This is a genomic window from Rhizobium sp. Pop5 (genome assembly GCF_024721175.1).
Taxonomy (GTDB): Bacteria; Pseudomonadota; Alphaproteobacteria; order Rhizobiales; family Rhizobiaceae; genus Rhizobium.
This window is the reverse complement of the sequence record NZ_CP099402.1, coordinates 168,307-283,649: the sequence shown is the minus strand read 5'-3', so window position 1 is coordinate 283,649 and position 115,343 is coordinate 168,307. Positions and strand designations below refer to the sequence as shown.

At 61.6% G+C, this 115,343-nt stretch carries 87 protein-coding genes and 3 pseudogenes (2 of these 90 only partly in view); 49 read left to right on the top strand and 41 right to left on the bottom strand.

Features of this window, described 5'->3' with window-relative positions:
- The 3 genes from NE852_RS29375 to NE852_RS29365 form a co-directional block, all read left to right on the top strand.
- Positions 1–503 carry the 3' portion of an efflux RND transporter permease subunit gene (locus NE852_RS29375; RefSeq protein WP_258157158.1) on the top strand. 2,569 nt of this gene lie to the left of the window's left edge, so only the last 503 of its 3,072 coding nucleotides appear in the window; its start codon lies off the left edge, out of view; it ends in the stop codon at positions 501–503.
- Positions 504–773: 270 nt separating this feature from the next.
- A complete protein-coding gene (locus NE852_RS29370; protein WP_037173861.1) occupies positions 774–1,859 on the top strand; it encodes an alpha/beta hydrolase in 1,086 nt (361 codons plus the stop codon).
- A gap of 177 nt (positions 1,860–2,036) precedes the next feature.
- Positions 2,037–3,488, top strand: coding sequence for an NCS1 family nucleobase:cation symporter-1 (locus tag NE852_RS29365; RefSeq protein WP_258157157.1), 1,452 nt, complete (start codon positions 2,037–2,039; stop codon positions 3,486–3,488).
- 74 nt (positions 3,489–3,562) lie between these two features.
- Here the strand turns inward: NE852_RS29365 and NE852_RS29360 are convergent, their stop codons facing one another.
- Positions 3,563–5,446: a methyl-accepting chemotaxis protein gene (locus NE852_RS29360; protein WP_258157156.1), complete on the bottom strand. Its 1,884-nt coding sequence runs from the start codon at positions 5,444–5,446 to the stop codon at positions 3,563–3,565.
- Positions 5,447–5,808: 362 nt separating this feature from the next.
- On the opposite strand from NE852_RS29360, the gene NE852_RS29355 reads away from it, so the two are divergent.
- Positions 5,809–7,254: an adenylate/guanylate cyclase domain-containing protein gene (locus NE852_RS29355; protein ID WP_008532289.1), complete on the top strand. Its 1,446-nt coding sequence runs from the start codon at positions 5,809–5,811 to the stop codon at positions 7,252–7,254.
- A gap of 316 nt (positions 7,255–7,570) precedes the next feature.
- The gene (locus NE852_RS29350) at positions 7,571–8,617 is read left to right on the top strand and encodes a magnesium and cobalt transport protein CorA (RefSeq protein WP_258157155.1); all 1,047 of its coding nucleotides are present in this window, start codon (positions 7,571–7,573) and stop codon (positions 8,615–8,617) included.
- Here the strand turns inward: NE852_RS29350 and NE852_RS29345 are convergent, their stop codons facing one another.
- The 3 genes from NE852_RS29345 to NE852_RS29335 all read right to left on the bottom strand — a co-directional run bounded on the left by NE852_RS29345 (position 8,618) and on the right by NE852_RS29335 (position 10,735).
- Positions 8,618–9,391, bottom strand: coding sequence for a phosphotransferase enzyme family protein (locus tag NE852_RS29345; RefSeq protein WP_008532292.1), 774 nt, complete (start codon positions 9,389–9,391; stop codon positions 8,618–8,620).
- A gap of 11 nt (positions 9,392–9,402) precedes the next feature.
- Positions 9,403–10,284 carry an MBL fold metallo-hydrolase gene (locus tag NE852_RS29340; RefSeq protein ID WP_008532294.1) on the bottom strand — a complete coding sequence of 294 codons (882 nt, stop codon included), beginning with the start codon at positions 10,282–10,284 and terminating at the stop codon, positions 9,403–9,405.
- A gap of 67 nt (positions 10,285–10,351) precedes the next feature.
- Positions 10,352–10,735, bottom strand: a complete 384-nt coding sequence (locus tag NE852_RS29335; protein ID WP_258157154.1) for a hypothetical protein — start codon at positions 10,733–10,735, stop codon at positions 10,352–10,354.
- A gap of 199 nt (positions 10,736–10,934) precedes the next feature.
- Here NE852_RS29335 and NE852_RS29330 point away from each other — a divergent pair, with 199 nt between their 5' ends.
- The 3 genes from NE852_RS29330 to glgB are packed head-to-tail and all read left to right on the top strand — an operon-like array spanning position 10,935 to position 19,642.
- Entirely contained in the window at positions 10,935–14,159 is a 3,225-nt protein-coding gene (locus tag NE852_RS29330; RefSeq protein WP_258157153.1) for an alpha-1,4-glucan--maltose-1-phosphate maltosyltransferase, read from the top strand.
- Positions 14,160–17,441 (top strand): maltose alpha-D-glucosyltransferase, encoded by a 3,282-nt coding sequence (gene treS / locus NE852_RS29325; RefSeq protein WP_258157152.1) that lies wholly within the window; start codon positions 14,160–14,162, stop codon positions 17,439–17,441. It begins immediately after the preceding gene.
- Complete coding sequence (gene glgB / locus NE852_RS29320) at positions 17,438–19,642, top strand: 1,4-alpha-glucan branching protein GlgB (protein ID WP_008532308.1); 2,205 nt, start codon at positions 17,438–17,440, stop codon at positions 19,640–19,642. Before treS ends, glgB begins: the two co-directional genes overlap by 4 nt.
- Before the next feature lie 19 nt (positions 19,643–19,661).
- Here glgB and NE852_RS29315 read toward each other — a convergent pair whose 3' ends face one another.
- Positions 19,662–21,290 carry a thiamine pyrophosphate-dependent enzyme gene (locus tag NE852_RS29315; protein ID WP_008532309.1) on the bottom strand — a complete coding sequence of 543 codons (1,629 nt, stop codon included), beginning with the start codon at positions 21,288–21,290 and terminating at the stop codon, positions 19,662–19,664.
- A 25-nt stretch (positions 21,291–21,315) separates the two neighbouring features.
- Positions 21,316–22,494, bottom strand: coding sequence for an amino acid aminotransferase (locus NE852_RS29310; protein ID WP_008532310.1), 1,179 nt, complete (start codon positions 22,492–22,494; stop codon positions 21,316–21,318).
- 150 nt (positions 22,495–22,644) lie between these two features.
- Between NE852_RS29310 and NE852_RS29305 the strand changes: the two genes are divergently transcribed.
- Entirely contained in the window at positions 22,645–23,112 is a 468-nt protein-coding gene (locus NE852_RS29305; RefSeq protein ID WP_008532311.1) for an Lrp/AsnC family transcriptional regulator, read from the top strand.
- Between the two features lie 10 nt (positions 23,113–23,122).
- Here NE852_RS29305 and NE852_RS29300 read toward each other — a convergent pair whose 3' ends face one another.
- The 5 genes from NE852_RS29300 to NE852_RS29280 all read right to left on the bottom strand — a co-directional run bounded on the left by NE852_RS29300 (position 23,123) and on the right by NE852_RS29280 (position 26,865).
- Complete coding sequence (locus NE852_RS29300) at positions 23,123–23,884, bottom strand: ABC transporter ATP-binding protein (RefSeq protein WP_008532312.1); 762 nt, start codon at positions 23,882–23,884, stop codon at positions 23,123–23,125.
- Positions 23,881–24,921, bottom strand: coding sequence for an iron ABC transporter permease (locus NE852_RS29295; RefSeq protein ID WP_008532314.1), 1,041 nt, complete (start codon positions 24,919–24,921; stop codon positions 23,881–23,883). Before NE852_RS29295 ends, NE852_RS29300 begins: the two co-directional genes overlap by 4 nt.
- Positions 24,918–25,943 (bottom strand): ABC transporter substrate-binding protein, encoded by a 1,026-nt coding sequence (locus tag NE852_RS29290; RefSeq protein WP_258157151.1) that lies wholly within the window; start codon positions 25,941–25,943, stop codon positions 24,918–24,920. The genes NE852_RS29295 and NE852_RS29290 overlap by 4 nt, the downstream gene beginning before the upstream one ends.
- Positions 25,944–26,103: 160 nt before the next feature.
- Positions 26,104–26,385: a hypothetical protein gene (locus NE852_RS29285; protein WP_008532320.1), complete on the bottom strand. Its 282-nt coding sequence runs from the start codon at positions 26,383–26,385 to the stop codon at positions 26,104–26,106.
- A 27-nt stretch (positions 26,386–26,412) separates the two neighbouring features.
- Complete coding sequence (locus tag NE852_RS29280; protein ID WP_008532323.1) at positions 26,413–26,865, bottom strand: hypothetical protein; 453 nt, start codon at positions 26,863–26,865, stop codon at positions 26,413–26,415.
- A gap of 166 nt (positions 26,866–27,031) precedes the next feature.
- On the opposite strand from NE852_RS29280, the gene NE852_RS29275 reads away from it, so the two are divergent.
- Positions 27,032–33,334 carry a HAMP domain-containing protein gene (locus NE852_RS29275; RefSeq protein ID WP_258157150.1) on the top strand — a complete coding sequence of 2,101 codons (6,303 nt, stop codon included), beginning with the start codon at positions 27,032–27,034 and terminating at the stop codon, positions 33,332–33,334.
- A 10-nt stretch (positions 33,335–33,344) separates the two neighbouring features.
- Complete coding sequence (locus NE852_RS29270) at positions 33,345–35,021, top strand: response regulator (RefSeq protein ID WP_258157149.1); 1,677 nt, start codon at positions 33,345–33,347, stop codon at positions 35,019–35,021.
- 31 nt (positions 35,022–35,052) lie between these two features.
- On the opposite strand, the gene NE852_RS29265 is transcribed toward NE852_RS29270, so the two are convergent.
- Positions 35,053–35,358 (bottom strand): type II toxin-antitoxin system RelE/ParE family toxin, encoded by a 306-nt coding sequence (locus tag NE852_RS29265; RefSeq protein ID WP_008536986.1) that lies wholly within the window; start codon positions 35,356–35,358, stop codon positions 35,053–35,055.
- On the bottom strand, positions 35,358–35,639 hold the full coding sequence (locus NE852_RS29260) for a type II toxin-antitoxin system ParD family antitoxin (protein WP_008536988.1): 282 nt from the start codon (positions 35,637–35,639) through the stop codon (positions 35,358–35,360). The genes NE852_RS29265 and NE852_RS29260 overlap by 1 nt, the downstream gene beginning before the upstream one ends.
- A 201-nt stretch (positions 35,640–35,840) precedes the next feature.
- Here NE852_RS29260 and treZ point away from each other — a divergent pair, with 201 nt between their 5' ends.
- The 3 genes from treZ to NE852_RS29245 all read left to right on the top strand — a co-directional run bounded on the left by treZ (position 35,841) and on the right by NE852_RS29245 (position 39,813).
- The gene (treZ, locus tag NE852_RS29255; RefSeq protein WP_037173898.1) at positions 35,841–37,607 is read left to right on the top strand and encodes a malto-oligosyltrehalose trehalohydrolase; all 1,767 of its coding nucleotides are present in this window, start codon (positions 35,841–35,843) and stop codon (positions 37,605–37,607) included.
- Between the two features lie 25 nt (positions 37,608–37,632).
- Positions 37,633–39,495, top strand: a complete 1,863-nt coding sequence (malQ, locus tag NE852_RS29250) for a 4-alpha-glucanotransferase (protein ID WP_258157148.1) — start codon at positions 37,633–37,635, stop codon at positions 39,493–39,495.
- Positions 39,496–39,651: 156 nt separating this feature from the next.
- Positions 39,652–39,813 carry a hypothetical protein gene (locus tag NE852_RS29245; RefSeq protein ID WP_008532333.1) on the top strand — a complete coding sequence of 54 codons (162 nt, stop codon included), beginning with the start codon at positions 39,652–39,654 and terminating at the stop codon, positions 39,811–39,813.
- 55 nt (positions 39,814–39,868) lie between these two features.
- Here the strand turns inward: NE852_RS29245 and NE852_RS29240 are convergent, their stop codons facing one another.
- Positions 39,869–40,129, bottom strand: a complete 261-nt coding sequence (locus NE852_RS29240) for a DUF982 domain-containing protein (RefSeq protein WP_008532334.1) — start codon at positions 40,127–40,129, stop codon at positions 39,869–39,871.
- A 233-nt stretch (positions 40,130–40,362) separates the two neighbouring features.
- Here NE852_RS29240 and NE852_RS29235 point away from each other — a divergent pair, with 233 nt between their 5' ends.
- The 4 genes from NE852_RS29235 (at position 40,363) to NE852_RS29220 (ending at position 41,872) form a co-directional block, all read left to right on the top strand.
- A complete protein-coding gene (locus NE852_RS29235) occupies positions 40,363–40,653 on the top strand; it encodes a hypothetical protein (RefSeq protein WP_008532335.1) in 291 nt (96 codons plus the stop codon).
- Between the two features lie 101 nt (positions 40,654–40,754).
- Positions 40,755–41,003 (top strand): hypothetical protein, encoded by a 249-nt coding sequence (locus NE852_RS29230; protein WP_008532336.1) that lies wholly within the window; start codon positions 40,755–40,757, stop codon positions 41,001–41,003.
- Positions 41,004–41,272: 269 nt separating this feature from the next.
- Positions 41,273–41,503 (top strand): hypothetical protein, encoded by a 231-nt coding sequence (locus NE852_RS29225; protein WP_008532337.1) that lies wholly within the window; start codon positions 41,273–41,275, stop codon positions 41,501–41,503.
- 105 nt (positions 41,504–41,608) lie between these two features.
- Positions 41,609–41,872: a hypothetical protein gene (locus NE852_RS29220; protein WP_037173899.1), complete on the top strand. Its 264-nt coding sequence runs from the start codon at positions 41,609–41,611 to the stop codon at positions 41,870–41,872.
- Positions 41,873–42,167: 295 nt separating this feature from the next.
- Here the strand turns inward: NE852_RS29220 and NE852_RS29215 are convergent, their stop codons facing one another.
- From NE852_RS29215 to NE852_RS29190, 6 genes are read right to left on the bottom strand one after another with little or no spacing between them, the layout of a single operon-like run.
- Entirely contained in the window at positions 42,168–43,232 is a 1,065-nt protein-coding gene (locus tag NE852_RS29215; protein WP_258157147.1) for a GDP-L-fucose synthase, read from the bottom strand.
- On the bottom strand, positions 43,225–43,347 hold the full coding sequence (locus NE852_RS29210) for a hypothetical protein (protein ID WP_008532349.1): 123 nt from the start codon (positions 43,345–43,347) through the stop codon (positions 43,225–43,227). The genes NE852_RS29215 and NE852_RS29210 overlap by 8 nt, the downstream gene beginning before the upstream one ends.
- Before the next feature lie 56 nt (positions 43,348–43,403).
- Positions 43,404–45,608, bottom strand: coding sequence for a Wzz/FepE/Etk N-terminal domain-containing protein (locus NE852_RS29205; RefSeq protein ID WP_008532350.1), 2,205 nt, complete (start codon positions 45,606–45,608; stop codon positions 43,404–43,406).
- Positions 45,605–46,747: a glycosyltransferase family 4 protein gene (locus NE852_RS29200; protein ID WP_008532352.1), complete on the bottom strand. Its 1,143-nt coding sequence runs from the start codon at positions 46,745–46,747 to the stop codon at positions 45,605–45,607. The genes NE852_RS29205 and NE852_RS29200 overlap by 4 nt, the downstream gene beginning before the upstream one ends.
- Positions 46,741–47,841: a glycosyltransferase family 4 protein gene (locus NE852_RS29195; RefSeq protein WP_008532353.1), complete on the bottom strand. Its 1,101-nt coding sequence runs from the start codon at positions 47,839–47,841 to the stop codon at positions 46,741–46,743. Before NE852_RS29195 ends, NE852_RS29200 begins: the two co-directional genes overlap by 7 nt.
- Positions 47,838–48,788, bottom strand: coding sequence for a glycosyltransferase (locus tag NE852_RS29190; protein WP_258157146.1), 951 nt, complete (start codon positions 48,786–48,788; stop codon positions 47,838–47,840). The genes NE852_RS29195 and NE852_RS29190 overlap by 4 nt, the downstream gene beginning before the upstream one ends.
- Positions 48,789–49,373: 585 nt before the next feature.
- Here NE852_RS29190 and NE852_RS29185 point away from each other — a divergent pair.
- The 6 genes and pseudogenes from NE852_RS29185 to NE852_RS29160 all read left to right on the top strand — a co-directional run bounded on the left by NE852_RS29185 (position 49,374) and on the right by NE852_RS29160 (position 58,459).
- Positions 49,374–50,694: pseudogene (locus tag NE852_RS29185) on the top strand (O-antigen ligase family protein).
- Complete coding sequence (locus NE852_RS29180; RefSeq protein WP_008532357.1) at positions 50,691–52,817, top strand: right-handed parallel beta-helix repeat-containing protein; 2,127 nt, start codon at positions 50,691–50,693, stop codon at positions 52,815–52,817. Before NE852_RS29185 ends, NE852_RS29180 begins: the two are co-directional and overlap by 4 nt.
- Positions 52,818–53,182: 365 nt before the next feature.
- Positions 53,183–54,040: a WecB/TagA/CpsF family glycosyltransferase gene (locus NE852_RS29175; protein ID WP_037173906.1), complete on the top strand. Its 858-nt coding sequence runs from the start codon at positions 53,183–53,185 to the stop codon at positions 54,038–54,040.
- 14 nt (positions 54,041–54,054) lie between these two features.
- Positions 54,055–55,539: a sugar transferase gene (locus NE852_RS29170; protein ID WP_008532359.1), complete on the top strand. Its 1,485-nt coding sequence runs from the start codon at positions 54,055–54,057 to the stop codon at positions 55,537–55,539.
- Between the two features lie 45 nt (positions 55,540–55,584).
- Entirely contained in the window at positions 55,585–56,628 is a 1,044-nt protein-coding gene (locus NE852_RS29165) for a UDP-glucuronic acid decarboxylase family protein (protein WP_037173907.1), read from the top strand.
- Positions 56,629–56,632: 4 nt separating this feature from the next.
- Positions 56,633–58,459, top strand: coding sequence for a glycosyltransferase (locus NE852_RS29160; protein WP_008532361.1), 1,827 nt, complete (start codon positions 56,633–56,635; stop codon positions 58,457–58,459).
- 124 nt (positions 58,460–58,583) lie between these two features.
- On the opposite strand, the gene NE852_RS29155 is transcribed toward NE852_RS29160, so the two are convergent.
- The gene (locus tag NE852_RS29155; RefSeq protein WP_374992023.1) at positions 58,584–59,348 is read right to left on the bottom strand and encodes a LuxR C-terminal-related transcriptional regulator; all 765 of its coding nucleotides are present in this window, start codon (positions 59,346–59,348) and stop codon (positions 58,584–58,586) included.
- Positions 59,349–59,919: 571 nt separating this feature from the next.
- On the opposite strand from NE852_RS29155, the gene NE852_RS29150 reads away from it, so the two are divergent.
- Genes NE852_RS29150 through NE852_RS29125 form a run of 6 tightly spaced genes read left to right on the top strand, consistent with a single transcriptional unit; the run spans position 59,920 to position 65,439 of the window.
- Positions 59,920–60,426 (top strand): acyltransferase, encoded by a 507-nt coding sequence (locus NE852_RS29150; protein ID WP_008532365.1) that lies wholly within the window; start codon positions 59,920–59,922, stop codon positions 60,424–60,426.
- Positions 60,423–61,460 carry a Gfo/Idh/MocA family protein gene (locus tag NE852_RS29145; RefSeq protein WP_008532367.1) on the top strand — a complete coding sequence of 346 codons (1,038 nt, stop codon included), beginning with the start codon at positions 60,423–60,425 and terminating at the stop codon, positions 61,458–61,460. The genes NE852_RS29150 and NE852_RS29145 overlap by 4 nt, the downstream gene beginning before the upstream one ends.
- Positions 61,457–62,560, top strand: a complete 1,104-nt coding sequence (locus NE852_RS29140) for a DegT/DnrJ/EryC1/StrS aminotransferase family protein (protein WP_008532368.1) — start codon at positions 61,457–61,459, stop codon at positions 62,558–62,560. The genes NE852_RS29145 and NE852_RS29140 overlap by 4 nt, the downstream gene beginning before the upstream one ends.
- Complete coding sequence (locus NE852_RS29135) at positions 62,550–63,257, top strand: DapH/DapD/GlmU-related protein (protein WP_008532369.1); 708 nt, start codon at positions 62,550–62,552, stop codon at positions 63,255–63,257. Before NE852_RS29140 ends, NE852_RS29135 begins: the two co-directional genes overlap by 11 nt.
- On the top strand, positions 63,254–64,225 hold the full coding sequence (locus NE852_RS29130; RefSeq protein ID WP_008532370.1) for an NAD-dependent epimerase/dehydratase family protein: 972 nt from the start codon (positions 63,254–63,256) through the stop codon (positions 64,223–64,225). Before NE852_RS29135 ends, NE852_RS29130 begins: the two co-directional genes overlap by 4 nt.
- The gene (locus NE852_RS29125) at positions 64,222–65,439 is read left to right on the top strand and encodes a DegT/DnrJ/EryC1/StrS aminotransferase family protein (protein WP_258157145.1); all 1,218 of its coding nucleotides are present in this window, start codon (positions 64,222–64,224) and stop codon (positions 65,437–65,439) included. Before NE852_RS29130 ends, NE852_RS29125 begins: the two co-directional genes overlap by 4 nt.
- 253 nt (positions 65,440–65,692) lie before the next feature.
- On the opposite strand, the gene NE852_RS29120 is transcribed toward NE852_RS29125, so the two are convergent.
- Both NE852_RS29120 and NE852_RS29115 read right to left on the bottom strand, forming a co-directional pair.
- Positions 65,693–67,201, bottom strand: coding sequence for an O-antigen translocase (locus NE852_RS29120; protein WP_008532374.1), 1,509 nt, complete (start codon positions 67,199–67,201; stop codon positions 65,693–65,695).
- A 109-nt stretch (positions 67,202–67,310) separates the two neighbouring features.
- Positions 67,311–68,636, bottom strand: a complete 1,326-nt coding sequence (locus NE852_RS29115) for a polysaccharide biosynthesis/export family protein (RefSeq protein ID WP_205621974.1) — start codon at positions 68,634–68,636, stop codon at positions 67,311–67,313.
- A gap of 558 nt (positions 68,637–69,194) precedes the next feature.
- Here NE852_RS29115 and NE852_RS32810 point away from each other — a divergent pair.
- The 3 genes from NE852_RS32810 (at position 69,195) to NE852_RS29105 (ending at position 76,824) form a co-directional block, all read left to right on the top strand.
- Positions 69,195–70,316, top strand: a complete 1,122-nt coding sequence (locus tag NE852_RS32810) for a hypothetical protein (protein WP_374992019.1) — start codon at positions 69,195–69,197, stop codon at positions 70,314–70,316.
- A complete protein-coding gene (locus NE852_RS29110) occupies positions 70,234–75,537 on the top strand; it encodes a DUF4082 domain-containing protein (protein ID WP_374992022.1) in 5,304 nt (1,767 codons plus the stop codon). Before NE852_RS32810 ends, NE852_RS29110 begins: the two co-directional genes overlap by 83 nt.
- 102 nt (positions 75,538–75,639) lie before the next feature.
- Positions 75,640–76,824: a GTP-binding protein gene (locus NE852_RS29105; RefSeq protein WP_037173938.1), complete on the top strand. Its 1,185-nt coding sequence runs from the start codon at positions 75,640–75,642 to the stop codon at positions 76,822–76,824.
- Positions 76,825–76,848: 24 nt separating this feature from the next.
- Here NE852_RS29105 and NE852_RS29100 read toward each other — a convergent pair whose 3' ends face one another.
- The gene (locus tag NE852_RS29100; RefSeq protein WP_008532391.1) at positions 76,849–77,199 is read right to left on the bottom strand and encodes a hypothetical protein; all 351 of its coding nucleotides are present in this window, start codon (positions 77,197–77,199) and stop codon (positions 76,849–76,851) included.
- A gap of 426 nt (positions 77,200–77,625) precedes the next feature.
- Between NE852_RS29100 and NE852_RS29095 the strand changes: the two genes are divergently transcribed.
- From NE852_RS29095 to NE852_RS29075, 5 genes are all read left to right on the top strand, one after another.
- The gene (locus NE852_RS29095; protein ID WP_258157144.1) at positions 77,626–83,016 is read left to right on the top strand and encodes a DUF4082 domain-containing protein; all 5,391 of its coding nucleotides are present in this window, start codon (positions 77,626–77,628) and stop codon (positions 83,014–83,016) included.
- A 48-nt stretch (positions 83,017–83,064) separates the two neighbouring features.
- Entirely contained in the window at positions 83,065–84,297 is a 1,233-nt protein-coding gene (locus NE852_RS29090) for a GTP-binding protein (RefSeq protein WP_008532392.1), read from the top strand.
- A 70-nt stretch (positions 84,298–84,367) separates the two neighbouring features.
- Positions 84,368–84,676, top strand: a complete 309-nt coding sequence (locus tag NE852_RS29085; RefSeq protein WP_008532394.1) for a hypothetical protein — start codon at positions 84,368–84,370, stop codon at positions 84,674–84,676.
- Positions 84,677–84,771: 95 nt separating this feature from the next.
- Entirely contained in the window at positions 84,772–86,916 is a 2,145-nt protein-coding gene (locus NE852_RS29080; protein ID WP_008532395.1) for a peptidase domain-containing ABC transporter, read from the top strand.
- A complete protein-coding gene (locus tag NE852_RS29075; protein ID WP_258157143.1) occupies positions 86,913–88,370 on the top strand; it encodes an HlyD family type I secretion periplasmic adaptor subunit in 1,458 nt (485 codons plus the stop codon). The genes NE852_RS29080 and NE852_RS29075 overlap by 4 nt, the downstream gene beginning before the upstream one ends.
- Before the next feature lie 73 nt (positions 88,371–88,443).
- Here NE852_RS29075 and NE852_RS29070 read toward each other — a convergent pair.
- Positions 88,444–88,736, bottom strand: a pseudogene (locus NE852_RS29070) (substrate-binding domain-containing protein); the annotation flags it as partial.
- On the bottom strand, positions 88,697–88,927 hold the full coding sequence (locus NE852_RS29065; protein ID WP_037173948.1) for a LacI family transcriptional regulator: 231 nt from the start codon (positions 88,925–88,927) through the stop codon (positions 88,697–88,699). The pseudogene NE852_RS29070 and the gene NE852_RS29065, both read right to left, overlap by 40 nt.
- A gap of 36 nt (positions 88,928–88,963) precedes the next feature.
- Here NE852_RS29065 and NE852_RS29060 point away from each other — a divergent pair, with 36 nt between their 5' ends.
- From NE852_RS29060 to NE852_RS29050, 3 genes are all read left to right on the top strand, one after another.
- The gene (locus NE852_RS29060) at positions 88,964–89,470 is read left to right on the top strand and encodes a hypothetical protein (protein WP_258157142.1); all 507 of its coding nucleotides are present in this window, start codon (positions 88,964–88,966) and stop codon (positions 89,468–89,470) included.
- A gap of 175 nt (positions 89,471–89,645) precedes the next feature.
- Positions 89,646–91,544 (top strand): potassium transporter Kup, encoded by a 1,899-nt coding sequence (locus NE852_RS29055; protein WP_008532405.1) that lies wholly within the window; start codon positions 89,646–89,648, stop codon positions 91,542–91,544.
- Between the two features lie 116 nt (positions 91,545–91,660).
- The gene (locus NE852_RS29050) at positions 91,661–91,912 is read left to right on the top strand and encodes a hypothetical protein (protein WP_008532406.1); all 252 of its coding nucleotides are present in this window, start codon (positions 91,661–91,663) and stop codon (positions 91,910–91,912) included.
- A gap of 95 nt (positions 91,913–92,007) precedes the next feature.
- On the opposite strand, the gene NE852_RS29045 is transcribed toward NE852_RS29050, so the two are convergent.
- Positions 92,008–92,736, bottom strand: a complete 729-nt coding sequence (locus NE852_RS29045; protein ID WP_008532407.1) for an endonuclease/exonuclease/phosphatase family protein — start codon at positions 92,734–92,736, stop codon at positions 92,008–92,010.
- A gap of 106 nt (positions 92,737–92,842) precedes the next feature.
- On the opposite strand from NE852_RS29045, the gene NE852_RS29040 reads away from it, so the two are divergent.
- Complete coding sequence (locus NE852_RS29040) at positions 92,843–93,802, top strand: lysylphosphatidylglycerol synthase domain-containing protein (RefSeq protein ID WP_008532408.1); 960 nt, start codon at positions 92,843–92,845, stop codon at positions 93,800–93,802.
- Here NE852_RS29040 and NE852_RS29035 read toward each other — a convergent pair.
- Complete coding sequence (locus NE852_RS29035) at positions 93,749–95,278, bottom strand: phospholipase D-like domain-containing protein (protein ID WP_037173954.1); 1,530 nt, start codon at positions 95,276–95,278, stop codon at positions 93,749–93,751. The two genes, NE852_RS29040 and NE852_RS29035, sit on opposite strands and share 54 nt — an antisense overlap.
- Positions 95,279–95,377: 99 nt before the next feature.
- Between NE852_RS29035 and NE852_RS29030 the strand changes: the two genes are divergently transcribed.
- Positions 95,378–96,625 (top strand): DUF763 domain-containing protein, encoded by a 1,248-nt coding sequence (locus NE852_RS29030; RefSeq protein ID WP_008532410.1) that lies wholly within the window; start codon positions 95,378–95,380, stop codon positions 96,623–96,625.
- A gap of 181 nt (positions 96,626–96,806) precedes the next feature.
- Here the strand turns inward: NE852_RS29030 and NE852_RS29025 are convergent, their stop codons facing one another.
- From NE852_RS29025 to NE852_RS28965, 13 genes are all read right to left on the bottom strand, one after another.
- Entirely contained in the window at positions 96,807–97,799 is a 993-nt protein-coding gene (locus tag NE852_RS29025; RefSeq protein WP_258157141.1) for a DUF4105 domain-containing protein, read from the bottom strand.
- Positions 97,800–98,200: 401 nt separating this feature from the next.
- Complete coding sequence (locus NE852_RS29020) at positions 98,201–99,118, bottom strand: DMT family transporter (RefSeq protein ID WP_008532415.1); 918 nt, start codon at positions 99,116–99,118, stop codon at positions 98,201–98,203.
- 112 nt (positions 99,119–99,230) lie between these two features.
- Entirely contained in the window at positions 99,231–99,401 is a 171-nt protein-coding gene (locus NE852_RS29015) for a hypothetical protein (protein WP_008532417.1), read from the bottom strand.
- Entirely contained in the window at positions 99,398–99,946 is a 549-nt protein-coding gene (locus tag NE852_RS29010; RefSeq protein WP_258157140.1) for a hypothetical protein, read from the bottom strand. The genes NE852_RS29015 and NE852_RS29010 overlap by 4 nt, the downstream gene beginning before the upstream one ends.
- Complete coding sequence (locus tag NE852_RS29005; protein ID WP_008532419.1) at positions 99,930–100,676, bottom strand: ABC transporter ATP-binding protein; 747 nt, start codon at positions 100,674–100,676, stop codon at positions 99,930–99,932. The genes NE852_RS29010 and NE852_RS29005 overlap by 17 nt, the downstream gene beginning before the upstream one ends.
- A complete protein-coding gene (locus NE852_RS29000) occupies positions 100,673–101,527 on the bottom strand; it encodes an ABC transporter ATP-binding protein (RefSeq protein WP_008532420.1) in 855 nt (284 codons plus the stop codon). Before NE852_RS29000 ends, NE852_RS29005 begins: the two co-directional genes overlap by 4 nt.
- Positions 101,524–102,459 carry an ABC transporter permease gene (locus NE852_RS28995; protein ID WP_008532421.1) on the bottom strand — a complete coding sequence of 312 codons (936 nt, stop codon included), beginning with the start codon at positions 102,457–102,459 and terminating at the stop codon, positions 101,524–101,526. Before NE852_RS28995 ends, NE852_RS29000 begins: the two co-directional genes overlap by 4 nt.
- A gap of 4 nt (positions 102,460–102,463) precedes the next feature.
- Positions 102,464–103,558, bottom strand: a complete 1,095-nt coding sequence (locus tag NE852_RS28990; protein ID WP_008532422.1) for an ABC transporter permease — start codon at positions 103,556–103,558, stop codon at positions 102,464–102,466.
- Between the two features lie 5 nt (positions 103,559–103,563).
- Positions 103,564–105,150 carry an ABC transporter substrate-binding protein gene (locus tag NE852_RS28985; RefSeq protein ID WP_258157139.1) on the bottom strand — a complete coding sequence of 529 codons (1,587 nt, stop codon included), beginning with the start codon at positions 105,148–105,150 and terminating at the stop codon, positions 103,564–103,566.
- A gap of 63 nt (positions 105,151–105,213) precedes the next feature.
- Entirely contained in the window at positions 105,214–106,164 is a 951-nt protein-coding gene (locus tag NE852_RS28980; protein WP_258157138.1) for a dihydrodipicolinate synthase family protein, read from the bottom strand.
- Positions 106,165–106,196: 32 nt separating this feature from the next.
- Entirely contained in the window at positions 106,197–107,075 is an 879-nt protein-coding gene (locus NE852_RS28975) for an SMP-30/gluconolactonase/LRE family protein (RefSeq protein WP_008532431.1), read from the bottom strand.
- Complete coding sequence (locus NE852_RS28970) at positions 107,072–107,902, bottom strand: NAD(P)-dependent oxidoreductase (protein WP_008532432.1); 831 nt, start codon at positions 107,900–107,902, stop codon at positions 107,072–107,074. The genes NE852_RS28975 and NE852_RS28970 overlap by 4 nt, the downstream gene beginning before the upstream one ends.
- A gap of 21 nt (positions 107,903–107,923) precedes the next feature.
- A complete protein-coding gene (locus NE852_RS28965) occupies positions 107,924–108,637 on the bottom strand; it encodes a FadR/GntR family transcriptional regulator (protein ID WP_008532433.1) in 714 nt (237 codons plus the stop codon).
- A 373-nt stretch (positions 108,638–109,010) separates the two neighbouring features.
- On the opposite strand from NE852_RS28965, the gene NE852_RS28960 reads away from it, so the two are divergent.
- From NE852_RS28960 to NE852_RS28940, 6 genes and pseudogenes are all read left to right on the top strand, one after another.
- The gene (locus NE852_RS28960; RefSeq protein ID WP_258157137.1) at positions 109,011–110,948 is read left to right on the top strand and encodes an ABC transporter substrate-binding protein; all 1,938 of its coding nucleotides are present in this window, start codon (positions 109,011–109,013) and stop codon (positions 110,946–110,948) included.
- Between the two features lie 118 nt (positions 110,949–111,066).
- Positions 111,067–112,053 (top strand): ABC transporter permease, encoded by a 987-nt coding sequence (locus NE852_RS28955; RefSeq protein ID WP_008532492.1) that lies wholly within the window; start codon positions 111,067–111,069, stop codon positions 112,051–112,053.
- A gap of 9 nt (positions 112,054–112,062) precedes the next feature.
- Complete coding sequence (locus tag NE852_RS28950) at positions 112,063–113,184, top strand: ABC transporter permease (protein ID WP_008532493.1); 1,122 nt, start codon at positions 112,063–112,065, stop codon at positions 113,182–113,184.
- Positions 113,159–113,724, top strand: a pseudogene (locus tag NE852_RS32805) (ATP-binding cassette domain-containing protein); the annotation flags it as partial. The gene NE852_RS28950 and the pseudogene NE852_RS32805, both read left to right, overlap by 26 nt.
- Positions 113,710–114,912, top strand: a complete 1,203-nt coding sequence (locus NE852_RS28945; RefSeq protein ID WP_374992021.1) for an ATP-binding cassette domain-containing protein — start codon at positions 113,710–113,712, stop codon at positions 114,910–114,912. The pseudogene NE852_RS32805 and the gene NE852_RS28945, both read left to right, overlap by 15 nt.
- Positions 114,913–114,965: 53 nt before the next feature.
- Positions 114,966–115,343, top strand: the beginning of a protein-coding gene (locus tag NE852_RS28940; protein ID WP_258157195.1) for a galactarate dehydratase. It continues 810 nt past the right edge of the window; 378 of the gene's 1,188 nt are visible here — the first part of the coding sequence; the start codon lies at positions 114,966–114,968; its stop codon lies off the right edge, out of view.

The window sequence follows — 115,343 nt, the reverse complement described above, 5'->3', positions numbered from 1 at the left end:
CCGCGGTCGCTCCGCTGATGCTCTTTATTATGGCGACGATCCTGATGATCCAGCTGCAGAGCTTCAGCCGCCTCTTCCTGGTCTTTGCGGTCGCGCCGACGGCGCTCATCGGCGTGGTCGCGGCGCTGTTGCTGAGCAATGCTCCCATGGGCTTCGTCGCCATCCTCGGCATTCTGGCGCTGATCGGCATCCTGATCCGCAACTCCGTCATCTTGGTCGTGCAGATCGAGCATCTGCGCGCCGAGGGGATGGCGCCGTGGCAGGCAGTCATCGAAGCGACCGAACACCGCATGCGGCCGATCATGCTGACGGCGGCGGCGGCGACGCTGGCGCTGATTCCGATCTCGCGCGAGATCTTCTGGGGGCCGATGGCCTACGCCATGATGGGCGGCATCGTTGTGGGAACCGCGCTCACCCTGCTGTTCCTGCCGGCGCTCTACGTGGCATGGTTCAGAATCCCGAGGGATGAGAAAGCCAGGGCCGAAGTCGCGGCAGGGGCATGAGGACAGGCCTTGACGGCCATCGCCTACGGCCGCCGTGGCGACCGCCGCAACACGGGCCGTTAGAAAATAGGTGGGATGGCGAAGGCGATGCCATCCCACACCGGAGCGGGATCATGTGCCGGATAACGAGATCGGCGGATGCGCCCGAAAGCCTTTAGTTTCCAACGGAACGGATCGATGATGAAAGAGTATCCCCGGGAGTTGCTGACGGCAACTCCCCGACGGCTGTCGAAGACAGTTTCGACCATCGTCGTCGCGGTCGGCCTGGCGATGCTGGCGGGCTGCGCGACGAGACCATCGCCTGAAGTTCTGAAGCCTGTTCATCTGAGCGGGCCGGTTCCTTCCGAAACGGCTCCGGATCGCGTGGGCGTGCTCGCTGCGACCAACCGAACCCCCGACAACGTGCGGGGTGGCTTCGGCAGCACCTGGGCCGGGAAGCTTACCTATGAGGAATATGCGTTTTCGGTTCCTCCGGGCCGGAAGGACACCGCCATCAATTATCCGACGGCAAAGCCGGATCCGGAGCGGCAATTTGCCGTCGTCGGGCGCAAGCAGCTGCCGAAGGACGCTTTCGTGCAGCAGGCGCTCGCCTCCGTGCAGGCTGACGGCACGATCGGCATCTTCGTGCATGGCTACAACTACAGTTACCAGGAAGCGCTCTATCGCACCGCCCAGATCGCCGCGGATGCCAAAATACCGGGCGCGCCGATCCTGTTTTCCTGGCCTTCGGCAGCATCCGTGGCCGGATATGTCGCCGACCGCGATGCCGCACTTTCCTCTCGCAGCGAACTCAATTCCCTAGTCACATCGCTCTCTGCCTCCGGCAAGGTGAAGCGCATCATCCTGTTCGGGCACAGCATGGGTGGGTTCCTGGTGATGGAGACGGTGCGCCAGCTCAAGCTGCAGCACCGCGACGACGTCGTCGGCAAGCTGGCCGTGGTGCTTGCCGCGCCCGATATCGACATCGATGTCTTCCGTTCCCAGCTTGCGGATATCGGCCAGATGCCGATCCCGATCTCCCTTCTCGTTTCCAAGGACGACCGGGCGCTCGGGGCTTCGAGCTTCATTGCCGGGGAGCGGGCGCGCGTCGGCCGCCTCGATATCGACGATCCCGTCATCCGGGAGGCAGCGTTGAAGGAGCGACTTCGGGTCATCGACATCACGTCGATCCAGACTTCCGATGGATTGGGGCACGACCGTTATGCGTCCCTCGCGAAATTCAGCGCGCAGTTTGCCAGCTTCGAAAATGGCAAGCGTTCCAGCGCAGGAGATGTCGGCGCCTTCGTCTTCGATGCCGCCGGCGCCGCCATCGCAAGCCCGTTCCGTCTGGCCGGGCGCGTCGTCGCTGGGCAATGAAGCGCGAGGAGCGCGCTCGGGCGGCAAAGGTTCGTCCCGAGGTTGCCGCCGGTGCTCATATATAAGGCATGCACGAAGATTGTGTACAATGTGACTATTAAATTGTCAGATGCATAAATGAAGAGCAGACTTCCGCCTGTGGTCGAATTTGACCTCGAGGACATGGGGAGGGCATTCATGAACGTACGAAATCCGTCTCCCTCGTTGTATAACGAGGATCTTGCACCCGCCGAGGAGCGCAAATGGGGTGCATTCAGCATTTTCAACGTCTGGACATCGGACGTTCATAGCCTGTGGGGATATTATCTGGCGGCAAGCCTGTTCCTGCTCTGCGGCAGCTTCGTGAATTTCGTCATCGCCATCGGCATCGGCTCCCTCGTCATCTTCTTCCTGATGAGCCTGGTCGGTAATGCCGGCGTACGCACGGGCGTTCCCTTTCCGGTTCTGGCGCGCGCCTCCTTCGGCACGTTCGGCGCCAATGTTCCCGCACTCGTCCGGGCGGTGGTCGCCTGCTTCTGGTATGGGGCACAGACCGCTGCCGCCTCCGGCGCCATCGTCGCCCTGCTGATCCGCAACGAGAGCCTGCTCGCCTTCCATCAGAACAGCCACCTGCTCGGCCATTCGACGCTGGAGGTGATCTGCTATGTCGTCGTCTGGGCGCTGCAGCTGCTGATCATTCAGCGTGGCATGGAAACGGTCCGGAAATTCCAGGATTGGGCAGGCCCTGCCGTCTGGATCATGATGCTGATCCTTGCGGTCTATCTGGTCGTCAAATCAGGCACCTTCTCCTTCGGTTCCGAGATCCCGCGCGACGTGCTGATCGAAAAGACCAAGGATGCCGGCGTGCCGGGCGAGCCAGGCTCCTTTGCCGCCCTTGCAGCGGTAGCGGCCACCTGGATCACCTATTTCGCAGCGCTCTACCTGAACTTCTGCGATTTCTCTCGTTACGCGACGAGCGAAAAGGCACTGCGCAAAGGCAATCTCTGGGGCCTGCCGATCAACCTGCTCGCCTTCTGCCTCGTCGCGGGCGTCACCACCACGGCCGCCTTCACGGTCTATGGCGAGGTCCTGCTGCATCCCGAAATGATATCGGCGAAATTCGAAAGCTGGTTCCTGGCGCTGCTTGCCGCGCTGACATTCGCGATCGCAACGCTCGGCATCAACGTCGTGGCGAATTTCGTGTCGCCGGCCTTCGACTTCGCCAATGTCTTCCCGCGCCAGATCAATTTCAAGCGTGGCGGATACATCGCCGCATTGATCGCTCTCGTGCTCTATCCGTTTGCTCCCTGGGAGACCGGTGCGGCGCATTTCGTCAACTTCATCGGATCGACGATGGGGCCGATCTTCGGCATCATGATGGTGGACTACTATCTCATCCGGAAGAGCCAGCTGAACGTCGAGGCGCTCTACCATGAGAACGGCGAGTTCCGCTTCCAGAACGGATGGCACGGCAATGCGTTCATCGCCTTTGTGGTGGGGGCGCTCTTCTCCTCGATCCTGCCGACATTCACCTCGATCCTGCCGGACTGGTGGGGCACCTACGGCTGGTTCTTCGGCGTCGGGATCGGCGGGGCGATCTATTTCGTGCTGAGAATGGGCGCACGGCGCAATCCGGCCTTCGCGTCCTGACATAAAAGAGGCGCCCGGCGATTGGCCGGGCGCCTTCATTTCGGTTTCCATGAGCGGCGATTGGCAGGCGCCGTTCAGCGGCGCGCGGCAACCGCGTGCATGGCTGCGCGGCCGGCCGGCTCAGCCATCGATCTTGCCGCCGAACGAAGGGCTGCCGATTGGCTGACGCCTGCATCGTCGAGCCTGAACTGGGCGACGAGCTCGCGAAGCTTCTGGGCTTCCTGCGCCAGAGAATCGGATGCCGCCGTCGATTGCTGCACCATGTGCGCGTTCTGCTGCGTGGTCTGGTCCATCCGGTTGACCGCGCCGTTGACTTCGCCGAGGCCGATCGACTGCTCTTTTGCCGACGTTGCGATCGAATCCATATGCTGGTTGATCTGGGTGATGAAGCCGCCGATGGTCTTGAGCGCCTGGCCGGTATCGCGCACGAGCTTGACGCCGCCTTCCACTTCCTTCGAGGAATTCTGGATCAGGCCCTTGATTTCCTTGGCAGCACTTGCCGAGCGCTGGGCGAGTTCGCGCACTTCCTGAGCGACGACCGCGAAGCCCTTGCCGGCTTCGCCGGCTCTTGCCGCTTCGACGCCGGCATTGAGCGCCAGCAGATTGGTCTGGAAGGCGATCTCGTCGATGACGCTGATGATGTTGGAAATCTGCTGCGACGAGGTCTCGATGCGTTCCATCGCCTCTTCGGCGTGGGAAACGACATCAGCGGAGATGACGGCGCTGTGATTTGCTTCGGTGGCGACCTTACGCGTCTCTTCGGTCCGCTTGGTGGAGTTGGTGACGTTCGCGGTGATCTCCTCCAATGCGGCGGCGGTTTCTTCAAGCGAAGCAGCCTGCTGCTCCGTGCGCTTGGAAAGATCGCTTGCGCCTGAGGAGATTTCCCGCGTGCCTTCGTCGATCGTGCCGATGCTTTCGGAAATCGCCCTCAGCGTTGCGCCGAGCTGGGTGACGGACTGATTGAAGTCGTGGCGCAGCGCCTCGAAATCAGGTGAGAAGGTCTCGTTGAGCTGGAAGGCGAGATCGCCGGCCGCCAGTCGCTTCAGGCCGGTCGCAAGCCCCGAGGTGGCGATGCGCAGCCGCTCCGAGGCGTCGGCTTCCGCTTGGTTCTGGGCGGCAATGCGGTCGGCCTCCGTTCGGCTGCGGCTTTCATCCGCTTCCATTGCCATCCGCTTGTTGGTGATCGCGGCCTGGCGGAAGATCTCCACCGCCGCCGCCATCGATCCGATCTCGTCGGCGCGGCCGGCAAACGGAATATCCGAAGTGGTGTCTCCTTCGGCGAGCCGCCGCATTGCGGCCGTGATGCCGATGATCGGGTTGGCGATGCCGGTCAGCACGAAGAACACCGCGCCGAGAACGAGCAATCCGGCAAAGCCGATCGCGGCAAGCAGATAGAATTCTACGGAAGCGAAGACCGTCTTGCTGAGTTCGGCGGCCTGATTGCTGCCGCTGACGTTCAATTCGACCAGGGTCGCTACGGCTTCCTTGAGCTTGTCGGAATAGGACTTCATCTCTCCGCCCAGATACTGGCCGGCTTCCTCGGTCTTGTTGGCGCGGGAAAGGACGAGCAGCTGGGCGCTGCTGGCGATGTAGCCTTCCACGCTCTCCTTGATCGTCTTGAGCAAGTCGCGCTCGCGCTCGGAGGAGATCAGCGGGAGATAGGCGTCCACCGATTTGCGGATCGTGCTCTCGGCAACGGCGATGGTGTCTTCGCGCGTCTTCTTTTCGGCCGCCGACTGCGCGATGATGTGATCGCGGTAGGCGAGGCGTAAATTCGTCATATTGAGATTGATCGTCTGGGAAGCCTGCACGCTCGGCAGCCAGCGAGTCGCAATTTCTTCGGTCGAGCCGTTCGTCTTGCGAAGGCCATCAACCGCGAGATAGGCGACCAAGCCGAAAAGAAGAGCTATGCCGCTGAAAATCAACAACAAACTCGATTTGATATTTGGACGGCGCATGGAAAGCCCTCAATCGAATTGCCGGTTTCAGACCGGATTGATGGGGAAATTTCTAACAAAAAAAATTTAACGATTTGCTCAATGCGTAAAATGCCGTTTACCACCTTGCCGCCCGACGCCGGAACCAGTCTATGGTGTCTCGCGGCTCGTTCGTCGCGCTACGGTTCTGCAAGGTCGGCCTGACTGGGTGTACCCGCGCGTCATCGGCTGTTGTTCGTCTGCCGACCAGCCTCCCATGTGCCGCGACTTGCTGCAGGAATATGGATGAAGTAGCATGAAAGCGATGCCCGGCAAGAAATGAAGGCCGAGGATTCGACCCGCGGAAGGTCGATATCGCTGCACCAGCGGGTGGGGTGGATACCATGAGCGGTATCGATGATGGCCTCCTCGAACGAAAGATGACCGAGATCGAGCGGGCTCGATCCTGGAGCCCACGCGTGATTTCCAAGTTTGAGGCATTGATCCGCAGCAGCGAGGATTTGTCGCTCTACCGGGTCAATCCGCTCGCTTTTGCCCGTGACCGTGCGATCGGCGACGGCGAGTGCATCGACCTTTTCCTCCACGCCGCGCGCTGCGGCCTGTTCGAGATGCATTGGGACGTGCTTTGCCCTCAGTCCGGAATGGTGCTGGATAGTTTCGGTTCGCTTAGGACGCTGAAAACCCATTATGTTTGCGGTTTGTGCGACGTATCGGGTGAAACCGACCTCGACGATTTCATCGAGGTGACGTTTTCCGCCTCGCCGAGCCTCCGGCGTCTTTCGTTTCACGATCCGAGTTCTCTTTCGGTTGAGGACTTTCATTGGAAGTTGCGGTTTGCCGGCGATGGCAAGCTGCCGGGCCAGCCGGTGCGGTTTGTCGATATGCTGCGCGGCTTTGTACGCAGCCTCTCCTATCTGCCGAGCGGGGCGACGGTCAGGCTGCCGGTAGAGTTAGGGCCTGGCGTTTTGGCCGGGGTCAACGTCCAGACGCAGGCTGCCTTCATGGTCGAGATCGCCGGTGAGCCGGGGCCGGAGCCGGCAGTGCTGCGCGTTCGCTACGACGGACAGCGCTTCGCGCCCGACCGAGCGGTGGTGCCGCCGGGCCGCTCTGTTGTGGAAGTCGACAACAGCGGAGCCGCTCGCGGTTCGCTGATGCTGATCAACTGGCCGCCCGAGATCGTGGCGCTGCCGAGTAAGCCGGCGTTGGAATTCGAGCCATATGTATCCGGCGGAATGCTGATCGCGCGACAAACATTCCGGCGGCTGTTCCGCTCGGAGCGGGTCGATGAACGCGAAGGGCTTGGCATACGCCAGGTGACGTTCTTGTTCACCGACCTGAAGGGTTCTACCGCGCTTTACGAAGAGCTTGGCGATCTCAATGCCTATGCTCTGGTGCGAGAGCATTTCGCCTTGCTGGAATTGACGACACAACAGCATGGTGGTGCCGTCGTCAAGACGATCGGTGACGCCGTGATGGCGGTGTTCTCCAGGCCGGCGGATGCGGTTGCGGCAGCACTCAAGATCCTGGACGAAATCGAGCGCTTCAACATCGAGCATGGCGAGCCGGGTATCATCCTCAAGATTGGCGCCCACTGCGGTGCTTCGATCGCCGTTACGCTGAACGAAAATCTCGATTATTTTGGCCAGACGGTGAATGTTGCGGCACGTGTGCAGTCCCTGGCCGATGCCGGGGAACTCTGCATCTCTGAAGCACTCTATATGGCGCCAGGAGTGCGGGAGCTTTTGTCGGAACAAACAGTCGTGGAGTTCGGAGCGCCGCTCCGCGGCGTCGAAGGGAACGCATCTGTCTATAGGATCACTCGTAGCTGATGGACGTATTGGATAACTTCGCTCGCCCTAGACTCGGGAAAGCCTGTAGCGGCGCAGCCCGCAAAATGCGCGTCGTTGGATGGTGATGGCCTCCAACCATGATGCCCATCCGACACTGAACATCATGCAGGCTCTCATGATGCGCCATGCGTTGAGAGCCTGTTTACCGTCGGCACTTTTACGCTCCCGCCGAGACGGATGCATGTTTTGCGAAATGGCATTATGATCGACGCAACGCCCGGCCGACGTCGGTTGCGGATGCGTGCTTCGGGAGGCGCGCGACATGCGATCCCGAAAATAGGGAGGATGGCGGAATTTGGAACGGGTGAAGGATCTGGAGAGTGTCCCCGCAAGGGAAGGTAGCGGTTCGGCGTCGGCTCGGCTTGAACAACGGCCGGGTGTGGTGGCGGCCGCCGTCTACCAGCATGGGCAGCGCATTCGCGACATCCGGATAGAGGAGGCCGGCGAGTGGCGAAACCGGGAGAACGCCATCGTCTGGATCGGCCTGCACGAGCCGGATGAAATGCTGCTGCATCAGATCCAGGCCGAGTTCAATCTCCATGCTCTGGCGATCGAGGACGCGGCGCAGCCCCACCAGCGCCCGAAGCTGGAGATCTACGGGGAGGCGATGTTCATCGTCGCCCGGACCGCCCATATGAAGGACGGCGAAATCATCTTCGGCGAAACGCATCTCTTCGTCGGCCGCGGTTATGTTGTCTCCGTTCGCCACGGGGAATCCTCCTCTTATCTGGCTGTCCGGCAGCGCTGCGAGGCAACCCCGGCAGCCCTTGCCCATGGCGAGAACTACATTCTCTATTCGATCCTCGATTTCATCGTCGACAACTATATGCCCGTCATCGAGGTGGTGCAGGAGGAGGTCGAGAAGCTCGAGGACCTGGTGCTGCGCGAACAGCTGGGAAAGTCCGACATCGAGCGGCTTTACCTTTTGCGGCGCAAGCTGCTGCGGCTGCGCAACGCCGTTGTTCCGCTCGTCGACGTCTGCCGGCGGTACGAGCATATCGACCTTCCCGGCATGGATCCGACCCTCCAGTCGCTGTTCCGCGATGTGACAGACCATGTGCGCCGGGTGCAGGAGGATATTGACGCGCTGCGCGAAGTGCTCGCCTTCGCCTTCGAGGCCAGCGTGATGATCGGCCAGACGGAGCAGACGGCGATCGCCCGCAAGCTCGCCGCCTGGGCGGCCATCCTCGCTGTTCCCACGGCCATCGCCGGCATCTACGGCATGAACTTCAGCGACATGCCGGAACTGAAATTCCAGTATGGTTACTTCGTCGTGCTCGGCGTCATCTGCGTTCTTTGCCTTGGCCTGTTCACCTTCTTCCGCCGGAGGAAGTGGCTCTAGTCAACTGAGAATTTCCACCAGCCGGTTCCGGTGCATGCCGATATAGTCGATGTCGTTAAGATAGAGGCGGGCATCCCCGGCATCGACGTCCTCTGCGAAGGTCTCGTCCCCGGCTGCCGCACTTGCCAGCATGAAATCGACGAGGGCCTGGAGCCGTCTGCAGATCATCTCCGGGAGGTCGCGCCGTTCTTCCTCTGTCGCGCCATAAGCAGCGCAGAAGATTTTCGCGCGCCGCAGCTGTTCGTCGAGGCCGAACGCTACGGAAGGATTGGTGGGGTCGGAGAGGGGCGCCCAGCGATAGACCGCATAGGCGAGATCCCACAGGCGCGGTGCGGGATGGGCGGTGTCGAAGTCGATGATCCCGGTCGCTTCGCCATCTGACGCGGCGATGTTGTAAGGCGCAAAGTCTCCATGGCAGACGATCTCGCGCGGCTCCCGCGGCGCCAGCATCCATGTTCGAGCCTCGCCATCCAATTCCAGGAAACCTTCGGATGCCGAATGAAAATCCCGAAGCAGCCTGGCCGCCGAAAGCAGCATGCGCTCCGATCCGGCAATCGGATCGCCGAGATCTTCGCAGACGCGCCCGGCGACATAGCTGACGACCTCCCGGCCTTCCCCTGTTATTTCGATGGCCTCCGGCGCCGCCAGAAAGCCTCGGCTCCTCAAATGACGCAGAAACCGGTGCACCGTCGGCGTCCATGCGCCTGACGGCCTGATGACGGCATCGCCATTGCGCCAGATCTGCCCAGTTCGCCCGCCCTCCAACAGTTCCACGCCATGGCCTCCTATGCGGATTTCAGCGTTTCGATACGGGCCTGAACCGTCGCGCCAAGGTTCGTCTCATGGCAATTCCGGTAGAATGCCGCCGTGTCCGAAGGCATGCCGCCAGGAATGGCGACGAAATCTTCGAGCCGGAAACCGCTTGCACTGCCGAGTTGCGGATCAGCCAACCGGCTTTCGCTCAAGCCGCCGACACGATCGGCCAGGGCTTCGAAATAGGCGAGATTCTGATCCACCGTCGAAGGCGACGATGTCCTGCCATGCGCGGGGATGACCAGTCTTGCATTGAGGTCACGGATGCGGGTGAGCGAGGCGCGGATCAGGCGAAGGTCTTCGGAACGTTTGCTCCAGACTTCCGGAATGGGGTATTCCACAGCATCGACCGCCAGGCAGGTACGAAGTTCTGGAATCCAGACGGCGATATGGTCGGGCGTGTGCCCGGGCGTATGGATGAGTTCCAGCGTCAGGTCGCCGCCATTGAGAACCATCGAGCCGGAAAAGGTGATGTCGGGGCCGATGAGCTCGACATTGCCAAACCGCGATTCCTGGCTCGCCTTGTCCTTCAAGACCTGTAGCGTCGAGGGATCACGCAGGCGTTCGAGCGCTGCGGCATGCGCGATGATCGGAGCACGCCCTGATATGGCGGCATTGCCCCAGAAGTGATCCCAATCCATGTGCGAGTTGATGACGATCAGCGGCCGAGCCTCGGCCTGCTCCGCAAGCAGATCGAGCGCTGTCCTACATTGCTCCGGCGTGCCGAGCGTATCGATCAGGACATTGAATCTGTCGGTCCGAACGAACACGGCATCCACTTCGTCCCCCGCCCTGACGATCACGATCCGGTCGTCAAGTCCCGGATAGGAGCTCAATTCCACTGATGGATTCACGTCAGGTGCCTCCGTTGCAACCGCAATGATCTTATCCAGTACATCAAATCTTGTTCTGGTGCTGTCTTCAGGAGTGCCGAGGTTTCTGCTGCACCGGTACGAACACATCCCAATGTCTCATCACGGTGTTCGGCACGGCGTCCGCGCATATCACCGTCACGCTGGGTTTCGAGCGGCCAAGGCTCTTCGGCGTCCATTCCGCCCGGAGCGGGACCGCGCAGCGGGGGACCAGCACCTTCGCGTTGGGCTCCAGCACGTCCCATTGCTCCTGGCCCCTGGCGTTCTCCTGCGCGATGAAGCGCCTGGCCTGCTCGCGGATTTCGAACAGGCCGTGCTTCTCAGGCGTCGAACGATCGGTCTCGATGCTCCAGGCGGCAAGGCACGGTACGCAGGCCGACAAGCTTGCGGCAAAGAGTATGGGTCGAAGTAACGATGCGCTGTCGGCAGCCAAATGGATTACCCTCCGGGACGGCTGAAATTAGCCGGATGCGATACGAAATCTCAAGCTCTCTCCGCGTCATCACCTTGGATCATGTTTCCCCGATCCGGCACTGGCAGAGCCGGGTGCGCTGCCCGCAATTTGGCAGGACCGGTGGAACAACAACCGCCAAAGGAAGTTTGCCAGAAAAGCAACCTCGAGGCGGCGGCCGATGTTACTCTCTGTGAAGCAGGGTGTGCCCAGCACCCCACCCCGGATCTACTACGTCAATCCGCTACTCCTTCAAGGCATCGATGCGTGGCGCGAGGTCTTCGACCATGCGGCGGACATCGGCTTCGAGCAGGTGCTGACGGCGCCGCTGTTCGATCGGGGCGGTGGCGGCGTCTTTGCCTCCCGGAATTTCGATCGTCTCGATCCTGAACTGTCGCTTGGAAGCGCCATCGAGGATGGGTTGGCGCGCTTGGCCGAGGCTGCCGGTAAGAGCGGCGTCAGTTTGATCATGGACCTGATGCTTGACGGCAAAGCCCGAGACCCGCAAGCGGGCTTTCGTCCCGTCGATCCCCGGCGCTCGCCGCTCGACCCGGCGGAGCCGATGACCGACATGGGGGCGGAACGCCAATCGCGATTGCTGGGGGAATGGAGCGAACGGCTGCGGCGGCTCACCGGCCTCGGCCTTTCCGGCTATCGGGTGCTCGGGATCGATCGCGCGCCGTCGGCGTTCTTCAAATCGCTGATTGCTGTGGCGAACGAAAAGGCGCAGGCGCAATTCCTCGCCTGGACGCCCGGCACCGACTTCGCAATCCGACAGGCGATCGCGGATGCGGGTTTTGCAGGATGTTTTTCATCGATGGCCTGGTGGGATCTCGACGAGAGGTGGTTCGTCGAGGAACATCGCGTCCAGGAGCCGCTCGGCTGGCAGGTCGCCTTTCCCGAGCCGCCGTTTGCAAGACGCATCGCGCATGGGACCGAGAGCCGTGAAATTCTCGAGCGGCGCGCCGTCAGAGCGCTGCGGCTTGCTGCCTCGCTCGGTGGCGGCCTTATGGTTCCCATGGGCTTCGAATATGGTGCGGCGACGCCGCTTGACCCGACCCATGGCGATGGCTCCGGCTTGCGGAAGCTGCGCCACGATCTCGCCTTCGATATCTCCGCCGAAATTCGTGTCGCCAATAGCGAGATCGGCAGGCTCAACAACAAACGCGCTCCGTCGCTCCGCCTGATCCGCAACGCCAACGGGCCGGTTTCGGCGCTTCTGCAATCGGAGGCGCGGGATTTGCGCAGCGCATCGAATGTGCGCTTCATCCTGCTCAACCGGGACCTCCGGCGCAGCGCGCCCGCGCCGGTGACGGCGCTTCGCGAGGCGGCATCCGGTTTTCTCCCCGTCACTGCCGACGGCGCGGCCCTGCGCCTTCGGGCAGGGGAGACCCTGGTTATCGAAGGCAAGGCGCCGACACAGATTACATCCCGGCCCACTCTCGACGCCGACAATGCGATAGCCTCGCCGCGGCTTGCCATCGAAAATATCATGCCGCGGGTCGATGACGGGCGCTTTCCCGTCAAGCGCGTCGTCGGCGACATTGTCACCGTCGAGGCTGACATTTTCGCCGACGGTCACGACCCGATCGCAGCCGTCCTGCTCTGGCGGCCACACGATGCCATGGCGGAGTGGCGCGAGACAGAGATGCAACTGGTCGAGAACGACCGCTGGCGGGCCGAATTCCTGCTGGAACGCATCGGGCGTTACGAATTCGCGGTCGAGGCCTGGAAGAACCCGTTCGCGATTTTCCGCTACGAGCTGACCAAGAAGAACGATGCGAGGCTGGACCTCAGGCTGGAGCTTCAGGAGGGATTGAACCTCGTTCTCGCCGCGAAGGCCGAAGGGCCGGCAGCACTCGGTGCCGACTTGCAGGATCTGGTCGACAACCTGGAGAGCGCTTCGGATGGCGAACGCACGGCCATCCTCCTCGATCCCAGGACATCCGAGCTGATGAACAAGGCCGACAGGCGGCCGTTCCGGCTCCGCTCTTCGGTAAGTGCCGTCGATGCCGAACGCAAGGCGGCAGCCTTTGCCAGCTGGTACCAGATCTTCCCGCGCTCGCAGAGCGGCGATCCGAACCGGCACGGCACCTTCGACGACGTCATCCCGAGGCTGCCCGCCATCCGCGATATGGGTTTCGACGTGCTCTATTTCCCGCCCATCCATCCGATCGGAACGACCAACCGGAAGGGGCGCAACAACAGCCTGAAGGCAGCACCGGGTGATCCCGGCAGCCCCTATGCCATCGGCTCCGAGGAGGGCGGCCATGACGCCATCCATCCCGAACTCGGCGATTTCGAAGATTTCGGCCGGCTGGTCGAGGAGGCGGGCCGGCATGGGCTGGAGATCGCTCTCGACGTCGCGATCCAGGCTTCGCCCGATCATCCCTGGCTGAAGGAGCATCCCGGCTGGTTCGATTGGCGCCCCGACGGCACGATCAAATATGCCGAGAACCCGCCGAAGAAATACGAGGATATCGTCAACGTCGATTTCTACACGAAAGACGCGCTGCCCTCCCTCTGGGTGGAGCTCCGCGACATCATCCAGCTCTGGGTCGATCAGGGCGTCAAGCTGTTCCGCGTCGACAACCCTCACACCAAGCCTTTTCCGTTCTGGGAATGGCTGATCGGCGATATCAGGGCGCGCCATCCCGACGTCGTCTTCCTTTCAGAAGCCTTCACCAAGCCGAAGGTCATGTACCGGCTGGCGAAGATCGGCTTCTCCCAGTCCTATACCTACTTCACCTGGCGCAATGCCAAGTGGGAGCTCGAGCAATATATGCGGGAGCTGACCGAGACCGCGCCGAAGGAATTCTTCCGCCCGCATTTCTTCGTCAACACCCACGACATCAATCCGGATTTTCTCCAGAACGCGCCGCGCCCGGCCTTCCTGATCCGCGCGGCCCTCGCCGCCACGCTGTCGGGCCTGTGGGGCGTCTATAACGGCTTCGAGCTTTGCGAGGGGCGTCCCGATGCCAAGCGCAAGGAATATGCCGACAGCGAGAAATACGAGATCCGCGCCTGGGACTACGACCGGCCGGGCAACATCATCGCCGAAATCAGAATGCTGAACCGCATCCGCAACGAGAACCCCGCGTTGCACTCGCATCTCGGGCTGACCCTGCTGAATGCCGGAAATGACAACATCCTGTTCTTCGAGAAGGCGAGCCGTGCCCGAGACAATGTCCTGCTGATCGCAATCAGCCTCGACCCCCACAATTTTCAGCAAAGCGATGTCGAGCTGCCGCTCTGGAAGTGGTCGCTCGGGGATGGCGGCGCGCTCGACGCCGAGGATCTCGTCGGCGGGCATCGTTTCAGGTGGAACGGCAAACGGCAGACAGTCAGTCTGAACCCTCAGATCCTGCCCTTTGCGATCTGGCGCGTGCGCGCAGCGGAGGCATGAATGGATACGCTGAACCTCGGTAATGCTGAGCAGCCGCTCTGGTACAAGGATGCGATCATCTACCAGCTGCACATTAAGTCGTTCTACGATGCCAATGGCGATGGTGTCGGCGATTTTGCCGGCCTGCATCAGAAGCTCGATCACGTCGCAGCCCTCGGCGTCAATGCGATCTGGCTGTTGCCCTTCTTTCCCTCGCCACGCCGCGACGACGGTTACGATATCGCCGACTACGGCAATGTCAGCCCCGACTACGGGACGGTCGAGGATTTCCGCGCCTTCGTCGAGGCCGCCCACCAGCGCAATATCCGCGTCATCATCGAGCTCGTCATCAACCACACCTCCGATCAGCATCCCTGGTTCCAGCGCGCAAGAGAGGCGCCGGCGGGCTCGCCGGAACGGGATTTTTATGTCTGGTCGGACAGCGACCAGAAATTCCCGGAAACGCGCATCATCTTCCTCGATACGGAAAAGTCGAACTGGACCTGGGATGCGGTCGCAGGCGCCTATTACTGGCACCGGTTCTATTCCCATCAGCCGGATCTCAACTTCGACAGCCCCCTCGTCATGGAGGAATTGCTGAAGGTGATGCGCTTCTGGCTGGAAACCGGCATTGACGGTTTTCGCCTCGATGCGATCCCATACCTCGTTGAGCGCGAGGGAACGATCAACGAAAACCTGTCTGAAACCCACTCCATCTTGAAGCGCATCCGCGCTGCCCTCGACGCCACCCATCCGGGCGTCATGCTGCTTGCCGAGGCCAATCAGTGGCCGGAGGATACGCGCGAATATTTCGGCGAGGGCGATGAATGCCACATGGCCTTCCACTTCCCGCTGATGCCACGCATGTATATGGCGATCGCCAAGGAAGACCGGTTCCCGATTACCGACATCCTGCGCCAGACGCCTGAGATCCCCGAGAATTGCCAATGGGCGATCTTCCTGCGCAATCACGACGAACTGACGCTCGAAATGGTGACCGACGCCGAGCGCGACTACCTCTGGGAGACCTATGCATCCGACAAGCGCGCCCGCATCAACCTCGGCATCAGGCGGCGTCTCGCGCCGCTGATGGAGCGCGACCGCCGGCGCATCGAGCTGATGAACGCTCTTCTTCTGTCGATGCCGGGAACGCCTGTGATCTATTACGGCGACGAGATCGGCATGGGAGACAATATCTATCTTGGCGACCGGGATGGGGTGAGGACGCCGATGCAATGGTCGCCAGACCGCAATGGCGGCTTTTCCCGCACGGACCCGGCGCGGCTCGTCCTGCCGCTGATCGCCGATCCGCTCTACGGTTTCGAGGCCGTCAATGTCGAGGCGCAGAGCACGGACGCGCATTCGCTGCTCAACTGGACGCGCAAGATGCTGGCGCTGCGCGGCAGGCATCCGGCCTTCGGGCGCGGCTCGCTACGTTTCCTTTCGCCCGAGAACCGCAAGATCCTCGCCTATCTCAGGGAATATGACGGCGAGACGCTGATGTGCGTCGCAAACCTCTCGCGGCTGCCCCAAGCGGTCGAGCTCGACCTGTCGACCTTCGAGGGGCGCGTGCCGATCGAGCTGACCGGCATGTCGCCCTTTCCGCCGATCGGGCAATTGACCTATCTCCTGACGCTGCCGCCTTACGGTTTCTTCTGGTTCCAGCTGGAGGCCGACGCCGATCCGCCGGCCTGGCGCACGGCGCCGCCCGAACAGCTTCCCGATCTCGTGACGATGGTGATCCGCCGAGGCCTCCTCGATCTCGTTGACGAACCCGCGCATGCGCGCGTCCTCAGCAACGAAATCCTGCCCGCCTATCTCGCCAGGCGGCGGTGGTTCGGGGCGAAGGACCAGCCGCTTCAGGCGGCGCGGCTGGTCTCGGCAACGCCGATCCCCTATGCCGACGGCGTCGTTCTCGGCGAGCTGGAGGCGGTGCTGCCGGATCACACCGAATCCTATCAGTTGCCCCTGACGGTCGCCTGGGACGATGCGCAGCCGTCGGCTCTGACCCAGCAGCTGGCGCTCGGGCGGGTTCGCCAGGGCAGGCGGGTCGGCTTCCTGACGGATGGATTTGCCGTGGAGCGGATGGCCCGCGGCATCCTGCGCGGGCTTGCCGACCGCTCGCGCATCACCGGGCGCACCGGTACCCTCGAATTTCTCGGCACCGAGCGGCTCGACCGCATGCAGGTAACCGACCACATGCCGGTCCATTGGCTCTCGGCCGAACAATCCAACAGTTCGTTGATCGTCGGCGACACCGCCATGATCAAGCTGATCCGGCACATCTTTCCCGGTATCCATCCGGAGGTCGAGATGACGCGGTTTCTGACCCGTGCCGGCTACGACCACACCGCGCCGCTGCTCGGCGAGATCGCGCATACCGACTCCAGCGGGCGCCGCTCCACCTTGATCATCGTCCAGGGCGCGATCCGCAACCAGGGCGATGCCTGGAACTGGATGCTGAACAATCTGCGCCGCGCGGCCGACGAGCTGGTGCTGAACGACCCTGCCGTGGAGCCCGGCGACGACGTCTTCCGGGCGCTGATCAGCTTCGTGGCCATGGTGGGCCTCAGATTGGGCGAGTTGCATGTCGTCCTCGCCGGGCAGAACGCGGACGAAGCCTTCAGCCCGGTCGTGGCGGGCGACGGTGAAGTCGAGGCGATCAAGAAGGCTGTTGCCGGCGAGATGGCCTATGCCATGTCGAAACTGGCAGAACGTGAGGAAAACGCCGATCCGGCGGTCGACCTCCTGGGCACGCCGCTTCTCCAGCGCCGCACCGAGTTGGTCGAACTCGCGGCGAAACTGGCCGAAAGCGCCAGGGGCGCGCTGATGACGCGCACGCATGGCGATTTCCATCTCGGCCAGATCCTCGTCAGCGAGGGCGATGCCGTCATCATCGATTTCGAGGGAGAGCCGGCGAAAAATCTCGCCGAGCGCCGGGCGAAGACCGTTCCGCTGCGCGACGTCGCCGGGCTTCTGAGATCGCTGAGCTATCTCGTCGCTACTGCACAGCTCGAAAACGACGCCGTGACAGAGCACGAGAACGAAGTCCGCCGCGACGCCATCGCCCGCTTCGGGCGCAATGCCGAGGAGGCTTTTCTCGGCGCCTATTGGCAGGCGGTCTCGACATCGAAGGAGCTTGCCATGCCGATCGATCCGCGACGGAGGCTACTTGATGCCTTTCTTCTCGAAAAGGCCGCCTACGAGATTGCCTATGAGGCCCGCAACAGGCCGAAATGGCTGCCGATCCCACTCTCCGGCCTTACCGAAATCCTATCGCGTCTGACGGGAGGCAAGGCATGAATGTCGAGCGCTCGGAACTTCTCGCCGGCATCGGGCACGATGCGCTCTGGGCGCTGATCGAGGGACGCCACGGCGATCCCTTCTCGATCCTCGGTCCGCACGAGAGCGGTGGCATGACGGTCGTACGCGTCTATCTGCCGGGCGCCGAAGGCGTCGATCTCGTCGAAGCAGAGAGCGGCAGGATGGTGACGCCATTCAGCATCGCTCACCCCTCCGGCCTGTTTGCGGCGGCGACGGCTTCGAGAATGCCTTATCGGTTGCGGATCACATGGCCGGATGGCGAACAGATCACCGAGGACCCCTATAGTTTCGGCCTGCTGCTCGGAGAACTCGACCTCCATCTTATATCCGAAGGCACCCATTACAGCCTGAGCCGGACGCTCGGCGCGGTGGAGATGTCGATCGACGGCGTCGCGGGCGTTCGTTTCGCCGTCTGGGCGCCGAATGCGCGCCGCGTCTCTGTTGTCGGCGATTTCAACGCCTGGGACGGGCGGCGAAACCCGATGCGGCTGAGGCAGTCGGCCGGCGTCTGGGAGCTCTTCATTCCCCGGCTGGCGCCCGGCGAAAGATACAAGTTCGAGATTGTCGACGCACAGGGAAATTGCCTGCCGCAGAAGGCCGATCCGGTGGCGCGCGCGAGCGAAGCCGCCCCGTCCACCGCCTCGATCGTCGCATCGTCGACGCGGTTTCGATGGACCGACGACGTCTGGATGAAGAGCCGGTCGCGACAGGAAACACTGGAAGGCGCGGTCTCCGTCTACGAGGTGCATGCCGGCTCCTGGCTGCGGGAGAATGGCGGGCGGTCGCTCGACTGGGTCGAACTCAGCCAGAGGCTCGTTCCCTATGCAAGCGAGATGGGATTTACCCATATCGAGCTGCTGCCGATCATGGAGCATCCCTTCGGCGGCTCCTGGGGTTATCAGCCGCTCGGCCTCTTCGCTCCGACCGGCCGCTACGGCACGCCTGAGGATTTGGCCTATTTCGTCGACCGCTGCCACGGCGCCGGGATCGGCGTGATCCTCGACTGGGTGCCGGCCCATTTCCCCACAGACGTCTGGGGGCTTGCCCGCTTCGACGGCACGGCGCTCTACGAGCACGAGGACTCGCGCGAGGGCTTCCACGGCGACTGGAACACGCTGATCTACAATCTCGGCCGCAACGAGGTGAAAGGCTTCCTGATCGCCAGCGCGCTCGAATGGCTCGAACGCTACCATATCGACGGACTGCGCGTGGATGCCGTCGCCTCGATGCTCTACCGCGACTACAGCCGCAAGGAGGGGGAGTGGATTCCGAACAAATATGGCGGCCGGGAGAACCTGGAGGCGGTTGAGTTCTTCAAGCATCTGAACAGCATCATTCACGAGCGCTGCCCGCATGCGGTGACGATTGCCGAGGAATCGACCGCCTGGCCGGGCGTGACAAAGCCGCCCGAAGAAGGCGGGCTCGGCTTCGACATCAAATGGAATATGGGCTGGATGCATGACAGCCTGAGTTACATCTCGAAGGACCCGGTCTACCGAAGCTACCATCACAACACGATGACCTTCGGCATGATCTATGCCTATTCCGAGCGCTTCATGCTGCCGATTTCCCACGATGAGGTCGTTTACGGAAAGGGCTCGCTGCTCGGCAAGATGCCCGGCGACGAGTGGCAGAAATTCGCCAACCTGCGCAGCTATCTCGCCTTCATGTGGGGCCATCCTGGCAAGAAGCTGATGTTCATGGGCGGGGAGATCGCCCAGCCCGGCGAATGGAACCATGACGCGTCGGTCAGCTGGGACGTGCTGGACCGGCCGGCGCATGCCGGGCTTCAGCGGCTGGTCAAGGATTTGAACGGCTTCTACGGGCAGGAGCCGGCCTTGCAGTTCGGCGACTTTCATCCCGAAGGCTTCGAATGGGCGGCCGCCGACGACGCCGTCAATTCCGTGCTCGGCATGCTGCGTTATGCCCCCGATCGCTCCTCCTCGGTGCTCGTCGTCTCGAATTTCACCCCGGTGCCGCGTTACGGCTACCGGATCGGCGTGCCGCGGGACGGGATGTGGATCGAGAAGATTACGACGGATGCCCGCGAATATGGCGGCTCGGGCCTCGTCAACGGGGCAGTGTCGAGCGAACCCGTGCCCGCGCACGGCAGGCCTGTCTCGCTATCGCTGACGCTGCCGCCGCTGGCGACGATCTTTTTCAAGGGGCCGTCGCCCTGACGGTTTCACGCTGTTGCGGTCATTCCGCGTGCGGAGCCGGATGAATGTAGGGCCAGGGGCTTGCCTCGGACCCTTTTTCGATCGGCACCTCGATAAGGACTGGCTCATCGAGTGAGAGCGCCTTCTCCAATATGTCTCTCAATTCGCCAGGGCTTGCCACCTTGAAGGATCGGATGCCGAAGCTTTCGCCAAGGGCGACGAAATCGGGGTTGGTGAGATCCGAGCCGAGGTAGCGGCCCTTATAGGTCTGCTTCTGGTCGCGCAGCACATTGCCGTAGGCAGAGTTGTTGAAGACGATGGCGATGACGTTGATCTTATGCTGGACGGCGGTGGCAAGTTCCTGGACGCCGAACATGAAGCCGCCATCGCCTGAAACGGAGATCACCGCTTTGTCGGGATTGGCGACCTTCACGCCCAAGGCGGTGTTAAAGCCAAAGCCGAGATTGTCCTGATAGCCGCATGTCACATATTGGCGCGGGCCATAGACCGGGAAGGCGAAGCGGGCGGTGAAACCCATCTGGCTGACTTCCTCGACGAAGAAACCGTCTCTCGGTAAAGCTGCGCGAATGGCTTGGAGATAACCAAGCTGCGGCTGGACTGCCGAGAAGCGAGACTTGGCCTCTTCGTTGAATTCGGCAAATTCCCGCGTGCGATCCTCGCGGACGAACCCAGCCAGCGCATCGGTCAGCGCCTGTGTCCCGTCGCTTGCATCCGCGACGATGCCGACATCGGGCTTGAGGCGGACCATCTCCGTGGGATCGATGTCGATGCGGATGATCTTGAGCCCTTTCGGAAGCCACTTCCAGCGCATGAACTGCAATTCGAGCCGGCTGCCGATCCCGATCAGCACGTCGACCTTCTTCCAGTATTCATAGGCGGCGACGAAATTCAGATAATTGGGGTGGTCGTCTGCGACGATGCCCTTGCCGGAGCGATGGGAGGCGACGGGCGCCTGAAGCAACTCCGCCAGCGCAGCAATCTCCGCGCCGGCATCCGCCGCGCCGCCGCCGACCATGATCATCGGGTTCTTGGCGCCTGATATCAGCGCCGCCGCCGCGGCGATCTGATCGGGATTGACGGCCGGGTGAGGCGCTTTCGCGGCAACGGGAATGTCGATCTCGGGTCCGGATTGTCCGAACACGTCCCAGGGAGCTTCGATCGCTCCCGGACCCTGGCGACCGGAGAGCATCTTGGAGACGACTCCGGCCATCACGGAACCGGCCTCGGACTGATGATTGATGCGTTCCGCCGTCTTGGTGATCCCGCGCATCGTCGCGAGCTGATCCGGCAGTTCGTGCAACTGTCCTCTGCCCTGGCCGATCAGATGGGACATGATGTTGCCGGTGATGCAGAGCACCGGCGCGTTGGCGCCGTAAGCGGTGCAAAGCGCCGCGCCGGAATTGAGCACGCCCGGGCCGGGCACGACGGTATAGGCGCCGATCCGGCCGGTGGATTTGGCATAGCCGTAGGCCATGTAGGCCGCACCCTGTTCGTGCCTTGTATGAATGAACCGGATCTTATCGCCGGCGTCATAGAGGGCGTCGTTGAAATCATACATATGGGCGCCGGGGATGCCGAAGACCGTGTCGATGTCATGGGCGACAAGCGAACGGGTGATCGCCTGGCCGGTCGTTTCTTTCCTGCTCATTCGGAGGCTCCAATGCCGCGTTCGGTTATGACTTCAGGCAGCCTTCGGTCCGGAGCGCTGCGACGATGGCGCCGGCATCGGCGGGCTGCATGCCGGCAAGGTTCATGCGCCCGGAATCGGCCATGTAGATGCCGTGGTTTGCCCTGAGCGCGACCGCCGTTTCCTTGGACATGGAGAGATTGGAAAACAGCCCGCGCTGCCGGCTGATGAAGGCGAGATCGGGAGAGGCAGCGGCAAGTGCCGCACGATTGCCGTTGACGCGCTGGCACATCTCTTCGAGTTCGGCGCGCCACATCGCCGTCATATCAGGGCTTTCGAGAATACACCTGACGATGGCGGCCCCATGGTCCGGCGGCATGGACCAGTTGACACGGGCGAGTGCGGCCATGTTGCTTTCGGCTTTCTTCACGTCATCGCCATTGCGAGCCACGACATAGAGCGCGCCGACGCGCTCGCGATAGAGGCCGAAGTTCTTGTCGCAGGAATAAGCGATCAACGCCTCATCGACCGCATTAAGGATCATGCGCGTTGGCGCGGCATCCTGTTCGAGACCGTCGCCGAGCCCCTGATAGGCAAGATCGATGAAGGGCACGAGCCTGTGTGTAACGAGGAGATCGGTAATCTCTTGCCACTGCTCCATGGTGAAGTCGATGCCGGTCGGGTTATGGCAGCAGCCGTGAAGCAGCACGACGTCGCCTTCCCCAGCGGAAGACAAGGCGGCAATGACGCTTTCGAATTTGACCTGCTGTGACGTCAGATCGACAAAGGCATATTCCTTTACGGCCAAGCGTGCCGAGGCGAAGATCGGTGCATGATTGGGCCAGCTGGGGGTTCCCAGCAGAACCTTCGCCGATGGATTTGCCGCCTGGATGAGTTCGGCGCCGAGACGCAAAGCGCCGCTGCCGCCCGGCGTCTGAATGCCGACGAGGCGATGAGCGAAAACAGGCGCGTTTCCGAAGATGATCGGCTCAAGCAGGCGCACGAATTGCAGGTCGCCTTCCGGGCCGAGATATTTCTTGCTGTCCTGGTTTTCCAGCAGAAACTGCTCCGCCGCCTTCACGGCCCGCATGACGGGCGTGCGTCCCATCGCGTCGCGATAGACGCCGACGCCGAGGTCGATTTTTCCCGGGCGATCGTCGGCCTGGAAGGCCTTGATGAGGGCAAGAAGGCTGTCAGCCGGCCTGCTGTTCAGTTTGTCAAACACAGTTCCACCTCGCTTTTCCAAGTCGCTGGAGATTAACTGAAATCTCGCGGCGATTTTCTGCGATTTTCTCCCTGTATTGGCGTGAGTATGCAGACTTTCGGTGAAAGGAGGCTATAATATGCAGAAAATCACCGTCGGGGAGGGGTGGTCATGCTTGACCCGTTCGATATCAAACTGCTCGCCGCTCTCCAGCAGAACAGCGAGTTGACGCAGAGCGAACTGTCTCAGAAGGTCAATCTCTCCGCGACCCAATGCGCCCGCCGTTTGGAAAGGCTGCGTAACGAGCAATATATCCAGAGCGTGGTGGCCATCCTCAATCCGGTCAAGCTGGGTTTCACCGTCGTCGCCCATACGCTTGTCAGCTTGAGAGCGCATACGGAGGGCGGAAATGAGCAGCTCCATCGCTTCATCGAGACCGCGCCGGAGATTCTCGAATGTTATTCGCAGACCGGAGACGCCGATTTTCTGATGAAGGTCATGACACGCGACCTCGAACATCTCAGCCAGTTTCTCGAAAGAATGATCCGCGTCACCGACAATCTCGCCTCGGTCAAATCGAGCATCGTCTTGAAGACGCTGAAAAAGACGACGGCTTTGCCGCTGCAGATCCTGACGTGAGAGCGGTCGCTCACTTGAGATAATGGATGTGCGGGCGCGAATGATAGGGTGAGGCTTCGACGCGGGCCTCGATGGAAAAGACCTCGCGCAGAAGCGTCTCGCTCAGCACCTCCTCAGGCGCCCCCGAGGCGACGATCCTGCCCTGCTGCATTACAACGAGTTCATCGCAGAACATGGCGGCATGGTTGAGATCGTGCAGCGCGACGATGCTGGTGATCGGCAGGCCGGAGACGAGCCGCATCAGGCCGATCTGGTGCTGAATGTCGAGATGATTTGTCGGTTCGTCGAGGATCAGCTCCTGCGGCGACTGGGCGAGCGCCCTGGCGATGTGGGTGCGCTGTTTTTCGCCGCCCGAGAGGCTCTGCCAGCGCTCGTCGCGCTTTTCCGCCATGCCGGCGCGCGCCAGTGCGGCCTCGACCGCCTCTTCGTCGGCTCTCGTCCAGCCGGAGAACATCGACCGGTGCGGGAAGCGGCCGAGCTTGACGACGTCGACGACCTTCAGATTGGCGTTCGTCGTCGCGTGCTGCTCGACGAAGGCGATGCGCCGGGCGATCGAGCGGCGGCTGATCTTGCCGATATCGCTGCGGTCGAGCGTGACGCGGCCGGAATGCGGGCGCTTGAGGCCGGCGAGAAGCCTGAGCAGCGACGTCTTGCCCGAGCCGTTCGGCCCGAGCAGGCCGAGCATCCGGCCGGGCTGCGCCTCCATGGAAACGCCGTCCAGAATGGTCTTCCTGCCAATTTTCCAGGTGAGGTTGTCGGCCTTAATGCTCATGACGCGCGCTGGAACCGGTAGAGGATGATCGAGAAGAAAGGCACGCCCACCAGCGCCGTCACGACGCCGATCGGCAGGATTTGACCGGGAATGAGGGCGCGCGAGGCGATGTCGGCGAGGACCATGAAGATCGCTCCCGCGATGGCGCAGGCCGGAAGCAGGCGGATATGGAGCGGCCCCACGGCGAAGCGGGCGACATGCGGCACGACAAGGCCGACGAAGCCGATCGAGCCGACCATGCTGACGATGGTCGCCGTCATCATCGCGGTCAGCGCGAAAAGCACCATGCGGGCGCGGCCGACATTGACGCCGAGCGAGGATGCCGCTTCGTCGCCGAAGGCGAAGGCATCGAGCACGCGGGCGTAAAGCAGACAGGCGGCGAGGCCGAAGGCGACGACGACCGAGACCAGCGCGAATTCCGGCCAGCGCACGCCGCTGAAGCTGCCGAGCAGCCAGAACATGACGTCGCGGGCCTGCTGCGCATTGGCCGAGGTGGTGACGATATAGGAGGTCGAGGCGTTGAAGAGTTGCGATGCGGCGACACCGGCAAGGATTGTGCGGTCCGCGCCGCCGCGCGTGCCGTTCGACAGCAGCGCCACGAAGAAGAAGGCCGAGAAGGCGCCGGCGAAGGCGCCTGCCGAGAGCGATACAGCGCCAGCGCCGACGCCCAGGATGACGATCGCGACGGCGCCGGTAGAGGCGCCTGCGGAAATGCCGAGAACATAGGGTTCGGCAAGCGGATTGCGCAGCAGCGACTGCATGATCGCGCCCGACAGCGCCAGCCCCGCGCCGCAGAAGGCGGCGACGAGTGCGCGGCTCAGGCGATAGTCCCAGATGACGGTCTCATGGATGTGGTTCAGCTCGACCGCGGTCCAGCCGAGCCGATTGGTGACGGCGGAGAAGGTGGTCGCAAGCGGAATCGGCAGATCGCCGATCCCGACGCTGACGCCGATGGCGACAGCGATGAGGCAGAGGGAGGCGAGGAGCAGTGCGGTGACGGCTCCCAGCTGCCGGAAGAGACGGCCTGCGTCGGTCACTTCAGCAGACCAAGCGCCTTCAGCTGCTCGGCCACCTGCTCGGCGCCGTAGATCGTGCGGATGGTCGGGTTCATCGCCTGGCCGTCCATGACGACAAGCGCCTTGTTCTTGACGGCCGGGATCTGGCTGACGGCCGGATCGGTGTTCAGGAAGTTGATCTTGGCCTCAGGCTTGTCGAGCTCCCAGCGGTTGCGGTCGAGGCTGGCGACGACGATGACGTCGGGATTGGAGGCGATGATGCCTTCCCAGCCGACGGTTGGCCATTCCGCTTCCGCGGTAATGGCATTGTGGCCGCCGAGGAGGTCGGCGATGAAGCCGGAAGCGCTGTTCTTGCCGCCGAGATAGGCGTCGGCCGACGGGCTGGGGCTCGAGAACCAGAAGACGTAGGAGAGATTCTTGCCGTCCTTGGAAACGCTGCCGCGAAGCTTGGCTTCACGCGCCTTGAAATCGGCGATCAGCGCCTGGCCGCGATCGGCAACGTCGAAGATCTGAGAGAGTTCGTCGATCTCCTTGTAGAGAAGATCCATGTTCCAGAGCTCGGCGCGGCTGCCGTACTGATCCTTGACATCCTTGGTGCTGAGGCAGGTGCTGGGCGAGAGATAGGTTGAAACGCCGACCTTGTCGAAATCTTCGCGCTTGGCGACTTTGCTGTTCGGCCCGACCAGGCTCGGCAAGGCGGCAGCAACGAAGTCGGGATTTTCGGCCAGGATCGATTCGAAAGTCGGCATTTCGACTGTGAGAAGCTTGACCTTGGCATTGGCGTCAGTGAGCTGCGGCAGGACCTTGCTCGGCCAGAAGGCGGTGCCGACCATCTTGTCCTGAAGGCCGAGCAGCAGCAGGATTTCCGCACTGTTCTGGCCAAGCCCGATTGCCCGCTCGGGCGCCTTCTTGAAGGTGACTTCGGCGCCGCAGTTCTCCAGCGTCAGCGGATAGGTCGTCGAACCGGCGAAAGACGGGGTTGCGGCAAGGCTGATCAGGGCGGAGAGGCCGCAGGCGGCCAGAAGTGATTTGAGGCTGGTCACGATGAAAATCCCGGTGCGTGAAGATATGCGGCCGGGGTATAGCCGCAGGAGCGACCGGAAAACAAGACTAAAAAGATCAACTTATCGCAAAAATCGACAGCCCGAATGCCGGCGCCGGATCAATGATCGCCGGTGTCGCAAGCAAAGCCGTCGAGCATGGTCAGCCGAGCCTGCCCACAAGCCTCGCGTAATCCGAAAACGTGGCCCCTTCGCCTTTGCGGCCGGCTTCGCCGGCGAGCTGCAGCACGCGGACCGGAAACAGGATCGCCGCGCGATTGGCTCCGGAGAGCTCGTGATCATCATCTTCCTCGATCGCCCGTTGAGCTTTCGAGAGCGCGGCATCGATTTCGCCACGCGTGAGCAATTCCTTCTCGACGATCGCGTCGCATAGCGAGGCCATCGCCATGATCAGGCCCTTGAGCTGCAGATTGGCCGTATTCATGAGAACTCCGATGAAAAGGAAGGAACCCTATTCCGGCTCCACCGAGCGGATGGTGTCGACCGACACCGTGCCGTCGAGAATGCCGCGTTTGAGATCGCGCCTGTGCCGGTCGATCTCGATGACAGTATAGAGCTTGTCGTCGCGGAAAGCACTGGCATTGGTCGTTGTCACATCTTCGGCGGGTGCGGCATCCACTTCCATGAAATCGAGTTCGCGGGCAGCGGCGACAATTCTGGCGTCGCCGGGCGTCCGGGCGGCCACGACGATGGTGCCGTGGCTCGGAGCATTGTCCCATCTGGGATCGTCGGGTCTGGCGATCGGTTCCAGCCGGTAGACGTTCAGCATTTCGCCGCCGGTTTCGGGCGATGCCTCCGCCGCCGCATCCCGCATCTGTGCCTGGCTCTCGACCGACCTTCCGAAAGTCGTCGGGCTGGTCGCGTTGTTGATCTCGTCCTTGCCTGTCCTTGAGACGTTCGACATGTCGTTCTCCTTGTCAAACGGAAACGACGGCCGCCGGGAAACTGTTCCCGCGCAGGCAAAGTTTGGCCTTCGGCGCCTGCCATGCCGGCCTCTGCAACCCTGCCGATCCCCCATACCCTTTTTCCAGTCGAGCCCTAATTACTTGTTTTCGAACAAGGGGGAATCCGTGAGCAAGCAAACCAGTGAATTTTCGCGCGACGACGCCGTGGCAGAGAGCCTTAACGGGCGCGACCACAAAACCATGGCGTTCGACGACGCCAGCGCGCTTCTGGAAGTCCTTGTCGCGGTCAGGCGCGGCGATTTTTCCGTGCGCATGCGCTCCGATCTCACCGGCGTCACCGGCAAGGTCGCCGATGCCTTGAACGACATCATCGCCGCCAATCAGCGCATGGCCCAGCAGCTCGAACATGTCGGCCAGGTCGTCGGCCGCGACGGGCGGACGAGCACGCGGGTGCGCTTCGGCCTGTCGGATGGTTCCTGGTCCGAAATGGAAGGCTCGATCAACGGGCTGATCGACGACCTCCTCTGGCCGACGACGGCCGTCACGCGCACGATCACCGCGGTCGCCAAGGGTGACCTGCTGCAGACCGTGCCGCTCGACGTCGACGGGCGGGCTCTGAAAGGCGAATTCCTGCGCTCGGCCGATATCGTCAACACGATGATCAAGCAGCTCAGCGTCTTTACCTCGGAGGTGACGCGCGTCGCCCGCGAAGTCGGCACCGACGGCAAGCTCGGCGGTCAGGCGCAGGTGCCGGAGGTGACGGGCGTCTGGAAGGACCTGACCGAAAGCGTGAACTCGATGGCGTCGAACCTGACGGCGCAGGTGCGCAACATCGCCGAAGTGACGATCGCGGTCGCCAACGGCGACTTGTCCAAGAAGATCACCGTCGACGTGCGCGGCGAAATCCTGCAGCTCAAGGAAGCCATCAACACCATGGTCGACCAGCTGCGCTCCTTCGCCTCCGAAGTGACGCGCGTCGCCCGCGAGGTCGGCACCGAAGGCAAGCTCGGCGGGCAGGCGCTGGTGCCAGGCGTCGCCGGCACCTGGAAGGACTTGACCGACTCGGTCAATGCCATGTGCGGCAACCTCACGGCCCAGGTGCGCAACATCGCCCAGGTGACGACAGCGGTGGCGCGTGGCGACCTCTCGCGCAAGATCACCGTCGACGTCTCGGGCGAAATCCTCGAACTCAAGGAAACCATCAATACGATGGTCGATCAGCTGAACGGCTTTGCCGGCGAGGTGACGCGCGTCGCGCGCGAAGTCGGCACCGAGGGCCGTCTCGGCGGTCAGGCGCAGGTGCCTGGCGTGGCCGGCACCTGGAAGGACCTGACCGACAACGTCAATTCCATGGCCTCGAACCTGACGGCACAGGTGCGCAACATCGCCGAAGTCTCGACCGCCATCGCCAATGGCGACCTGTCGAAGAAGATCACGGTCACGGTCTCGGGCGAAATCCTGGAGCTCAAGGAAACCATCAATACGATGGTAGACCAGCTGAACGCCTTCGCCTCGGAAGTGACGCGCGTGGCGCGCGAAGTCGGCACGGAAGGCCGTCTCGGTGGCCAGGCGAACGTGCGCGGTGTCGCCGGCACCTGGAAGGACCTGACCGAAAACGTCAACTCGATGGGCGGCAACCTGACTGCGCAGGTGCGCAATATCGCCGAAGTCTCCACAGCGATCGCCAATGGCGACCTGTCGAAGAAGATCACCGTCGACGTGAAGGGCGAAATCCTCGAACTGAAGGAAACCATCAATACGATGGTCGACCAGTTGAACGCCTTTGCTTCGGAGGTGACGCGTGTCGCCCGCGAAGTCGGAACGGAAGGCCGGCTCGGCGGCCAGGCGAATGTGCGTGGTGTGGCCGGCACCTGGAAGGATTTGACCGACAGCGTCAATTCCATGGCCTCGAACCTGACCGGCCAGGTGCGCAACATCGCCGAAGTCGCGACCGCGGTCGCCCAGGGCGACCTTTCCAAGAAGATCACGGTGACGGTGTCGGGCGAAATCCTCGAGTTGAAGGAGACCATCAACACGATGGTCGATCAGCTGAACGGTTTTGCCGGTGAAGTGACGCGCGTGGCGCGCGAAGTCGGCACGGAAGGACGGCTCGGCGGCCAGGCGAACGTGCTCGGTGTGGCCGGCACGTGGAAGGATCTGACCGACAGCGTCAACTCCATGGCCGGCAATTTGACGGCGCAGGTACGCAACATCGCCGAAGTCTCCACCGCGATCGCCAATGGCGACCTGTCGAAAAAGATCACCGTGTCCGTCTCGGGCGAAATCCTGGAGCTCAAGGAAACGCTGAACACCATGGTGGACCAGCTGAACCGCTTCGCCTCCGAGGTGACGCGCGTGGCGCGCGAAGTCGGCACCGAAGGCAAGCTCGGCGGCCAGGCGCAGGTGCCTGGAGTCGCCGGCACCTGGAAGGATCTGACCGAAAACGTCAACTCCATGGCCTCCAACCTTACCGGTCAGGTACGCAACATCGCCGAAGTCACGACGGCAGTGGCGCGCGGCGACCTCTCGCGCAAGATTACTGTCGACGTGAAGGGGGAAATCCTCGAACTGAAGAACACCATCAACACGATGGTGGATCAGCTCAACGCCTTTGCCGGCGAAGTCACGCGTGTTGCCCGCGAAGTCGGCACCGAAGGCAAGCTCGGCGGCCAGGCGCAGGTCTCTGGTGTTGCCGGCACGTGGAAGGATCTGACCGACAGCGTCAACTCCATGGCCGGCAACCTGACGGCGCAGGTGCGCAATATCGCCGAGGTGGCGACCGCCATCGCCAATGGCGACCTCTCACGCAAGATCACCGTCGACGTGCGCGGCGAAATCCTGCTCTTGAAGGACACGTTGAACACCATGGTCGACCAGCTTCGCTCCTTCGCCGGCGAAGTCACGCGCGTCGCTCGCGAAGTCGGTACCGACGGTCGCCTCGGCGGCCAGGCCGTCGTTCCCGGTGTTGCTGGTACCTGGAAGGACCTGACCGACAACGTCAACCTGCTCGCCGCCAACCTGACGACCCAGGTGCGAAACATCGCCGAAGTCACCACCGCCGTCGCGCGTGGCGACCTCTCGCGCAAGATCACGGTCGACGTGAAGGGCGAAATTCTCGAACTGAAGAACACCATCAACACGATGGTGGACCAGCTCAACGCCTTTGCCGGTGAAGTGACGCGTGTTGCCCGCGAAGTCGGCACCGAAGGCAAGCTCGGCGGCCAGGCGCAGGTGCCGGGTGTCGCCGGCACCTGGAAGGATCTGACCGACACGGTCAACGTCATGGCCGCAAACCTCACCGAACAGGTGCGCGGCATCGTCAAGGTGGTGACGGCCGTCGCAAACGGCGACCTCAAGCAGAACCTCACCGTCGCCTCCAAGGGCGAGGTGGCGGCGCTCGCCGAAACCATCAACAACATGACCAATACGCTTGCGACCTTCGCAGATCAGGTGACCACCGTGGCGCGTGAAGTGGGTGTGGAAGGCCGCCTCGGCGGTCAGGCGAACGTGCCGGGCACCGCGGGAACGTGGAAGGATCTGACGGGTAACGTCAATCTGTTGGCCGCGAATCTCACGACCCAGGTGCGCGCCATCGCCGAGGTTGCCACAGCCGTCACCAAGGGCGACCTGACGCGGTCGATCCAGGTCGACGCGCGCGGCGAAGTGGCCGAGCTCAAGGACAACATCAACACGATGATCGACAACCTGCGCCTGACGACGGAGCGCAACACCGAGCAGGACTGGCTGAAGACCAACCTCGCGCGCTTCACCAACATGCTGCAGGGCCAGCGCGACCTGACGCTGGTCGGCAAGATGCTGCTGTCGGAGCTTGCGCCGCTCGTCGGCGCCCATCAGGGCGTGATCTACCAGGTGGATGCCGACGAAGAGCAGCCGTTCCTGTCGCTGCTTTCGGTCTATGCGCAAGGCGTGGAAGCGGCGCATCCGCTGCGGCTCGACTTCGGCCAGGGCCTCGTCGGCCAATGCGCGAGCGATGCCCGCCGTATCCTCGTCACTGATCTTCCCGACAATGTCGTTCCGATCAGCTCCGGCGTGTTCACGACGCTGCCGCGAAGCGCCATTGTCCTGCCGGTCCATTTCGAAGGGCAGGTGAAGGCGGTAATCGAACTTGCCTCCGCCGGCGAATTCACCGAGCTGCAGCTTTCCTTCCTCGACCAGCTGACGACCTCGATCGGCATCGTTCTCAACTCGATCGAAGCGACCATGCAGACCGAAGGCCTGCTCAAGCAATCGCAGCAGCTCGCCGCGGAGCTGCAGACGCAGCAGCGCGAGCTGCAGCAGACCAACGAGCAGCTCGGGCAGAAGGCGCAGCAGCTGGAAGAGCGCAACGTCGAAGTCGAGGCGAAGAACCAGGAAATCGAGCAGGCAAGACGCGCGCTCGAGGAAAAGGCGACCGAGCTTGCGCTGACCTCGAAGTACAAATCCGAGTTCCTCGCCAACATGTCGCATGAATTGCGCACGCCTTTGAATTCGATCCTGATCCTCGGCCAGCAGCTCGGGGAAAACCCGGACGGCAACCTCTCGGTAAAGCAGGTCGAGTTCGCAAAGACCATTCACGGCGCCGGCACAGATCTGCTGAACCTCATCAGCGACATCCTTGATCTTTCAAAGATCGAGTCCGGCACGGTCTCGGTCGATGCCGAGGAGATCTACGTCAGTAACCTGCTCGAAGTCATGGCGCGGCCCTTCCGGCACGAGGCCGAAAACCGGAACCTCTCCTTTGCGATCGAGGTCGGCGCTGATGTGACGAAGAGCATCATCACCGACTCGAAGCGGCTGCAGCAGATCCTCAAGAACCTGCTGTCAAACGCCTTTAAATTCACCGCGCAAGGCGGGGTCACGCTGCGTGTGGCATCGGTGACGAGCGGCTGGTCGCCTGACCATCCCTCTCTCCGGCATGCGCCGTCCGTCATCGCCTTCGAGGTCGTCGATACCGGCATCGGCATCCCGCCCGAAAAGCAGCGCATCATCTTCGAGGCCTTCCAGCAGGCGGATGCTTCGACCAGCCGCAAATATGGCGGTACCGGCCTTGGTCTCGCAATCAGCCGCGAACTCGCGAACCTCCTCGGCGGCGAGATCCAGCTGCGCAGCACGCCGGGTGTCGGCAGCACCTTCGTCCTCTACCTGCCGCTCACCTATGTCGGCGCCGGCGCGGTCGCGCTGAAGCCTGTCGCGACGCCGGCAAACGTCGTCGAATTCGCGGAAGCGGCTGCGAGCCGCCGCGCCGAAAAAACGGCCGAGCATGTCGCGGATGACCGTCACCGGATCGAACCCGGCGACTCCGTGCTCCTCGTCGTCGAGGACGACGCGCATTATGCCCGCGTCCTCGTCGATCTCGCCCGCGACAATGGCTTCAAGGTGCTGGTCGCGATGCGCGGCAGCGATGCGCTCGTGCTCGCGCAGGAATACAGGCCGGCCGCGATCTCCCTCGATATCTTCCTCCCCGACATGCTCGGCTGGACGGTGCTGAGCCAGTTGAAGCAGAATTCGCAGACGCGGCATATTCCGGTGCAGATCATCAGCCTCGACGAGGACCGCCAGCACGGCCTGACCCGCGGTGCCTTCGCCTTCATGAGCAAGCCGACGACGCCCGAAGGCCTCGGCAAGGCGCTGTCGCGGTTGAAGGCCTATGCCGAACCGCGCCGTAAGCATCTGCTGCTGGTGGAGGATAACGAAGCCGAGCGCATGAGCGTCACCGCGCTCCTCGGGCACGACGACATCGACATAACGAGCGTCGGATCTGGATCGGAAGCGCTCGACATTCTCCGGCAGGGCTCGGCCGATTGCGTCGTGCTCGACCTCACGCTGCCGGATATGTCGGGCTTCGACGTGCTGGAACAGATACGCGACAATGATGAGATCGCCGAAGTGCCGGTGGTCGTCTTCACCGGCCGCGAGCTTTCCCCCGAGGAGGACGCGACACTGCACAGCATGGCTCGCAGCGTCGTGGTGAAGGGCGTCGAGTCCCCCGAGCGCCTGCTCGACGAGACGGCGCTGTTCCTGCACCGGGTGGTCGCCGACCTGCCGGCGGCAAAGCAGGCGACGCTGCAGGAACTGCACAGCTCGGACGAGGATCTGGTCGGCGAGACCGTGCTGCTCGTCGACGACGATGCGCGCAACATCTTTGCGCTGAGCAGCGTTCTCGAACGCCGTGGCATGAGGGTGCTGACCGCGACGACCGGCAGCGAGGCGATCGACGTCATCAACAACGAACCCTCCGTCGCGATCGTGCTGATGGACATCATGATGCCTGATATGGACGGCTACGAGACGATGCAGGTCATCCGCTCGGAGCCACGCTTCCGGCGGCTGCCGATCCTGGCGCTGACGGCCAAGGCGATGAAGGGAGACCGCGAGAAATGCCTGGAAGCGGGCGCGTCGGATTACCTGGCGAAGCCCGTCAACACCGAGCAGCTTCTGTCGGCTCTGCGCATGTGGCTGCACCGCTGAGGACCCGGCCATGAACCCCGTCAACATCCTCCTCGTCGACGATCAGCCCGCCAAGCTCCTGAGCTATGAGGTCATCCTCGAAGAACTCGAGGAAAACCTCATCAAGGCGCAGTCCGCCCGCGAAGCCTTCGAGCACCTGCTGCGCACCGAAATCGCCGTCATCCTCGTCGATGTCTGCATGCCCGAGCAGGACGGTTTCGAGCTCGTCGGCATGATCCGCCAGCACCCGCGCTACCAGAACACGCCGATCATCTTCGTCTCCGCCGTTATGCTTGCCGAACCCGACCGGCTGCGCGGCTATGCGGTCGGCGCCGTCGACTATGTCTCCGTCCCGATCGTGCCCGAGGTGCTGAGAGCCAAGGTCAGGGTCTTTGCCGATCTCTACAGGAAGACGCGGGAGCTTGAACGCCTGAACGCGGATCTGGAGGCTAGAGTCCGCCAGCGCACCGCCGAACTCGAAGCCTCGGCAGCGCAACTGCGTCAGCTCAACGAAGAGCTGGAGCACCGGATCGATCAAAAGACGCGCGAGCGCGAGGAGGCGCTTGCCCAGCTCTTCGAGGCGCAGAAGCTCGACACGATCGGTCACCTGACGGGAGGCGTGGCCCACGATTTCAACAATCTTCTGATGGCGGTGCTTGGCAGCCTCAACCTTTTGAAGAAGCGTCTTCCGGCAGACGAGCGCAGCGAACGCCTGGTGACGAACGCCATCCAGGCTGCCGAGCGCGGCACGGCGCTGACCCAGCGCCTGCTCGCCTTCGCGCGCCGGCAGGAATTGAAGCCGCAGGCGGTCGATTTCCTCAGGCTGTTCGAAAACGTCGAGGATCTTCTCGCCAAGGCGGTAGGCCCACGCATCGAGATCCGCAAAAGCATCCCGGCCGATCTGGCGCCGCTGCTGGTGGACAGCAACCAGCTGGAACTGGCGCTGCTCAATCTGTTCGTCAATGCGCGGGACGCGCTGGAAAGCGGCGGCGCCGTGACGGTGGCCGCCGCTGAGGCCGAAGAGCCGGCCCTGCCCGGTCTTGCAGGTGGGAATTACATCAGAATATCGGTGTCGGACGACGGCGAAGGCATGGACGAGGCGACCGTCTCGCGCGCCGCCGAGCCGTTTTTCACCACGAAAGGTGTCGGCAAGGGCACCGGTCTCGGCCTGTCGATGGTCCATGGCCTGGCGGCGCAATCCGGCGGTTCGATCCAGATCGCGAGCATGCGGGGGAAGGGCACGACCGTTTCGCTTTGGCTTCCCGTCGCCGAGGCTTTCGCCAAGGCGCCCTCTGTCGCCGAGGCTGCGATGGCAGAGCCGGCGAAACCGGTATCGAGATCGCTGGCCATTCTGGTGGTCGACGACGACGCGCTCGTCAGGACCGGAACCGTGGCGATGCTGGAAGATCTCGGCCATCTCACGCGGGAAGCGTCTTCCGCTTCCGAGGCCCTGGAATTCCTCTCCGACGGCCAGGATTGCGACCTGGTCATCACCGACCATGCCATGCCCGGCATGACGGGGGCCGAACTCGCGCGTCACCTTCGCTCCTCCTTCCCCGGCCTGCCCGTCATCCTCGCTTCGGGTTATGCCGAACTCTCGGAAGACAACGGCATTGGCCGGATGCTGAGGATGACGAAGCCTTTCACCCAGGAACAGCTTCAGGTGGCCATGGATCAGGCACTCTCGGGGAAGGTCGCGGCGGCTTGAAATTGAAGTATGAGGATGCTTGGCGACCGGGTTAATTTTCATCGCTTTCAAACTGCTGCCCAGCATAGAGGATGCGGAGGATGACAACTTCGGCTGCGTTGACCACGAACGCCACGCTTACCCGACGTTCAAAGCCGACAATGCGTAACCCAGGCCGGATGTCATCGTGAATGCTGCCACGTTCGGGATATGTCCCGAAGCCATCCACAAAGGTCTTGATGCGAGCCACGTAATTGCGGGCGACAACCGAAGATGCGGATTTCCTGCGTACGAAACGATAGATGCGCGCCAAATCCACCTCCGCCTCGGCGGTAAGGCGGATATCATAGCGCTTCATCAATCTTCTTCTCGATCGATCTCGTCCATGCGTGCTTCGAGCCGCTTCCAGACTTCATCGAGAGGTTTGGCCTTGGTGGGGTCGGCCATATGGACATCATAGGTGGCCGCGACTTCAGTTCGCAGCCAGTGTTCGACCGCATTCTCGCGTTCTTGCAACGCCCGAAGTCCCTCGCGAATGACTTCGCTTTCGGAGGCGTAGTCACCGTCGGACACCCGCTGCTTGACGCGCTTCGCCATTTCCATGGGCAATGTAATGCTCATCTGTTGCGTCGAACGCATCGGTTGCACTCCTGCTTTTCCGCATATTTCATAGCACGCAGTAGGATAAAATCCTACTGCTAACAGAGCGGAATTATACTCCTTCTATCTGCAGGGGCAGGCATTGCCGCCGGTTAGATGTGCGGTCCGCCTGCAGCGGCGAAACTTTTTGCCCTGTCAAAAGTTACCCCAATCTCATTCCAATTCATCCAAGGCTTTCCCTTGAGCAAAATGACGTTTGGCCCGGCATTCACCGAAGAGGGTATTCTCTTTCGCCTGTGGGCTCCCCTGCATGAAAGCATATGGCTGAAGATCGAAGGCGCGGAGTCGCGCCCGATGCAGGCGCAAGAAGACGGCTGGCACCGGTGCGCGGTGGCGGAGGCCCGTCCCGGTACGCGCTATCGCTTCCTTCTGCCGGACGGCCGCCACGTTCCCGATCCCGCCTCGCGGTTCCAGCCACAGGACGTGCATGGGCCGAGCGAAGTGGTCGATCTTTCCTCCTATCGGTGGAAGATGGACGCCTGGATGGGTCGGCCCTGGGAAGAGATGGTCATCTACGAGATACATATCGGCTGCTTCACGCCGGAGGGCACTTTCAAGGCCGCGATCGAGCGTCTCGATCATCTGCGGTCGCTCGGCATCACGGCGTTGCAGATCATGCCGCTCAGCGAATTTCCCGGCCGCTACGGCTGGGGCTATGATGGTGTGCTTCCCTACGCGCCTGATGCGAGCTACGGACGGCCGGAAGACTTCATGGCACTGGTGGATGCGGCGCATGAGCGCGGTATCTGCGTCTTCCTCGACGTGGTCTACAACCACTTCGGGCCCGACGGAAACCACATCCCGGCCTATGCGCCGCTCTTTACCGACCATCACAAGACACCCTGGGGCCACGGCGTCAATTACGATGGCGACGGTTCGGAGATGATCCGCGAATTCATCATCGGGAATGCCATCTACTGGATCACCGAGTTCAGGCTCGACGGCTTCCGCTTCGATGCTGTCCATGCGATCAGGGATGACAGCACCGAGCATCTTCTCCACGCGCTCGCGCGCCGCGTCAGGGCCGCGGCCGGAAATCGCCATGTTCATCTGATCGTCGAAAACGAGGAGAACGACAGCGATCTCTTGCAGCGCGACGAAAACGGTGAGGCTGGACTGTTCACCGCGCAATGGAACGACGATGTGCATCATGTGCTGCACATCGCTGCCACGGGCGAGACGTTCGGTTATTATGCCGATTACGCTGCAGACGCTGGAAATCTCGGCCGGGCGCTGGCGGAAGGCTTCGTGTTTCAGGGCGACCATATGCCCTATCGTGGGAGAAGCCGCGGCAAGCCGAGCGGTCATCTGCCGCCAACCGCTTTCGTATCCTTCATTCAGAACCATGACCAGATCGGTAACCGAGCGCTCGGCGACCGTGTCTTGGCGTCAAGCCCGGCCGATGCCGTCAGGGCGGTCACGGCAATCTATCTCCTGGCGCCCGGAATACCGATGTTGTTCATGGGCGAGGAGTGGCGAGCCGAAGAGCCCTTTCCCTTCTTCTGCGATTTCGATGAGGAGTTGAACGAGAAGGTCAGGAAGGGCCGCCGCGAGGAGCTTTCGCGCTTGCCGGGCTTCGATACCGAGGACCTTCTCGATCCGACGGCGCCCTCGACTTTTGCTGCCGCCAAACTCGACTGGTCGAAGCTCGCCTCTTCCGGAACCCTTGATTTCTATAGAACGCTTCTTGACCTCCGTCACCGAAAGATCATTCCCCTGCTGAAAGGCGCGGGAAACGCGGCTGCCTATCGCTCGGCGGGAAGCGCGGTCGCGGTGGATTGGAGGCTCGCCGGCAACCGGCGCCTTCATCTGCGCGCCAATCTCGGCAATGAGGCGGCGATGCTTCCCGAGGAACAGCGCGAGGAGGAGATGATCTTCCGTCTGGGTCACCGCGACGGGGGCGACCTTGCGCCTTGGACGGTGATCTGGAGCATCAGCGAGGCGTGAGCGCATGCGGGAAGGGGATCGAAGGATGAAATCCGCTGACCTCGACAAGCTCGCCCGCCGGCACGGCATCAGTCCAACCAGGCCGAGCCCGGACAATCGGGAGGTGGCGATCTCCAATGCGGCCAAACGCAAGATCCTGTCGGCATTGAAAGTCGAATTGCCCGCGGCGGCCGATCCCGAGGCGGGCGCATCACGGCCGGAGCAGGAGCCGGCGGATCAGAAAATCCCGACCTCGTTTCTGCCGGATTTCCTGGCCGGCACGCGGATCTGGGGCATCAGTCTGCAGCTTTACGAGCTGCGTTCGCCGCGCAACTGGGGCATCGGCGATTACCAGGACCTGGCCGAAATGGCAGAGCTTGCGGGGTCGCTCGGCGCCGATTTCATCGGCCTCAACCCGCTGCATGCGCCGTTTCTCGCCGACCCCGATCGCTGCAGTCCCTATGAACCCTCGAACCGCCAGCATCTCAACCCGCTCTATATCGCCGTCGACCGCCTGCCGGGTTTTGTCGCAAGCCCCGAACTCGAACGGCAATTGCAGCGCCTTCGGCGAGCCGATCTTGTCGATTATGTCGGGGTGGCGCAAACCAAACTTCAGGCCCTACGCGGCCTCTGGCCGGCTTGGTGGCAGCGCAGACCGGCCGACGAGATCTACGATCCCGATGATTTCGACGCCTTCGTCGCAGAGCGCGGCGACAGCCTCAGGCTGCATGCTCTCTTCGAATGCCTGTCGTTATCCATGGCGGAGAAGGGGAGGGGTGCCGGCTGGCGGGGATGGCCGGCCGATATCAAGCGCTTCGACAATCCCGCCGTCCGGGAATTCGAGCGCGGCCACGCCGATGATGTCCGCTTCCACATGTGGCTGCAATGGCTCGCTCACCGGCAGCTGCTGCAGGCGGCGGAGCGCTCACGCAAGGCCGGCCTGCGGCTCGGGCTCTATCTCGACCTTGCCGTGGGCGAGGCCCTCGACGGCTCAGCGACATGGAGTGAGCCCAACGTCTACATCTCGGAAGCCACGATCGGCAGCCCTCCCGATCCTTTCGCCGTGAACGGGCAGGATTGGCATCTCGCGGGATATCTCCCTTCCGCGATCGCCTCGGGAGACATGTCGCCTTACCGGCGCATGCTGAACGCGGCCATGCGATATTCGGGCGCGATCCGCATCGACCACGCCCCGGCGCTGCGTCGCCTCTTTTTGGTGCCGGCAGGAAGCGGGCCGGACGGTGGCGGTTATATCAGCTATCCCCAGCATCGGCTCCTGCAGACCCTCGCGGATGCTTCCGCCGAGCATCGATGCCTCGTCATCGGCGAGGCGCTCGGCATGATCCCTCAAGACCTGCTGGACGATCTGAAGGCGGCGCGGATCCTTTCCTATCGCATCCTTTCCTACGAGCAGGACGAGGAGGGCTTCAGGCCGGCGGACGCCTATCCCGTCCTCGCCTTGGCCTGCATCTCGACGCACGACCATCAGACCCTGGCTGGTTGGTGGCGCGGCGCCGACATCAAGGCCAGGTGCGACCATGCCATCGTGCCGCCCGATATCACCCGGGAGCATCTGAGGCATCGCAAGCGCGAACGCCGAAATCTCAGGGCGGCACTCGAGGCTGCCGGCTTGAACCTGCCTGCCGGACTTGCCGCAGGGGCAAGCCGGGACGTGCTGAGAGACCTGACCGTCAGCGCCTACCGCTTCATTGCCGGAACTCCGTCGCTCCTCGTCGCGGTCCGTCTTGCCGATCTCACCGACGAAAACAATCCGACGAATATTCCGGGCACGAGCGACAGCTATCCGAACTGGAAGCCGAAGCTGTCGGTTGCGCTTAGCGATCTGCCGGCGAGCCCGCTCTTTGTCCGCGTGGCGGCGGCGATGCGGGAGGAAAGACCGCGGCGGTGATTGAGAGCGGATGGACCCGTCGCACGATTTGCGTTCGAGGGAACCTCCTCGAGTTTCAATTGTTTGACTCGGCGGAACCAGGGAGAAATCAGCCTCACCAGCGACGGGCGGAAGACCTACCCGGGTTCCTATGACGACCATGATGGAAAACAGACTATGACGACCGCATTCATCCTAGTTGCATTGGCTCTCATCATCATCTTTGCCGGCCCGACATTGCTGTTCCTCTGTGTCGGCTATGCCGACTATATGCTGGAGCGGCGAAGACATCTGCTGGCTCTCAAGCACGCCGTGAAGCGTCGCAGCGACGAGCTTTGAGATGCCGGCGGCAAAAGCGGGCCATGATCATAAGCAATGTGTGGTTTTCCCCTCCTCAGGCCAGGACACCCGCGGCCATAGCGGCCTGAATGAAGCGCTGGCGCGCCAGTTCGGCGCTCCCACGCCTGCGAAGCGCATCGACGCAGCGCCGCTTCGCTTCGAAATAACCCCCGCCCCGCACGGTGGACCAACCGTGGTTCAGGGCGTCGAGGGCCGCATCCGGGCCTCCGATGCACTGCTCGTCGCTCTCGGCGGTGCGAATGAAAACGGGATATCGCCATACCAGCTTGAAATCGACCTCGATGATGTCAGCCATGATATGATCCACGGCGGTCGTTCGGTTTGCGGGGGCGCCCTCGGACGGTCCGGAATTGGACCGGCCATTGGATCGATTTTTCGGGGAGCATGTGAGATCTCCTTTGTCAGCCAAACTACGCCGTGGCACGGTTGTTCCTTTTCGCCGCTGCGGTCGCGATATTCCAAGGACACTCTCCGTCGCCGCTTGTTATACTGGGCGGGTGGCCGAGGCCGAAACAGCGGGAGGTTTCGATGAAGCGGAGCATGGGACTGGCGCTGGTTCTGGCCATTTTTCTGGCGGGCTGCACGACCGGCGCAGGCAGTTATTCGTCGGCGGGGCTCGCCCCCATTCCCGGCAGCATCACCTATAACGGTCAGCCTCGGACGAAATTGACGAAATCGCCGGTGGGCTCGTCCTTCCCGCACAGTTTCACGGATCAATGGGGACGGCAGGTCGAGGAGATCTACATCATCCAGCCGGACCGGAGCTTGCTGATCGCCGAGCGCCATTACCGGCCGGTCTTCTCGCTCGACGAAGACTGAAGGGATCTCAAGGCATGGTCCGGCGGGCGTCTAATAAGATTTCAGGATTGCCAGCTTGTCGATTTTGACCGACGCTGCTTCCTCTTAGGTGAGGGAAAAACATGCTCGACGTCCTCATACGAAGTACACTCGATATCGTCGGCCGCACGGAGCGCCTGATCGAGACGACGAAGCGCCAGCTCCATGACGGAGGCTTGGACGAGATCGAGCTCTACGAACTCGATTGCGAGATGGAACGGCTGAGGAATGTGCTCTTCGCCGCCGACGAAGCCATCCGATCGCTCGCTTACAAGGCTGAACGTTTGCCGCAGACGGCTGGGGAATACGGGCTGCACACGACATTGCATTGAGGCATCAGCGCCCCCTTAGGCGTTGAAATTCACGAAGCACGCACCGCTGCGTTCCCATGCGCTGAATGCATGTCACGCCGATGTCACGCGACCATGGCGGCAAGATGTGGTTGATAGGGATGGGCCGGAAGGCTTTTTGATTGGAATGCCGAAATTCGCCGTTTCGATATTTGATCGATTTTAAGCATGTTGGGGACGCCGATAAAGGACTTAAGGCCGGGGACTTGGCCTGTCCTTTTCGCTCGTCATCGTTTCGTTGGGGCATCGCGATGAGCATGAAAAAATTGAAGCACGAATCTCAAGCCGAGGAATTCATCTTTCCTATTCACACCAGGACGATCGCGGAGATTCGCTACGATATTCACAGCCAGATGATGACAGTGGTCTATCACGACGGCCGCTCTCGCACGACATCCGGCATACGGGGCCCTGCCATGCTCAGGATTCTCGCCCAGCAGCCGCTGGAGCGTTCTCCCTTTCTGCTGCAGACGGTGATCTGACGCCGGGGACAAGACCGCGCACCTGACAAAATAACCGGGAGTGGTGCATCCATTTCCGCCGAGCCGCGTTCATCCCCGAGAGCCAGATCCATGGAGGGAACGCCGATGACCTTTCCACCGCCCAAATCCGAAGCGCCCGCGCAACGCTTCGAAGAGGCGACCACCGCCGCGCGCACTGCCCTGGAAAAGCTGGTGGCAGCCGCCAACGAAGCCGGATGGGGAACCGCGGAAATATCGGTGGCGCTCCTCGAGGCCGCACGGTTCCTGAACGAAGCCAACAAGAAAGATCCCGATCCCGCCGAGGATCCCCCCATCAGCGACGCGCCCGGCAAACGGGAACAGATCGGCCACGGCGAGCTTTTCGACTAGGGAAGCGCTCGGGGCCGATGAGGTTTGCCGCGTCTGTCGCCTTTACCGAAGGGATTGGTGTCCGGCAGTCGAGCCGACGGTAATCCCGCGGAGCCATCCCACGTGGGTTATTTTCTTAGGAGCGCGACAAGCGATGTCGGCATATCAACCGAGAGAAAATCCATTGCCACGCTGATAATTATGGCCCAGGCCGCTATCAGGAAAATGAGCGCGGCAATCCGGATTTCTACCGGTCCCAGCATATGCGTCCCCCCGGACAAAACTTTCGTTATTCCTCATACAAACTCGCTATCCGCTAGGGATGGTGTGCGACTGCAGAGTGCGTGGGCGCCTGCCGCGCCGGAGTCTTGGCTTTCTCAAAGCTGATGTCGCTTTGGCTGATCAGATCGCCTGATCCGGTCTCGTTGTTTCGCTCGAGATAATGCCCTTCAAGGAAGGAGCGGTAGGCGTCTGCGACGCCCTCCTTTAGATCGATCTTGGGAGACCAGCCCAGGGCGTGAAGCTTGTCGACACTCAGGAGTTTACGTGGCGTGCCATCCGGCTTGCTGAGGTCGCGGGTAATCTCGCCTTCGAAACCGACGATCTTGGAGACGAGGCGTGTCAGTTCGAGGATGGAAATGTCTTCGCCGGAACCGACGTTCACGTGACTTTCGGCGGAATAGCTTTTCATGAGATGGAGGCAGGCGTCGGCGCAATCGTCGACGTGCAGGAATTCGCGCCGCGGCGTGCCGGTGCCCCAGATGCATATATCGTTCTGCCGGTTGACCTTGGCCTCATGCGCCTTGCGTATGAGCGCCGGCATGACATGGCTTGACCCGAGGTCGAAATTGTCCCCCGGACCATAAAGATTGGTCGGCATGGCCGAGATGAAATCTCTGCCGTGCTGTTTGCGATAGGCTTGGCAGAGCTTTAATCCGGCAATTTTGGCAATCGCATACCATTCATTCGTGGGCTCGAGCGATCCAGCCAGAAGTGAATCCTCGACGATCGGCTGAGCGGCGAATTTCGGATAGATGCAGGAAGAGCCCAGAAACATCAGTTTTTCGACGTCCGCCTTATGGGCTGCGTGGATCACATTCGCTTGAAGAATCAAGTTGTCGTACAGGAAGTCGGCCGGATAGGTAGCGTTCGCGAGAATACCGCCGACCCGCGCAGCAGCCAGGAAGACAGCGTCGGGACGATTCTCACTCATCCAGGCCTCCACCTCGTCCTGCCGTCTGAGATCGACCTCGGCGCGGGTGGCGGTCAAAATCTCGCAGCCCTCGGAAGCGAGACGCCGCACGATTGCAGAACCCACCATGCCGCGATGGCCGGCGACATAGACCCTTTTTCCGGCAAGGCTGTAGATCACCTCAGGCATAGGCAAAGCCTTTGGTAACACCAACCGACGGAACATTTCGTGCCATCACTTTCAGGTCCTCCCGGACCATCTCCGCTACCAGCTGCTTGCCGGTTTTTCTCATTCCCGTATCCATGGATTCCCCTCCAACTCAAATACTCGTTCAGAAGAAAACGCCTGCGTTTGATGTATTTAGGCTTTCAGTTTGTAGTATTTCATCAGGGATTTCGAAAAAAGCTCTGAGTCACTGAAGTTGTACAAAGCGTGTTTCTTGACATCTACCCCGTTGATCGCAACGATGATTTCCGAATTTCGCGAGCTTTTCATTTGTTGCAGGCCGAACTCGACGGCTCGGCGGCTCGTTTTTCCCCATCTGACAACGGCCAGTGTTCTTTCCGCCAGGGCAGTCATATGCACGGTATCTGTCGAGGCGAGCACAGGGGCGCTGTCGAAGATGACAATCCGGCCGGCCGCGCTCGCCGTCTCGATGATTTCTGCGAGGCGGGTCGGGCCGGTGCGCCGCTGGAGACTGAATTTTCCGGATGGAATGAAGTCGATACCGCTTGGATGGCGGTAGACGATGTCGCGGAGATCGGCCTGACCATTCAGGAATTCGTTCAGTCCGTACATGACCCCCGATCTGAAAAACGAATCGAGTTTTCCCCGCCTAAGGTCGCCATCGACCAGCAGCACCGGAATGGCGGCGGCCGCAAGTTCGATAGCCAGCGATCTCGCGACAAGTGACTTGCCTTCTCCGCTGTGAGCCGAGGTAACGACGATGCTGTTCGGCAACTTGCCGCCATTGGACTGCTTGAGTGAAAGCACCACGGTGCGGATTGCTTCGTCGAATATCGGAACCGGCATATGTTCGAACATCGTTTTCGGATTTTCCCGCTGCGCCAGACGCGGGATGAGGCCGGCCGGTATCGTGCGCGCTATTCCAGCTATTTGGTCGAAACTGCGGACCGACCGATCCCACATTTCGATCACGAAAGCAGCCGTTACCGCTGCCGAGACTGAAGCGATGAGAGCGCCCACCAGATAGAAGAGCCGTCCACGTCCCTGTGGCGCGAGCGGCACTGAAGCCGGTGAAAAAACCTCCAATTCCGCGCCCGGCAGCCTGGCCTTGGCGGCAAGGTCGCGACGCTGGTCCTCAAGCTTGTCGAGTGACCCCTGTTCCTTTTCGGCAATCCGCTGCAGCCGCGTCAATTCGGTCTGCGCGAGGGCATCGCGTGTGCGTTTTTCCTCAGCAACCGCCAGGATGGATTGCACCGCGTTGGCTTCATGATCGAGTGCGGCGAGCTTGGCGCGCATTGCTTGGAGATATTGTTTGGTCGCAAGGTCGAGATCGATGCGGGATTGCTGGATCTTCCCCCGTAAATCCACCACGGCCTCGGCATTGCTGTCGTATGTCTGAAGAAGACGGGCGAGATCTTGCTCCTGTGCGTGAAGATCGCGTTGCCTTGTGGTGATGCTTTCGGGGACGATGACGTTCTGCACCGCAACCGATGCGTTGTCCGTTGCCTCCAGCGCTGAAATCGTCGCCTTTACCTCAACCCGGCTTTCCTCGATCTTCCCTTCGCGGCCAGTGAGTTCCAGGAGCGTTTTGATACGTTCGTCCTGAGCGTCCTCTTTCGAGATGATGTCCATCGATTCCTGATAGTTGCGGGCAGCCTCGCGAGCAATATCCGCGCGACCCTGCTGCTCGGAGATGCGCTGCCGGATCCATTCTTCCGCTGCATCCAGGCGGCCACGGACACTGTCCCTCCGTTCATCGAGGTAGATGCGGATGAGCCGGTTCGGAACCGCGGCTGCAAGTTCGGCGTCCTTCGCGGTGAAGCTGATCTGGATAACTTCACTCTTGTCTTCGTGCCATACGCCGAGCGCCTGATAAAATTCCTGGATGGTGGCGTCGATGTTGTCTCGTACCGGCGCAGTGTTTTTTCCGGCGTCGAAAAGATCGCGCAACCTTGCCCGGATTCGGTCAGTCAACGAGATCTTGCGCAGCGCTGGATTGAATTCCTTCAGCGCGTCAAGCCGCATGTCGCGGACGACCCGCTCTGCGATGCCCCTGGATAGAAGCCGCTCAGTCTCCGATTTCACGTCAAGCAGATCACCGCGGCTGGTATCACCAGTACCAAGCGATGTCGCGAGCGGCTGCTGGACAATCAATCGGGCCCAAGCCTGATAGGTGGGCTTCATCCCAGAGATCATCATCGCCGCGGGCGCCATCAGCAGCCCTGATATCGCGATGATCAAGATCATTTTTCGCCTGACGAGACCGGCGATGGATGCCAGATCGAAATTGTCAGCCTTGGTCTCAGCCTGAAAGCGAGGATCATAGCGCATCGTCGAGATCGGAAGATTGCGGTCCGGCGGAACAGTGGAAATTGTCATCGTGCGCCGACCATTGCTTGAGGTTTCGCGGAAACGGTTTCGTAAAGTTTCTCGAGTGACCGCATATAGGCCCTCATGCTGAAGTGGTTGAGGTAATGTGTGCGCCCCTGGGCCGCGAGGCGGATGCGGATTTCAGGGTCGGACACCAGCTTCGCCAGGGCGGCAGCCAGGGCATTCGGGTCTCCGACGGGCACGAAGATTCCGGTTTCGCCGTCGGTAATGACTTCCTCATGCGCCCCGACACGGGTGGTAACGACCGCGAGCCCGTGGGACAGCCCTTCGAGCACGGCCATTGCCAGACCTTCGGCGTGCGACGGCAAGACCAGTATATCGGCACGCGCGCAGAGCGCCCGCGCCGCACCGGCGTCAAGCCAGCCGGGCATCTCGACCCGATCCGAAAGCGCCATGGCGTCGGCCTGACGGCGATAATCCTCGACAGGTCCGTCGCCTGCCAGCACAGCCCTCCACCGGAGTTCTTTCATGACCGGGTGGCTGAGCGCCAGCAGAAGCTCGGTGACACCTTTGCGTTCGCTCAACCGTCCGAGGAAAATGATCAACGGTGTTTCGCCCACGCGAATATTGTGCGCCCCGGGATCGGGAACGCAGTTGTTGGCCACCACCGCACGGCGCTCGTCGACGCCAAGAAGTGTCGTCAGCGTCATGCGATCGCGCTCGCCCAGCGCCACAACGCGATCGGCGCCCTGAAACATCCGGCGTATGAGCCGCTGCTGCCGCGGCGAGCGTTGCGCAAAGTCGCCGGCGTAATCGTAGTCGTGCAGGTGCAGCATGTGGCAGCACCCGAACAAGCGGGCAGCCTCCGTCAGGATCAGTTTTCGCGAGGTGCTGCCGCGGCCGGCGATATGGATATGATGAATGCGGTCCGGTGCAGCGATCCGGTCCTTTGCCATCGTCAGGATGGCGCCGAGCAGGCGTGCGGGTGAGGACAGCTTCGACCAGCGAGGCCCTCTGGTATCGGTGACGAAATGCTTCGCGCCGGTCTCTTTGGCTGTCTCCGTTATATAGCCGACCAGCCTCCCAATGCCGCCGCCATTCTCGCAGCCGCCCGGAACATAGTGGCGAACGCTCGCCGCGCTCCGTGCAGCCATTCGATTTCTGTCCGTGATGGCCTCCATCAGCATGATCCGACCACCTCCCGATAAACCGCCGCGGCCTGGGCGCCGACCCGTTCAGGCGAATTCGGTCCCTTGGCCCATTCGAGCGCATTGTCACCGAAAATGTTTCTAAGCGCGCCGTTGTCTGCCAACGTCCTGATCGCTTCCGCGAGCTCTTTGGCATCTCCGGGAGGGACCACCAATCCCAACGCGTTGGGCTGAACCGTGTCCCGCAACTCGCCGACGTCGGTAACGATGACCGGTTTGCCGAACGCGGCGGCAAGGTTGAGCACCCCGCTTTGAGATGCTTCCGTATAGGGAAGCACGACGATGTCGGTATCCAGGAAAAGCTGGGCGACCTCTGCATCCTCGATGAAGCGATTGCGAATGTCGTAACGGCTGGCATCCCCCATAAGCGACTGGAATACCAACGGATTGTCGCCCCGGCCCGCGACCGTGATTTGCAGGTTGGGAAGCACGTCCTTGAGCATCGCCTCGGCCCGGACCAGGTGTTCCAGGCCCTTATAGGCAAAAATCCGTCCGAAGAGCAGGACGCGGATCGCTCCATCCGCTTGCCGCGGCGTCATTTTCTGTTGCCGGGCGAGTTCCGCATAGCGAAGGATGGAGGGATGCGACAGGACATGGACATGGTCCGGCGATTTCGAATATCGATCGAGGATCAGCCGCTTCAGTCCCTCGCCGTGGACGACAAGATGTTCGGACTGCTTCACCATCAGTTCGGGGGCCCAGCCGGGCAGCGTACGCGTATCGGAATCGCCGGGATGGATTTGCACGTCATGAACGGTTGTCACAACCGGGATCGGGCGCCAGAACGGCACGGCGAGGTTCAGCCAAAGTGTGGAATTGCTGAGGAGATGGATGAGGTTCGGCCGCTCCCGCCGGATCAGGCGCGTAAGCTGGTACAGAAACCAGGGATTGGAGAGAGAGCGGTGTCTCGGCCAGTCCAGAAGGTGCAGGTCAACAGCTGGATCGATGGAAGAGGCGAGATGCGCATAGCGCCGGCGCGGCACGGCAAGCACGACATTCAGGTGTTGGGCGACGCCGCCGGCGAAGGAGATGGTGTAGTCTTCCAGTTCGGAAACCAACAGCAACGCCTTCATTTCACGGCCTCCGACAGGCCGGCGTTGAGGCCGAGCCGTGACAGGCTGCGCGCCGAGCGCAAACTATCGCGCAGCCGCCTGAGCAGGTTCGGTTCGCCGGCAAAGAAGAGCCCCTCGACGGCAAGCTTGAACCGCGTGCGCGCATCGGCTCCCTGCAGCTTCGCCGACGCGATGCGATAGGGATAGTGATCCGTCAGATGCAGCCTTGCCGGCAGCGCATGGGCTGAGAGAAACAGGTTCGTTGCTTCAACGGTCCGCTGCCAGTGCGTCATCCGCCGCCTCAGGGTTGCGGCATCCTCGGTCGAGCGATACCAGTTGTTATTGTGGATGCGGTAGAATCCAAGCGGATCCGGCATGGCAATGACATCCCCCAGAAAAGGATAGATCCCCACGAGCCAGGCGTCGGCCGAAATGCGGAATTGTTCGGGAATGTTGCCCGCGACATTCCAAGCGCTGCGTCGTACCGAGACGGCCGACGTCATCGGAAACGGCCACCAGCCGGCCGACCTGGTGAGCAGCGGCGACAAGGCCCCTGAACACAGGGTCCGGGGGATCGGCTTGGACGTCAGCGTGCCGTCGACGAGCGTCGGCTGCAGCCGGTGATAGACGAGCGAAGCCTGAGAGTTTGCGCGGAACGCCGCGGCGGTCGCCGACAGCTTGCCCGGCGCCCACCAGTCGTCGGCATCGAGAAAGCAGAGGATCTCGCCCGTGCTTGATGCGACAGCGGTGTTGATCGCAACGGCCTGTCCTGCGTTCTCCTGGAAGATCGCCTTCACCCGGCTGCCATAGGCTTCCAGAACAGACCGCGACTGGTCGGTAGAGCCGTCATCGACGACGATGATCTCGACATTGCCAGCATCCTGGCTCAACACGCTGTCTATCGCCCGCCCGATGAAGCGGGCGTAGTTATAATTATTGATGAGGACACTGACAGCCGGCCGCTCCATGGCGAGCCCTCAGGCAGGTTGCTGCGATGCACCGCTGCACAGCGGTACAAAGTTGCTCAAGAGATCGACCAGAGTCCCGTGTCGGCCGAACGGTATCTCGCGCAGAGCCGATGAGAATGCTGCTGACAATGCCACGACGCGTGCGGCGCTCGTCGTGTCGCACAGAGAACTAGGATCATGACGCAGAAACATAGCAATCCTAACCTTCCAGGCTTCGACTGCAGAGAGAGCCTCTGACAGAATTATTGCCTCATTCCAGTGAAGCCGCGGCTTGCTGGCCACGCATCACAAGACATTCATCGCCACGGTACCGGTGAACGGAGACGTGCAACATCTGCTCTTAAGGGCAATGCGTGGGCATGAAGACCCGTCTTTTGGGTGATTGCCGGCTGAAAGCTTAGGCGCAACATCGTCTTTGGGTGGAGCGGAGGTGCATTAGGCGTAGCCCGCCCTTCGCTAGGACAGGTTGACTGCGGATATGGCTGGGTGATTGCTTGAGAGCGGCGCCGCCACGAAGGCCGGCATCTGTTTTTGATCCGCCGCGATCCATAGTCGCTTGTCTGTTCTGATCAGTCGAGACGGATAATGAGAGTAGATAGCCTCAGAACTGCCGTCGGACCAACCATCAGTTGGCGGGCTATAGAATGCTGGGGCGCCGGCATATCCATTTTTCTTCAGGCAGGCGCCTTCCTGCCGCTGATCCTCGCAGATTCCGATGGAACGCTCAGCGAGATCTGCCAAATCCATCCTTCGGCTTCCTTGTTTCCCGGTCTACATATTTACGATTATTATCCTGATACGCAATTTTCCCCAGTTTCTACTGGCGCTCAGGCGAAACCTGATCGTTCCCATGATCCTGGTCATGCCATTTCTGTCGACGATGTGGTCAATAGACCCGACGACGAGCTTGCGGCGTGCAATCGGCCTTTTGTTTTGCGTGCTTCTTTCCTACGTTCTGGCGATACGTTTCACCCCAAGGCAGTTGCTGTTCCTGCTGTTCGTGACCTTCGGAGGCTGTATCCTCTTCAGCGTGGTCATCTCCGTGGTGTCGCCAAGCCTCGCCAACATGCCGGACGGCGCCATGCGGGGCGTCTTCATTCACAAGAACGTTCTGGGCTGGTACGCGTGCCTGATGATCCTGGTGGCCACGGCGGTCCTGCTCGACAGGACGCTCGGCCTGCGGCGAACCGCCTTCGTCTTTTTGGCCGCGGGGATCATCTGCCTTGCAAGCTCCGGATCGATGACCGCCATCATTGCAACGTCGGCGTCCTATTGCCTGATCGGCTTTTACACCCTTCTGAAGAAAAGCAGCAGCATCGGCCGCGTCGTCGTCGTTCTGTTTTTCGTTCAGCTGGCTGTCGGCATTCTGATTTCGCTGCACGAGTTCCTGGTTCCGGCCCTTGAAGCGCTCGGCAAGGACGCGACTTTGACCGGCCGGGTGCCATTGTGGGAGCTGGTCGATGTCGAAATATCCGATCGCTGGATGCTCGGCTATGGCTACCAGGCTTTCTGGACAGTCGATAACCCCCAGGCGACGCACATATGGCTGAAATTGGGATGGGCAGCACCCCACGCGCATAATGGATACCGCGATATCCTGTTGAGCTTTGGAGTCATGGGAATGGTCCCGTTTGTTCTGATGCTTCTGCGTGCAATCCGCCAGGGCGCGGTCCTTCAATGCCATGATCCCCAATATGGATGGCTGTGGCTCAATGTCCTGACCATCATGATCCTGGTGATGAACCTGACCGAGAGTTTCTTTCTGGTTCAGAACGACGCCATCTTCATCCTGTTTACCGCAGCCATCATCATGTTTTCGCTGTACGCGCCCGTCGTTTCGGTCAGCCGTTCGACATCCTGGCAGGCGCCCTCGCCAAGCCTTGCAAGCGGGCTGCAGATCTCATGAGGCCGCGTTTCGGAGTGATGCTCAGCATTTTGCCTGTCCTGCTCTCTCCGCAGTCCGGTAATCCGGCTCCGGCCGGGACGGAGATAGATGTGCCCGAACGCCTTCAGATGCTTGTCAGGGAGGCGACTTGCGCGGAAGCTCCCGCGACTTCGTCAGACAAGCTGGATGGGACCTCCTTAAGCGGCCTGTTGAGCGGCGGCACCGGGACGCGGACGATATTTTACGTTTCTCCTGATGGCAAAGACACCTGGAGCGGCCTTCTTGCGACCGCAAGTGAGCAGGGAGACGACGGCCCCTTCGCCAGCATCGAAAGAGCGCGCGATGCTGCCCGCGAGAGGGGCGGCAGCAATACGATCGCGCTCGGTAAAGGCGATTACTACCTCACTCAGCCGATCGTCTTCGATGCCCGCGATGCAGGCTTGATCCTCACGGCAAGATGCAATGAAGCGCCGATCTTGCACGGCGGGCTGCGCGTGGTCGACTGGGCACGGCAGCCGGATGGGCGCTGGACGGCGCCGCTGAAATTGCCGGGGGGTAACGGCGTGGGTGACCTCTTCGTCAACGGGATACGCCAAACACGGGCGCGTTTCCCCAACGCCCCCGCTGACGGCGATCCACGCAAGGGGTGGCTGTTTGCCGCCAAGTGCGAGCCTGCCATCGCCGCGCGGCAGGCAAACACGCGCTTTTGTTTCCATGCCGGCGATCTTCCGGCGATGGACGATCCAGGTGGCCTGGTCGTGAACATCGTTGGAGGGTATCAACCTGGAAGCCAGTGGGGCAATGATACACTTCCTGTCGTGTCCATCGATCGTGCGGGCCGGACGGTCCAAACGAAAGGCACGGACTACTTCTTTACCGCAGAAGGCAGCCGCTATTTCCTGACCGGAGCCAAGGCCTTGCTCGATGCAGCAGGGGAGTGGTGGTACGACCCCGCCGCGGGCGAGCTTTATTATATCCCTGTCGATCGGGCCTTATCCGACTCCGTCGTTGTTGCAGGGATTCTGCCGACATTCTTCAGGTTGGACGGCGCCGGCGGCATGGTTATTTCAGGGCTGGAGCTCAGGGATGGAGCCCCTGACGGCAGCGGCAAGTTCTACACCGAGACCAGAGGATTTGGCGCCATACGGATCGAGCACGCCGATGGCGTCAGGATTCTCGGCAACACGATCGAAAATGTCGGCGTCGGGCTGCATGTGACGGAAAGCAAGGATGCATTGATTGCCGGCAATGTGATTGCTGACGTGGCCGGCAACGGCATTTACGTCGGCACGAATTACGGCACGTTCGGCAAGTCGAGCGGCGCTAGAATCCTTTCGAACCACATCCATGACATCGGAAAGACTTATATCGAAACCGCCGGGATATGGTTTCAGGCGGCCGACAATGTCAGGATCGCCGACAACCTGATCGAAAACACGGCGCAGTTCGGGATCGCCGGCGGTTCGCTGTGGGGGTCCAATGACGCCGTTTACAACGCCGTCATCGAGCACAACGTGGTCCATAACGCCAATCAGCAGACGGCGGATGGCGGCGCCATCAAGATGATGGGCGAACAGGGCGACCGCCTGAACAGCACTATCCGCTCCAATCTCGTGACCGGGACCGATCAGCTCATGAACAGGGCCGATGGGACCTTCTGGCCTCCCCGATATGAGAATACCAACGAATGGCCGTCTCCCATCAGTTGGGCGATCTATACGGATGGCAAGGCGAGCGGGCTGCGGATCGAGGGAAACACGCTCTCGGGCAACGTCACGGCGATCGGCATCAATGGCGGCTGGAGCAACCTGGTGGTGGGAAACGTCATCACCGACGGATCGGGCGCGGCTTTCCGCGTAGATGACAGCACCGGCAGGGGCTGGCGTCCGCCATGGGCCGGCCCCAATCGCATCGAGGACAATACCGTATCGATCGACAGCAGCAGTGGGCTTGCAGCCTACGTCTACGCTCCTGACCATGGGGCCGGATACGTACAGTTCGCGCGCAACCGCTATATCGGCAATTTGAACGACAAGAGCTTCCGAATACATCCGGGGATCATGCGTTCGGGAGAATCTGGCAGCCTTCCGGATCTTCAGAAGGCGGGGGCGGACACCGGAAGCGTTGTCGCGCCGGCTGAGTAGCAGTATTCCTGCGCCAAGTATAAGCCGACACAAAGTATATCCCACTGTCCAGATCCTGTGGCCGGCTTGGCCCTGTCGGATGGCTCTGACGGCTCGCCGACCGGGCGTCATCTCGCCTTTTGGATTGCCATTTCTGTCGAGGCTTCGAGAAGGGCAAACCGCTCTTCCTGGACGGCACTCATCCAAAAGAGCAACGGCGCGAGTAGTAGGGGTATATTACCTTACCTCTAATATTGTAACTTATCCCGGCCTAAGGCGTAGAAATATGAAGTCTCATCTACGTCCAATAGTTGGAGCTGCAAGTATGGAGGCAAACGTCCTGAAAGCATATTCTGATGACAGTTTAGAACGCGAAAGCGCATGTCATGAGAAAGCAACAAGAAGACAGCAGACAGACTTCAGTTCTTAATCCGAAAGACTCCATGGGATGGACCAATGTCCTTGGGGTTCGCATTTCGGCGGTTAATCTCAAAAGCGCGACGGGATTTATTCAAAAAGCCATCGAAGACGGCAGGAAGGAATATGTGTGCGTTCGCGACGCACACGGCGTCATCAGGTGCCAGGATGATCCGGAGCTCCGCTCGATCCATAACCGGGCGTTTCTCGTGACCCCCGACGGCATGCCATTGGTCTGGGCCTTGAAGCATGCCGGCCATCTGGAGAGCGACAGGGTCTACGGACCTGATCTGATGTTGTCTGTTTTCGAGGCCGGCGCATCGAAGGGTATACGCCACTTCCTTTATGGCGCAACGCCCGAGACGCTGCAGCACTTGCAGGCCCGCCTCCTCGCGAAATTCCCGGAAGCTGAGATAGTCGGCTCCTATGCGCCGCCTTTTCATAAACTGTCACCGCAAGAGGAAGCCGATATAGCAGACCGGCTCAACCGATCCGGCGCCGATATCATCTGGGTGGGGCTGAGCAGTCCCAAGCAGGAACTCTGGATGGCGCGCATGCGTGATCGTCTGGATGCATCGATGCTTATCGGCGTCGGAGCTGCATTCGATTTCCACGCCGGCCTCAAGCGGCAAGCCCCAAGGTTCATTCAAAGAAGCGGCTTCGAATGGGCATTTCGTCTTCTGTGCGAGCCGCGACGCCTGTGGCGGCGCTATGCGCTCGTCGTGCCAGCCTTCATCTCATTGACAGCATTCCAGAGACTGGGACTTCGGGAGTTTCCGATCGAGGACGTCGTTTCCGGATCGGGTGCGTCGGGACAAATGCAGTAGGGGAGTAAAGCGTCATGTTTGCGCCGTCAGCGATGACAACAGGCCGCTCTAAGGCATCCAAATCAAATGATACGACGTCGCGGGCGATTCCGGCAGGTTCCGTGCCGCCGGTAGTCAAGACCGGCGACCCCTTTCTGCGGACAGAGTTGAATACCTCAGTCGCCGTAGGGCGCCGGCTTCCTCGGCTTGCAACATCGTCCGTTCTGTTTGCCGGTGACGTTGCAAGCTATTTGGTTGCCTATTTTATTCTGCTGTCTTTTCTTCCCGGTGGTTCGGAGAGCACGATAGCGGAGCGTGCGTTCACGATCGCGGCACTGTCAGCAATCGTTCTTTACGCATCGGCCGGCCTCTATCCTGGATATCGGCTGCATGACCACGAACATCTGCGGCGGCGCACCATAGCCGCCGTCAAGGTGGCTGTCCTGACGGCATTCGCAGCAATTATCCTGCCGGAGGCGGGAGGGCTGCTGCTTGCAGTAATTGCGTTCCTCGGCCTTGGGCTGATGATTCAGCCACTTCTACATTGGCTTGCACGAGGCCTGTGCTTTAGACTTGGAGTGTGGGGGGAGCCCGCGGTTATCATAGCGGGGCGCAACCTTACTCCCGCGCTTGTGGCGCATTTCAAGGACCACTGGCAGTCCGGCATCAGGCCGGAGCCCTTTTCTCCCGACAGTTTTGAGGAGTTGCCCGATGGCGGACCATCCATTGCCATCATTGCGGGCGACGCAGACTCGCTTGTGCCCGACTTGGCGGCGATGCGTCGGAAGTTCGCCGAAGTTATCTTGCTGTGCGACACTCCGAACCTCAAGGTAAGCGGATTGCGACATGCCGATGTCGGCGGAGAGATCGGTATTCGCCTGACCACCAGCGGGAGTTCGTTCAACTCGGATCTGGTTCGCCGGATCTTCGATCTCGCAATCGCCATCCCTGCAGCGATCGTGGTCACGCCATTCATCGCGTTTGCAGCGGCCGCAATCTACGCCATCGATCCGGGCCCCGTCTTCTTCCGGCATACCAGGGAAGGACGGTCCGGCAAGCCGGTGCACGTTCTGAAATTGCGGACGATGTACCAGGATGCGGAACAGCGCCTTGAAGCATTGTTCCGGGACAATCCTGCCATGCGTGCGGAGTGGCTGAGCCACTTCAAGCTCAAGGACGACCCGCGCGTCCTTCCCGTCATAGGACATATGCTGCGCTCTTCGAGCATCGACGAGCTCCCGCAATTGGCGAACATCATGGCAGGCCAGATGGCGTTCGTCGGACCACGCCCGTTTCCGGAGTATCACCTTTCGGCGATGGACAGCGAATTTCGAGACAAACGCCGGTCCGTCACGCCGGGACTCACGGGCCTTTGGCAAATATCCGAACGAAGCGATGCCGATATCGAGCGGCAGCAGCAACTCGACGAGTTCTACATCGACAACCGATCCTTGTGGTTCGATTTCCACATCCTTCTCAGCACAATTCCCGCGGTCCTAAAGGGCAAGGGAGCTTGCTGACCTGTTTCTCGTCTTGAAGGCAATCATCAACAACGGAGCACACCAATGCACGGACACAAGCGAATTATGGTTACCGGCGGCACCGGTTTTCTGGGGTCTTTCCTGTGCGAAAGGCTTTTGAGAGAGGGCAATGACGTCCTCTGCGTGGACAATTACTACACCGGTTCGCGTGACAATGTGCTGCATCTCCTTGACGATCCTCGCTTTGAGATCCTCCGCCATGACATCACCTTCCCGCTCTATGTGGAGGTCGACGAGATCTTCAACCTTGCCTGCCCGGCATCTCCGGTCCACTATCAGCACGATCCCGTGCAGACCGTGAAGACCAATGTGCACGGCGCCATCAATATGCTCGGCTTGGCCAAACGCACCAAGGCGAAGATCTTCCAGGCGTCCACGAGCGAAGTTTACGGCGACCCGGCGGTCCATCCGCAGCCCGAGGAGTATCGAGGCAGCGTCAATCCGATCGGTCCCCGTGCCTGCTACGACGAAGGCAAGCGCTGCGCCGAGACGCTGTTCTTCGACTATCATCGTCAATATGGCGTCGAAATCCGCGTCGCTCGGATTTTCAATACCTACGGGCCGCGCATGCAGACCAATGACGGCCGCGTCGTCTCCAACTTCATCGTTCAGGCGCTTCAAAACGAGCCGATCACCATCTTCGGAAACGGCACGCAAACACGCTCCTTCTGCTATGTGGATGACCTGATTGAAGGCTTCATTCGCCTGATGGGCGCGCCGGCCGGGGTCACAGGCCCGATCAATCTCGGCAATCCTGGCGAGTTTCAGGTCCGGGAACTGGCCGAAATGGTCGTCGAAATGACGGGGTCGAAGTCAGGCATTGTCTTCAAGCCTCTGCCGATCGACGATCCGACGCAGCGCAAACCGGATATCAGCCGCGCCAAGCAAGAACTGGGCTGGCAGCCGACGGTGAGCCTGCGTGAAGGGCTTGAGAAAACGATCGCTTATTTCGAGTGGAAGCTCTCCGGCGGATCGAGGAGCATGCCCAGCACAAGACCCGCGCAAACGGCCTATGCGCCTCTGCCTGTTCCGGCCGTCGGCCTTCCTGTTTCGGAAGCCACGCGATAGGGACATGAATAGCCTCGACACCAATCGCAAACCGAAGCTCGTTTTCTTTCAATGGGACCATCAGCCCAATGTGAACGCAGCCGGTTACCTGCTGCTGCATATGCAGCAGCAGGTCAAATGCCTCAGCACGCATTTTGATGTCGTCGTCGTAAACCGCGACTGCGATTACGCGGAGGTGTGTGAAAGGCACCAACCGGATCTGACGCTGTTTGAAAGTGGCTATCGGTCACACGGTTCACGACGGATAAGGATCAGCAATACCGGTGCCCATGCCGGCGTTCCGAAGCTTGGCCTTCACAATGCCGATCCATGGTGCGACCGGCGCAGTGGCTTCCTTTCCGATATGGAGCACTGGGGCATCGAGACATATTTCTCGATTGGAACCATGACTCCCGAATATATGCCGGAGCTTAGGGGGAACCTGTTCGTCTGGCCAAACTTCATCGATCCCGATGTTTATCGTGACTATGGCCAGCAGAAGGTCATACCGGTCACGCTCACGGGCCAGGTCTATGGACTCTACCCCTGGCGGCAGACTGTCTTTCCGATCATCCGCGACCACTATCCCTGCCTGGTCTCGCCGCAACACAGCTATGAGAGCAAGCTTGCCTCCCAGCTGTTGGCGGGAGAGGCCTATGCGCGCGTCCTCAATGCGAGCTTTGTCGTCCCCACATGTGGAACCGCGGGCGGCGAGGTCGTGCGCAAGCACTTCGAGATCCCCGGGGCAAACGCCTGTCTATTGACGGAGCGCACGGCAGCCGTTGAGGCCGCCGGCTTTTCCGACATGGAGAACTGTGTCTTTGCCGACCACCGCAACGTGGTTGAACGACTGGAATACCTCTTTGCTCATCCCGATGAAATGCAGCGTATCGCGGCAGCAGGCTATCGTTTGGTCCACTCGCGTCATACGCTGAGCCACAGACCCCAAATATATCAATGGTTCATGCTGAACAAAGGCCTGCGATCCGGCGAGAAGATCATCCAGCCCGGACCTTTCAGCGACCTCATAAAGGTCGAACACATCTCGCAGCGGGAGAGCGTCCATATTGTCGGTGAGGCGAGCGATCGCGCCTTGCTGAAGCAGGGCGATTTGCTTCTTGAGCAGGGCAGGGTGGAAGAGGCCAAGCACTGCTACCTCAACTGCCTGAACTATGTGTCCTACCTGCCCGAAGCCAAATTGCGCCTTGCCATCTGCGCATTGCTTGAGGGCGATGCTGATCGCGCCTATGACCTTATGGTGAACTTGATCAAGATAACGATGATCGATTATGGGGCGAGCGACCCAGATCCTGTGGAATGGGCATATTTCCTCCTTGCTTTGGTCTGCAAGGGGCATTTTGAGCAAGCGCGGAGGTTGCGGGACTTCTATCCGAGCCTGGCCCACGACGAACTCAGGCGCATGCGCCTCATTCTCGAGCAACCGGGTCGCGGCAATCGGGCTGCTTCAGAAAGTCGCCAGAAGGATCGAAAAAGCGTCCACCAGCTTCCCAAGCGGAGCGATCAAGAATGGCTTTCATGGGTCGCCGATATTCTTGAGCGTTGTCAGAAGCAGGATCTTGCAAAGGCTCTGCGTCACGTGCCCGTTGCGGCGAACGAAACTGGCGGGCGTGTAGCGTCTCTACACTTCGAACGTGATCTTGGTTGGCCCCTGCGATTCTACTTGGTCATGGATGACCTGATGATCAAACTGCGTCTGAACAGCTTAAGGCCGAATGTGCCACCTTTGCCGGAGTTCGGGTATGTCAGGTATCTTGCAAGGGGCATGGTGCCCCGCTCACAAAGAGGTCGGCTGCGCAGGATCCGAGTGGCGCTTTCCAGGCCTCCTTCGTGACCAAAGGCAATTGACCCGAACGTCTGTCATAGCAGTGCGCGAAAGCGCGTCACATCGAGCTGGATTCATGTGACGCGCTTTAGCTTTTTAATTTCATGCATGTCGGCAGGTCTCTGCCGGCGTATCAGCACAGTTCTCTGCTGATCCCAGAGCCGGAGAGACTATCGGGAAAGAGATCGTTGAGCTTGAACACAACCTCGGTCCTGTTCGTTGCCTTGACCTTTTTCATGATGTTGCGAACGTGGACCTTGACGGTGCTTTCCCGCAGGTTGAGCTCATAGGCAATGATCTTGTTCGCCTTTCCGCGCCGCAGTGCTGCTACGACCTCGGCCTGACGATCCGTGAATATCCCGGCCATCGGGTGCGCCGTCGTGTTGTTCGACTGCAGCAGGTGACGCATGGCGAACAGGGCGCTCGCGGGCACAAAAAGTCCTCCTGCTACCGACAGCGCGATCAGCTCCATGCAGACGCTGATGCTAACGGTGGCCGGTATATAGCCCTTGGCTCCATAGTCGATCGCCCTCACGATCTGGTCGAAATCGTCGCTATCAGCCAATACGATGACCGGTGTCGATGCGAATTCGGACGAAAGGTTCTTGATCTGCTCCGAAACCGCAGGCTCATCGACCATCCTGCCGCCAACGTTCAAGATGATTGCCGAAAGCGGAGGATATTCTTCGCGCTTGACCTTCCACTCATCAATTGATCCAAACGCCAGAACAAGGAAATCCTTCGTGTGGGCGGACATGCATTGCGCAAGGCAATGCCGATCAAGTTCTCTCTTGTCGAGAATGACAAGCGAATGCTTCGGACCTGCCGTTCGGGCAAGCAATGTCGAACCATTTTCGATCTCCAGGGGAAGAGATATGTTTTCTTGCCTGTGGTTTATAGTTACCGAGTTCAACGCCCGATCCTCCCTAGTTTTTTCCACGCTAAACAAAAAGTCGAATGTTCACACACCCCTGCGAACAAGGGAGTTTATTACCAATAGTGCTGATTTAATACCAAATTCCCGCAGTTCTCATAGTAATTAATAGTAGCTACCCCAAGACTTAAGTCCCATAAAAAGCTGTAAACAGTCGTATTTATCAAATTGATCCTTTCATCTCTAAGTCATCTGCATGTCTATATATGAAGTCGTGATATATATTCAGTCGGCTTGGCTAAACCCATGTAAACCAAGCCCGTCTTCGGTTTATGAGCGAGATCGAGTGTGACGTGATCTGCCGCCGATTGTGAGCATTGATCATAAACTTCGGCACGCGATCATCATCCAACCTTCGTAAGCGCCTACGCCTTTAGGAGCATGAGCTTAACCGTTTTGTTCCTTTACTTAGGTCGAGAAAACAATTCTTTTTGGAGGGAAAGAAATAGTTCGTTCTGCTGAAATGAAATCTTGAACGCATCACGCGATTGTCGATTTCAGACACAGCAGGGCTTGTTGAAGGGGTGCATGCGTAATGATTGCATCGAACGTCAGGCTGGATGATAGCTGCGTCATCCATCATCGAGATCTCGTGAATCTCTATGGGTGCACGATCGGCGCGCGAACGCGCATCGGCACCTTCGTCGAAATCCAGAAAAACGTCCTCGTCGGACAAGACTGCAAAATCTCCAGCCATTCCTTTCTCTGTGAAGGTGTGACGCTGGAAGACGGCGTTTTCATCGGCCATGGCGTCATGTTCACCAATGATACCTATCCGCGCGCCGTCAATTCGGACGGCGGTCTGCAGACGGAAGCGGACTGGGTTCTCATCCCCACTCTGGTCAAGCGCCACGCCTCGATCGGCAGCAACGCCACCATTCTGCCTGGCGTGACCATCGGAGAGGCCGCACAGGTCGGCGCCGGCGCTGTCGTAACGAAGGATGTGCCTGCCGGCGCCATTGTCGTCGGCGTTCCGGCCAGGATCATCGGTCACGTTCATGACCGATCAGTCACCATGCAAGCGTTGGGAGAAATGCGATGATCGGTATCGCCGTTGTTGGATATGGGTATTGGGGTCCGAATCTGGTTCGCAACATTTCGGAAGCGGCCGGGGCGCAGCTCATATCAGTCTGTGATCTCAATATAGAACGGCTGGCGGCCGTCAAAGCGCGCTATCCCGCCATAACGATCACCGATAAATTCGAGGAAGTTCTGGCCGATCCGAGAGTGGATGCCATCGCGATTGCGACGCCGGTCTCGACCCATTTCAAGCTCGCAATGCAGGCTATGATGGCCGGAAAGCATGTCTTCGTCGAAAAGCCGATGGCATCGACGACGGAGGAAGCCGCAAGGATGGTCGAGGAAGCCGCGCGCCGGCGCCTCGTGCTGGCCGTGGATCATACCTTCGTCCACACCGGCGCCGTCCGCAAGATGCGTGAACTGGTCGATAGCGGCCTGGGCGATATGTATTACTACGACTCCGTTCGCGTCAATCTGGGGTTGTTCCAGCACGATGTCAGCGTCATCTGGGACCTTGCGGTGCATGACCTCTCCATTCTGGACCATGTCGTGCAGGAAAGGCCGGTGGCTGTTTCAGCGACGGGCATGAGCCATGTGCTCGGCGAGCCGGAGAACATCGCCTATCTGACGCTGTTCTTCGAAAGCAAGCTCATCGCCCACGTTCACGTCAACTGGCTGGCACCGGTCAAGGTCCGCCGCACGCTGATCGGCTGCAGCAACAAGATGATCGTCTATGACGATCTGGAGCCCAGCGAAAAGATCAAGGTCTATGACAAGGGCATCACCATGTGCCCCAATTCCGATGCCTATGGCGAGAAGGTCCATCAGATGCTGGTCGGCTATCGCAGCGGCGACATGTGGGCGCCCAAGCTCGATATGACCGAGGCATTGAAACGTGAGCTGGATCAGTTCGTCGAATGCGTCGAGCAGAATTCGCGCCCCATTGCAGACGGCCAGGCCGGGCTGCGCGTCGTCCGCATCCTTGAAGCAGCAAGCCGGTCGCTCGCCCAGCGCGGTCGTATCATCGAGCTCGAAGAGGCGAGGCGCATCGCATGATCCCCTTTCTGGACTTGAAAGCACAATATCAATCGATCAAGAGCGAAATCGACGCCGCCGTGCTCGGCGTCCTCGCCTCGGGGCAATATGTGCTGGGCGAGGAAGTCATCCGCCTCGAGCAGGAATTTGCTGACTATTGCAACGTCAAGCACGCCATCGCCGTCAATACCGGAACGAGTGCCCTGCATCTGTCCCTGCTTGCTGCGGGCGTCGGCCCCGGCGATGAGGTCATCACCGTGCCGTTCACCTTCGTCGCGACTGTGTCGGCGATCTGCTACACCGGCGCAACACCCGTATTCGTCGATGTGGAGCCCGTGACGCTCACGATGGATCCGGCTCAGCTCGAAGCGAAGATCACCTCCCGGACCAAGGCGATCATTCCCGTCCATATCTACGGCCAGATGGCCGATATGGATGGCATCATGGCAGTGGCCGATCGGCATGGGATTCCGGTCATCGAGGACGCCTGCCAGGCACATGGCGCCCGGTACAAGGGCGCGCGCGCCGGCAGCATCGGCGCATCCGGCTGCTTCAGCTTCTATCCGGGCAAGAATCTCGGTGCCTGCGGCGAGGGCGGTATCGCCGTCACGAACAGCGACGAGCAGGCCAAGACGATGCGCATGCTGCGGGACTGGGGTCAGGAGCAGCGCTATCATCATCTGCTGAAGGGCTTCAACTATCGCATGGACGCCATCCAGGGCGCCATCCTGCGCGTCAAGCTCCGGCATCTCGAAGCCTGGACCGAGGCCCGTCGCTCGCATGGTCGCCGCTACTCCTCGCTGCTTGCGGGATCGCATCATTTGCGAACGCCTGTCGAAGCTGCCGAGCGGCGGCATGTCTACCATGTCTATGCCATCAGAAGCCACGATCGCGACGGCCTGCAGCGTGTGCTCACGGCAGAGGGCATTCCGTCCGGTTTGCACTATCCGATCCCTGTGCATTTGCAGAAGGCCCATGCCGACCTCGGTTACCAGGTCGGCGACTTCCCGATCTCGGAAGCCGCCGCACGCGAGGTTCTCTCCTTGCCGATCTATCCTGAAATGCCGGTACAGCACGTCGATCAGGTCGCGGCTGCGCTGGAGTATGCCTATGTCAGCTGAGGCTCGCATCGTGCAGGCCGTTCACGGCCGCAGCCAGAAGCCGGCAGATCCGGCCTATGTGGCGGGGCTCGCCGAAGAGCTCAAGCAATCCTATGGACGCGCCGGGCTGATCGAGCTCTACGGCCGCTTCGCGACAGGCGACGGCGTCGTCGACAGCCTGATGCGGAAAGCCATCTGGCAGGCGATTGCGCGGAGCTGCGGCACAGGGTTGCAGGTCGCAGGCGGTGCCGGTTTCAAACACCCGGAAACATTCGAAATCGGCGACGGCGTGTTCATCGGTGCCCAGGCCTATATCCAGGGACGTTTCGACGGCACCTGCAAGATCGGCAACAATGTCTGGATCGGCCCGATGGCCTATTTCGACGCGCGCGATCTGGAAATCGGAGATTCCGTCGGCTGGGGGCCGGGCGCCAAGGTGCTCGGCTCGACCCACACGGCGCTGCCAATCGATGTTCCGATCATTCGCACGGATCTTGAAATCAAGCCGGTCCGCATCTGTGCGGAGGCCGATATCGGAACGAATGCGACCATTCTTCCCGGCGTGACCATCGGGAAGGGGGCGATCGTTGGAGCGGGGGCCGTTGTCGTTTCGGACGTCGAGCCGTTCTCGGTTGCCGCGGGTGTACCTGCGAAATTCATACGTTGGCGTTCGGAGAATGATCCGATGACGAACATGTCGCGTGAGGGAAGATCATGAGAAACAAACGGGTGCTCATTACCGGCGGCGCCGGTCTGATCGGTTCGCATATCGCCGATCTTGTCGCATTGGAAAAACCTCGCGAGATCATCGTCCTCGACAATTTCGTTCGCGGGCGCCGGGACAACCTCAGCACGGCAATATCAAGCGGGTCCGTCAACATTATCGAGGGCGATATCCGCGACAGAGCGCTTCTGGCGAAAACCTTCGAAGGCGTCGACATCGTCTTTCACCAGGCGGCGATCCGCATTACGCAATGCGCGGAAGACCCACGGCTCGCTTTCGATGTGCTGGCCGAGGGCACGTTCAATGTTCTCGAAGCTGCCGTGAAGGCAGGCGTGTCGAAGGTCGTCGCGGCCTCCTCTGCATCGGTGCTTGGCCTCGCCGAAAGCTTCCCAACCACCGAACAGCATCATCCCTACAATAACCGGACGATCTACGGCGCGGCCAAGACCTTCAACGAGGGTTTGCTGCGCAGCTTCGCGGAAATGTACGGCCTACGTTATGTCGCGCTACGCTATTTCAACGTCTACGGACCGCGAATGGACGTTTACGGCGCCTATACGGAAGTTCTGATCCGCTGGATGGAGCGTCTTGCGGCCGGAATGCCGCCGCTCATCTATGGAGACGGCAGCCAGACGATGGACTTCGTCGACGCGCGCGACATCGCGCGGGCAAATATTCTCGCCGCGAAGAGCGACGTCACGGACGAAGTCTTCAATGTCGCGAGCGGCCAGGAAATAAGCCTCCTGGGACTCGCGCAGATGCTGAGCAGCGTCATGGGCGTTTCACTTGAGCCACAACACAAGGAAGCTCGCACCGTCAACGGCGTAACCCGTCGTCTCGCCGATATCAGCAAGGCCGAACGGCTCCTCGGCTTCAAGGCGGAGATTTCAATGGAACAGGGGCTTCGCGATCTCGTTGCCTGGTGGCAGCAGCAGACCGCTGCGGGAGGGGCTGCAGCATGAGTTCACCTCAATCCACAATTCCCGTCGCCAAGCCCGTCCTCGGAGAGGAAGAGGCCGAGGCCACGCGCCGCGTCATCCTGTCGGGATGGGTGACGCAGGGCCCGGAAGTCGCGGCTTTTGAGAAGGAATTCGCGGCCTTCGTCGCCGCCGAACACGCTTGCGCCGTTTCCAACTGCACGACGGCGCTTCATCTCGCCTTGATGGCGGTCGGCGTAGGTCCCGGTGACGAAGTCATCACGGTCAGCCATTCGTTCATCGCCACCGCGAACGCCGTTCGATACTGCAATGCGGTGCCCGTCTTCGTCGACATCGAGCCTGACGGCTACAATATCGACCCCAGCTTGATCGAAGCGGCGATCACGCCCCGCACCAAAGCAATCCTGTGCGTGCATCAGCTCGGCATGCCCTGCGATCTCCGTTCGATCGTGGAGATCGGCAAGCGCCATTCGATACCGGTCATCGAGGATGCGGCCTGTGCATCGGGAAGCGAAATCCTGTGGGAAGGGCGTTGGGAAAAGATCGGCAAGCCGCATGGCGATATTGCCTGCTTTTCCTTCCATCCCCGAAAGGTCGTGACCACGGGTGATGGCGGCATGCTGACGACTGCGAACCCGGACTATGACCGAAAATTCCGGCTGTGGCGCCAGCATGGCATGAGCGTCACCGACGCGGTCCGCCACGGCTCGAAGCAGGTGATCTTCGAGGACTATGATGAGCTCGGCTATAACTACCGTATGACCGACCTCCAGGCCGCTGTCGGACGGGTGCAACTACGGCGCCTGCCGGAGCTGGTCGCCCAGCGAAGGCGCTTAGCCTCGCTCTATTGCGAGGGACTGTCCACGATCCCGGGTCTGTCGATTCCGACCGAGCCCGGCTGGGCTCGCAGCAACTGGCAGAGCTTCTGCGTGAGATTGTCCGACGAAATCGACCAGCGGGCAGTCATGCAGACGCTACTCGATCAAGGGATATCGACGCGGCGTGGCGTGATGAACATTCATCTGGAGGGAGCCTATACCGATCAGAGCTCCCATCGCGCCGCCACCAGCCTGGCGCGAAGCGTTTCGGCGCAGCAGCAAACCGTCATCCTGCCGCTTTATGCCCAGATGACGGAGGTCGATATCGTCAGGGTCGTCGAGGCATTGCGCCAGGCCCTTGCTGAGGCCACCACCGGGCGCGTCGTCCGTCAGTCCATTGAGGACGTCGTACCGGCTTGAACTCCGCGGTGGATACGACATCAGGAAAGCGCGCATCATCCGATGCGCGCTCAACTTGTTGACGAAGCCTCCTCCGTCATGCTCGGCCTTGTGTCGAGCATCTGGCCACGGCGATTGCTTGACAGGAAAACGTTTACTTTCAGACATTTAATTGGATCGTGACAGATCCTTGGCACAAGGCCGAGGATGACGTCGCGGGTTTTGCGCTGGTTTGTCAGCAGTCTGAGCGCGCATCACCCGATACGCGCTTTTCCTATGCGGATTTCGCGATCCATCCTCTGACGATTGCGGGCACCGACTCCGGTGGAAGCAGTTCGACCAGCATGCGCAGCGAGTAAAGCCCGGTCACAACAACGGCGACGCAGCCGATCACCATCGCCGTCCATGCCGGCAAGAAGAAAAAGGCAGAGACGACCAATCCCGATGCTGGCAGGAAGAGAAGCGCGTGCCTGCGATTGGCGGGTGACCAGCGAAAGCCGGTGAGCCGATGCACGATGACGTAGATCAGAATACTATGCCAAACGTAGAGGCCGAAGAAGGCCATGCCGGCCCCCGGCGTGCCGAACTTCGATACGAAGAGCCAGGCCAGCCCGACGTGCACCAGCGTTGCTGCGACCTCCGTCCAGAAGAAGATCGTCTGAGCACCCTTCGCCAGGACGATGAAACCCATCGGCCAGGCGACGATCCTGAGCATCATTCCAAGGCAGATCCAGCGCAGAAGATCGACAGCCCCATGAAACTGCGCCGAATAGAACAAACTCATCACGAGCGGCGCCAGGGTCAACGTGGCGATTAGACCGGGGCCAGCCAGCAATATACTGATTTCCGCCTGCTCATTGACCAGCCGGTTGCACTCGGCATGATTGTTCGCGATTGCGGTCAAGCGCGGATAGAAGTCCGTTCCCATCGCCTGGAGGATGAAACCGGCGTAGAGGCCGCCAAGCGCCCAGGCCGCCTGATACAATCCCGCCGCAACCACGCCCCCTTCGTTCAGCACGATGATGCGGATGGCATAGGCTGCGCCGAAGGTCAGAAGTCCGCTTGCCATGAAAGCGACGCCGAGCCTGAACAGGGCTTTCGCTTCCCCGCCGAACTGGCGCGCCGACATCGGCGGCGGCTGCGTGGATATTTGCTTGCTGTACCACCAGGTGGGAAGGACCGAAACGGCCGCGATCGCCACGAGAGAGGGGGCGATCGCCTTTTCGCCGAACAGATAGATCAGCGGGATACTGACGATCGTGGCGAAGAGCCCCGACAGCACGTTGATGCGGGCAAGATTTGCAATGCCTCGCAAGCCCTGGATCAATGCAGCCTGGCCGACAGACACGAGCCGAAAGAAGACGGCCAAGGAGAGCAGCACAATGGCGCCCGCGTGCTGGTAGTCGCCGAAGGTGAATTTCGAGACCGGAAACGCCAGCGCCGCAAGCAAAAGCCCACCAAGCAGCCCGAGCACCACCGAGATGCGTCTGAGCGCCGTCGCCGACCGCGCGATCCTCTCTTCGTCGCCAGCACCCGCCGCCTCAGCGACCCGGCGCACACCGCTGCTGCTTACGCCCAGACCAGCGATCGCTTGCGCGATATCGAGGATTGCCCCGTAAAGGCCGAGAAGCCCGACGCCCTCAGGGCCGAGCAGAAGGGCGAGCGCCTTGTTGCGAACGATGCTAAGCGCGACATTGACCAGCGAGGAACCGCCCATCAGCATCGTCGATTTGAGGATTTGGGTATAAGTCTGACCGCTGGGCGGGATCATACGCAGGTTCATCACTCGACCCTAGCTGCCAGGTTAGATTCTTTGAGGCATGCGGCCTGAGCGCCTTGATGGCGCTCGAACCTCCGCTCCAACTTTGTTGAGAACACGTGCACGTCGCGGGTCACTGGCCGGCTCGATCTGCAAGCGTTTGGCTCTCGAAAGATGGGTTTGAGTCGGCCTGACGCGAATTATCCAAAATGTGCGGCTGAACGACTCTCACCACATCGCCCGGTGCCAGCGCCGTCGTTTCCGAGGCCTGGAACTGATTGATTTGTCCGGCGTTCCGACGGGTCACGCTAAAGGTAAGCGGGAGTTCCTCGACGAGGTTCCTGACGCCGTCATTGCTTCCAAGGTCCGCGATGAGCAGCTTCTGCAGTGTTTCGCGCTTCAGCTTGAATTGATCGAGACTTGCCCGTTCGGATTGAGCTTCGGTCGCCACTTCGCTCCGGCGTGCGTCGTAAAGTCCTTCGAGGCTCCGCGTCGTCTCGCTGATCGCCTGGCGGCCCCGCATGATGGCGGTGACAAGGTCGAGCTTGTCGGAGCGGTAAGTCGTGAGCAGCCGTTCCAGATCCATCTGCCTCGACGAGATCGTCAGGCCTTTCTGGACCAGGGACTTGACGCTGACAAGTTGGTCCTCGACCGATTTGATATTGTCGTCTGCGCCCGTCAGTTTCTCTTCCAACGTCGCCATTTCCTTGATCAAAAGATCGCGTAATTCCGTGAACGCCCTGGACTGCCTCTCCAGCGCATTGGCGCGAGCCCGAAAGATGACCCTTTCCTCGTTGTATATGCCGGCAGCAAATTGCTGATCGTCGCCGGTCGCCTGATCGAAGGTAATCTCGTCGGCTTCATCCATCTCCGCCTGGAGCCGCGCCAGCCTTGCGGTGCTGCGCAGGATCGAGTGATCGATTTCGCGTAATTCCCCGACGATCTGGATCGAATGCGTTTGCTGTTCATCTTTGGCGCGACGCGGCCCGCCGCTCATTGCGAGCGATTGCAGGACGGTCAGTCCGGGGCGGAAACTGTACTGCCCAGGCGTGGTTACGTCTCCCACGACGTAGATCGGCGGGTATTCGAGAATTTCGATGGTGACCGCCGGCGCCTGGACCAGGCCGATTTTTTCCTGCAGGCGCTTGGCTATCTCGTCTGTAAGGTCGGTGTTTGTCCGATTGCCGATGGAAAGGGTTCCGAGAAACGGCAGAAAGACCGTGCCGTCATCCGAGACGGTGTATTCGCCGCCGAGCGCATCCCATCGTTCATATTGGCCCCTGGATTGCATCCATTGGACGATCGTCAGGCGGATTTTCGTTTGTGGGGCCAAGGTTTGTGAAACCGGCGGCGCGCTGTCGGCGAGAGCCGGCGGCGCAGCTCCGGCAAGAAAGACAAGTGCTCCGATGACAGCTGTTGCACGAAAGAAGAGGTGGAGCGTGCGGTGCGATGAATTCATGTACATATCTCGCCTGCAAAACATCCTTAAACGGATGCCGGTCCAATGCCTTGACGCTGTTCGACGGCCGGACGACAGGCCCGAAACCGCATCGTTAGTTTGCAGCCTGGCGAAGCCTTGAGGAAGGTGAAGGCCGTTTGCTTTGCCTCATCACTATTGATGAGGTGGGGGCGAGTGCTTCACCCCATGTCGACCAGATGCATATATCCCTGCGCGGCAAAGAGGCATTATCTTTGAAAATCAAAGCTTATGCACGCAGAAATAGGCGCGCTCGCCGCGAAGGGCGGCGAAGGGGTACGGCGCTGGACCGGCCCGTGGCCGATCGGAGATGCCGCGATCCCAACGGCCTTTGCCGTCGCCCGAACCGTCAATACACGGCTTCGTGACTTCAGCTGTCTCGCCCATTTCTTGGCCCTGCGGCGCGGCCGTTCCAAAGGATGCCGCCGATAGAGCAAAAGGCGTAGGATATACTCGCCTGTTTTTCGACTATACTTCAGAGCTTCGTATGAAGCGATCCTGATAGATGATCCTGATAATCTTGCGAGAGGTACCCCCGCTATGTATCGCAACGCTCGCCGCTGGACTTCGCGCTCACTCCTGGTGGATGCATTGGTTCCCCGATGGTTCACTGTCGGCGGAGGCGAAAAAGGAAAGCCGCGCAAGCCTGCCGACAGGCACGGGGATAGCGCTCAACTTGCGGCATCGGTGCAAACTGCGACTGGAAACAATCAGGGCGCCCTTGTCGACGATCCCCATAAGGACGCGGCGCTCAGCGAGCGTGACGTTGGACAGAAAGAGGGCGTGAACGGCGACGCGGACGGTCGGGCCGACGATAGGCTCGTAGTGCCGCCCTTGCCTGACGCTTTCACAATCAATCGCGAAATAGGAGAGCGCAGCGGTGATCTGGCCGCGTCCGCATCATCCGCTCATACGCCAAGTTTTGTGCATTTCGCGCCGGACGCGGACAGAGTTGTGTTCGGGGCAGCTCCATCCCTTCCGCGCGCCTATACTGGAACGAGCTTCATAGGCGACGATCCTCTGGCTCCGTATTTGCCGCAGAACCCTGCGCCGACAGGTTCGGGGCAAGATTCTGCGACCATAGGGGGCGAGCGTTCTCACTCGGGCAAGGTCGTCATTCTCGAATCGACGCCATCGGCGCAGTCGAGTGCGCATCATGTCGGGCCGAACGCGCTGGCGGTTGGCATGCCCTTTGGGGTGTGCGGATGCGGCTACTATACCTCCCCCACGCGGATTCTCGATTGGGCTCATGGCAGCGGCCTGCTTCAGCAGGACGGTCAGTTGCCGGGGACCAAATTTACCGACGGGCCGGACTATGTGTCGACGATCAAGAAGGCCATCGGCGCCTCGGTCAGCGATCCGCTTCTCGATCGTGACGTATCCTCGTTCGCGGGCTGGCGCGGAACCGCAGACTGGATAAACTCGGCCATCTCCAACGGATCATTGCCCGGCGGCGGAGAGTTGGGTACGGGAACCGGCACCAAGGGTAGAGCTATTCTTTCCGGCTCGGTGACGACGCCACCCTCAACCTTCTGCGCAGCGGTCGTTGGCAACGCAAGATCTGGCCGCCGCCGCGGCGGTGGCGAGCAACGCGATCGTGCTGGAAAACCAGAAGCAGGGCAATCCGGAGAGCGAGTGGGGCATCGACACTGCCAGCACTAACATCGAAGGGTTTGCGACCGACATCAGCGTCGACAACGGCGGCACGATCAACTTCAAGATCAATACCAATTCCACCAACTATCGGATCGATATCTATCGGCTCGGCTATTATGGCGGCATGGGCGCCCGCAAGGTCACGACCATACAGCATACCGGATTGCAGACGCAGCCCAATCCGCTGCGCAATGCCACGACCGGCACGGTGGACGCCGGCAACTGGGCCGTCTCGGCGTCCTGGGCCGTACCTAGCGATGCCGTCTCAGGCGTCTATATCGCCAAGCTCGTGCGTCAGGACGGCACCTTCGGCGAAAATCAGATCCCGTTCATCGTGCGCGACGACGCCAGCCACAGCGACGTCGTCTTCCAGACCTCTGACGAGACCTGGCAAGCTTACAACGGCTGGGGTGGCGCAAACTTCTACGGCGGCAACGGCCCGGCGACGGGGCAGGGGGCAGGCCGCGCCTATGCGCTCAGCTATAACAGGCCGATTGCGACCCGCGACGGGGTCGGTACCTATGCCGGCCCGCAGGACTATTTGTTCGGCGCCGAATATGCAGGCATCTACTGGCTGGAACAGAACGGTTACGACGTCTCCTATATGTCGGGCATCGACGTCGATCGCTATGGCAGCCTGTTGCTCAATCACAAGACTTACATCGATGCCGGGCACGACGAATACTGGTCGGGACAGCAGAGGACCAATGTCGAAGCCGCACGCGATGCGGGCGTCAATCTGATGTTCTGGAGCGGTAACGAGGTCTATTGGCGTACCCGTTGGGGCAATGCCTACAGCGCCGACGGAACACCTTACCGCACCCTGATCTCCTACAAGGAGACATGGGGTCCTCCGGGTGTCAGCCTCGATCCTTCCAACGAATGGACGGGGACCTTCCGCGATCCGCGTCTCAGCCCGCCTGCCATCGGCGGCGGCAATCCCGAGAACTCGCTGACCGGCCAATTGTTCAAGGTCGACGACGTCGGCGGCAATCTTGGCGCCATCAAGGTTGCCTATGATGATGCCAACCTGCGCTTCTGGCGCAATACGAGCGTCGCAAATCTTCAGCCCGGCCAGACGGCAACGCTCACCAAGAATTATCTTGGTTACGAGTGGGATGAAGCGCCTGACAATGGCTTCGATCCGGCCGGGCTCGTCAAGCTGTCATCGACGACGCTGCCTGTCACCACCTATTTGCTCGACTACGGCAACACGACCGGCAGTGCGAACGCGACCCACAATCTGACCCTCTATCGCGCCCCCAGCGGTGCGCTGGTGTTCGGCGCCGGTACGGTCTATTGGACATGGGGCCTGAGCGATAATCACGATAACGAGGCGACTCCCACCGATCCTCGGGTGCAGCAGGCAATGGTCAATCTGCTTGCCGATATGGGCATTCAGCCGGGCACGCTGCAATCCGGGCTTACCGCCGCGACTGCCTCGTCGGACCATACTGCGCCGACCTCCACCATCACGGTACCCGGCACGGTGGCAGCTGGTTCCACCGTGACGATTTCGGGCACCGCTGCCGACACGGGCGGCGGGGTCATCGCCAGCGTCGAGGTGTCGACCGACAATGGCGCGAGCTGGCATCCGGCGACGGGCGACGAGAACTGGACCTATACGTGGCAGCCGGCGATTGCAGGGACCTATACGATCCGGTCGCGGGCGGTGGACGATAGCATCAATCTCGAGACACCCTCGGCGGGGCGCACTGTCACCGTCACCGGGCCGACTTATACGTCTCTCTTCGGTGCGGCGACGCCCGCAGTCGTCAACACCAACGATGCTGCAGCCGTCGAGCTCGGGGTCAAATTCCAGTCCTCCGTGGCGGGCACGGTCAGCGGTATCCGGTTTTACAAGAGTAGCCTGGATACGGGCACACATACCGGGTCGCTCTGGTCAAGCACGGGTACGCGGCTTGCGACCCTCACCTTCACCAACGAGACTGCCAGCGGCTGGCAGACCGCGACTTTCACGAGCCCGGTGACGCTGACAGCCGGGCAGACCTATACGGCATCTTATCATACGAATGTCGGCAACTATTCGACGACCGCCAACTACTTCACCGCCAATGTGACGAGTGGTCCGCTGACGGCGCCGGCAAGCGGCAACGGTGTCTATAGGTATGGCAACAGCGCGTTCCCGACGACCAGCTTCGACCAGACGAACTACTGGGTCGATGTGATGTTCAATCCCTCGAATGCGAACAACACGGCGCCGACGGCGGTTGCCGATGCGGGGGATGCGACCGAAAAGGGCGGTGTCGCCAATGGTTCGGGCGGCGTGGTTGCGAGCGGCAACGTGCTGACCAACGATACCGATCCGGATGCTGGCGACACCAAGACGGTGAGTGCCGTCAGCTTCGGCGCGACATCGGGCACGCTCGGCTCGGCACTGAACGGCACCTATGGCAGTCTCGTTCTCAATGCATCGGGTACCTATACCTATACGATCAACGAGACCAATTCCGCCGTGCAGGCGTTGCGCCTGTCGACCAACACGCTGAATGAAGTCTTCAGCTACACGATGCGCGATACCGCCGGCGCCACCTCCACGACAAATCTGACCATCACCATCCATGGCGCCAATGACGCACCGGTGCTCGCCGTCCAGACGGCGACGCAGAATGCCGCCGTCGGCTCCGCCTTCTCCTACACGCTGCCGACGACGACCTTCACCGATGTCGACAGCGGTGAAACGCTGGCTTACGCGGCAACGTCTTCCGACGGCAGCGCGCTACCCGCCTGGCTGACCTTCAACGCCTCGACGCGCACCTTCTCCGGCACGCCGACGTCAGGGGGGACCTATGGTGTCAAGGTCACGGCAACCGACCTAGGCGGCCTTGCCGCCAACGAGACCTTCAACATTGCCGTGTCGGTTCCCGGCAACACGACGCCGACGGCGGTTGCCGATGCGGGGGATGCGACCGAGAAGGGCGGCGTCGCCAATGGTTCGGGCGGCGTGGTTGCGAGCGGCAACGTGCTGACCAACGACACCGATCCCGATGCTGGCGACACCAAGACGGTGAGCGCCGTCAGCTTCGGCGCGACCTCAGGCACGCTTGGCTCGGCCCTGAACGGCACTTATGGCAGCCTCGTTCTCAATGCATCGGGCACCTATACTTATACGATCAACGAGGCCAATTCCGCCGTGCAGGCGTTGCGCCTGTCGACCAACACGCTGAATGAAGTCTTCAGCTACACGATGCGCGATACCGCCGGCGCCACCTCCACGGCAAATCTGACCATCACCATCCATGGCGCCAATGACGCACCGGTGCTCGCCGTACAAACGGCGACGCAGAATGCCACCCTCGGCTCCGCCTTCTCCTTCGTCGTGCCGACGACAACCTTCACCGATGTCGACAGCGGCGAGACGCTGACCTATTCGGCAACGGCCTCCGACGGCACCGCATTGCCCGCTTGGCTCTCCTTCAACGCCTCGACGCGCACCTTCTCGGGCACGCCGACGACGGCAGGCAACTACGGCGTCAAGGTCACGGCAACCGATCTCGGCGGCCTCTCCGCCAACGAGACTTTCACTATCGCCGCTGCGGCGGGGCCATCGACCTACAGCCTGTTCTCCGCCTCCAGCACGCCGGCCCAGACGAACCTCAACGACGGCCAGCAACTCGAACTCGGCGTCAAATTCACCTCGAGCATCGGCGGAACCATTACCGGCATCAGGTTCTACCGCAGCGCCAACGACAACGGCCAGAACGTCGTCGACCTGTGGAGCTCCACCGGCACCAAACTCGCCACCGCCACCTTCACCAACACCACGGCGAGCGGCTGGCAGACGGCGAACTTCACGACGCCCTACACCATTGCCGCCAACACGACCTATGTCGCCTCGTATCACACGACAGGCGCCTATGTGGCGACCGCCAATTTCTTTACCGCCGCCGTCACCAGCGGGCCGCTGACGGCAACAGCCACCGGCAACGGCGTTTACCGCTATGGCGGCTCCGCCACCGCCGGCATTTTCCCGAATTCCACTTTTGGCGCCACCAATTACTGGGCCGACGTGGTCTTCAACCCCACGAATACGAACAACACGGCGCCGACGGCGGTTGCCGATGCGGGGGATGCGACCGAAAAGGGTGGTGTCGCCAATGGTTCGGGTGGTGTGGTTGCGAGCGGCAACGTGCTGACCAACGACACCGATCCCGATGCTGGCGACACCAAGACGGTGAGCGCCGTCAGCTTCGGCGCGACCTCAGGCACGCTTGGCTCGGCCCTGAACGGCACTTATGGCAGCCTCGTTCTCAATGCATCGGGCACCTATACTTATACGATCAACGAGGCCAATTCCGCCGTGCAGGCGTTGCGCCTGTCGACCAACACGCTGAATGAAGTCTTCAGCTACACGATGCGCGATACCGCCGGCGCCACCTCCACGACAAATCTCACCATCACCATCCATGGCGCCAATGACGCACCGGTGCTCGCCGTCCAAACGGCGACGCAGAATGCCACCCTTGGCTCCGCCTTCTCGTACACGCTGCCGACGACAACCTTCACCGATGTCGACAGCGGTGAAACGCTGACCTACGCGGCAACGGCTGCCGACGGCACGGCGCTTCCTGCCTGGCTGACCTTCAACGCCTCGACGCGCACCTTCTCCGGCACGCCGACGACAGCAGGCAACTATGGTGTCAAGGTCACGGCAACCGATATCGGCGGTCTCTCGGCCAACGAGACTTTCACTATCGCTGCCGGGACGGCGCCAGCGACCTACAGCCTGTTTTCTGCCTCCAGCACGCCGACCCAGACGAACCTCAACGACGGCCAGCAACTCGAACTCGGCGTCAAGTTCACCTCGAGCGCCGCCGGCGACATTACCGGCATCAGGTTCTACCGCAGCGCCAACGACAACGGCCAGAACGTCGTCGACCTGTGGAGCTCCACCGGCACCAAACTCGCCACCGCCACCTTCACCAACACCACGGCAAGCGGCTGGCAGACGGCGAACTTCACGACGCCCTACACCATTGCCGCCAACACGACCTATGTCGCCTCGTATCACACGACAGGCGGCTATGTGGCGACCGACGCCTTCTTCACCGCCGCCGTCACCAGCGGTCCGCTGACGGCGCCGGCCAGCGGCAACGGCCTCTATGCCTATGGGGGCTCTGCCACCGCAGGTCTCTTCCCGACCAGCACTTTCAATTCAGCGAATTACTATGCCGACGTGGTCTTCCGGCCGCAGCTTGCCGCGTGAAGGATCGGGGGAGGTCGGGAACGGGATTTGAATGAGGTTCATACGACGCAAATGCCCGCCGCGGCGACGATCGCAGCGAATGTCCATATCCGGGAGATATCGATGAACGGGATCGCCCGGCTACCCGTGACAGTGCTCACCGGCTTTCTCGGCGCCGGCAAGACGACGCTTCTCAGCCACGTTCTGATGAATCGTGAGGGCTTGCGCGTCGCCGTCATCGTCAACGATATGAGCGAAGTGAACATAGACGCCAGTCTCATCCGGGACGGCGGCTGCAACCTGTCGCATACGACGGAGACATTGGTCGAGCTCAGCAACGGCTGCATATGCTGCACCCTGCGCGACGACCTGCTGGCGGAAGTACGGCGACTGGCCGAAGAAGGGCGATACGACTATCTGCTGATAGAGGGGACCGGTATTGCCGAGCCATGCCCGATCGCCGCCACCTTTTCATTCTGCGACGAGAAAGGTGTTTCGCTCTCCGATTTCGCGAAGCTCGACACGATGGTGACCGTCGTCGACGCCGCAAGCCTGTTGGCGGACTACAGCAGCGCCGATCTGCTTGCCGACCGCGGCCTGCAGCGGGACAGCGAAGACCGGCGGACACTCATAGACCTGTTGGTGGACCAGATCGAGTTTGCCGATGTCGTCGTGATCAACAAGATCTCGGACGCCAGCGAGGAGATGCGCGCGGAAGTCCGCATGGTCGTGGCGGCCCTCAACCCGGATGCCCGCCAGGTGGAGACGGACTTCGGCGAAGTTTCTCTTGCAGCCATCCTGAATACGGGCCTCTTCGATGAAGCAAAAGCCGCCGCCCACCCGTTGTGGCACAAAGAACTGTACAGCCCGGGCGACCATGTCCCGGAGACGGAAGAATACGGGGTATCGAGCTTTGTCTATCGCACGAGGCGTCCCTTCGACCCGAAGCGGTTTCGTGCATTTCTGGACGAACCCTGGCCGGGGGTGATGCGTGCCAAGGGCCACTTCTGGCTTGCCACCCGCCCGCGTCATGTGGGCCTGATCTCGGCTGCCGGAGTGCAACGGCGCTGCGAGCCCATGGGGCTCTGGTGGGCAGCCGTGCCCCGGCAAGACTGGCCGCCCCATCAGCAGTTTCGTCAGCATCTCGAGAGCCGGTGGGACAGTGCCTGGGGCGACCGTCGGCAGGAATTGGTTTTTATCGGTGTCGATATGGACGAGAAAGGTGTGCGGACGGCACTGGACGGATGCCTCGCCAGCACCGATCCGCGCGACTGGACCACTCTCGAAGATCCGTTTCCGGCCTGGTAGCTCGGGCGGTGGACCTTCGCGTCATCACGGCTTGGTTGGGCAGCTCTTTGCCACGCGAGATATTTGGTCTCGCGCGTCCGTAAGTTCAAAGCCGGTGCTGTAATCTATCTCACCGGCCTTGATGGCGAACATGGTGGCGAAATCAGTGCCGGATGTGAGGGCGGCAAGCAGCTTCGGATGCTTTGAGAGAGTAATCGTTCGCCGATCGGGGCTGTTCCCGTCGAGGCGGATCGTCTCTTTGTACTTCCCAATCTCGAAGCGAGCCGTTCGCAGGCCCATGTCACCAACAGTGGCATCGCCAATCTCGAAGATGAGACCGTTCTTGGCGTCGCACCGGACCATGTAACAAGCCTCGATGTCGCTCGCATCAATCATTGAGCATGTTCCGACCGCTCCGGCATGCGAACCGGTAAGCTTGACCCATGGAGCGGGCGGCTCGACTTCCTGTGCGAGCGCAGGCGATGCCGCAAGGCACGCACCAAACACACACGCTGCCACGCCAACCATGCCTGCGACTGCCGGTCTGCTGAATCTCATCCTACCCTCGTTTTTCCAAGACTTTGCCAGCCCGATAGCGCCTCGACTTGGACGCGATTGTCAAGGTCGATTGAGAGGAGACGCAGACCAACAGCCTTGGAATCGCCGGACGCAATTTTCGCTTCGCCAAGTCGAAGCCAGGAGCAAAGGCGATCGGATCGAACGTGGCTTGGGGTATGCGTTGAGGGTCATCATATGGGCGTAGGGAGTACCTCCCTCATACCCCAGATTGCTGTCGTACATTCCCTCGGCAAAGGTGCCAGAATGAACTTCTTGCTACAGCGGCCGAAGGGCCGGCCAACGCGGGAGGGGACGCCGCTTATGCGGAGAATTCATGTTAGTAATCGTAAGTACCTGAGTACATTTGGTGGAGCGTTGAGTATCAGTCGTGCACCCTCAGCCTGGAGCGCAGTGCTGGGAACCGCGACGGTTGTATCTTCCACAAGTACCGATGGTTCCCTAAGCTTTGCCAATAACGGCGGCTTCGCCAATCACGACGGGGCCGCCGTCCCGTCCTCCTTCACAGCTTCGTCTTCCTTTATCGGCAATATCATGCAGCCTGCCGCGCTGTTCTCATCGATCGGCGTGGAGACTGCCTCGATACCACCGACGGCGATGCCTGCGCCGGCAGGCGACGGCGGCGCGCAGGACCCGTCCACCAAGACGGCGTCGGTCGCGACGGAGCTGCAGACGACGACCACATCATCCGCGCGCACCGTGCTCGGTCCGGACCCGTATCAGGAGGCTGCAACACTGCCTGCGGCTCCCGTGCTGACGGGTGTTACCAGCAATGCCGGCACGGCAAGCCCTGCCACGCCGCCGGCAGATCCTGCCGCCGGTTCCGGCACGACGTCATTGAGCCTTCAGACCTCGATAGCCTCCATCTCGCTGCAGCAGAGCGGGGGTGTTACCGCCGAGACCCCCGTCGGCTCGATGGCGCTTGCGGCACCGGCGGCCGCGGCTCCGGCGGCGGCGGCGACGCCCAACAAGATCGCGCTCGAGAACATGAAGCAGGGCAACCCCATCAGCGAATGGGGACTGACGGGCGATGGCAAGGGCACCATCCAGGGCTTTGCGACCGATATCAGCACGAATATCGGCCAGACGGTCGATTTCAAGATCGCCACGGATTCCACCCATTATCGCATCGATATCTACCGCATGGGCTATTATGGCGGTATGGGCGCGCGCAAGGTCGACTCGATCGAGAAATCGCTGACCACGGCGCAGGTCCAGCCGCATCCGATCGTCGACATGTCGCTCGGGCTCATCGATTGCGGCAACTGGTCGGTGTCGGCCAGCTGGCAGATCCCCGCCGATGCGGTCTCCGGCGTCTATTTCGCCAAGCTGGTGCGCGAGGATGGCACCGAGGACGCCAGCATCATCCCCTTCGTCGTGCGCGACGACGCCTCGCACAGCAATATCGTCTTCCAGACGTCGGACACGACATGGCAGGCCTATAATGCCTGGGGCGGCGCCAGCCTCTACTATGGCGAAGTGCCCGTCGATCCGGCCGCCATGATCGGCTACCTGCCCCCGAACTGCAGCTGCGGCCTGCAGGCGATCGGCCGTGCCTCGGCGATCAGCTATAACAGGCCGATCATCACCAGTACGAGCCCGGTCGGCGGCACCCATGATTATATCTTCGGCGCCGAATCCTCCGCCATCTCGTGGCTGGAGCAGAACGGCTACGACGTATCCTATATTTCAGGCGTCGATGCGGCGCGTGGCGGCAGCCTGCTGCTCAACCATCAGGCCTACCTCTCCGTCGGCCATGACGAATACTGGTCGGCCGAGCAGCGCAGCAATGTGGAAGCCGCCCGCGATGCCGGCGTCAACCTTGCCTTCTGGAGCGGTAACGAGTGTTACTGGAAGGTGCGCTGGCAAAGCAGCATCGACGGCAGCGGCCAGGCCTACCGCACCATGGTCTGCTACAAGGAGACCTGGGGCACCAGCACCGACCCGAGCAATGTCGGCACCGGCACCTGGCGCGATCCGCGCTATGCCGATCCGGGGCAGCAGCCGGAGAATTCGCTGACGGGCACGATGTTCCAGGTCGATGCCTACCGCCAGGATACGATCTCCATCCCCTACGACTATTCCAAGCTGCGCTTCTGGCGCAACACGGATGTCTCGCAGACCCAAGAGGGCGGCACCTACAATCTGGTGCAGAACCTGCTCGGCTATGAGTGGGATTCCGATGTCGAGAACGGCTTCCGGCCGGATGGGCTCGTCAATCTGTCGCTCTCCTCCATCTCGGTCGACACCTATCTGCGCGACTACGGAACGACGGTCGGTTCGGCCGTCGCCACCCACAGCCTCACCATGTACCGAGCCGCAAGCGGCGCGCTGGTCTTCGGCGCCGGCACCGTCTTCTGGTCCTGGGGCCTGAGCGACAACCACCAGGGGGCGACGACGTCGACCGATCGCAATGTCCAGCAGGCGATGGTCAACATGTTCGCCGACATGGGCATCCAGCCGACGACGCTCGATGCGAGTCTGGTCCTGGCGACACAATCGACCGACACGCTGAAGCCGACCTCGTCGGTCACTTCGCCGATCGTCGGTGCCTCCTTCCTCGAAGGCCAGCACGTGACGATCACCGGCACGGCGCAGGATTTCGGCGGCGGCATCGTTGCTGGCGTGGAAGTTTCCACCGATGGCGGCCAGCACTGGTTCAAGGCATCAGGCCGCGAGAGCTGGAGCTATAACTGGGTCGTGCAGGCAAGCGGCACCTATACGATCATGTCGCGCGCCGTCGACGACAGCGTCAACATGGAGGCGCCGTCGTCCGGCAAGCAGGTCACCGTCACCCTGCCGGCAACGACGGGCCTCTGGACGCTCGCGGAAAAGCCCGCGACCGAAGTGGCGATCGATCGCGACCCGGTCGAACTCGGCCTGCGCTTCCAGACGACGACTGCAGGCCTCGTGGAGGGCATCCGCTTCTACAAGGGCTTCTACAATATCGGCGACCATGCCGTCAGCCTCTGGAGCGCCAACGGAACCTTGCTGGCATCAGGCCTGTCCGTCAATGAATCGCTCTCCGGCTGGCAGACGGTGATGTTCGCGAGCCCGATCCAGATTGCGGCCGGCACGACCTATGTGGCCTCCTATCACAGCAGCGGCTACTACTCGCTGACAGGCAATTATTTCACCGGCGGCACCTATGCCAGCGGCGCGGTGAAGGCGGTCGATGGCGGCGGCGTCTTCGCCTACGGCACCACTGCCGGCACCTTCCCCGGCCAAAGCCCCGGCACCGGCACCAATTACTGGGTCGATGTCGTCTTCGACGCCGGTCCCAACGGCGCGCCGGTCGCGACCGACGATACGGGGCTCACCATCTCCGGCAACGATACCGTCGCCATCCCAATCGCCTCGCTTGTCGGAAACGATACGGACCCCAATGGCGATGCGCTGACGATTTCGGCCGTCGGCAACGCCGTTAACGGCACGGTGACGCTCAACAAGCAGAACGGCACCGTCATCTTCACGCCGACCAGCAATTATTCGGGGCCGGCAAGCTTCACCTATACGCTGTCGGACGGGCGCGGTGGCACGGATCAGGGTGCCGTCAGCCTCACCGTCAACCCGGGTCCCACCGGAGAAACGCTGTTTACATCGAGCGAAGGGCCGACGGGCGGAAGCTTCAACGACGGCCAGGCGATGGAACTCGGCATGAAATTCGCAGCCTCGTCCAGCGGCATGATTACCGGCATCCGCTACTACAAGGCATCGGGCGATACCGGACCTCACACCGGCTCCCTGTGGACGGCTGATGGAACGCTGGTTGCAACCGTCAGCTTCGCCGACAGCGGATTGGTGAACGGCTGGCAGACCGCGACATTCGCCAACGCGGTGCATATCGCGGCCGGCACGACCTATGTCGCCTCCTACAGCACCACGGGCTCCTATGTGGCGACGGCAAACTATTTCACCTCAGCCCATACCAATGGCTCGCTGACGGCGCTTGCCGGCAGCAACGGCGTCTACACGGTCGGGAGCTCGGCCTTCCCGACTTCCAGCTATCAGTCGACGAACTACTGGGTCGATGTCGTCTACAAGCAATCGACCGGCAACACGGCGCCGGTCGCCGCCAATGACAATGGCTACACGACCTATTCCAACACGGCGCTGTCGATTGCCGCAGCCAGCCTGCTTGCAAACGACACCGATGCCGATGGCGATCCGCTCAGCATCACCGGCGTCAACGGTGCGGTCAACGGAACGGTGACCTTCAACAGCCAGACCAAATCCGTCACTTTCACGCCGACGGCGGGTTATACGGGTGCGGCAAGCTTCTCCTATTCGATCTCGGATGGGGCTGGCGGAACGGCTTCGGCCACGGTCAGCCTCACGGTCAATTCGCAGACCGGCGGTGGCACGACGTCGAGCCTGTTTACAGGCGCAGATACGTCGGGGGTTGCCGCCGCCAATGACGCCAACTCGGTCGAACTCGGCGTCAAGTTCATCGCGTCCGCCAACGGCCAGATCACCGGGCTCACCTATTACAAGAGCGCCCAGGATACCGGCACGCATGTCGGCTCGCTCTGGACGGCAAGCGGCCAGCTTCTGGCCCAGGCGACCTTTATCGGCGAGACGGCGAGCGGCTGGCAGATGGTTTCCTTCACCCAGCCGATCAATGTCACGGCCGGCACCACCTATGTGGCGAGCTACCATTCCAACGGCTTCTATTCGGCAACGGGGAACTACTTCACGACGGACCACACGAGCGGCCCGCTGACGGCACCGGCAAGTTCGGTCAGCGGCGGCAACGGCGTCTATGCCTATGGCAGCGGCAGCCTGTTCCCGACCGCCTCCTACAATGCCGCCAACTACTGGGTTGATGTGCTCTACAAGCAGGGCGCACAGAATGCGGTTCCGGTCGCCGCCAACGACAGCGGCTTCTCGACCAATACGGGCACGCCTGTCACCATCCAGGCGTCGGCGCTTCTGGCAAATGACAGCGATGCCGATGGCGATGCACTTACGATTACCGGCGTCAGTGGCGCGGTCAATGGCTCGGTCGCCTGGAATGCCCAGGCCCAGACGGTGACCTTCACACCGACGGCGGGTTATGCCGGACCGGCAAGCTTCAGCTACACGATCTCGGACGGCAAGGGCGGCACGGCTTCGGCTCAGGTGGCGCTGACCATCAACAACACTGCCGCAGGACCGGAGCAGAACCTCTTTGCGTCAAACGCGACGCCCTCGGTCGTCACGGTCAACGACAACCAGTCGGTCAATCTAGGCATGAAATTCCAGGCCGATGCCGCCGGCTGGATCACCGCCATCCGCTTTTACAAGGGTACGGACAATACCGGCCCGCACAGCGGCTATCTGTGGACGGCTTCGGGCACTCTGCTCGGCAGCGTCACTTTCAACAACGAAACGGCGAGCGGCTGGCAGACCGCGCAGCTCAGTCAGCAGATCGCCATCCAGGCGGGTACGACCTACGTCGTGTCCTACTCGACATCAGGCAATTATTCGGCATCAGGCAACTACTTTGCCAGCGACGTGATGAACGGGGACCTGAAGGCGCCCGCCGGCAATAACGGCGTCTATGCCTATGGATCGGGCGGGCTGTTCCCGACCGCCAGCTATAACAGCACGAACTACTATGTGGACGTGGGATTCAAACCGCAGCTCGCGGCGTAACGCCCACGCGGATGTAAGCCAAGCATCGAGTAAAGAGTGAGAGTATCGATGATGCGTACAGACAACAGATTGCCCGTTACAGTTCTCGCCGGGTTTCTCGGCGCTGGGAAGACGACTGTCCTCAATCATGTCCTGAGTAATCGGGAGGGTCGTCGGGTTGCTGTCATCGTCAACGATATGAGCGAGGTCAACATCGATGCGGATCTCGTGCGCGAGGGCGGTGCAGACCTCCTGCGCACGGACGAGACGCTGGTGGAGCTCACCAACGGATGCATCTGCTGCACGCTGCGCGAGGACCTCCTGAGCGAGGTGCGGCGTCTGGCAGCCGCCGGCCGCTTCGACTATCTGCTGATCGAGGGCACCGGCATTGCCGAACCGCTGCCTGTCGCAGCCACCTTCTCCTTCCGCGACGAAAGCGGGGCGGCGCTCTGCGATGTGGCACGTCTCGACACGATGGTCTGCGTCGTCGATGCGGTCAATCTGCTGGCCGATTACCAGAGCGACGAGTTCCTGGCCGATCGCGGCGAGAGGCGGGACGGGGACGATGAGCGCAAGCTCGTGGATCTGCTCGTCGAGCAGATCGAATTTTCCGACGTCGTCATCATCAACAAGGCAGGCGACGTATCCTGCGCCGATCTTGCCGAGGTTCGCCGGGTCGTCGCCGCACTCAATCCGGATGCCCAGGTCATCGAGGCCGTTTTCGGCCAGGTGCCGCTTGGCACGATCCTCGATACCGGCCTCTTCAGCGAGGCGAAGGCTGCCCGCCATCCGCTCTGGCACAAGGAGCTCTTCGGCTGGGGCGACCATGTGCCGGAAACAGAGGAATACGGCATTTCAAGCTTCGTCTATCGCAGCCGCCGGCCCTTCGCGCCGCTGAGGCTCAAGGATTTCCTCGACAGGAAATGGGCGGGCCTCATCCGCGCAAAGGGCCATTTCTGGCTGGCGACGAGGCCCGATGAGATCGGCCTGCTGTCGATCGCCGGCACCCAGTGCCGCATCGAAACCAGGGGATATTGGTGGGCCTCCGTGCCGCAGGTGCAATGGCCGCGCTTTCCGCAATTCCGCCAGCTCATCGACCGGCATTGGGACGTTGTCTGGGGCGACCGCCGCCAGGAGCTCGTCTTCATCGGTTCGGGCTTCGACAAGGCGGCGATCTGGGCCGCACTCGATGATTGCCTGACCGGGGAGGAGACGGGTTTCGATCCGCAGACCGCCGTCGGCCTTCGCGATCCGTTTCCGGCCTGGCGGCACGATACGCACGCATCGCACCGAAAAGTGTGAAGCGGCTTTCGGTGCGATGCGTCGATTCAAAGATGAACAGGTGTTTTGACTTCAAACAGGAGAGAGAACAATGAGCAGCGAACTTTATGCAGATGGCATCGGTGAAATCACCATTACCGGAACGATCGTGCGCATCGACCTGATGTCGCTCTCGGCCACCGACCGCGACGCCAACAACAATCCGAAGCCGATCTTCCGCCAGCGCATCATCATGCCGGTGGATGCCTTCGCCAATGCGGTTGATCTCATGCAGAAGGCGCTCGGCGGGTTGGTCGAAGCGGGTGCGGTTCGCCGGATCGGCGATATGTCGGCTGCGGCGGCCTCCGATATCCAGGCGGGGGAGGCCGGCGCGTCGAACGCCTCGCCGAACTTCAACTGATAAACCGAGTGTGGAGCGCTGCGCGTCCATCCGGACGCGCGGAGGATGCCCCGACTTAAATCCAAGCCGCGGTCTCGTATTGTTTCGGGTGGGCCATGAATAGTTTTCTGCATACCAACCTGCACTGTCTTGCGCTCGTCGCGCGTCATCACGGCGTCGATCTTTCGCCCGAGCGATTGCAGCACGATTATGCCGTCGGCAACGATCCGGTGGCCGTGCGGCAGATGCTCCGGATGGCCAAGGATGCCGGCCTCAGGGCGAGGCACCTGACGCTCGACTGGCGAGGCCTGTTTCAGCTCGGCGAGGCCTTTCCGGCCCTTGCCGAACTTTCGAACGGTAACTGGGTGGTCATCGCCGGCGCCGTCGGAGAGGGCGAGGATGAGAAGATCCGCGTTCTCGACCCGCTTGCTGCACGCCCCGAAGTCATGCTGCTGAGCGAGGAGCAATTCGGCAAGGCCTGGCTCGGATCGGTGGTTTTGCTCAAGCGCAACTATCGCATGTCGGATGAGGACCGGCCTTTCGGCTTCCGCTGGTTCATTCCAGAAATCATCCGGCAGCGCAGCTTCTTCCGCGATGTGGCGCTCGCCGCCTTCGTGCTTTACGGCCTCGGGCTGACGACGCCGATGTTTTTCCAGCTCGTCATCGACAAGGTGCTCGTGCATCAGAGCTATGCGACGCTGACTGTCCTGACGGTCGGTATCGCGGTGGCGCTCGTTTTCGACGCGACCTTCAGTTTCCTGCGCCGCTATCTGCTGCTTTATGCCACCAACAGGATCGACATTCGGATCGCCACGCGCACCTTCGGCCATCTGCTCAACCTGCCGATCTCGCTCTTCGAGCAGGCCTCGGCCGGCGTTCTCGTCAAGCATATGCAGCAGACGGGGCGCATCCGCGAATTCCTGACCGGTCGGCTGTTCCTGACGCTGCTCGACGGCGTCTCGCTCTTCGTCTTCGTGCCGATCCTGCTTCTCTACAGCGTCAAGCTGACGCTCGTGGTGCTCGGTTTCGCCGCGCTCGTCGGGCTTGTTGTGATGATGCTCGTCGGGCCGTTCCAGCGTCGCCTGCAGGCGCTTTACCAGGCCGAAGGCGACCGGCAGGCCCTGCTTGTCGAAACGGTGCACGGCATGCGCACCGTCAAGTCACTGGCGCTGGAGCCGCGCCAGCGCAAGGTCTGGGATGATTATTCGGCCCAGTCGATCTCGGTGCGCTTCCGGGTCGAGAAAATCTCGACCGTCGCCCAGTCGATGACGGGATTGCTGGAAAAGCTGATGAGCGTGGCGATCATCGGTCTCGGCGCGCTCGATGTCTTCAGCGGTGCGATGACGATCGGCGCACTGGTTGCCTTCAACATGCTCGCCGGCCGCGTCTCCGGACCGCTCGTACAGATCGTCACCATGGTGCACGAATATCAGGAAGTGGCGCTTTCCGTGCGCATGCTCGGCGAGATCATGAACCAGCGGCCGGAACAGGCGGGCCGCGGGCGTGGTGTCAGGCCGCATCTGCATGGCCGCATCGAATTCGACCGGGTCACCTTCCGCTATGCTCCCGATGCCGCGCCTGCGCTCGACAATGTTTCCTTCGCCATTCCGGCGGGCTCGGTCTTCGGCGTGGTCGGCAAGAGCGGCTCGGGCAAGACGACCATCACGCGGCTCATCCAGGGGCTCTATCAGAGCCAGGAAGGGCTGGTGCGCATGGATGGCTATGACAGCCGCGAGATCGACCTCGTCCACTTGAGAACCAGCATTGGCGTTGTGCTGCAGGATAACTTCCTGTTTCGCGGCTCGGTGCGCGACAATATCGCCGCCGCAAAACCCGATGCCAGTATCGAGGAGATCATGGAGGTCGCCCGCATCGCAGGTGCGGAAGAATTCATCGAGCGCCTGCCGCGCGGCTTCGACACGATGCTGGAAGAAAACGCAGCCAACCTCTCGGGTGGCCAGAGGCAGCGGCTGGCGATCGCGCGTGCGCTGATCACCGATCCGAAACTTCTGATCTTCGATGAGGCGACGAGCGCGCTCGACCCCGACAGCGAGGCGATCATCCGCGAGAATCTGAGCCGGATCGCCGCCGGCCGCACCGTCGTCATCGTCTCGCACCGGCTTTCGACGCTTGTGGATGCCGATGCCATTCTCGTCATCGATCGGGGCAAGGTCGCCGATATCGGCCGGCACGACCAGCTGGTGTCGCGCTGCATGACCTACCGCCACCTTTGGGCCCAGCAGATGAGGCAGGTCGCATGAACGCGCATATCAGAAAATCCGACGAAAATATGCCGGTCCCCACAGACAAGGGACCCACTGGCAAAGGGCCTGCAGTCAAGGCCCCCGCAGTCAAGGGCAGGGAACTTGCAGCCCGCCCGCCGCTGCCGCCTGCTATCGCGGAATTCCAGTCCGATGCGGTGGAACTCGAGGAACGTGCGCCGCCACGCGTTGCCCGCATGACGCTCTATTGCGTGACGGCGCTGATTGCGGCCGCCATCACCTGGGCCTCGGTCTCATCAATCGACGAGGTGGTGATTGCGCCGGGCAAGCTCGTTACCACGCAGCCGACCATCGTCGTCCAGCCGCTGGAGACCTCGATCATCCGCACGATCGATGTGAAGGCCGGCGAGGTGGTGCATGCCGGCCAGACGCTCGCGACGCTCGACGCCACCTTCAGCCAGGCCGATGTCGACCAGCAGCACGCGAAATTCACCGCGCTCGATGCCCAGGTGAAGCGCATCGAAGCGGAGCTTGCCGGCGACGACTACACCGTCATGGCCGGAAAAACCCCTGACGAGATGCTGCAGGTGCAGCTCTTCGGCCAGCGGCGGGCCTTCTACACGGCGCAGCTGCAGAATTTCGAGCAGCAGATCGCCGGTCAGTCGGCAGCACTTGCCGCCAGCAAGAACCAGGAGGCCGTGCTCGTCGACCGGCGCGACACGCTCTCGCAGATCGAAGGCGCGCGCGAGCGGCTCTTCAACACGCAGAGCGGCTCGTTGATTACCATGCTCGGCTCGCGCGACGCCCGTCTCGACGTCGAATCCGATCTGACGGCCGTGCGCGGCAAGGCCGATGAGGCCGCGCATGCCTATGCAAAGCTCAAAGCCGACCGCCAGGCCTTCATCGAGGATTTCCGCCGCGCCGCGATGGAGCAACTGGTGGATCTGCGCGGCCAGCGCGACATGGCCGATGAAGAACTGAAGAAGATGGAACTGCGCCGCAACATGGTATCGCTGACGGCACCCGCCGATGCTGTCGTGCTGGATCTCGCCCAGCGCTCCATCGGCTCCGTCGTGCGCGAAGCCGAACCGATCGTCACCCTGGTGCCGATCAACGTGCCGCTCGAAGCGGAAGTGTCGATCAACACCCGCGACATCGGCCGCATCGCCGTCGGCAAGGAGGCCCGCATCAAGCTCGACGCCTATCCCTTCCAGAAATACGGCACGGCCTCCGGCGAGGTGCGCACCATCAGCCAGGACACGTTCCTGACCGGCCAGCAGGAACAGACCGCCACCCCAAGCCAGCCGGCCGCCCCCTTCTTCAAGGCCCGCATCCTGCTTGCCGATACCAGGCTGAATGCTTCGGACGTGCCGGTGCGTCTGCTTCCCGGCATGACCGTGTCCACGGAAATCAAGGTCGGCAAGCGCACGGTGATCTCCTATTTCCTGTACCCGCTGCTGCGCGGCCTGGATAACGCAATACGCGAACCGTAGGGATCAATTCGCCCGATGAGCCCCCAAAGTGAGCTTCAAGGCGGATATATCGGCATGCCATAGCTGGGAAACATCACCTGCCGGGTGCTGCGACGGAGCCGCGTACGACGAGGTGGTGCCGACGCGCAGGTGTTCGACGGTAAGCGACGTTCGTTCGATGCGGGCGACGAGACGCTCGCCGGCAAGTTTGCCTATGTTTTAGACGCGCTGGTCGACGACGGTGATCGGGGGAATGGTGACGCTGGTCCAGTCGGCGTCGAGAAAGGAAATCATCGAGATATCGCGCGGTATCGAAAGCCCGAGCGATTGCAGCGACTTGAAGATCCTCAGTCCGACGAGGCTGTCGGATGCCAGGAGTGCCGTCGGCAGAAGGCATTCTCGATATCACCGACCACGACCCCGATGAAGCCGGAACGGCCGGTGCTCATGCTGCGGGCAAGTTCGTTCGGCCGGTACTCGAGAGCGGCCACTCGCTGCTTGCCGGCTTCCGGCCCGAGCGTTTCAGTCCATAGCAACGATGAGGGCGAAACGGCGGCGGGCGGATCAATTCGAGCCATCGAGCGTTTTCTTCCGGAAACAACGGGAGACGCATCATGGTGAAGGACCAGTCAGCCGGCTTCGGCACGGAGAAGAGATACGACGACACCGGAATTCCAAGGACGAATGGAGAAGAGGCGGACATTAATCCGGCTCTCCTTCGGCGTGAGGGTTTTGAGAGCGAGGTGGAGTATCGGGCATATCTGGCCACGCTTGGCGGGGATGTTCCTGTCGACACCTATGCCGACGAGCCCCTTGGGATCTCCGAGGAGCATGCTCTGGATGCCCGCCTGCAGGAGTTGAGGGAAGAACTCGAAAACCTCCGCGCTCGCCTTCACGTGATCAGGGAGCAGGCCGCGACGGTGGTTGCCGAGAACGTCCGATGGGCCGATGCGAGCGCCCATGCGCAGCTCGGCGATCAGCCATGGCTCAAGCTGGCAGGCGCGATGGCGGCGGCATTCGTCGTCGCGCGCGGCATCCGCCGGCTGCCGCTTGGAGCGGTGGCGACCACCGCCTTGCCCCTTGTCGCCGCCGCACTGAACCGGAAGCTCGCCAGGGCGTAGGTCGCGCCATTTCCGCGCGCGATTGCGCTCTATTTCTTGGAATTGGGTTGGGAGTCGGCTATGAGGCCGATCTGGCCTGAGCTCATTCGGATAGGATCGATCAGGCTTCGATACCGTTTCAAATCGCGATGGCCGCACCATATCCTTGGTCTGGACCAAATGCCGAGGATGCCCGATGACTGCGACAGCCCATGATGCCTGCAGCCAAAATGGTTCGCGACAATTCGCGGCGGTGGTGCTCGGCGCGATCGGGGTCGTCTATGGCGACATCGGCACCAGCCCGCTCTATGCCTTTCGCGAAGCCCTCAGGCCTTTCGCTCACGATGGGGCGACCCCGCCCGAGGTGATCGGGCTGATCTCGCTGATGATCTGGACGCTGACGATCATCGTCACGTTCAAATATGTGCTCTTTCTTTTGCGGGCCGACAATGACGGCGAGGGCGGCACGCTGTCGCTGCTTGCCCTTCTGATGAAGAAGACGAAGAAGCACGCGACCATCTTCTTTTTCGCCGGCATCATCGGAGCCGCCCTTTTCATCGGCGACGCGATGATCACGCCGGCGCTTTCGGTCCTTTCAGCGCTCGAAGGGCTGAAACTGGTGACGCCCGTCTTTACGCCCTATGTGCTGCCGATCGCGGTGGCAATCATGCTCGTCATATTCCTGATGCAATCGGTCGGGACTGCCGCCGTTTCCAGGCTGTTCGGACCGATCACCCTCGTCTGGTTCGTGGTCATGGGCATATCAGGCCTGCTGCATATCGCCGACGACTTCTCCATCCTCGCCGCACTCAATCCCTATTACGCGCTCGATTTCATCACCCATGCGGGCTTCGTCGGTCTCGTCATCCTCGGCGCCGTCTTCCTGACCGTCACCGGCGCGGAGGCGCTCTATGCCGATCTCGGACATTTCGGCCGCAAGCCGATCCAGTTCGCCTGGTTCGCCGTCATCTTTCCATCGCTTGCCCTCAACTATCTCGGGCAGGGCGCTCTCGTCCTGAAAAACCCGGCTGCCGCTTCCGATCCGTTCTTCCTGCTGTTTCCGGAATGGGCGCTGCTGCCGGCCGTGCTTCTGGCGACGGCCGCGACGATCATCGCCAGCCAAGCGGTGATCACGGGCGCCTTCTCGCTCGCGCGCCAGGCCATCCATCTCGGATTCCTGCCGCGGCTGGAGATATGCTTCACATCGGCCTCGAATACCGGCCAGATCTATGTTCCGGCGGTCAACATGGTGCTGCTGGTCGGCGTGCTTGCCCTGATCCTCAGCTTCGGCAGCTCGGAATCGCTGGCGACGGCTTACGGGATCTCGGTGACAGGCGCGATGGTGGTCACCACGGTGCTGTCGTATCAGTTCCTTCGCGCCATCTGGGGCTGGACGGTGGTATCAGCCCTTGCCGTCCTGCTTCCGCTCTTCCTGCTGGAGAGCGTCTTCCTCGGCGCCAACCTTTTGAAGATCCATGATGGCGGCTATGTTCCGGTGCTGATCGCCGCAGCGCTGATCGCCATGATGTGGACATGGAAGAAGGGAACGCTTCTCGTGCGGGAGAAGTCGGCGCGCAACGACATTCCGCTTGCCCAGTTCATCAAGTCGATCGAGCGGAAATCCGACCACAGCCCGGTCGATGTCCCGGGAACAGCGATCTTCCTCACGAGCGTCCCCGACATGACGCCGAACGTGCTGCTGCACAATATCAAGCACAACAGGGTCCTTCACGACCGCAACGTCATCCTGAATATCCGGACGGCGTCGCGGCCCTATGTGCCGGAATCGCAGCGCGTGACGATCGAGCGGCTGTCGCCCCGCTTCAGCAAGATCCAGCTCAATTTCGGCTTCATGGAGGATCAGAACGTATCGGCGGCCATGCCGCTCTGCCGGCAGGCGGGATTCAATTTCGAGATCATGTCGACCTCCTTCTATGTCGGGCGGCGCAAGCTTGTCGGCGATCCCAATACCGGTCTTCCCCATTGGCAGGATCGCCTGTTCATCGCCATGGCCAGTTTCGCCATCGATCCGTCCGATTATTTCCAGCTGCCGAGCAACCGTGTCGTCGAACTCGGCGAGCAGATGGTGATCTGACCGAACTGGTCCGGCGGGGGGCGGGTCCGCAAGCGCAGATATGCCGACGAATTGAGCGGACGCCATCTTGTTGCCGAAGTGTGCGTGAAACCTTCCTGTCTTGAAAGGAGGATTGCATGGCTGGATATGATGACCGCTACGTCGAGATCACGACGCGGCTACGCTCGGTGCAGTCGTTCTGCGATTTCCTTTCGCAAGGCGCAACCGTCCGCGTCGCCTTGTCGGACGGCGCACCCTACAAGGACGTGACATCGGTTCTGCTCGAACGGAACCGCCGGGAGGCCGAAGCGCTTGCCCGCACGCGCAGGCAGCTCTACCCGGAACTGGCGGACGAAGACGTAACGCCGCTGCTTTACAGCTGCCACTGACGCTGCGCGCGTCGCGCCGGGGCGCGCGGACGGCCTATGCCGCGCTGACGCGCCGAGACGCGTCCTTTCATCCAATGGTCAACCAGTTGGGAGGATCAGGCGAAGCCGATTTCCGCCAGCAGCGGGAGATGGTCCGAGGCGACCTTCGTCAGGCGGTTTTCGAGCACCGTTGCGCTGTGGACGGCGAGATCGTCGCTGACGAAGATATGGTCGAGGCGCATCAGCGGGTAGCGGGCGGGAAAGGTCGCCCTCGGCGCTCGCGGGCCGGCGAGCTGGGCATCCTTCAGCAGCCGGGCGGCGAGCCGATAGGTGGCGGAAGAGGGGATGGCGTTGAAATCGCCACAGAGAACGGTGGGAAGGGACAGTTCCGACGTGCCATGCAGCCACCCGGAATTCAGCAGCGTCGTCATCTGCCGGATGCGTTCGCGCCCGCGAAGGCCGAGATGGGTGTTGACGACGAGCAGCTTCCGGTCGCCGACCGTTATTTCGACGGACAGCACGCCTCTCGTTTCGCCGATGGAGGGCAGCGGGCCTGATTTGACCGCGCCGGTCGGTAGTGCCGTGATGATCGCATCGCCATATTGCTCCTCGGCAATCGACAGTGCCGGATGGAAATGCGCCTGCATCTTCAGGAGCGAGGCGATGACGTGCGCCTGGTCGATACCGTCAGTCCTGCGCCTGCCGACATCGACTTCCTGAAGCGCGATGATATCGGCCTCCGTCTCGGCGATGACGGCGGCGATACGGCCGGGATCGAGCTTCCGGTCGCCGCCGATGCAGCTGTGGACGTTGTAGGTCAGGAGTTTGATCGGTCTGTCCGGCATGGCCACCACACAGGAGGGAACGGAGAAGCGCTTCACCGGGAACACGGAACTCGTTCGATCGTTCCGGAAGAGCACGCCGCAACGGCGGCGCTTTCGAGGATGATCGATGCGTTGGAAAAGCATAATCTGGAATGGGCTGTTCGTTGCCGCCCTTTGTCTTGCCGGCTTTCTGCTCTACCGGATCTTCCAGCAATATAGCCCGGACGAGATCGTCCGATCGGTTCGCAGCATCCCGTTTTCGACCTTCTGCGCAGCGCTTCTCCTAGCGGCGGCGTCCTATCTCTGCCTCAGCTGCTTTGATCTGCTGGCAATCCGCTCGCTCGGCAAATCGTTGCCCTACCGGAAGATCGTGCTGGCGTCCTTCGTCAGCCTTTCGCTCGGTCACAATATCGGCTTTGCCGGATTGAGCAGCGGCGCCTTCCGCTATCGCTACTATTCACGCTGGGGACTGACGGCCGAGGACGTGGCGAAGATCATTCTGTTCTCAGGCGTCACCGTGGGGCTTGGTCTCATCACGCTCGGCGGCCTTGCCCTGATCGTCAATCCCGATGACGCAGCCCGTTTGCTGCGCGTCGATACAGCAAGCGCCCGCGCCTCAGGGCTTTTGGCGCTGATCGTGCCGGCCGCCTATGCGGCTCTCGCGTTTTTCGTCCGCGGCAGGCTGCGGCTGTGGCGCTGGTCATTTCAGCTGCCTCGCTTTTCGATCGCGCTCGCCCAGGTGGGCGTCGGGACGGTCAACTTCATGCTGGTTTCCGCCTGCCTGCACCAGATGCTGACGGCCTCCGGCGACGTCGCCTTCTTCCGCTCGGTGACGGCCTATGTGCTTGCCAATTCGGCGATCCTCGCAACGCATGTACCAGGCGGCCTCGGCGTGCTGGAGGCGACCGTTTCCTATGTCGTGCCGAAGGAGGCCTCGATCGGCGCGCTGATCGCTTTCCGCTGCGCCTATTTCTTCATTCCGCTGGCGCTCGGCTCCGTCCTGCTCTTCATCAGCGAAGTCGTCTTCCGGCGCTCAGGCAGTCCGGGCGAAGAGGCGGACGATCGCGCCGAGGCCCAGTCGGTGTAGGGGCAGGAAAGGTCGGGCCGGGTCGAAGATCGCGGTGCCCCTGACCGGCGAGATGCTCCCGTTAAGCTCGACGGGGAACTCCCTGAGGCCGCGAGCCCCGTCGTTCAGCGCGTCGATCGCGTCGATCATCGAGCCGCTTTGCGCATAGGCCGCGGCAAAGCTCGCGGGGGACGTTCCGAGATATTCCGAAAGCAGGCGGCTGCGCAGCTCGGCGATTGCGCGGCGATGCTCAGGGCTTTCGGCCTCGAACAGCAGATCGCATTCAGAATCAAGTCCTTCCGAGCGGTTGTTGAGATTGGAGGAGCCGATGCGGACGAGCCCGTCGTCGGCGATCATCAGCTTGGAATGGATGAGCACCTCCACCTCGCTGCCCGTCGCTGGCCCGGGCATTGGCGGCCCAGGCACTTTCGGCCCGGGCACGACGGGATAGTAGACTCGTAGGCGGTTTGCGCGATCGGCGCGTTTGAGGCGGCGGATGACGCGGTCGCGATTGCCTCCCATGACGAGCTTTTCGATGAGCCCGTGGGAGCTGCGCGTGCAGATGACGACGACCTCGGGTCCGCTCGCTTCCTGTAAGCGCGCGGCAATGGCGTCGGCGACCCGGAAGGAGGCGAGATATTGCGCCTCGATGTAGAGGCGGCGCCGGGCTCGGGAGATGATGTCCAAGGACGAGGCTATCCCGTCGCCGATGCCGGCGCGCAACGTGGTCGCCGGCTCCGTCAGGATGAAGCCGGCCGGGACTTGGCGCAGCGAAACCGCAAGATCGTCCGGCCAGGCGAATTGCATGCTTTCGGGAAGCGGCCCATGGATTTCCCCGGTGGCTGTTTCCCAGCGCTGCCGGGCGATATCCCCGATCAGCCGGGCGGCCTCGCCCATGACCATCGCCTGGACGTCGTGCAGCGGATCGTAGGACACGCCCTCGGGGTCGCGCCGGAGCCTGTCGCTCGCGCGATGGTGCCTTGTATCCCATCGCCGCGACGTCAGGTCCATGCCCCCGATGAAGGCGACAGCGTCATCGACGCAGATGAGTTTCTGATGGTGGCATCCGCGCAGGGCGCCCTGAAGATCGAAACGCAGATCGATCCTGGGATTATTGGGAAAATTCTTCTTGCGAAGCACCTGCAGGGACTTTCCCGAATAGATCGGCCCGAGCGCCCAGATGAGGATGCGTATCTCGAGCGCGGGATTTTCCGCTGCCAGGCCATGCAGCAGGTCGGCCAATGTTTCGTCGGATTTGCCAGGTTCCATCAGTATGTCGGGATTGAAATCCCACCCGACGATCCAGACCGTTCGCCGCGCCTGCCGTAGCGTCCGCGAGACTTCGGCGAAATATTGGTTGCCGTTGATCAGAAAGGCGGCTTTTTCCGCGCGTCCCTGGAGCCGCAATACCGGACTTCCGTCTTTTTCTCCGCCCGGATGTTGCGCTTTTGTTCGGGTCAGGTACGGTTGATTGGATATGGTTTCGAATGCGGTCATGTTCGCCTCGGCCGTTTGACTGAAAGCAAACGCCTGGAATTTAACAGGGTTCCCGATGGCGGGAGGCAGGCGCCGGGCGAAGAGAGTATAGGACGAGCAATGTCACAACGAGCAGGCAGCGCCGATCTTCCCCTTCACGGGGGACGTGTGCCGCATTGGCTCGGCGACCGGATGACGCGGTTAGGCACCCTGATCACCGAGGCGATCGTCCATCACTACGGCCGCGACGAATTCCTGCGCCGGCTCGCCCATCCTTTCTGGTTTCAGTCCTTCGGGGCGGTGATGGGCATGGACTGGCACTCCTCCGGCATTACAACAAGCGTGCTTGGCGCGCTGAAGCGCGGGCTCAAGCCGCGTGCCGGGGAACTCGGCCTGCATGTCTGCGGCGGGCGCGGTACGCATTCGCGCAAGACCCCGCAGGAGCTCGTCTCGATCGGTGAGCGCGTCGGCCTCGACGGGGAGGGGCTGGCAACGACGAGCCGCCTTATCGCCAAGGTTGACAGCGCCGCCCTGCAGGACGGTTTCGATCTCTATCTCCATGGCTTCATCGTCGCCGACGACGGCCATTGGGTGGTGGTGCAGCAGGGCATGAACGGCGACCGGCGGCAGGCCCGGCGCTATCACTGGCTCTCCGAAGGGCTCGAAAGCTTCGTCGACTCCCCGCATGCGGCGATCGAAGGCAGAAGCCAGGGCGAGATCGTCAATCTCGCCGATAGGCGCGCGGAGCGCTCGCGGCGCGGCCAGCTCGACCTGCTCGCCACACTCGGCCCCGACCGCATCATCCGCGAGGCCGCGGCACTGATGCGCGCCGAAGAGCCGGAGCCTGAGCCCGCCGAGCAGCCGATGCTGCCGCATCTCATCATGCCGGCCCATCACGACGTGCGCGAGAGCGACGTCAACATGCGGCGCCTGCACGGAAATCTGGCGGCTGCCGCCGACCGCGGACCGGCGGATTTCCAGGAGTTGCTGCTCGTCCCAGGCGTCGGCGCCCGCACGGTGAAGGCGCTGGCGATGGTGGCGGAGGTCGTGCACGGCGCACCCTGCCGTTTTTCCGATCCGGCGCGCTTCTCGATCGCCCATGGCGGCAAGGACCGCCATCCGTTTCCGGTTCCGCTGAAGGTCTATGACGAGACGATCGGCGTGATGAAATCGGCGGTGCGGAAAGGCAGGCTCGGGCGCGAGGAGGAACTGCAGGCGCTGAAGCGGCTGGACGACCAGTCCCGGCAGATGGAGCGTTATGTGACCGGCCCCGACCTCAAGGAAATTATCGCCGGCGAATTCCGCCAATCCTCCGATTTCGGCGGCCGCAGCGTCTTCGGCTGGGAGCCGCCCGCGGGTGAGGATTAGAGCATGTCGCGCAAAAGTGTGAGAGGTTTTGCGGCAACGACATGCGGAAAAACAAGGACCTAAAGTGCGAGGAACAAATCTGAAAGATCGCGACGCGCTTTAGGCCATGACGCCGAAAAGTGTCAGCGATTTTCGGGCGACCTCACGCCGTCGGTTCCAACTTTCGGGGCCGATGCGCCGTTCAATCGAGCGGTGACGGCACACCCTCACGGATCGCTTTGGAAAAATCCTCGGAAGCGCCGGCACCTTTTGCCCGTGCAGCGATATGCGCTGCCGCTTTCAGCTCCTCAAAAGGCAGCTTCATGTCGAGCGCTTTTCGGTCATAGGCGAATTCCGGAAGGTAACCGTTCACGATCAGCCGCCAATCGAACGGAAATGTTGCTCCGACGGCCCGCATCATTTTGGCGGCAGTCGTGGTGCAGTTGGTGGTGAGCGAGTTGTAGAAGCGCGGGTGTTCGGCGAGCGTGTTCGCATCGCTCACATATTGCAGGAGAAGCCGTGCGGCATTGGCCGGCGGAACTCGCATGCGAAAGAGCTGGACGTCCTCGCCGCGTATTTCGGATCGGACACGAATGACGTCGCTTTCGGCAGCGGCGATGATGACGAGGGGATTGCTTTTGAAGAGGTCGCCGACCGGAGAGAATTTGCCCCCGGCCGTTCTCCGCACTTCAATCGACCATGCCAGGTATTGATCGTCATCGAACCCGAAACTCAGGATCATGTGTGCCATTTCCGGCCCCGCCCAATAGGACATGAACAAATCGAGGCTCCTGAGCTTGTTCAGGTCGTAGGTGCGCGTCTCCCATTTCTCCACAAAACCGCCATCCGTTTTCCAGGCAAAATTTCTGACGTCGGTCAGCGTGAGGATGTTGCCGTCGACCGTTCCGGTCACCTGCCTGGCGACGTCTCCTGCCCAGTTGGCTGTGACGGGGGGCTCGATCGAGTTCCACCACGCCACGATGCCGACAAAGCATAGGACGAAAGGAAGGATAACAATGAGGCGCGGCTTCCAGATCATGGAAATTACCGCGGCAATGCCGACCAGCGCGAGGACTCCTGCCGCGACCCCTCCTATCGGCGGGGGATCCGGCAGACGGTAGAATAGCGCGAGAGAGGCCCACAAGGTCGCCAGCAGAAACGCTAAGCCGAAGACAGCCTTTGCAGCCCGAAACATTATCCGAACGGGGAGGGGCGCTTGCCGCGGCCCGCGACCCGCGGATCTTGACGCACTTTGGCTGTTGTTGAAACTCATGACGCCTTCCCATCCTTGTTGAAGGTCAATCGATGATTTCGATGTTCCAGACATGTGACGAGGGTCGAGAAGGCGTCTCTATCCGGAGACGCATTGTCGATGCTCGGGATCGTCTGGCTCCCGTGACGGGGGGGATGGCGAACAATCTGTCTTGAACTGAGGACGCTTGTCCAGTCCGCACCGGACAAAACACAAAGAGTCTTACGAGCGGACGATAGTCGAAAATATCCGGGCGCGGTTTGTTCGTGCCCGTCGGAGCGGCGCCAGCAAGAGATGATCCTTCCCGGCAGGACGCATTCCTGAATGCCGATCCGGCTCGTCTCTCAATGCCCGTCCGGCGGCACGGCCTCGGCTGGAACCGTCTCCTTCAGATTCTTCCGGTGGAAGATGAAGAGGCCGGCGAAGACGATGATTGCCGCACCGATGATGAGCTGAGTGTCGGGAATGTCGTTGAAGAAGATGTAGCCGAGGATGATCGCCCAGAGCAGCAGCGTATACTGCAGCGGCGCCAGCAGCGATGCCGGAGCGAGCTTCAGCGAGCGGGTGATGAGCAGATGCGCGCAGGTGGCGACGACGCCGAGCAGCAGCATGCCGGACCAATCGATGGGTGCTGCCGGTTGCCAGTGGCCGATGCTGAGCACGATGCCGGTGGCAAGAGCAGCGATCGTCTGCCATGTGACGAGCGTCGTGTCGCTGGTCGAGCGCAGATAGCGGCTCATGACAAGTGACAGCGCGAAGGAGAAGCTGCCGGCAAGGCCGAAGAGCGACGGAAGCGAGAACATCGCCGTGGATGGACGCAGCGCAATGACGACGCCGGCGAAGCCGATCAGAACGGCGAGCCAACGGCGCCAGCCGATCTTTTCTCCGAGAAAGAAATGCGAGAGCGCGGCGATGTAGATCGGCCCGGCCATGTAGAAGGTCATGACGTCGGCGAGCGGCAGATAGGCGACGGCAGCATAGAACAGTGCAACATCGCCGGTCGCCATGGCGACCCGCATGAACTGAAGTCCCTTCTGCTCGACGCGGAACAAGGCCATCGGCCCTTGCCGCGCGATCAGCGGCCCGAGCACGATGAAGGCCCCGACCGAGCGGATCACCAGCACCTGGCCGACTGCAAAGCTCGCCACCAGCCACTTGCCCATCGCATCGTTCAGCGCAAAGAGCAGATCGCCGAGCAGCATCAGAAGGACGCCGATCAGGATCAGGTTTCCGGCACCGGCGACGGCCGTCTTGGTCTTCATTCCCGAATCCTCGCAAAAACGGCCGCGCACGCGCGGCCGACTGCGGCTTCGGCTTTAACACTGCCGATGTCAAGCATTCGATGATGCTGAAATGCATTCCGACTGCTTTGGGTTAAAGCCGAATGATTTGAAGCGGTAGGAATTGCGCATAGGCTCGTCGCGTATTCGGGTTGCGGATCTGGGCGGTGAAGAATTCCAGGAAGTGGTACGCCGTGCGATCGCCGGCGCTGGCAATCAGTGATGGCAGGGGTGTTTCGGCATTAATGATGGTTAGTTCTTTCATTGGAAGGGCTCGCGCACCGTGGACGGAATTGCATCAAACCCTGCGGCGATTGAGCCGAAGAAGCGATGCATGCCGTCCAGCAGGCCAAAGCTATAAGGCCTGTAGAGTGCGTCGAATTTCGGAATTGCAATCAGGCTCACCGGCGGCAACGAGGTGCCGTTGGAAATGGCAGTCAACACGCTGACCATGCGCACGCGGTCAAACCCACGGAAATCCTTTGGCGTCGTCGCATTACGAAAGGGCGGCGCAATGTCCCGTAGCGAGATCGCGCAAGAGGCTGCATCCTCCGCTAAGTACGTCGGCGCCGATGGCATGAAGCCTGCCATGCCGGCATCAGTCCACCAGTCATCAGGAATTTCGAATTCGGCTGGAAATTGTGGAAAGAAAAACCGCATCGACAGCGGCAACCTCAATTCGCGATGAAAGACATTATCATGAATTGAATTAAGCCGGCAACGGCGCGTGGAGCCGTTGTCATAAATTCGAGAGTAGGGAGCCAAAACGCCAAAGACGCGGAAGCCGCCATTCTTATGATGCCTTACCATACATCCGGCTCGCCCGCAGCAGCCGCTGCGAATAGGGATGTTCGACCGCGCCCTTTCGCAGGGCCTCGATCTCGACCTCTTCGACGATCTCGCCCGCTTTCATGATGGCGACGCGGCTGCACATGTGGGAGACGACGGCGAGGTCGTGGCTGACGAGGAGATAGGTGAGGCCTCGCTCCTTGCGCAGGTCTTGCAGCAGATTGAGGATTTCGGCCTGCACCGAGACGTCGAGTGCCGATGTCGGCTCGTCGAGAAGCAGGACGTCGGGGTTCAGCATCAAGGCGCGGGCAATCGCCACGCGCTGCCGCTGCCCGCCGGAGAGCTGATGCGGAAACCTGTAGCTCAGCGCCGGATCGAGGCCGACCGATCGCAGCGTGGCATTCACATCGACGGAATTCCTGTCCAGCCCCTGATTGCGCAGCGGCTCCTGCAATTGCGAGCGGATGGTCTTGCGTGGATGGAGCGACCCATAGGGGTCCTGGAATACCATCTGCACCCGGCGAAAGAACGGCCGGCTGCGCTGCTGGTCCAGCCTTTCGCCGTCGAGCGCGATCTGCCCGTCATAATTGGCGTTGAGGCCGGAGAGCGCCCTCAGAACGGTGGATTTGCCGCAGCCGGATTCGCCGACCAGGCCGAAGGCCGTCCCCTGTTCGATGGCGAGATTGACGTCCCTGACGACAGGCCGCTGGCCGTGCCCGAAGCGGATGGTGAGATTGTCTATGCTGATCACCGCTGCGCCTCCAATGCGAAGTCGTCAAGCCAGGCGGGATCGCGCTTCAGGATCGGCAGCCGGGCGGGCGGGTCCTCGATCCTTGGCAGCGATGCCAGCAGCCCCTGCGTATAGGGGTGCCTCGCCTTGTCGAGATCGCGCGCCTCGAGCACCTCCACGACGCGGCCCGCATACATGATGAGGACGCGGTCGCAGAAATTGCGGATGAGGTTGAGATCGTGGCTGATGAAGATCAGGCCGAGATTGCGGCGGAGCACGAGTTCATCGAGCAAGGCCAGGATTTCGAGCCTGACCGTCACGTCGAGCGCCGACGTCGGCTCGTCAGCGATCAGCACTTCGGGCTCGGCGATCAGCATCATGGCGATCATCACCCGTTGGCCCATCCCGCCAGATATTTCATGCGGGTAGAGGCGGGCGACGCGCTCGGGATCGCGAATCTGGACGGCTTCGAGCATGTCGAGCGCGTGGGCATAGGTCTTTTTGGCGCTCACCTTGGGATGATGGAAGCGGTAGGTTTCGGCGATCTGCTCGCCGATCCGCATGACCGGATTGAGCGAATATTTCGGGTCCTGCAGGATCAGCCCGATCCGCCGTCCCCGGATCGTCATCATCGTTCTCTCGTTCGCCTTGAGCAGATCGACATCGCGAAAGCGCATCCGCTCGGCGCTGACGTTTGCCGTCGGCGGCAAAAGCTTCATGATTGCGCGGCCGACGGTGGATTTTCCCGATCCGGATTCGCCGACGATGCCGAGTTTTTCCTGCCCGAGCGTGAAGCTTACGCCGCGCACGGCCCGCACCTGGCCGCCGCCGAAGGCGATTTCGAGGTTCTGAATATCGATCAGCTCGGTCATTCCGCCCCCCTGGGATCAAGGACATCGCGCAGCGTATCGCCGACGAGATTGAAGGCGAGGCTGACGAGCGCGATGGCGATGCCCGGCGCGGCGATTACCCAGGGGCTATCGAGCATGAACTCGCGCCCGCTCGCGGCCATCGAGCCCCATTCCGGCCATGGCGGCTGGGCGCCGAGGCCGAGGAAGCCGAGACCGGCCGCGGTGATGATGATGCCGGCCATGTTGAGGGTGACGCGGACGATCACCGAGGGAATGCACATCGGCAGGATGTGGCGGGTGATGATCGCAATGGCGCTTGCACCCTGCAGGCGCACCGCGGCGATGTAGTCCGCCTTGCGCAGGCTGAGCGTCTCGGCGCGCGCCAGCCGCGCGATCGGCGGCCAGGCCGTCAGCGAAATGGCGATGATCGCATTGGTGGTGCCGGGGCCGAGGGCGGCGGCAAAACCGAGCGCCAGCACCAGCCCGGGAAACGAGAGGAAGATATCGGTGATGCGCATCAGGATTTCATCGACAATGCCGCCGAAATAGCCTGAGACGGTGCCGATCAACAGGCCGAGGGGTGCCACGATGATCGTGACGAGCACGATGATGTAGAGCGTCGTACGGGCGCCGTAGATCACCCGGGAGAAGACATCGCGGCCAAAATTGTCGGTGCCGAGCCAATGGGCAGCCGAGGGCGGCGCAAGCCGACCGGCCATATCCTGAACGATTGGATCGTAGCTCGTGAGCAAGGGGGCAGCCGTCGCCACGGCGATCAGGAGCAGGATGATGACGAGGCCGGCAAGGCCGAGCGGGTGCAGACTGAACTTCAGCCAGCCCTGATGGACCTGCTGGGCCGACGACTGAAACCAGCCTTGAGGCTCGGGCGCGAGCAGCCATTTGCGCAACCCGCCGGCCTGGATGCTGTCTGCGTCTTCGGTGGAGATCGTCATGGCGTCACCGTGTTCTCGGATCAAGGATGCGATAGAGGACGTCGGACAGGATATTGATCGTCAGGAAGACGGCGCCGATCGTCAGCACCGAGCCCATCACGACGTTCATGTCGTTCATCTGCAGCCCGCGCGTCAGGTACTGGCCGAGCCCCGGCCAGCCGAACACCGTCTCGATCAGCACCGCCCCTTCGAGCAGCCCGCCGAAGGTCAGCGCCAGGATCGTCAGAAGCTGCACGCGGATGTTCCGGAAGGCATGGCGCCAGACGACCTTGCGGGTGCCGAGCCCCTTGGCCCGGGCGGTGACGATATATTCCTGGCTCAGTTGCTCCAGCATGAAGCTCCGCGACATGCGGCTGATATAGGCGACCGAGTAATAGCCGAGGATCGCCGCCGGCAGGATGATATGGCCGAGCGCGTTATAAAACACATCCCATTGGCCCTGGAGTGCGGCGTCGATCAGCAGAAAGCCGGTCATCGGCGTAACGAGGCCTTCGTAGAAGACGTCGATCCGACCCGATGCGCCGACGAGCTTGAGCTTGGCATAGAAAACGAATAGCGCCATCAGGCCGGTCCAGAAGATCGGGATGGAATGGCCGGCAAGGGCGACGATCCGGGCGATATGGTCGATGATCGTCCCGCGCCTGACCGCAGCCGTGATGCCCAAGGGAATGCCGACGACCGCCCCGATGATCATGGCGATAACCGCAAGCTCGATCGTCGCGGGAAAAATCGTCATCAGATCGGTGAGGATCGGCTGGCCGGTCGTTGCCGAGGTGCCAAGGTCTCCCGTCGCGATCTTCCCGACATAGGAGAGGAACTGCATCCAGATCGGTTCTCCGAGCCCCAGCTCGTTGTAGACGCGATCGTAAACCTCCTTGCTGACCTCCGCCCCGGTGATAGCAAGCACCGGGTCGGCAGGCAGCAGGCGGCCCATCGAGAAGGTCAGGAAGAGCAGGCCGAGCAATGTCGTGACGACGGCCACCACACGTCCGGCCAGACGCCGCAACAGGCTCAGCAACGGGTGCGGGGCCGCCTCAGCGAACGCGCTCCCCGACTGGCGGCTTGCCTGCCCCTTCGATGTCAGATCGGCGCTCGCCACGCGCACTACTCCTTGGTCACGTCATGCCAGCGCGTCGACCATGTCGTGTGCCCGTGATAGTTCTTGACGTTGGCGCGCATGACATAGGGGTCGGTTCGCTGGAAGAAGATGACGAGCGGCGAGGCCATGCCGGCGTAGATGCCATCCATCTTCTTGAAGATGTCGGTGCGCTTTTCCGTGTCGCGCTCCTTCATCGATTGGTCGATGAGCGTGTTGAGCTCGTCCACCTTCATGCCCGTGCGCCAGAGATAGTAGCTGCCGAGGCGCGCCTCGTCGCTGTTGTTGGGGTTGAAGGCATATTGCGTGGCGACAGCGAAGGGGTCGGGCAGGCGGGCGCCGGAATTGCCGAGCAGCACTTCGAATTTGCGCTCGCGGAAGGCGGGCGTGAACTCGCCGGGCACGAGATCGAGATCGAGGCCGGCGGCCCGCGCGCTTGCCTGCAGCGCTTCCGCGAAGGGCAGAGTTGGGGCTCCCGACGGATTGAGCACCTTTTTCAGCCCATTGGGATATCCGGCCTCCGCCAGCAGCTGTTTGGCCTTGGCCGGATCGTAATCGTAGCGGGCCGCGGCCTCCCCGGGAGCGCCGATCATGCCGCGCGGGATCATCGACTGCCAGGGAAAGCCGGTATAGCGCATGATGTTGCCGGAGATCGCCTTCCAGTCGAAGGCGTGCTGGAATGCCTCGCGGACCTTCGGCTTCTGCAGGTCGGGATCTTTCTGGTTGAGGGCGATATAGTAAAAGCCGAGACCCGGAACGTTGTCGATGACCATATCCTTGTTGGTGGAAAGCGCATCGAGATCGCCGCTTGCCACATACTGGCCGACATCGACGTCGCCCGCTTCGAGCTGAAGCCTGAGATTGCCGGATTCCGGGATATGGCGGGCAACGACGCGGGCCATGGCCGGCTTGCCGCCCCAATATTTCGGCTGCGCATTGAAGATCGCCACATCGTTCGGCCGCCACTGCGCCAGGCTGAACGGGCCGCTGCCGGCGGAATTGGCCGAGAGCCAGGCGCCGCCGAAATCGCCGTTCGCCTCATGCGACAGCACCGTCTTCTTGTCGACGATGCCAAGCGACGAGCCGGCCAGCGAATAGAGCACCAGATCGGTATTGACCGCCTGCGGCAGCTCGATCTCGAGCGTTTGTTCGTCCTTGGCCCGAACGAGCTTCTCGACATTCTCGGGCGTAAAGCCCCAGAGCGCGACGTCGGTGGAGCCGACCTGACCCATCTTGATGACGCGCTGGATCGACCAGGCCGCATCCTCGGCGGTCACCTTGTTGCCGCTCTGGAAGAGGGCGTCGTCGCGCAGGGTCAGCGTGATGATCTTGCCATCTTCGGAGACGCTCCACTGTGTTGCCAGCATCGGCTTCAGCGTCTTCAGATCGTCGGGCGACAATTGCACGAGGTTGTCGTAGAGGTTCGAGATCAGCTCGGACACCGTGCGGGCATTGTTCTGGGCGGGATCGAGCGTCCTGATGCCGGTGAGATTGGTGCCGATGACCAGCATGTTGGGCGGCGAGGCGGCTAAGCTCGGCTGTGCCGCCATCAAGGCGCCTGTCATTGCGATCGTCGTCAGTAGCTGTTTCAGCATCTCAAGACCTCCCAATCTCGTGGCGCCATGCCGCGCCTGTTGCTTGCGGAAATAGTGTCGAACTCAGCCGGCCGCCTTGACGTCCTGCTGGCCGCGATGGGTTTCGATGTCGCCCTCGGCCTCCCAGCCTCGAAGCAGCAGATGCAGATCTTCGCGGTCATGCTCATCGAGCCGCGGCAATCCCGGCACACGCACCGGGCCGACATCGAGGCCGGAATAGGTGACGGCTTCTTTCACGACGGTTACATTCGCGCCGTTACGGAATTTGGTTCGCATCCGCTCGAAGGGTTCGAGCTTGTTGACGATGGCCCTTGCCGCGGCGAAATCGCCTTTTTCAAGAGCGTCGTGGACGGCAAGCGAAAGCTTCGGCGCGACGTTGACGAGGCCAGACGTGAAGCCGCGTGCGCCGGCCGCGGTGAATGTCGGCGCCCAGCTTTCCGCCAGGCCGCAGACGAACAGCGCGCCGGCCGGATCGGCAGCCGGGATCGCGCGCGACAGCAGCATCAGATCCGTCGTGGCGAACTTGATGCCGGCAATATTGCCGTGGTTGGCGAGGCGGACGATATCGGCGACGGTGAAACCTTCGGCTCTGACATAGGCAACGAGCGGCAGGGTGGACGCATCGGCGAGATTACAGAAATAGTCGATCTGCGCCGAGGGTGCTGCGAAAGGATCGACGGGCTGATGCGACATGACGGCCGATGCGCCGATCGCGGCCGCATCTCTCGCCATGGCGACCGCCTCATGCAGCGACCGGCCGATTGCCGCCGTCACCGGCGCCCTGTCGGCAACGCCCGACACCGCAGCCTCGTGGACGATCCGGATCTCCCGCGGCGTCAGGGCATAGAATTCCCCGGTATTGCCGGCCGCGACGATATTGTGGATGCCGGCCGCCGCCACCCGTGCATAGACCTTCGCGGTGATCCGAGTCTCGACTTCGCCGTTTCCATCATAGGCCGTGACGGGAACGCCCGACACGCCCGTCAGCGCCTTGCGCATGATCGCGATGCTCATTTTTCTTCCCCGTTACCTTTCCATCCAGATGATCAGATGCCGAAGCGGAATGGCGGCAGGCCTTCCGCATCCACATCGAAGGCAATGACCGTCCCCGCCTGGAAACGTCCTGTGCGGTCGGTCGACAGGCTGGTGACGTAGAGAGTGCTGAGGTCAGGCCCTCCGAAACACGGCATGGTCGGTGCGGCGACCGGCAGAATGTAGATCTCGGCGATTTCGCCTGCGCTCGATATGCGGTTGAGGCGGCCGGCGGAGACGCCTGCGCTCCAGTAAAACCCCTCGCGATCGGTCGTCGCTCCATCGGGGCGGCCTTGTTCTTCGGTAAAGCTGCGCAGCCGGCGCGCGGCGCCAAGCGCGCCCGTTTCAGGATCGAAATCGAAAGCCTGCAGGAAACATTGCCGGCTGTCGGAGTGATACATGCGCCGGCCGCCCGGCGACCAGGCAAGGCCGTTGGAGCTCGTCAGTCCCGTTGCGACCGTGCGCGCGCTGCCATCAGCGCCGACGCGGAAGAGCGCCGCATCATTTACCTGTGGCTTGGCTTCGCTGATCGAGCCCACCCAGAAGTGACCGTCGGGCCCGACCTTGCCGTCGTTAAGGCGGCCGATCATCTCACGCCCGACCGGATCGCACAGAAATTCGAGATGGCGGGAGACGGGATCGAAGAGATGGACGCCGGTCTGGAGGCCGACGACGATCCTGTTGTCGCGGCAAAGCCCGAGACAGCTGACCGCGGAAGGCATGTCGAAGCGGTCGACCTTGCCGTCTGCCGAGAGCCGGACGATCGCCGGCGCCAGGATATCGACGAGCCACAGGGCGCCGGTCTCTTCGTCCCATACCGGCGATTCACCGACCGTCAGCGGCTGCTGCAGCACCGAACGCACCTTCGGTTCAATGATACGCGGCGCCGTCACGAGACCGTCTCCAGTTTTTTGACGAGCCCCTCGGCATCGCGCATGCGGATGTCGCCATCGTGATTGTATTCGCAGAAACCCCCGCCCTGGAACGCCAGTGCAATCCGGCCCTCGGCCACCTGCTCGATGCGGGCGTGATCGCGCGGGCGGTCTTGCGGGAGGTAGCCGAGGCGCGTCGCAAGATCATTGTCCCACCATTTCTCGTCCGCATCGGAAACGCCGTAGACGACAGTTGCGGCGATCAGCGGATGGGTGAGCCCGATGCGAACCAATTGCGCCAGATCCCGCGCGCTGATCCAGATCGCTATCGCTCGCTCGCTGTTGGGATAGGTGCCCGCATTGCCGATGCGGATGGAAAGGGTGCGGATGCCTGACGTGTCGTAATAGAGCCCTGCCACCAGTTCGCCCCAGCATTTGGAAAGCCCGTAGGGGCTATCCGGTCGCATCGGATCGAGCGGCGATACGACCTCGCCGCGCGGATAAAAGCCGGTCGCATGGTTGCTCGAGGCGTAGACCATCCGCTCAACCCCGTTGATCCGGGCAGCCTCGTAGAGATTGTACGTGCCCAGCACATTCGCCTGCAATATGGCGTTCATGTCGATGCCGCTTGCGATGCCGGCAAGATGAACGACGCCGTCGATGCCGTTGAGAGCGGCCGTCGCCTCGTCGAGATTGGCTAAATCGGCCTGGACGAAGCTTTCGTTTTCAGCCAGTTCGGCGGGCGCATGAACGTCGATCAGGCTGAGGTGCTCGACGTGAGGCCGTAGGAGCGGACGCAGCAGCGTTCCGACACGTCCGGCAGCACCCGTCACAGCGATCCGTCTCATCGTCCGTCCTCCCTTCATCGTTTAAACGCCCTGGAACATGCGGGCGCGCGCATTCAGTATGTGTATCTTCATCGCATCGTGCGCTTCGGTTTCCCGCCGCGCGAAGATTGCCTCCACGATCACCGCATGCTCGTCCTGCACGCTGCGGATCTGCTCCGGCGTGCGCTTCAGGCTCAGGCTTCGGGTCACCGAATGGCCGATGGCGAAATGCGGTCTGAACCATTCGCGCACGGTGATGTGAAACTGATTGCCCGTCGCCATCGCAATCGCATCATGCAGGGCCTGGTCTTCCTCGGCGCCGAGCTCGCCATTCGCAAGACATTGCTCGATTGCGAGAAGCGCTGCCATGATCCGCTCCTTGTCGGCAGGCTGCCAGTTTCGCGCCGCAAGCTCCGCCGCCTCCGCCTCGAGGCCGGCGCGAAACTCGAAGAAGCGCTGCACATCCGCAAGCGAGCCGACCGGAACCATTTTCAGCATCGACGAATCCGGCCGCTGCCTGACATAGGAGCCGGACCCCTTGCGCGACACGACGAGGCCGTCCGTTCTCAGCCGCTCCAGAGCCTCGCGCACCACAGGCCGCGACGCGCCGAAATCGGCGGCGAGCTTCGTCTCCGACGGCAGTCGCTCGTTCACGGGAAATTTGCCGTCCGCGATCATCCCCACGATCTTCTCGTAGATGATGTCGCTGAAGCGCGTTGCGCCCCTGTTGGAAACGGCATCGACAGCAAACGTCATTATCGTCCTTTTCTCTCCCGCCACCATGGCCCATCCATCCCATCGGCTCTTCGCCCGGCGAGCAGAAGCCAAATATGCCACCTCGACCGTGCGCCAGCATGGCGCGATGCCCGTCACCTGCTGTAATGTTTTGTGGACAGCATCTGACAGATCGATGGTCTTCCTTCGCTCGATTCTGCCTTTCCAATGGCTTGAGCGCTATTCTTGATGTTGTATCGCTATCTAATCTGTAATTATCTGTCAACTCTTGTAATCATTTGAGAACGTGTCTATGGTCTCCTCCGCAGCGCCGAGGAGGGCGCGAAGCGGCAGGTCGGGAGCCTGCCGCGCCAGCCGGCGCAAGCCTTAGCGGCATAAAAAAGGGAGGAACTCGATGTCCAATGAAATACTGTCTGGCGGCGTCACCCGCCGCGCCGTGCTCGGTGGCATGGCCGGTGTCGCGGCACTGTCGATTGCCGGTCGCGCCTTCGCCGCAGGCGGCGAAGCGCCTGCTCTGGCGCAGCTCGTCAAGGACGGCAAACTGCCGCCGCTGGCCGAGCGCCTGCCGAAAAAGCCGATGGTGGTGACGCCCTACGAGAAGGTCGGCACCTATGGCGGCACGCTGCGTCGCGGCCTGCGCGGTTCGTCGGACCATAACGGCATCCTGCGCATGGTCGGCAACCAGAGCCTCGTGCGCTGGAACCTGGATTTTACCGCCGTGCAGCCGAACCTTGCCGAACGTTGGGAGGTCAGTGACGATGCAACGCAATTCACCTTCCACCTGATCGAAGGCGTGCGCTGGTCCGACGGTCATCCCTTTACATCAGACGATATCGTTTTCGCGATCGAGGACTGCGTCAAGAACACCGAGCTTTACAGCTCGACGCCGGCGCAGCTTTCCGTCGCCGGCAAGCCGGTCACGGTCGAAAAGATCGACGATCATACGGTGAAATTCACCTTCGCGGCGGCGAACGCCCTTTATCTGGAAAACCTCGCCACGCCGCTCGGCCAACACCCGACGCTCTTCCCGAAGCATTATTGCAGCCAGTTCCTGCCGAAATATAATCCAAACGTCGAAGCCGATGCGAAGAAGGCGGGCGTCACGAGCTGGACGGAATTGTTCCGCAGCCGCTGCGGCGACATCGAAATCCCCTCGCGCTGGGGCAATGTCGACAAGCCGACGCTCGATCCATGGGTCGTCAAGGAGCCCTATGCCGGCGGTGCGACGCGCGTCGTCATGACGCGCAACCCCTATTTCTGGCAGGTCGATACATCAGGCAACCAGCTTCCCTATATCGATGAAATCAACTTCGGCATCTCGCAGGACGTCGAGTCGCTGATGTTGAACGTCATCTCCGGAAAGATCGATATCCAGGAGCGCCACATCAGCGTGCTCGCCAACAAGCCGACGCTCTCCCAGAACATGCAGAAGGGCGATTACCGTCTGCTGACGCTGGTGCCTTCGGCCTCGCAGCAGTGCCAGATCTACTTCAACATCACCCATAAAGATCCTGCCATGCGCAAGATGTTTGCGGACAAGTCGTTCCGGCAGGCGCTGTCGATCGGTCTCAATCGCCAGGAGCTCATCGACATTGTCTATTTCGGGCAGAGCGAGCCCTATCAGGCCGGACCGCGTCCGACCCATCCCTGGTATCACGAGAAATATGCGCGCCAGTTCACCGAATTCGATGCCGACAAGGCGGGCGCGATGCTCGATCAAGCGGGCTACAAGAAAGGCGGCGACGGCTTCCGCCTTCGCCCGGACGGGCAGAAGGTGTTCTTCTCGGTCGACGTCATTCCGACGCTCTATCCCGACCTCGTCGATGCGCTGGAACTGGTCAAGACGCATTGGGCCCAGATCGGCATCGACATGAAGGTCAACACGATCGAGCGGGCGCTCTACTACACCCGCGGCGATGACAATGCCCATGATGCGCAGGTCTGGCCGGGGCCGGGTGGACTCGATCCGATGCTCGATCCGCGCGATTTCTTCGCTTTCCATCCGCAAGGATCGCGTTATGCCATTCCGTGGACGCTCTGGTATACGTCCAACGGCGCGCGTGGCGAGGAGCCGCCGGAAAGCCAGAAGAAGCGCATGAAGCTCTTCGACGAGGCGCGTTCGACGGCCGATCTCGACAAGCGCGGCGCGATCATGAAGCAGATCTTCGATATCGCGGCGGAAGAATTCGAGACGGTGGGTCTCTGCCTTGCCGTCGGCGGCTTCGGCATCATCCGCAACAATCTGCGCAATGTTCCCGAGAAAGAGCCGGACAGCTGGTCCTGGCCCAACCCGGGGCCGGCGATGCCCCAGCAGTTCACCTTCACGAGCTGATTTCGATCTTCAGGCGCCGTACCGTCAGGCACGGCGCCTTGTTTCAGGTTCGTCCTCCCCCCTTGCGGTCGTGAAGCCGAAAGGGCCGGAGGGCGGCGTCCAAGCCGGGAGACGCCTCATGCTGGTGTTCATCGCCAAACGCTTCTTATGGATGATTCCATCGCTTTTTGCCGTCAGCTTCCTGGCTTTCGTGCTGATCCAGCTGCCGCCGGGCGACTACGTCACGACCTATATCGCGACGCTCGCGGCATCCAACGAGATCGTCGACCAGAACACGGCCGCGCAGCTGCGTGAGCGTTTCGGTCTCGATGATCCGATGCTCATCCAATATTTCAAATGGATCTGGGGCATCCTCTCGCGCGGCGATTTCGGCATTTCCTTCGAGTGGCAGCAGCCGGTCTCGGATCTCATTTGGGAGCGCATGGCGCTGACCCTGGTGCTCGCCCTTTCGACATTGATCGCCACCTGGGCGATCGCGCTGCCGATCGGCGTCTTTTCCGCCGTGAAGAAATATTCGATCGGGGACTATCTGTTTACGGCCTTCGCCTTCTTCGGCCTGTCGGTTCCGTCATTCCTGCTGGCGCTGGTGCTGATGTATATCGCGGCGGTCGAATTCGGCCAGGATGTCGGCGGGCTGTTTTCGCCGGAATATGAGACGGCGCCCTGGAGCTTTGCCAAGATGCTCGATCTCCTGACCCATCTCTGGCTCCCGGTTATCATTCTTGCCGTCTCCTCGACGGCGAGCCTCATCCGCGTCATGCGCGCCAACATGCTGGACGAACTGCCGAAACCTTACGTGGTCACCGCGCGGGCAAAGGGCCTCTCGGAATTCCGGCTGCTGATGAAATATCCTCTGATGATCGCGCTCAATCCGTTCATCTCGACCATCGCCTGGCTGCTTCCCAACCTGATTTCCGGCTCGGTCGTCGTCGCGATCGTCCTCAACCTGCCGACAGCCGCACCCTTGCTGCTGCAGGCACTGATGGCCCAGGACATGTATCTTGCCGGCGCCTTCGTCCTGCTGATCTGCGCGCTGACGCTGATCGGCTCTCTGATCAGCGACATTCTTCTGGCGCTGGTCGATCCGCGCATCCGGCTGGAATAGGAGGCTGACGTGGCCGACATCACCATTACAAACCTGCAGCCGGATCGCGCCGCCGTCGCATCGCAATGGCAGCTCATCTGGTGGGCCTTCCGTCGGCATAAACTCGCCATGGTGGCGCTCGTCGTCACCGTGATGATGTATATCGTCGCGCTTGTTCCCGGCTTCTTCGCCATCAACGATCCGAACCTGCAGAATGCCCGGGCGACGTTTCACCCGCCGCAGAGATTGCACCTGATCGACACGACGAACGGCTTTTCCTTCGGGCTGCATTATTACCAGATGAAGCTCACCCGCGATCCGGAAACACTGGCGGCGATCTTCAAGGAGGACACGACGAAGCGCATCGATGTGCGGCTTTTCGGGAGCGGCTACGAATATTCCGTGCTCGGCCTCTTCAATAGCAACATCCACCTGCTCGCTTCGCCCGACAAGACGACGCCGCTGCTTCTCTTCGGCGCCGACAGGCTTGGGCGCGACGTCTTCAGCCGAACGGTGCAGGGCTCGCAGGTCTCGCTGTCGATCGGCCTCGTCGGCGTCTTCTTCTCGCTGATGCTCGGCATCGTGCTCGGCGGAATCTCGGGCTACTACGGTGGCCGCATCGATTTTTTCATGCAGCGGCTGATCGATTTCGTCCTGTCGCTGCCGACGATCCCGATCTGGCTGGCGATGGCCGCGGCGCTGCCGCAGGATTGGCCGGCGACGTTGCAATATATGATGATCACGATCATCCTGTCGCTGACCGGCTGGGCGCAACTCGCCCGCGTCGTGCGCGGCCGCTTCCTGTCCTTGCGCACCGAGGAGTTCGTCGCCGCCGCACGGCTCGACGGCGTTCGCGAAGGACGCATCATCTTCCGCCACATGCTGCCGAGTTTCGCCAGCCACATCATCGCCTCGATCACGCTCGCGGTGCCGGCGATGATCCTGGCCGAAACCTCGCTCTCCTTCCTCGGGCTCGGCCTGCAACCGCCGACGATCTCCTGGGGCGTGCTGCTGCGCGAGGCCCAGAACATCCGCTCGATCGCCACGGCACCCTGGCTCTTCATGCCGGGCTGCGCCGTCGTGGTCGCCGTCATGGCGCTCAACCTTCTCGGCGACGGCCTGCGCGATGCAGCCGACCCCTACAACAAATGAGGCCGGCATGACCGATATCATTGAGATTGCCGGCAAGCCGCTGCTCGAGGTGAAGAACCTCACGGTGGAATTCCCGCTGCGCACCGGCGTCTTCCGCGCAGTCCGCGACCTGTCCTTCGCGATCGAGCCGGGCAAGACGCTCTGCGTCGTCGGCGAAAGCGGCTCCGGCAAATCGGTGACGGCGCGATCGATCCTGCAGATCGTCGATGCGCCCGGCCGCATTGCCGGCGGCTCGATCATCCTGAACGACCAGAACGGCGCCTCGACCGATCTCACCAGCCTCAATCCGCGCGGGCGCCAGATCCGAGCGATCCGCGGCCGCGACATCGCCATGATCTTCCAGGAGCCGATGTCGTCGCTCTCGCCGATCCACACGGTTGGCAACCAGATCGTCGAGGCGCTTCGCCTTCACACCCGGATGAGCAAGGCTGAAGCGCGCGCCGAGGCCATATCGCTGCTGAAGCAGGTCGAGATCCTTCGCCCGAGAAAGCGCTGGATCGCTATGCCTTCCAATATTCGGGCGGCATGCGCCAGCGCGCGATGATCGCCATGGCGCTCGCCTGCAAGCCGCAGCTGTTGATCGCCGACGAACCCACCACGGCGCTCGATGTGACGACGCAGGCCGAAATCCTCGACCTGATCGCCCGGCTGCAGAAGGCAAACGGCATGGCGGTTCTCTTCATCACGCACGACATGGGTGTCGTGGCGCAGATCGCCGACGACGTGCTCGTCATGCACAATGGCGTTGCGAAGGAGTACGGGCCGGTCGAGCAGATCTTCCACGCGCCGCAGGACGATTATACCCGCATGCTGATCGGCTCGGTCCTGAAGCTGGAGGCGAAAGCCGAGATCCGCCTGGCGCGCCCGCCGCTCGACAGGACGAAAGCGCCGATCCTCGAACTGCGCAACGTGTCGATGGATTTCGGCGAGGTGAAGGCGCTGAACGATGTTTCCATCTCGCTGTTGCCGGGCGAAACGCTCGGCATCGTCGGCGAGAGCGGATCGGGCAAGACGACCATGGGCCGCTCGATCATGCGGTTGATCGATCCCTCCGCCGGCGAAATCCTCTATCGCCGCGCCGACGGCGGTATCATCGATCTCGCAACGGCAAAGGGTCCGGCGCTTGCCGCGGCGCGCCGCGAATTGCGCATGGTGTTTCAGGATCCGTTCGGCTCGCTCAACCCGCGCATGACCGTCTCGCAGATCATCGGCGAACCGCTGCTCGTCAACGGCATCGCCAGGGGGCGGGCGCTGGAGGATCGGGTCTGCCATCTGATGGAGCAGGTCGGGCTCGATCCGAGGGCGCGCGAACGCTATCCGCACGCCTTCTCCGGCGGCCAGCGCCAGCGCATCGGCATTGCCCGCGCCATCACGCTCGATCCGCGCGTCATCGTTGCCGACGAGGCGACCTCGGCGCTCGACGTCTCGGTGCGTTCGCAGGTACTCGATCTCCTGATGCGCCTGCAGGACGAGCTCGGCCTTGCCTATATCTTCATCAGCCACGATATCGGCGTCATCCGCTACATGTGCGACCGCGTCGGCGTCATGTACAAGGGCCAGCTCGTCGAAATCGGCGATGCCGAGAAGGTCTGCCGAACGCCCGAGCACGCCTATACGCAGGCGCTGCTTTCGGCGATCCCGCGCCCCGACCCGCGCGACCGGGATCACTCGCGGCGCTTCCGCTACCGCGAACCGGAGCATTTGAAGAACGGGAGCTCTCAGAGATGAAGATCGCCCGGGATCCGAACATTTCTCATTTCAATCGCTAGAAGGACAGAATGATGAAGATCGACCGTATGCGGGTTTTCATGACCCGCGATAAGGACCGCCCCCGCGTGATCGTCGCCCTCGATACCGATGACGGTCTTACGGGCTGGGGCGAATGCTACAATCACGGCCCCGACAAGGCGCTGCCGCCGCTGCTCGATTATCTCTACGGCTTTATATCAGGCCAGGACCCGACGCGGGTCGAGTACCTCGTCAACCTCTTGATCCAGCAGAGCCGGTTCCCGCCGGGCGCGCTGGGGCTCGCTGCGATCTCCGCGCTCGATCACTGCCTGTGGGACCTTGCGGCAAAGGCGGCGAACGTGCCTGTCTACAAGCTGCTCGGAGGCGAGGTGCGCGACCGCATCAAGGTCTATGCCGGCGTTTACACCGCG

What these genes read in the sequence shown, in the direction of transcription:
- NE852_RS29370 (WP_037173861.1), top strand. Translation starts at nt 774, where the DNA reads ATGCTGGCGGGCTGCGCGACGAGACCATCGCCTGAAGTTCTGAAGCCT.
- NE852_RS29365 (WP_258157157.1), top strand. Translation starts at nt 2,037, where the DNA reads ATGAACGTACGAAATCCGTCTCCCTCGTTGTATAACGAGGATCTTGCA.
- NE852_RS29360 (WP_258157156.1), bottom strand. Translation starts at nt 5,446, where the DNA reads ATGCGCCGTCCAAATATCAAATCGAGTTTGTTGTTGATTTTCAGCGGC.
- NE852_RS29355 (WP_008532289.1), top strand. Translation starts at nt 5,809, where the DNA reads ATGAGCGGTATCGATGATGGCCTCCTCGAACGAAAGATGACCGAGATC.
- NE852_RS29330 (WP_258157153.1), top strand. Translation starts at nt 10,935, where the DNA reads ATGTTACTCTCTGTGAAGCAGGGTGTGCCCAGCACCCCACCCCGGATC.
- treS (WP_258157152.1), top strand. Translation starts at nt 14,160, where the DNA reads ATGGATACGCTGAACCTCGGTAATGCTGAGCAGCCGCTCTGGTACAAG.
- glgB (WP_008532308.1), top strand. Translation starts at nt 17,438, where the DNA reads ATGAATGTCGAGCGCTCGGAACTTCTCGCCGGCATCGGGCACGATGCG.
- NE852_RS29315 (WP_008532309.1), bottom strand. Translation starts at nt 21,290, where the DNA reads ATGAGCAGGAAAGAAACGACCGGCCAGGCGATCACCCGTTCGCTTGTC.
- NE852_RS29305 (WP_008532311.1), top strand. Translation starts at nt 22,645, where the DNA reads ATGCTTGACCCGTTCGATATCAAACTGCTCGCCGCTCTCCAGCAGAAC.
- NE852_RS29300 (WP_008532312.1), bottom strand. Translation starts at nt 23,884, where the DNA reads ATGAGCATTAAGGCCGACAACCTCACCTGGAAAATTGGCAGGAAGACC.
- NE852_RS29285 (WP_008532320.1), bottom strand. Translation starts at nt 26,385, where the DNA reads ATGAATACGGCCAATCTGCAGCTCAAGGGCCTGATCATGGCGATGGCC.
- NE852_RS29280 (WP_008532323.1), bottom strand. Translation starts at nt 26,865, where the DNA reads ATGTCGAACGTCTCAAGGACAGGCAAGGACGAGATCAACAACGCGACC.
- NE852_RS29270 (WP_258157149.1), top strand. Translation starts at nt 33,345, where the DNA reads ATGAACCCCGTCAACATCCTCCTCGTCGACGATCAGCCCGCCAAGCTC.
- NE852_RS29265 (WP_008536986.1), bottom strand. Translation starts at nt 35,358, where the DNA reads ATGAAGCGCTATGATATCCGCCTTACCGCCGAGGCGGAGGTGGATTTG.
- NE852_RS29260 (WP_008536988.1), bottom strand. Translation starts at nt 35,639, where the DNA reads ATGCGTTCGACGCAACAGATGAGCATTACATTGCCCATGGAAATGGCG.
- malQ (WP_258157148.1), top strand. Translation starts at nt 37,633, where the DNA reads ATGAAATCCGCTGACCTCGACAAGCTCGCCCGCCGGCACGGCATCAGT.
- NE852_RS29245 (WP_008532333.1), top strand. Translation starts at nt 39,652, where the DNA reads ATGACGACCGCATTCATCCTAGTTGCATTGGCTCTCATCATCATCTTT.
- NE852_RS29240 (WP_008532334.1), bottom strand. Translation starts at nt 40,129, where the DNA reads ATGGCTGACATCATCGAGGTCGATTTCAAGCTGGTATGGCGATATCCC.
- NE852_RS29235 (WP_008532335.1), top strand. Translation starts at nt 40,363, where the DNA reads ATGAAGCGGAGCATGGGACTGGCGCTGGTTCTGGCCATTTTTCTGGCG.
- NE852_RS29230 (WP_008532336.1), top strand. Translation starts at nt 40,755, where the DNA reads ATGCTCGACGTCCTCATACGAAGTACACTCGATATCGTCGGCCGCACG.
- NE852_RS29225 (WP_008532337.1), top strand. Translation starts at nt 41,273, where the DNA reads ATGAGCATGAAAAAATTGAAGCACGAATCTCAAGCCGAGGAATTCATC.
- NE852_RS29220 (WP_037173899.1), top strand. Translation starts at nt 41,609, where the DNA reads ATGACCTTTCCACCGCCCAAATCCGAAGCGCCCGCGCAACGCTTCGAA.
- NE852_RS29215 (WP_258157147.1), bottom strand. Translation starts at nt 43,232, where the DNA reads ATGCCTGAGGTGATCTACAGCCTTGCCGGAAAAAGGGTCTATGTCGCC.
- NE852_RS29210 (WP_008532349.1), bottom strand. Translation starts at nt 43,347, where the DNA reads ATGGATACGGGAATGAGAAAAACCGGCAAGCAGCTGGTAGCGGAGATG.
- NE852_RS29205 (WP_008532350.1), bottom strand. Translation starts at nt 45,608, where the DNA reads ATGACAATTTCCACTGTTCCGCCGGACCGCAATCTTCCGATCTCGACG.
- NE852_RS29200 (WP_008532352.1), bottom strand. Translation starts at nt 46,747, where the DNA reads ATGCTGATGGAGGCCATCACGGACAGAAATCGAATGGCTGCACGGAGC.
- NE852_RS29195 (WP_008532353.1), bottom strand. Translation starts at nt 47,841, where the DNA reads ATGAAGGCGTTGCTGTTGGTTTCCGAACTGGAAGACTACACCATCTCC.
- NE852_RS29190 (WP_258157146.1), bottom strand. Translation starts at nt 48,788, where the DNA reads ATGGAGCGGCCGGCTGTCAGTGTCCTCATCAATAATTATAACTACGCC.
- NE852_RS29180 (WP_008532357.1), top strand. Translation starts at nt 50,691, where the DNA reads ATGAGGCCGCGTTTCGGAGTGATGCTCAGCATTTTGCCTGTCCTGCTC.
- NE852_RS29175 (WP_037173906.1), top strand. Translation starts at nt 53,183, where the DNA reads ATGAGAAAGCAACAAGAAGACAGCAGACAGACTTCAGTTCTTAATCCG.
- NE852_RS29170 (WP_008532359.1), top strand. Translation starts at nt 54,055, where the DNA reads ATGTTTGCGCCGTCAGCGATGACAACAGGCCGCTCTAAGGCATCCAAA.
- NE852_RS29165 (WP_037173907.1), top strand. Translation starts at nt 55,585, where the DNA reads ATGCACGGACACAAGCGAATTATGGTTACCGGCGGCACCGGTTTTCTG.
- NE852_RS29160 (WP_008532361.1), top strand. Translation starts at nt 56,633, where the DNA reads ATGAATAGCCTCGACACCAATCGCAAACCGAAGCTCGTTTTCTTTCAA.
- NE852_RS29150 (WP_008532365.1), top strand. Translation starts at nt 59,920, where the DNA reads ATGATTGCATCGAACGTCAGGCTGGATGATAGCTGCGTCATCCATCAT.
- NE852_RS29145 (WP_008532367.1), top strand. Translation starts at nt 60,423, where the DNA reads ATGATCGGTATCGCCGTTGTTGGATATGGGTATTGGGGTCCGAATCTG.
- NE852_RS29140 (WP_008532368.1), top strand. Translation starts at nt 61,457, where the DNA reads ATGATCCCCTTTCTGGACTTGAAAGCACAATATCAATCGATCAAGAGC.
- NE852_RS29135 (WP_008532369.1), top strand. Translation starts at nt 62,550, where the DNA reads ATGTCAGCTGAGGCTCGCATCGTGCAGGCCGTTCACGGCCGCAGCCAG.
- NE852_RS29130 (WP_008532370.1), top strand. Translation starts at nt 63,254, where the DNA reads ATGAGAAACAAACGGGTGCTCATTACCGGCGGCGCCGGTCTGATCGGT.
- NE852_RS29125 (WP_258157145.1), top strand. Translation starts at nt 64,222, where the DNA reads ATGAGTTCACCTCAATCCACAATTCCCGTCGCCAAGCCCGTCCTCGGA.
- NE852_RS29120 (WP_008532374.1), bottom strand. Translation starts at nt 67,201, where the DNA reads ATGAACCTGCGTATGATCCCGCCCAGCGGTCAGACTTATACCCAAATC.
- NE852_RS29115 (WP_205621974.1), bottom strand. Translation starts at nt 68,636, where the DNA reads ATGAATTCATCGCACCGCACGCTCCACCTCTTCTTTCGTGCAACAGCT.
- NE852_RS32810 (WP_374992019.1), top strand. Translation starts at nt 69,195, where the DNA reads ATGTATCGCAACGCTCGCCGCTGGACTTCGCGCTCACTCCTGGTGGAT.
- NE852_RS29105 (WP_037173938.1), top strand. Translation starts at nt 75,640, where the DNA reads ATGAACGGGATCGCCCGGCTACCCGTGACAGTGCTCACCGGCTTTCTC.
- NE852_RS29100 (WP_008532391.1), bottom strand. Translation starts at nt 77,199, where the DNA reads ATGATTGATGCGAGCGACATCGAGGCTTGTTACATGGTCCGGTGCGAC.
- NE852_RS29095 (WP_258157144.1), top strand. Translation starts at nt 77,626, where the DNA reads ATGAACTTCTTGCTACAGCGGCCGAAGGGCCGGCCAACGCGGGAGGGG.
- NE852_RS29090 (WP_008532392.1), top strand. Translation starts at nt 83,065, where the DNA reads ATGATGCGTACAGACAACAGATTGCCCGTTACAGTTCTCGCCGGGTTT.
- NE852_RS29085 (WP_008532394.1), top strand. Translation starts at nt 84,368, where the DNA reads ATGAGCAGCGAACTTTATGCAGATGGCATCGGTGAAATCACCATTACC.
- NE852_RS29080 (WP_008532395.1), top strand. Translation starts at nt 84,772, where the DNA reads ATGAATAGTTTTCTGCATACCAACCTGCACTGTCTTGCGCTCGTCGCG.
- NE852_RS29075 (WP_258157143.1), top strand. Translation starts at nt 86,913, where the DNA reads ATGAACGCGCATATCAGAAAATCCGACGAAAATATGCCGGTCCCCACA.
- NE852_RS29065 (WP_037173948.1), bottom strand. Translation starts at nt 88,927, where the DNA reads ATGGCTCGAATTGATCCGCCCGCCGCCGTTTCGCCCTCATCGTTGCTA.
- NE852_RS29060 (WP_258157142.1), top strand. Translation starts at nt 88,964, where the DNA reads ATGGTGAAGGACCAGTCAGCCGGCTTCGGCACGGAGAAGAGATACGAC.
- NE852_RS29055 (WP_008532405.1), top strand. Translation starts at nt 89,646, where the DNA reads ATGACTGCGACAGCCCATGATGCCTGCAGCCAAAATGGTTCGCGACAA.
- NE852_RS29050 (WP_008532406.1), top strand. Translation starts at nt 91,661, where the DNA reads ATGGCTGGATATGATGACCGCTACGTCGAGATCACGACGCGGCTACGC.
- NE852_RS29045 (WP_008532407.1), bottom strand. Translation starts at nt 92,736, where the DNA reads ATGCCGGACAGACCGATCAAACTCCTGACCTACAACGTCCACAGCTGC.
- NE852_RS29040 (WP_008532408.1), top strand. Translation starts at nt 92,843, where the DNA reads ATGCGTTGGAAAAGCATAATCTGGAATGGGCTGTTCGTTGCCGCCCTT.
- NE852_RS29035 (WP_037173954.1), bottom strand. Translation starts at nt 95,278, where the DNA reads ATGACCGCATTCGAAACCATATCCAATCAACCGTACCTGACCCGAACA.
- NE852_RS29030 (WP_008532410.1), top strand. Translation starts at nt 95,378, where the DNA reads ATGTCACAACGAGCAGGCAGCGCCGATCTTCCCCTTCACGGGGGACGT.
- NE852_RS29025 (WP_258157141.1), bottom strand. Translation starts at nt 97,799, where the DNA reads ATGTTTCGGGCTGCAAAGGCTGTCTTCGGCTTAGCGTTTCTGCTGGCG.
- NE852_RS29020 (WP_008532415.1), bottom strand. Translation starts at nt 99,118, where the DNA reads ATGAAGACCAAGACGGCCGTCGCCGGTGCCGGAAACCTGATCCTGATC.
- NE852_RS29015 (WP_008532417.1), bottom strand. Translation starts at nt 99,401, where the DNA reads ATGAAAGAACTAACCATCATTAATGCCGAAACACCCCTGCCATCACTG.
- NE852_RS29010 (WP_258157140.1), bottom strand. Translation starts at nt 99,946, where the DNA reads ATGGTAAGGCATCATAAGAATGGCGGCTTCCGCGTCTTTGGCGTTTTG.
- NE852_RS29000 (WP_008532420.1), bottom strand. Translation starts at nt 101,527, where the DNA reads ATGACCGAGCTGATCGATATTCAGAACCTCGAAATCGCCTTCGGCGGC.
- NE852_RS28995 (WP_008532421.1), bottom strand. Translation starts at nt 102,459, where the DNA reads ATGACGATCTCCACCGAAGACGCAGACAGCATCCAGGCCGGCGGGTTG.
- NE852_RS28985 (WP_258157139.1), bottom strand. Translation starts at nt 105,150, where the DNA reads ATGCTGAAACAGCTACTGACGACGATCGCAATGACAGGCGCCTTGATG.
- NE852_RS28980 (WP_258157138.1), bottom strand. Translation starts at nt 106,164, where the DNA reads ATGAGCATCGCGATCATGCGCAAGGCGCTGACGGGCGTGTCGGGCGTT.
- NE852_RS28970 (WP_008532432.1), bottom strand. Translation starts at nt 107,902, where the DNA reads ATGAGACGGATCGCTGTGACGGGTGCTGCCGGACGTGTCGGAACGCTG.
- NE852_RS28965 (WP_008532433.1), bottom strand. Translation starts at nt 108,637, where the DNA reads ATGACGTTTGCTGTCGATGCCGTTTCCAACAGGGGCGCAACGCGCTTC.
- NE852_RS28960 (WP_258157137.1), top strand. Translation starts at nt 109,011, where the DNA reads ATGTCCAATGAAATACTGTCTGGCGGCGTCACCCGCCGCGCCGTGCTC.
- NE852_RS28955 (WP_008532492.1), top strand. Translation starts at nt 111,067, where the DNA reads ATGCTGGTGTTCATCGCCAAACGCTTCTTATGGATGATTCCATCGCTT.
- NE852_RS28945 (WP_374992021.1), top strand. Translation starts at nt 113,710, where the DNA reads ATGCGCCAGCGCGCGATGATCGCCATGGCGCTCGCCTGCAAGCCGCAG.